Genomic DNA, 111,445 nt, shown 5'->3' with positions numbered 1-111,445 from the left:
TCGCCTCCACAGGGCCGTCTACGACTTCAGATGGGGCGGAAGTCGCAAGCGAGACACTCGTAACGAGATAGAATCGACGAATTCACGGCAAATATCGCAGAACGGGCCGATATACCGCCAATTTCGCAAATCATTAGGTGAGAGAAATCACTCGAAACGGCGACAACCGATCACAGGAATCGTCTCGGCGTGATTCGGTTCCACGAACCCCTACTCCGGAGACCACGTACAGGAATCGCCGGTCGTCAGGTCGTGTTCCGCGATATGCGCCGACAGACAGGCGTAGTTACAAAAGTAGGTCGGCGACCCACAATCGTCGGTACAGTCGCGCACACAGAGCGGGTCGTGGTCGAAAATCTGGGAGTTACAGTACGCGCACGATTCGTCCGCCGCAGGGGTGTCGATTGTCGTTGACATGTCGAGATAGACGGTCATAGTACGCGAAAGTGTTTCGCAGGAACCCACACTGAACAGTTCAGTCGTCGGCCGAGAGGCCCGCCTCGGCGTCACCGACATCGGACTGCGTCTCGACGTACTGGACGAAGTTCTCGAAGACCTGCTTTGCCTCGCATGCGGCCGCGTAGTTGTCCTCCGTGATACCGGCAAGCGCTCGCTCCATCTTCTCGTCGGGCAGGTCTTTGCCGCGTGTCACGCTCTCTGCAGTCTCCGTATCGTACTCGGGGTGGAACTGCACCGCGAAGACATCGCCCTTCTGGAAGCCGTGGATCCCGTAGTCGTTTCTCGCGATTTCGGTCGCTCCCGGCGGCAGCCGACTCACCCGATCGGAGTGGGTGGTGAAGGCAGTGAACTCCGGGTCGATGCCGTCGAACAGCGGCGACTCACCGCTGTGGGTCACCGTACGGTAGCCAATCTCGTATTCGTCCATGGCTTCGACGCCCCCGCCGAGCACGTCTGCGAGCAGTTGGTGGCCGTAACAGACGCCGAGAAATGGGAGACCGGCCTCGATAGCGTCACCGACCCAGCCTTTGAGTTCCGTGATCCACGGCTCGTCCCAGTAGACCGAGGCACGCGAGCCAGTCAGGATGACGCCGTCGAACGCGAACGTCTCGGGCAGGTCGCGCTCGGGTGCGTGATACTCCACGAGACTGGCGTCGGCCTCCCGACGGAAGTTCCGTCGAGTCTCTGCCCCCTCGTGTGCCGCGTTCAACAGGGCGATGCGCGTTCGACTCATCACCTGACATAGCCGGTCAGTACCCAAAAGGGTGTAGCTTCTGGCGAGTGCTGCCGCGCTCGCTGACGGGACAGGAGGCGGACCAAGAATCGTAAGTGTCCGACGGCCAAATCAGAGACATGGTCGAGCGGTCAGGACAGCCGGTATTCGAGTTGCTTGCAGTCTTCGTGCTGGTGTTTCTGCTCCAGTTCGTGACGGCGGTCACCGGCCTGGTCGGTGGGCTCTTTGTCCTCTCTGCCCCGCTTCTGGACCGGCCGTGGACGGTGTTCACGAGCGTGTACGCTCACGCGAACCTCAGCCATCTGGTCTCGAACGGGGTTGCACTCCTCATCTTCGGCTGGCCGATTGCTCGGTCAACCACCCGACCGCGCTTTCACGCGTTTTTCCTCCTCACAGGAGCAGCCACTGGCGTCTCACAGATCCTCCTGAGCAGCCTGCTCGCAGAGCTTCCACTTGTGGAGTTCGCGGCGACAGCGGGGGTACTCGGCGCGAGCGGTGGCGTGTTCGCGCTGCTCGGCTACCTGCTCGCGAGCAATCGTCTCTCCTCACGAGTGGGCGCGGCGCTGTCCGTCTCACGACGGGTGCAGTTCGTTGCCTTCGTCGTCATCGCTGCCCTGTTGACCGCCGCGACTGCCAGCCCCGGCGTCGCGCTTATCGCACACTTCGTCGGCCTCCTGCTGGGCTTGCTCACCGGGAAGTTCTCCATGCTCTCTGTGGACACACCAGCGACGGAGCCGGTGAAGGTTTAAGTTGGATACCGGGGCCAGAGCCCCCATGTCGTTAGGCGAACTCAGACATGACGAACGAGCCATCGAAGGGTTACCGATCAGACTCGTCATCGCACTCGTCGTCGGCGTGGCGAGTCTCGCAGTGATGATGAGCGTCATCGACGGGATGGACACGCTCGGCGTGACGGAACTCGAGACCCAGCCACAACCGGAGATAATCGAACCGGAGCCGACGAGCGTTGACGTCAACGTCGTCGACCCGGACGGGACGGCAATCGCAAACGCGACCATCGTCGCAAAGAGCGGCACGGCTCGATTGGAGTCGATAGCGACCGCCGAGACGGGCCACGACGGAGTCGCGACGCTCGAACTCGACCCGGAACTCGGGCCGAACCAGCAGGAGGGGACGGTCAAACTCGATATCAGGCCACCCGGAGGTGAATACGCCGACAAGCGCGAGAACACGGACGTGCTCGTGATCCGGGGCTGAACGACACGAGAGAAGTGGTGAGGTCGTCAGTCCCAGTCGATCCAGTCGAGTTCCCAGCCCTTGCGGCGCTGTGCGGCTCGCTCGGCGAACTCCCGGTCCTCACGGCGAGTTCGGTTTCGCTCGACGGTGTCGGCCTGCTCGCCTTCGACGAGCATCGGCGCGAAGGCACAGCCGCCGTGTTTCTCGACGGTCCCATCGGGGCTGACGGCGGCGAGTGATTGTGTCGGGCCGCCGAGGGGCATCACGAGTCGGCCATCCGGCGCGAGCTGGTCGAGGAGTCGCTGGGGTGGGCTGATGGCGGCGGCTTCGAGCAGGATGCGGTCGTAGGGTGCGTATTCGGGAAAGCCCGTGACACCGTCTCGACAGTCGACCAGGACTTCACCGTAGCCCGCTGTCGCGAGGTTGTCGCGCGCCTCGTAGACGAGTCGGCGAGTGATATCGACGGCCTGCACGTTGCGCGCGCCGACGCGCTCTGCGAGAACGGCGACGGTGTATCCGACGCCAGCACCGACCACGAGTACCTCGTCGCCGTCGCGTGCGTCGAGTGCTTCGAGGAGTCGACCGACCGTACTCGGTGCGAGGACGCGCGTCCCGAGATGCTCGAATGGGCGGTCGGCGTAGGCGGCCCGCTCGTCGTCAAGGAAGGCGTGGCGCGGGACTTCCCGCATCGCGGCCGACAGCGCCTCACTGTGGACACAGCCTTTGCTCTCGTGTTCGAGGCTGTCGACCATATCCGCTCGCAAGACCGCCGGATCCATGTTACAGAGTTGGGGTCGACGGTAATGAATGATACGTTCAGTCGCTGACTACAATCGCCACGGTGTGCTATCGTAGTGGCACGAATCTGACGCCGCCGTGTTTCTCCCGGTCGAGCGAGCCGTCGGATCGCTTTTTCCCCCGGACGAGCGTCTGTCGATGGCTTCCGATGGGCCCGAGCACGACACCGCCCGTTCGAACCTGGTCGGCGACGGCCGATGGGAACTCACTCGCCGCACAGGTGAGATACACGCGGTCGAATGGTGCGTGTTCGGGCCATCCCTCGCGACCGTCGCCAGTACGAACCGAGATTCCCCCGTACCCCATCTGTTCGAGAGTCTCGCGCGCCTGGTCTGCGAGTTCCGGTTCGTACTCCACACTGTAGACGTGCTCCGGGCCGACGATCTCGGCAGTGACAGCCGCGTGATAGCCACATCCGGTTCCAATCTCGAGGACACGCATTCCGGGCTGTAATTCGAGTAGATCCGTCATTATCGCGACCATGTGCGGCGCGCTTATCGTCTGCCCGTTGCCGATCGGGAGCGGCCTGTCCTCGTAGGCGCTGTCCTGTCGCGGTTCGTCGACGAACTCGTGGCGCGGAACCGCTCGCAACGCTGCGGCCGTCTCTGGACTCAGATTCTCCCGGGTCTGGAGTTGCGAGACTAGCGCCTCACGTTCGTCCTCGCAGTTCATGTTACCAGGCCGACCACGCCGTAGTCGACTCGTCTCGCACGTAGAGTCGCTTGATGTCCTTCGCGACGGCGGTGTCTCCGGTGTAATCGAGTTTGTCGTACTCGTAGCCCGTCGCATCGTCGCGAAGATAGATCCCCTCGACGGTGAAGTTCTCCCCACTGAGTTCGTCCTCCTCGTCGACGACGAACTCGTAATCGCCGGGAACCTGGAGCGTAAACGAGTACGTCTCGTCGTGCGCGCCGGATTTGGGATGTGCGGTGACGTTGACGCTGACGTTGCCGACTGCACGCGTCCAGATCGTCTTCACGTCGTCGGTCGGGGCCTCATCCGTCCGTCCCTCGGCCAGTTCGAGACTGGTGATCCGGACAGTCATGATCGCCTCGTCGGTTTCGACCAGAAATTCCTCGCCAACAGAGAGTTGCTCCTCGGCGGGCGCTTCGACTGACGTCGAGAACGATTCCTCACCCTGTGAGACGACGACCTTTCGCTCGACCGTACTCGGTTCCGGAAGTTCCGTCTTACGCACGTGCCCACACTCCGTACACCGTACCGTCGCCTGCCCGCCGGGGCTGAGTATCTCGTGAACCAGTTCCACGTCCGGCGAACAGGCCGGACACGGGAGTGCAATTCGCTCTGTGCGTTCGCTCATACGTCGTGTAGACGATTCGTATATAAAAGCCGTGGGTGTTGGTGGTCTGATACTGCGAAGGTTTTTGGGTCGTTCGCCACTACCAGTGTGTATGAGAGACGACGACCGCGACGACCCGTTCGACGAGTTCTTCGAGGAGATAGAGCGGATGATGAACGATATGATGGGCCACGATACGGAGTTTCACGTCGAACACAACACGAGTGAGCGACGTGGGACGGGTGGGCAGAGCGTCCACACCGACATCCACGAGACAGAGGACGAACTGCGGGTGGTCGCGGATATCCCGGGCGTCGAGAAATCGGACATCGACCTGCAGTGTGACGGCACGACACTCAGCCTGCAGGCGACAGCCGAGGATCGTGAGTATCAGGAGCGCATCACGCTACCCAGCCCAGTCGACGAGCACTCGGCGAGTGCGACCTACAACAACGGCGTTCTCGAAGTCACTTTCGACCGAACCGACGAGTCGACGAGCATCGACATCTGATCAGCGGGAACACGTTTTCGGGAACCCCTTAACACTGCGCGCGGATCAGCGCAGCCACGTCGTCCCAGAATCCGGGTTCGTACTTCGTCGCCGAGTCGATTGTCGGCCGGGCGTTGGTCTCGTTGATAACCGCCCGGTCATCAGTCACGAGCAGATCCACACCCAGCCACGGGATGTCGAGCGTCTGTGCGGCGCGCTCTGCGAGGTCACGTAACTCTTCGTTCAAATCAACGCCCTCCGCCTCGGCGCCCAAGTGGACGTTGTGTTTCCACTGTCCCGCTTCGAGCGCCTCGCCGGGAAGTCGTCGCTCGACGGCACCGACGAAGGTCCCCTCGATGAGCATCACGCGATAGTCGCGGGCGTCTGGGAGATACTCCTGAACCAGAAACGACTGGTCGCCCGTCGCGCGGTAGTCGTGAACAAGGTCGAGATAGTCACAGATTCCGAGAAACGAGTCCAGGTCGTGAGCCTTCGCGACGCCGACACCACGCGTCGTCGCGTTGGGCTTGACCACCACTGGCGGGTCGAATCGCTCGAATGCGGCCCTGAGTTCCGCGTCGTCGGCCGGGTCCGAAACGACGACCGTCTCGGGGACTGGCAACCCTGCACGCGAGAGACGAGCGAGTGTCTCGCCCTTGTGCCGGGAGCGAAGTACCGCCTCGCGGCCGTTCACCCACGGGATGTCGAGCACTCCATCCACGACGCCTCCTTCGGCAATCCGTGGCGGGAAGACAAAGCCCACGTCGAAGCGCTCACCAGCGTCGAACGCGCCCGCCCCCTCGGAGAGATCGATCGTTCGTTCGGAGGGGTCGACGTGGTCGACCGCAATCGCTCGCTCGTCGAGGGGGGCCTGCATCCGCTCGTACGTTTCGGCGTCGGTCGTGACTGCGAGACGGAGCATCTGCTGGCCAGTTAGCCTGCAGCGACAAAACGATATCGACCGTCAGGCGATAAGCTGGTCCTGTCCGCGCTCGACCTTGATGCGGCAGGGCGGCGTGATCTTGTTGTACGCGCGGCGGTAGGCCTCCTTGACGGCCTCGGCCTGGTCGACGTCACAGTAGGCGGTAAAGAGTCGCTCGCCCTCCTGAATCCGGGCCGCAGTGCCGACGATTTTGCCGAACGCCTGTCGCATTCCGTCAGAGACACGGTCTGCGCCCGCGCCGGTCGCCTGTTTGTTCTCCCGAAGCACCTGGTGGGGGAACTTCCGGAGGATCATCTTGTAGTTGTTCTCGCCGAGTTCCTTGATCAGGTGTCGGTTCGCCGAGAGCCGGGCGGCTTCGAGCGACCCGTGGCGGATCTGCAGGCTCTCCTCGACGACGAGTGAGATCTGCACTGGGTAGTCCTCGGGGTCTGCGTCCTTCGCGCCCATCTTGTGCTGTGCGATCTTCGAGCCGGGAATGCCTGTGATGTACTCCCGTCGCGTGTACGCGGGCTTGTCGATATCCCGGTACATCGAGGCTGGTTTCTCGGACATGGTGGTTCTTGCAGAAACGTTGCCGACAGCGCGAATAAACCCTTCGGACTGGAGGCGTCAGCGGGCTGATTCGAGCGGCACGCTCCACGTGACCAGCAGCGCGCGATACGACGCACAACACCCGGTTACACGCGTGTCACTGCTGTCTTTTTGAGGCTTGCACTCCTACTGGTAGCTATGAATATGCTCGTCGACGGCGAGTGGCGAACAGATGCCTTCGAGTCAACGAACGAGGAGGGCGCGTTCGAGCGCCAGGAGACGACGTTCCGAGACGAGATACGCGACGACCCCGACGCGACCTATCCGGCCGAAGCGGACCGCTATCACCTGTACGTCTCGTATGCCTGCCCGTGGGCACACCGGACGCTGCTCGTTCGCAAACTCAAAGGGCTGGAGGACGCAATCACGGTCAACTACGTCGACCCGTTCCGTGACGAGGGTGGCTGGCAGTTCACCCCCGAGAAGGACGGCTGTACGCGCGACACCGTCAACGGGAGCGACTATCTGCGTGAAGTGTACCAGACAGCCGACCCGGACGCGACCTGTCGGGTCACCGTGCCGGTTCTCTACGACAAAGAGACAGACACCATCGTCAACAACGAATCGAAGGAGATTCTCCGAATGCTCGATACGGAGATGGGCGACGTTGCAACGCGAGACGTCGACCTATATCCCGAGGGATATCAGGAGGAGGTCGACCGCATCATCGAGGAGATATACGAACCGGTCAACAACGGCGTCTACCGCGCTGGGTTCGCGAAGTCTCAGTCGGCCTACGACGAGGCCGTCACGGAGCTATTCGACGCGCTCGACCACTGGGACGAGGTCCTCGCCGACCAGCGCTATCTCGCCGGGGACCGCCTGACGGAGGCGGACATCTGCATGTTCACGACGCTGGTCCGATTCGACCAGGTGTATCACACCCACTTCATGTGCAACAAACAGCAAATTCAGCAGTACGACACACTCTGGCCGTATCTTCGCGACCTGTATCAGACTCCCGGCGTCGCGGAGACAGTGCGGATGGACCACATCAAGGAGCATTATTACACGACCCATCCCGAGGTCACCCCAACGCGCATCATCGCTGCCGGGCCGGATCTCGACTTCACCGCCGAGCACAACCGAGACGAACTGCCGGGTGGACCGCCAGCGGCACTGTCCGATGCCCCTGAACCTGCCCAGTAGTCGAGAGACGGCGCGAGTTTTTTAGGTGCGAAGTGGGAGAGTCAGGTATGAGCAGATTCGTCGGGGTCGACTGGAGTTCGGGGTCGTGGCTCGCGGTCGCGTTCGATACTGATGGGTTCGACCACGCCGCCGTCTTCGAGGAAGTCGGCGAACTATGGTATCGCTACGAGGAACTCGCAGACCGGATTCTCATCGACGTGCCGATCGGTCTCATCGAGGAGGGGTCAGGTGGACGAACGTGCGACGAACTCGCACGGGAGGTACTCGGTCCGCGGAGCGCGTCGGTGTTCACGCCGCCCGTGCGCGAGGCGACGCGCAAGCGCCGCTATCCGGCGGCAAAGCGCGTCAACGAGCGCAAAGCCGACAGGGGGATCTCGAAGCAGGCGTTTGCGATCAGCGACTCTATCGCGGCAGTCGACGACCTGCTCCGGAACGTCCCCGAGGCTCGCGAGACGTTCGTCGAGAGCCATCCGGAAGTCTGCTTTCGAGCGTTTGCGGGCGAGCCACTCCAGTACTCCAAAAAGACCGCCGCTGGCTACGCCGAGCGGATGCGGACACTCGCAGGCTACGAAGCCGACGCGCCGCCGGTGGTCCAGTCGGTTGCCGAATCGACTGGCGGCGAGGAGATTGCTGTCGACGACGTACTCGACGCTGTCGTCCTTGCCTACACCGCGCGGCCAGGCTCCGGACGGTTGCAGTCGCTTCCGCCGGAGCCGCCGCTCGATGCGAAGGGGCTCCCGATGCAGATCGTCTACCGCAGTGACGACGCGCTCGGGGCTCAGTAGCTACGAAAACGAGTCGACCTTACAGTCGGGTAACGTTCGTCGCTCGCGGGCCTTTCGGCGCGTCTTCAATTTCGAATTCGACGTCCTGACCTTCTTCCAGATCTGGGCCGCCAATGTCCTCCATGTGGAAGAACACGTCTTCGTCCGCTTCCTCTGTGTCGATGAAACCGTAACCGCCTGTGTCGTTGAAGAAATCAACCGTACCTTCTGCCATTGCCTTTGAACGCAGTAGGCGACCACTCATAACCTTTGCGAAGGCGCCCAGAGCAGAACGAACGTTCAGTATCAGGTAAACAGACACATCAGGGGACAGCGACGCTCGCTGTCGATGCACCGCCGCCGGGCGAGCAGCGTACCATCACGCTCTCGGAACACCGATATCTGTTGCTCCTCCCTGAGTCACTGATCGGCGACCTGCACGACGTTCACCCATTCGTGGCGCTTGGGGTACTCAACGGGATCATCGCAGGCATCATTCTCACACTTGCAGCGGGGCTTGGCGGACTCAACAGGCGCAGAAGAAGCTCCCGCAGACGGGCGCTGTCGCTCTGGATTCGACTCCGTCGGCTGTTTGGGTGAGACAGTCAGACGATAGCGTGTGAGAACCGAATAGGAGTTGTCAGTCCCCGGCGTTGTTCTGTACCGGTTCGTCAAGCTGTTCGAATGGTAAGCCGCCCGCCTCCAGCGCAGACCGGATATCGTCTGACTCTATCCTGATGTTCGGATTGGTTGCATCAACAGCCGAGGTGAGTTGGATAGTTACCGTCTTTCCGCTCACGCTGTGCCCAGTGTTACGGATTCTGTTTGTTCCTTTCAAATTTTTGATTGTGAATGCGCTGCGTACTTGCCCTTGCGTAATGCCGGTCAACTCCGTGTCAAAAGTGATCGTAATCACATCGTTGTCCTGTGCAGGTACTGTTGCAGACGTGAAATTAGCATACAAGTTCTCAAATCCGTCATACTGGTCGACCCCTCTCTCGTTACCCTGTATATTCACGTTCGACTTATATGTGATCTGACTGCTACTCAGGTCAGTATACAGATCCCCCTGGATAATTGTCTCTTCCAGTGTAAGTCTGTTTGTCGGCTCAGTGTTGTATATCACGATATCACCATCAAGTTTCATGTATTTTATCTGAGCGTCCAGAGTTCCGTCCCCTGGCTCCAGTACAATATCGCCCGAAATATTGTATTCTCTGCCAGTACCAGGCCCTGGCGGGTTGAGATCCAGACTGGTAGAGCCAGCCTCTGAGAAGTCAATATCTCCGTCGATACTGACATTCCCATCCTGAAGCGTCAGATCCCCCGTTGCACCCTTCGATGCGCTGACGTCGCCGTTGATTGCTGTTGTGTCGTTCAGGAATATCTGGCTCCCTGGATTACCAGGCTCGGATTCGATCCGAAGGTCGCCTTCGACACGAGACGAGCCGTTAAATTTGATGTCCGGTTCCTCGCTACTGCCGTCAGTTCCAACAACATCGGAGAGAACTGTCGCGTCTTCACCTGTGATTTCTGCGGTCGCAGTGACATCTCCGTGAACGACCGAACCCGGAGCGAGGTTGACGTACTTATTCTCGTTATCAACGCTTTTTGCATATCCAATAAGTTCCGCGTTTTTTTCGACGTCGATATATCCCTCCGTCATAATATCGCAATTGACAATTTTGCCCTGAGGAACTGTGACATTAAATGTCCACGGCATCGGGCCGGGTGACGGATGACCGTTGTCCTTAGCAAGCTGATCGCAGTCCCACATCGCTACCGACCCTCCAGGGGTGACGTTAAATGTGTGCAACACTGCGTCGACGCGATCCTCGCTCCGGTAGACGATCCGAACCTGGTCTTCGACAGGAGTAACCGTAATTGATTCTCCCGCGCTAAATTGCTTACCGTTAAGCTGGCGTGGATTCTTCACGCCCTGGATTTCCACCTTCGAGCCGTCGAGTTTCTCACCCCCGATCATCTTGAGTTCGTACTCGACGACATCCGGGTTGTTGTACAGCTGGACCATTTTCACCTGATCCATGTTCATCTGCGTGTTCGGTGCCGGTTTGTCGTCCTGACCGTCTCCCGCGTCGAAGATGAACGCCATCGACACAGCGCCGAGCGCGGCAACGACCGCGACAAACAGGACTACGCCGACGACTGGTGATATCCCCCGATTTCCCCCGTCCATACGTTTTCGTGATGTTCTACACGGATATAAAGCTGCCTGACTCTTCACCCGGGGAAAACACACAATCTGAGTTGTAGTGGGACACCACAATTCAAGCACCCACGAGCGCTCGGTTACGTATGCGCATCGCGCTCATCGCCCACGACAGCGAGAAATCGGAGATGATCGACTTCGCCTCGGAGTACGAGACGAGGCTGGCCGAACACGATCTGATCGCAACCGGAACCACCGGCGGCCTGCTGAACGAGCAGACGAACCTCGAGGCCACACCGATGGCGTCGGGACCGGAAGGCGGCGACCTGATGATCGGTGCTGAAGTCGCGACCGACGACTGCCACGCCGTCGTGTTCTTCCGTGACCCGATGACTGCACAGCCACACGAACCCGACGTGTCCGCGCTCCTGCGGATCTGTGACGTGAAAGACGTCCCGCTCGCGACCAATCGAAGCAGCGGCGAAGCGCTTTTGAACGGGCTGACAGCTGAACAAGCCTGACGACATCCAACCATTTTTGTTTCGTTCGGCCCTAGTGATGCGAATGGACGGTTCTGGAGAGATTGAGTGGTCTCAGGCGGTGCTGGAGGACGTATCCCGGACATTCGCGCTCAGCATTTCACTGTTGGACTCCCCGATGCAAGCCGAGATCCGAACCGGCTATCTGCTCTGCCGGGTCGCGGACACGATCGAGGACGCCCGACATATCCCTCCAGGAGAAAAGGTTGCCTTGCTCAACACCTACCGGGCAGTCCTCACACAGGATGACCCGACAACGCCCGCCGACTTTCGCGCGGATGTCGAGCAGTGGGTTCCCAACGAGCGGAGTGGGGAGTGGAAACTCGTCACGGAGACGCCACGGCTCATCGATCGATATCAGGCACTCCCCGACCGGACGAAGGCCCAGCTTCGCCCGCCAATACAGGCGATGCTCCACGGGATGGCAGCATTTATCGCCCGCTACGAACAGAGCGAGGGGCTTCGTATCCAGACTATCGAAGAGTTGGAAACGTACTGCTGGTACGTTGCCGGAACGGTCGGCGAACTCGTCACCGAAATCGCACTGCGGGACACGGACACAAGCGACGTGCTTGCTGAATCGGCCCCGTCGTTCGGACTCCTGTTACAGTTGGTCAACATCACCCGAGATATCGCGACAGACTATCGCGAGGAGAACAACGTGTACGTCCCCGAGCGAGTACTATCAGCACATGGACTCTCTCACACAGATATTGCTGACGACACACAGTCTGCGGCGTTCCGGCCGGTTGTCGACCGACTCGTCGAAGAAGCAGAGAGCCACATCGCGGACACGCGCCTGTGGCTCGATTCGATGCCCGAGACGCGTGGAAACACGCTGGCTGCATGGGCAGTCCCATTTTTGCTCGCTGTCGCAACGCTTCGCGAATTGCGAACCGCACCAGCGACGGTTCTCACGGCTGAGACAGTGAAAGTCGACCGCGAGGAAGTGTTTGCAATCGTCGACGCAGTCACACCGCCAGACCCCGAATCGATAGAACAATTGCAGCAGGAAATCCACGCAAAGCCCTATCACCGGTGACTCACATGAGAGGGTGCGAAATCCGAATTGTTCCCAGCAGCGCCCGAGGCGGGACTGAGCGAATCTATCGGATTCGCGAAGGTCGGAAGGCGAAACAGCGTCTTCCGGGATTTGAACCACACCGACTTCACTCGCTCCGCTCGTCGGCTAGTTCAAATCCCGCAGTAGTTACACACTGATTCCGAGTATTGTGCGGAGACATAACTCCGCGCAGTTGGAATCAGAGAAGCGCCCGAGGCGGGATTTGAACCCGCGTCACGACCGTGACAGGGTCGTATGATGGGCCACTACACCACCCGGGCACGCATCACACCGTACCCCCGTACTGGTATTAAGACTTTCCAATCGAACTGCCCACGCAAGGTATTTTATCCCACACCACGAACACCCATCCACCGACCGACTTCTCCCGCCGACGGCTGGCGGGGTCCGATAGCGTCGTCCGCCGCATTTGATAAGGATTATATGCCCGCCGCAACTATGCGTCGGTAGTATCTCGAACAGCTTCTCAGCCGGCACACACACATGGTAGATGTAAGCCAACACGAACTCGTACCCGACCACACCGTCCTCGACGATGCGGATCTCGAGGGCGTACTCGAGGAGTACAACATCAAGAAAACAGACCTGCCCAAGATCAAGCGACTCGACCCGGCACTGCCCGACGAAGCCGAGGTCGGTGACGTCGTGAAGATCGAACGGGACTCACGCACCACAGACCGCGCAGTGGTGTACCGACTGGTGGTGGAATAATGGATATCGAGGACAAACGCAACATTTCACGGGAGTACTTTTCGCGCGAACGGCTCGCAGAACACCATTTCCGCTCGTTCAACGCCTTCCTCGAACGGGGGATGCAGGAAGTCGTCGACGAGAAGGAGACCATCGACACCGACATCGGTGACAAGGAGGGCGAAGAGCCAGTCTTCGTCGAACTCGGTGACATTCGCGTCGTCACGCCCCGTGTCCGCGAGGCAGACGGCAGCGAGGAACTCCTCTACCCGCAGGAGGCGCGCCTGCGAAACATCACCTACTCCGCGCCCGTATTCATGGAGATGGCCGTCATCAAGGGCGGCGAAGAAGAGGAAGAGCGCGTCGTCGACCAGACCGAGACCAAGATCGGACGGATGCCGATCATGGTCGGCTCACAGAAGTGCAACATCGCTGAGTTCACTGACAACGAACTCATCGACATCGGCGAGGACCCCGCAGACCCAGGCGGGTACTTCATCGTCAACGGCTCCGAGCGGGTGCTGATGACCAGCGAGGACCTGGCCCCGAACAAGATTCTCGCCGAAACCGACACCGAGTACGGCGACACCATCGAGGTGGCGAAGACGTTCTCGCAGCGCCGTGGCTATCGGGCGCTTGTGCTCGTCGAGCGCGGCCGCGATGGTCTGCTCGAAGTCTCGTTCCCCTCCGTCTCGGGCAGCGTCGACTTCGTGACGCTCGTACGCGCACTTGGACTGGAATCCGACGAAGAGATCGTCCACCGCGTGAGCGACGACCCCGAGATCGTGAAGTTCATGCTCGAGAACCTGGAGACTGCGGAGGTCCAGACGACCGAGGAAGCCATCGAGGCACTCGGCAAACGGGTCGCCTCCGGCCAGGGGAAAAACTACCAGCTCAAGCGCGCAAACTACGTCATCGACCGGTATCTCCTCCCGCACCTCCACGAGGAGGGCGTCGACGAAGAGGACGTGCGGATCAACAAGGCCTACTATCTCTGCCGGATGGCCGAGGCGTGTTTCGAGCTCGCACTCGACCGCCGAGAGGCAGACGACAAGGACCACTACGCCAACAAGCGCCTGAAAGTCTCGGGCGACCTGATGCGAGACCTGTTCCGGACGGCGCTGAACAAGCTCGCACGTGACGTGAAGTATCAGCTCGAACGAGCCAACATGCGAAACCGGCAGCTGTCGGTTTCGACGGTCGTTCGCTCTGATGTGCTGACCGAACGGCTCGAACACCCGATCGCGACCGGAAACTGGGTCGGCGGACGTTCCGGCGTCTCACAGCTCGTCGACCGAACCGACTACATGGGTGTCCTGAGTCACCTGCGCCGACTCCGCTCGCCGCTGTCGCGCTCACAACCACACTTCGAGGCGCGGGATCTGCACGCGACCCAGTGGGGTCGTATCTGCCCCTCGGAGACGCCGGAAGGGCCGAACTGTGGGCTCGTGAAGAACTTCGCGCAGGCGATGGAGCTGTCACAGAACGTCGAGGACGAACAGGGACTGAAACACGAACTCGCACAGATGGGAGTAGAGGGCATCCCCGGCATCGAGAGTGTCGAACAGCCCGCAGACGACTAACATGAGTCAGGGACGCGACGCAAAAGTATACGTCAACGGCAGTCTGGTTGGGACCCATCCCAGCCCCGAACAGCTCGCAGACCAGATCCGACAGGCACGACGCCGCGGCGAGATAAGCGAGATGGTCAACGTCTCGGTCGACGAGCGTACTCGCGAAGTGATCGTCAACGCCGACGCCGGGCGCGCACGCCGCCCGCTGCTGGTCGTCGAAAACGGCGAACCGCTCATCTCCGACGAGGAAGTCGAAGCGCTGTCGGCTGGCGAACTCGGCTTTCAGGACCTGGTCGAGCGCGGCCACGTCGAGTTCATCGACGCCGAGGAGGAAGGCGACATCTACGTCGCCGTCGAGGAGGAGGAACTCACGGACGAGCACACCCATCTCGAAATCGACCCACAGCTCATCTTCGGTATCGGTGCGGGGATGATCCCATACCCAGAGCACAACGCGAGTCCCCGAATTACGATGGGGTCGGGGATGATCAAGCAGTCGCTCGGACTCCCCTCCGCGAACTACCGGATCCGGCCGGACACGCGACAGCACCTCCTGCACTACCCGCAGCTGTCGATGGTCAAGACCCAGACCACCGAACAGATCGGCTACGACGACCGACCCGCCGCGCAGAATTTCGTGGTCGCGGTCATGTCCTACGAGGGGTTCAACATCGAGGACGCACTAGTGATGAATCAGGGGTCGGTCGACCGCGCGCTCGCACGGTCGCACTTTTTCCGGACCTACGAGGGCGAGGAACGCCGCTATCCGGGCGGCCAGGAGGACCACTTCGAGATCCCCGATGAGGAAGTTCGGGGTGCCCGCGGTGAGGAGGCCTACACGCACCTCGACGAGGACGGCCTCGTCAATCCCGAAACTGATGTCGGTGAGAACGCCGTCTTGCTCGGGAAGACATCGCCGCCGCGATTCCTCGAAGAGCCGGACGACATGGGCGGGCTCTCCCCGCAGAAGCGCCGCGAGACGAGCGTGACGATGCGCTCGGGCGAATCCGGCGTCGTCGACACCGTGACGCTGATGGAAGGCGAAGACGGCTCGAAGCTCTCGAAGGTGTCCGTTCGTGACGAACGGATCCCGGAACTGGGCGACAAGTTCGCCTCCCGGCACGGACAGAAGGGGGTCGTCGGGCACATCGCCCCACAGGAAGACATGCCCTTCACCGAGGAGGGTGTCGTCCCCGACCTAATTTTGAATCCGCACGCGCTCCCCTCGCGGATGACGGTCGGTCACATTCTGGAGATGATCGGCGGCAAGGTCGGCTCACTCGAAGGTCGGCGCGTCGACGGGACCCCCTTCACCGGCGAGGACGAGGAGGAACTCCGTGGCTCGCTCGAAGGGCACGGGTTCAAATCCAGCGGCAAGGAGACGATGTACTCGGGCATCACCGGCGAGAAGATCGACGCCGAGATCTTCGTCGGCACCATCTTCTACCAGAAGCTGTACCACATGGTGTCGAACAAGATTCACGCTCGCTCGCGCGGCCCCGTGCAGGTACTGACCCGTCAGCCGACGGAGGGGCGCGCCCGCGAGGGTGGCCTCCGTATCGGCGAGATGGAGCGGGACGTGTTCATCGGGCACGGCGCGGCGATGACGCTGAAAGAGCGACTGCTCGACGAGTCTGACCGCGAGTGGATCAACGTCTGCGGGCAGTGTGGCATGTCGGCCGTCGAGAACGTCGAGCAACGCCGCGTGTACTGTCCGAACTGCGACGAGGAGACGGACGTTCACGAGGTGGAGATGTCGTACGCGTTCAAACTCCTGCTCGACGAGATGAAAGCGCTCGGAATCGCCCCCCGGATCGAACTGGAGGACGCAGTCTAATGAGCCAGCACGCACCCAAAGAGATCGGTCAACTCAGCTTCGGGCTGATGAACCCCGAGGAGTATCGCGAGATGAGCGCCACGAAGATCATCACCGCAGACACCTACGACGACGATGGCTTCCCCATCGACATGGGGCTGATGGACCCGCGACTCGGCGTCATCGACCCCGGACTCGAATGCAAGACCTGCGGGAAGCACTCGGGGTCGTGTAACGGTCACTTCGGCCACATCGAACTCGCCGCCCCCGTCATTCACGTCGGGTTCAACAAGCTCATCCGACGGCTGCTGCGCGGCACCTGTCGGGAGTGTTCGCAGCTCTGTCTGACTGAAGACGAGAAGGAGGAGTTCCGCGACCGACTCACCCGGACGCGGGACCTCGGTCGGGACCCGAACGACGTGACGAAAGCGGCCATCCGACAGGCCCGGAAGAAGGACCGCTGTCCCCACTGTGGAGAACAGCAGTACGACATCCAGCACGAGAAGCCGACGACCTACTACGAGGTCCAGCAGGTTCTCGCGGCCGAGTATCCGAGCCTCATCGCAGCGGCGATGGAGCCGGACGAGGACGCAGAGCGAGTGACGCCGACAGAACTGGCCGAGGAGACCGGTATCGACGCCGGTCGGATTCAGGAGATCCTCTCGGGCGATTTCCGCCCGCGCGAGGAGGATCGAGCGGCCATCGAGTCGGCGCTCGACGTCGACCTCACTGAGGAAGACATGAACAAGCTGATGCCCTCGGACATCCGGGACTGGTTCGAGGCCATCCCCGACGAGGACATCGAGGTGCTCGGGATCAACGCCGAGCGCTCACGGCCCGAGTGGATGATCCTGACCGTGCTTCCCGTGCCGCCGGTGACTGCGCGGCCGTCGATCACACTCGATAACGGCCAGCGCTCCGAGGACGACCTGACGCACAAGCTGGTCGACATCATCCGCATCAACCAGCGGTTCATGGAGAACCGCGAGGCGGGCGCGCCACAGCTCATCATCGAGGACCTGTGGGAACTGTTGCAGTACCACGTCACGACGTTCATGGACAACGAGATTTCGGGCACGCCGCCAGCGCGACACCGCTCCGGACGGCCGCTGAAGACGCTCTCCCAGCGCCTGAAGGGCAAGGAGGGTCGATTCCGTGGCTCGCTGTCGGGCAAGCGGGTGAACTTCTCCGCGCGGACCGTCATCTCGCCCGACCCGACGCTGTCGCTGAACGAGGTGGGTGTCCCCGAGCGAATCGCGACGGAGATGACCCAGACGATGAACGTCAACGAGCGCAACCTCTCGGAGGCCCGTCGCTACGTCAGCAACGGCCCCGAGGGCCATCCCGGCGCGAACTACGTCACGCGCGCTGACGGCCGCCGACTGAAGGTCACGGAGAAAAACTGCGAGGAACTCGCAGAGAAAGTCGAACCGGGCTGGGAAGTCTCGCGGCATCTCATCGACGGCGACATCGTCATCTTCAACCGACAGCCGTCGCTGCACCGGATGTCCATCATGGCCCACGAAGTGGTCGTGATGCCGTACAAGACGTTCCGACTCAACACCACGGTCTGTCCGCCGTACAACGCGGACTTCGACGGCGACGAGATGAACATGCACGCCCTCCAGAACGAGGAGGCACGCGCCGAGGCCCGCGTGCTGATGCGCGTGCAAGAGCAGATGCTCTCGCCGCGCTTCGGTGAGAACATCCTCGGTGCGATTCAGGACCACGTGACCGGCACCTACCTGCTGACGAATACGAACCCAACGTTCAACGAGACACAGGCACTCGACCTGCTGCGGACGACCCGGATCGACGAACTGCCGGATCCGGACGGGACCGAAGACGGCGAGGACTACTGGACTGGCCGGACGCTGTTCTCGGAACTGTTACCGGACGACCTGAATCTCGAATTTACCTCCTCTGCAGGCGACGACGTGGTCATCGAGGACGGCCAACTCCTCGAGGGAACGGTCGACGAGGACGCAGTCGGAGCCTTCGGCGGCGAAATCGTCGACGAGATTGCGAAGGAGGACTCCCGGACGCGCGGTCGGATCTTCATCAACGAGGTGTCTTCGCTCGCGATTCGGACGATGATGCACTTCGGGTTCTCGATCGGGATCGACGACGAGTCGATCCCACCCGCTGCGGCCGAACAGGTCGACGAGGCAATCGAGAACGCAAACGAGCGCGTCGAGGAACTCATCCAGACCTATGAGCGGGGCGAACTCGAATCGCTCCCCGGCCGAACGGTCGACGAGACGCTCGAGATGAAGATCATGCAGACGCTCGGGCAGGCGCGTGACTCGGCGGGTGACATCGCCGAGGACCACTTCTCGGACGACAACCCCGCGGTCATCATGGCCGAGTCCGGCGCGCGTGGGTCGATGCTCAACCTCACGCAGATGGCTGGCTGTGTCGGCCAGCAGGCGGTGCGTGGCGAGCGGATCAACCGCGGCTACGAGAACCGGACGCTGAGCCACTATCAGGAGGACGACCTCTCCTCTGACGCCCACGGCTTCGTCAAGCACTCCTACCGCGAGGGACTCGAGCCCAAGGAGTTTTTCTTCCACGCGATGGGTGGCCGCGAGGGACTCGTGGACACGGCGGTCCGAACCTCCAAGTCCGGCTATCTCCAGCGCCGACTCATCAACGCGCTCTCCGAACTCGAAACCCAGTACGACGGAACCGTCCGGGACACCTCCGACACCGTCGTCCAGTTCGAGTTCGGCGAGGACGGCACCTCGCCCGTCGAGGTTTCGAGTGGCGCAGAGGGGCCAGCCGTCGACGTCGAGGAGATCACAGAGAGCGTGCTCGACAGCGAGTTCGACGAGACAGACAAAGAGCGATTCCTGGGAGAGCGGTCCGAGCCGACCAACCTCTCGGAGCATGCAGACGAGTGGTGGCTCGCACAGAGTGGTGACTGACCATGACAGCATACGACGTATCTGACGACATCGAGGCGCTCGTCGAGGACACCGAACTCCCGCGGCGACTCAAAGACGAGGTGTACAGCACGCTCGAAGACCGCGACGTGACGGTCGAGGAGGCCGACGAGGTCATTCAGGCGATCGAAACGCGCTACGTCGAGACGCGCGTCGACCCGCTCGACCCGGTCGGAACGGTCAGCGCACAGAGCATCGGCGAACCCGGAACGCAAATGACGATGAACACGTTCCACTACGCGGGCGTCGCGGAGATCGATGTCACGCAGGGGCTACCACGGCTGATCGAACTGGTCGACGCCCGAAAGGAGCCCGACACCCCGATGATGACGGTGCATCTCGACGGGGAGCACGCGACCGACCGCGAGCGCGCCCACGAAGTCGTCTGGAAGATCGAAGCGACGAAGATCCTCCAGCTCGGTGACGTGTCGACGAACGTCGCGGACATGGTCGTCCAGATCGCACTCAACGAGGACACGCTCCAGGAGCGCTGGCCGACCGTCGATGACCCGGTCGTCGTCGCCGAGGAGATAGCAGAGACCATCGAGTCGAATCTCGGCGTCGAGACCACTCAGCGCGGACTCGCCATCGAGTTCGGCCCCGAACAGCCCTCCTACCGGCAGTTGCTCCAACTGGTCGAGGAACTCCGGGAAATCGTCTTCAAGGGGATCGAAGAGATTTCGCGTGTCGTCATCCGAAAAGAGGAGACCGACCAGGGCGAGGAGTTCGTCCTGTACACCGAGGGGTCGGCCTTCGGTGACGTGCTCGAAATCGAGGGCGTCGACGCCTCCCGGACGACCTGCAACAACATCCACGAGATCCGAAGCGAACTCGGTATCGAGGCCGCACGGGAGTCGATCATCGAGGAGACGATGAACACGCTCGAAGAGCAGGGGCTCGACGACGTGAACATCCGTCACCTGATGCTCGTCTCCGACATCATGACCAACGAAGGAACGATCGAGTCGATCGGTCGTCACGGCATCTCCGGAGCGAAAGACTCCGTCCTCGCGCGGGCGGCCTTCGAGGTGACGGTCAGTCACTTACTCGATGCGGCCGTCCACGGCGAGATAGACGAACTCGACGGCGTCACCGAGAACGTCATCGTCGGCAAGCCGATCAAACTCGGAACCGGCGACGTGAACCTCCGGATGGGCGCGAGCGACGGCGCAGACTGAGATGACCGTCACACTGTCGGACGAGGCGCGCCAGTTCGCCGGACTCTTCGAGGAGGAGACAGAGGCAACCGTCCGAGACTGTCTGGTCGACGACGAGTACGACCGTGTGATCTTTCTCATCAAGGCCGGGGAGATGGGCAAGGCGATCGGTTCGGGCGGCGAACACGTCAAACGAATCGAAGAGCAGATAAACAGGTCGATCAAACTCGTCGAGGACGCGCCGACAGCCGAACACTTCGTCGCGAACGCGCTCGAACCCGCTGCCGTCTACAACGTCACGATCAGCGAAAACGACGACCGAATGGCCTACGCCGAAGTCGCACAGGAGGACCACGGCGCGGCAATCGGGACCGAGGGGAAAAACATCGACGCGGCCCGAAAACTCGCCAAGCGCCACCACGACATCGACGATATCCAGTTGACCTGACTCGGACGCAGTTCGCTGTTTTCACTCGAACGCCGAGAGGCCCGTCAAATCTTCACCGAGAATGAGCGAGTGGATATCGTGAGTTCCCTCGTAGGTGTAGACTGTCTCCATGTTCGCCAGATGGCGCATCGGCGAGTAGGCGGTCGTGATGCCGTTGCCGCCGAGCATCTCCCGCGCGACGCGGGTCTGCTCGCGCGCCATCCGGACGTTGTTGCGCTTGCCCATCGAGACCTGCTGGGGCCGCAACTCGCCGCGCTCTTTGAGTCTGGCGAGTCGAACCGCGAGCAGTTGGCCGAGCGTTATCTGTGTCGCCATCTCCGCGAGTTTCTCCTGCTGGAGTTGAAAGCCCGCAATCGGTTTCCCGAACTGCTCGCGGTCGGTGGCGTACTCGCGGGCCACCTCGAAAGCGTCGCGTGCGGCACCGACCGCTCCCCACACGATACCAAAGCGCGCCTGCGTGAGACAGGACAGCGGCCCCTTCATCCCGGAGACTCCGGGCAGACGGTTCTCCGCTGGCACCCATGCATCGTCCAGCGCGATTGCGCCGGACGGGGAGACGCGCAGGGAGAGTTTGCCGTCGATTTCCTCGACTTCGACCCCCTCGCGGTCGGTCTCGACGAGAAAGCCCCGAACCGGGTCGTCCGGTTCCGAGCGGTCACGCGCCCAGATGAGGGCGATGTCGGCAATGGGTGAGTTGGTGACCCACCGCTTTCGGCCGTTCAGGACGTAGCCGTCGCCGTCGACTTCGGCGGTGGTCGTCATCCCGCTCGGGTTCGATCCGTGGTCGGGTTCGGTCAGCGCGAAACAGCCGACCGTCTCGCCGCTCGCCAGGTCGGACAGGAGTCGGTCTTTCTGCTCGGCCGAGCCATAGGTGTCGATGGGATAGATCACGAGCGCGCCCTGAACGCTCGCCATCGACCGGAGACCGGAGTCACACGCCTCCAGTTCCTGCATCAGCAGTCCGTAAGCCGTCTCGCTCACACCGGGGAAGCCGCGACCATCGAGATTCGGCGCGTACAAGTTCAGATCGCCCATCTCCGTGATAATCTCTGTTGGGAAAGTCCCGGCCTCGTAGTGGTCGGCGATGTTGGGTCGGACACGCTCGTCGAGAAAGTCGCGGACGGTGTCTCTGAACTGTCGTTCCTCGGCGGTGAACTCCGACTCGATGTCGAGATAGTCCAGCACGACCGATCAATACGCCGACAGTCTCTTAGCACTTTGGTCGGGTTCTCAGTAGGCGACAGCGAACGAACGGAAACCGACGGGTGAATCAGAAAAGAGGATGCTTAAGTGCCTTCATCGGGTATCGACGGGTACTATGGCAAACGGCAAGTACGCCGCGCGGAAGCTCAAGAAGGACCGCCAGAAACACCGGTGGTCTGACTCGAAGTACGCGCGGCGCGAACGCGGGCTGAAGGAGAAATCCGACCCGCTCGAAGGCGCACCGCAGGGGCGAGGGATCGTCCTCGAAAAGACCGGCATCGAAGCGAAACAGCCCAACTCGGCGATCCGGAAATGCGTCCGAGTGCAACTCATCAAGAACGGCAAGCAGGTCACCGCATTCTGTCCCGGTGACGGCGCGATTTCCTTCATCGACGAACACGACGAAGTGACAATCGCGGGCATCGGCGGCGCGAAGGGTCGTGCGATGGGCGACCTCTCCGGTGTCAACTACAAAGTCGAGAAGGTCAACGGCGTATCGATGATCGAACTCGTTCGCGGCAACGCGGAGAAACCTGTCCGATAACATGTCTGCAGACCAGCCAGACCCCGACGCACCCGGAAGCGAGGAAAACACCGCCGCCCTGCTCTTCGAGAAGTGGTCGGTCGACGATATCGAGTACCGCGACGTCTCCACCGAGCGGTACATCACCGTCACGCCCGTCGCCAACACGATGGGCCGTCACGCCGACAAGCAGTTCAAAAAGAGCCAGATCAGCATCGTCGAGCGGCTGATCAACCGCCTGATGCAGACCGAAGAGAACACCGGTAAGAAACAGCTCACCACCCGAATGGTGCGCGATGCCTTCGACATCGTCCACGACCGCACCGGTGAGAACCCCGTGCAGGTGCTCGTCCGAGCGGTCGAAAACTCCGCGCCGCGCGAGGAGACTGTCCGCCTGAAGTACGGTGGCATCTCCGTGCCGAAAGCCGTCGACGTCTCGCCACAGCGACGCGTCGACCAGGCGCTGAAGTTCATCGCCGAGGGCGTCCAGAACGCCTCCTTCAAGACCGAAACCGACGCCGCCGAGGCGCTCGCCCAGCAGCTCATGGGCGCGGCCGACGGTGACGTCGACACCTACTCGGTCAACCAGAAAGAGGAGAAAGAACGCGTCGCCGCCGCCGCACGATAACGCGAATTCTGCTGTTCTCGTCTCTTTCGTTTTCCAGCCGTGGAGCGAACACTGGCGGCAGTTTCAACCATATGAGCGTTGGTAAACCAGTACGTTAATCTCGGTTGACGAACACGGTGTCGGTATGTCCTCGGAGTACGGAGAAGAAGTCGACCTCGTGAGTGCAGAGACGGCGGCCTACGTCGCCGGTGCGGCACAACTGGCGGCGCTGACGGGTGTTCTGGCGTGGGCCTCGATAGAGATCTCTGTCGTTCCGTTTTCGTTTCAGCCCTTCGGGGTCTTCTTCGCGGGCCTGCTGCTCGGCCCGCTCTGGGGTGGGTTCGCGATGGGGACGTACTTCCTGGTCGGTCTCGCAGGCGTGCCGGTGTTTTCGAGCGGTGGCGCAGGCATCGGCTACGTGACCGGGCCGACCGGCGGGTTTCTCGTCGGGTTCGTCTTCGCGGCGGTCGTCATCGGAGCGATTTCGCATCGGTCGCTCGTCCCGAAGTCCTTCGACGACCTGTCGGTCCTGTGGAGCGGGGTCGCTCTGCTGGCCGGGCTCGCCGTCATCTATCTGGTCGGCGTCCCCTGGTACGCAGTTGTCGCAGACCTCACGCTCGTCGAGGCCGGGACGGCGATGGGGTGGTTCTTCGTCGGGGACCTGATCAAAATCGCGCTCACGCTCTCGGTGGTCGCGGGCGCAGTCACGCTTCCCACCCGACTACGATGATCACCGTTCAGGAACTCGTCACGCGTCGAGGCGGCAAGCAGGTCCTCGACGACGTGTCGATGACCGTCGTGGACGGCGAGTGGGTCGTCCTCGCTGGACGGAACGGGAGCGGCAAGACGACGCTCGTCCGGCATTTCAACGGGTTGCGTTCGCCCGACTGCGGGGAGGTACTGGTCGACGGCGAGTCACCGAGCGACAAGCCTGTGGCCGCCCGAACGCGCGTCGGAATGGTGTTTCAGAACCCCCGCGACCAGTTCGTCGCGGCAACTGTCGGCGCAGACGTGGCCTTCGGCCCGGAGAACCTCGGTCTCGACCACGACGAAATCGACCGACGGGTCAACGCGGCACTCGGCACGGTGAAGATGGCCGGACGTCGAGACGAGCGCATCGAATCCCTGTCCGGGGGCGAGCAAGCCCGAACCGCAATCGCTGGGGCGCTTGCGATGGAACCCGACCATCTCGTGCTCGACGAACCCTTTACTGGCCTGGACTGGCCGACGCGTCGCTCGCTGCTCGAACACCTCCACAGACTCCACGAGGACGGAACGAGCATCGTCTTCGTCACGCACGACCTCAGAGAGGTGTTCGCGTCTGCCGACAGCATCGTGGGACTGGACGACGGAACCGTCGCGTTCGACTGTCCGCCCGAAACCGTCGAGAACGAACAGCTATCCGCAATCGGCGTCCGGCCACCGGAGCGCCCGCGCGCAGACGACTCATGCTGAGATACACGCCGGGAAAGACGCTCGCACACCGACTCGACCCCCGGACGAAACTGGCCGTTCAGATTGGCTTTGCCGTGGCCGCCTTCGCCCAGACATCGGTCCCGTGGTTGCTCGGAACGACTGTGTGTGGACTGGCTGTCCTCGTGATTTCGGGCGTATCGCTTCGGCGGACGCTACGGGCGTACTGGTTCGTCCTCATCTTTCTCGCAGTTGGACCGCTCATCGCGGCGCTGACGCTCGGCCCGCCGTGGATCGACCCCGACCACGGAGTACGGTCGCTGCGTGCCGTCTCGCGTGTCGTTCCGGTACTCTTTGTCAGTGGAGCCTACATTCATTCGACGCCGATTCGGGAGACACGGGCGGCAGTACAGCGAACGATTCCGGGCCGCCCCGGCCAGTTGCTCGGCGTCGGGATGGCGCTGACCGTTCGTTCGTTCGCTCTCGTCAGCGACGATATCGTGCGAATCAGGGCTGCAGTTCTCGCGCGTGGCGGCTCGAGTCGAGCGTTTCACGACCGCGTTCGTCGGATCGCCACGCTGTCGGTCGCGCGTGCGTTCAATCGGAGAGAGCGGCTTGCGGTCGCGCTTCGCGCGCGCTGTTTCGCCTGGAATCCGACGCTCCCCCGACTTTCCCTCTCGCGGCTCGACTACCCAGTACTGCTCCTCGCTGTTGGACTACTAGTGACGCCACTGCTCTAGTCTGTCAGCCGAAGCATCGCAGCGGCGCGTCTAATCGGCCGCAGGCCCGCTGCCGCCAGCGTACTCGCGGGTCACGTCGACGAGCGCCTTCCGGTACTCGCTCTCGTCCGGATCACGAGCGAGCGAGCGAAAGCTATCCCTGAATCGCTCGAACGCCACCTCCGGCGCGTCCGCCGCGGCCGCGTGCGCGAGGTCGTAGATTCGATGGTCGCTCCCGACGAGGCCGTGCCGTTCGACCAGACCGAGCGCGAAGGCGGCGTTGACCGCGGTGATGTCGGGGTCGGCGGCAGGGGTGAGTCGTTCCCATGCAGGGAGGCCTCTACTTGCGGTCTCCCGCGTTCGGTCTCGCGATGTGCGACCGGACGCCAGCGGGTCGTGCGGGCGGTCTGCGACCGCGACAGCGAGGCTGGATTCGAGAAACGAGACCAGTTTGTCCGCGGGTGCGAGTGTCAGCCAGATATCGTCGGCGTAGATGTCCTTCATGTGGTTCGCGATCTGATAGCAGTGGGTGAGTTTCTGCTGTTCGACCGTCCGTCCGGCGAGCGCGAGAAAGATCGCTTCCTTCGTCGACTGGGTGTGTGAGGGGTGTTCCTGCTCGTACTGGTGCATGTGCGCGTACTCGTGCAAGGCGAGTTCGCGCGCCATCGCGCTCGTTGCGGCCTGCCGGGAAATCGTCAGCCGATGTGCGGCGTCGGTGTGTGACACTCGCGTTCGCTCGTCGGGGTCCTCGCGAATCTGGACTGTCACCGGTCGCTCGATGTCCCGTTCGGTCTCGAAGAGATCCCGTGCGCCCAGAAACGGTTCCGCCGGGCCCTGTCCGTGTACCTGTACGTCCATCTATTCTCTAGTGGGGATCGAACTGTATTACTTTTTCGCGGGTGTCTACAGTCCAGCCTCAGTCGCGTTCGATCTGTCCGCGCGCGATGGAGCCGCCACAGACCGGGTGTGAACCGGTCGCAGCCGGGACGTTCGTCTGTTTGCCACGGTGTGACCGATAGGCGATGTACGAAACCCCCTGCACCTCGCGGAGTTCGTGGCGGTAGCCGAGTTCGTCGCTGACGGACACCTCGGCGTCGAACCGCTCCTCGATACCCGACATGATCGCCGGGTTCTGGGATCCGCCGCCGAAGACGACGACGCGGTCGACGGGGCCGTCGATGAACTGCTCGCGGTTGTAGGCGAGTGCGGCCCCGGTGAGCGCGGTGAAGGTGGCCACCAGATCGTTGCCCTCGACGCCTGCGTCGGCTGCAGACTGTCGCATCGCTTCCATCCGGTACTCGCCGAAGTCGTCGCGCCCGCTGCTCTTTGGGGGTGTTCGCTTGATGAAGTCGTGATCCAGTAACTCGGCGAGTACTGACTCGTTTACCTCGCCGCGGAAGGCGCGCTCGCCGTCCTCGTCGTACTGTTTCTCGCCGTCGGTCAGGTCTCTGACGGTTGCGTCGACGAGCATGTTTCCGGGGCCGACGTCGAACGCACGAACGTCGTCCAGGTCGCCGCCAGCCGGGAGATAGGTCACGTTCGCGATACCGCCGATGTTGACGATCAGACGGTTTTCGTCGGGGTCTGCATACCGCATGTAGTCGTACATCTGGAGCATCGGCGCGCCAGCACCGCCAGCAGCAAGGTCACGGACGAAAAAGTCCGCGGCCGTGTCGACACCGGTTTTCTCGGCGACGATCTGTTCCTGAATGAGCTGGAACGTCGACGGTGGATCCCCGCGCGGGTAGTGTCGCACGGTCTGTCCGTAGGTGCCGATGATCGCCACCTCGTCGAGGTCGATTCCGGCGTCTTCGGCGAAGGCGAGTACTGCGTCACCGAACTCATCGCCGACGACCGAGTTCAGTCGCGAGACTGCTTCGAGCGAGACCTGTTCGTTCGAGGCGACTTCGAGGAGTTCCTGTCGCGTCTCCGGACGATAGGAATATTCCGCCGAGTCGACGTGGGTGATATCGTCTTTGCCATCGCCCTCCTCGACGTCGATGAGAACGGTGTCGATTGCATCCATCGCTGTCCCGCTGTGTACGCCAATCGCATACACCATATGGGCACTAGCTGAACTGGGCGTAAATAGCTGTGTACGGGAGAGTCGACCACGGGCAAACCCCACACGGACCGTGTGGTCATGTCACACGCTTTTCGGCGAAATCCGCCTGTACCGTCGATGTGAAACACTATCCTTTTGACCCTCCTGCCGGTAAGCGAATACAATAATGGGCCGACGAAAGAAAATCGTCCAGGAATGCGAGGATCTGATGGACAAGCCGGAGAACATCCGTAATATTGCGATCGCAGCACACGTCGACCACGGCAAGACGACGCTGACCGACAATCTGCTCGCGGGCGCGGGGATGATCTCTGACGATACGGCAGGGGAACAGCTCGCGATGGACACCGAAGAGGACGAACAGGAACGTGGGATCACCATCGACGCGGCAAACGTTTCGATGACCCACGAGTACGAGGACACGAACCACCTCATCAACCTGATCGACACGCCGGGCCACGTGGACTTCGGCGGCGACGTGACACGGGCGATGCGTGCCGTCGACGGTGCGCTCGTGGTCGTCGACGCCGTCGAAGGGGCGATGCCGCAGACCGAGACCGTGCTCCGACAGGCGCTCCGCGAGGGTGTCAAGCCGACGCTGTTCATCAACAAGGTCGACCGACTCATCTCGGAACTGCAGGAAGGCCCACAGGAGATGCAGGAGCGAATGACTGCGGTCATCCGCGACGTGAACGACCTCATCCGCGGGATGACCGAGGAGATGGACGACATCCCTGACGACTGGACGGTCTCGGTCGAAGACGGGACCGTTGGCTTTGGCTCTGCGCTGTACAAGTGGGGCGTCTCGATGCCGTCGATGCAGCGAACCGGGATGGACTTCGGGGACATCATCGACCTCGAACGGGCCGACAAGCGACAGGAGCTCGCCGAGCGAACGCCGCTCGCGGACGTCGTGCTCGATATGGTCTGTGAGCACTTCCCGAACCCGGTCGACGCTCAGCCCCGTCGTATTCCCCGGATCTGGCGCGGCGACCCCGACTCCGAACTCGCAGACCAGATGCGGCTGGTCAACGAGGACGGCGAAGTCGTCTTCATGGTCACGGACATCTCGATGGACCCGCACGCGGGCGAAATCGCAACCGGGCGGGTCTTCTCCGGCACACTCGAGAAGGGACAGGACCTGTACGTGTCGGGGACGGTCGGCACGAACCGCCTCCAGAGCGTCGGTATCTTCATGGGTGGAGAGCGCGAGGAGGTCGAGCGCGTCCCGGCGGGGAACGTCGCCGCGGTGACTGGACTCGCCGACGCCATCGCAGGGTCGACCGTTTCGAGCGTCGAGATGACGCCGTTCGAGTCCATCGAGCACCTCTCGGAACCGGTCATCACGAAGTCCGTCGAGGCGAAGAACATGGACGACCTGCCGAAACTCATCGAGACGCTCCAGCAGGTCGCCAAGGAGGACCCGACGATCGAAATCGAGATCAACGAGGACACTGGCGAGCACCTCATCTCGGGGCAGGGCGAACTCCACCTCGAAGTCGTCACCCAGCGCATCGAGCGCAATCAGGGCATCCCGGTGACGACCGGCGAACCGATCGTCGTCTTCCGCGAGGCGCCACAGGGGGAAAGTCGCGAAGTCGAGGGCATCTCCCCCAACCGTCACAACCGCTTCTACATGACGGTGCGGCCGCTCCAGGAGTCTGTCGTGGACGCGCTCAAGAAGGGCTCGGCGACGATGGACATGCCCGAACTCGAACGGCGTGAGGCCCTGCAGGACGCCGGATTCGACAAGGAACTCTCCCAGGACGTCGAGCATATCTTCAACACCAACATCATCATCGACGACACGAAGGGTATCCAGCACCTCAACGAGACGATGGAGTTGGTCATCGAGGGGATGGAGGAGGCGCTGGCAGATGGCCCACTCGCCGCAGAGCCAGTCCAGGGTGCGCTCGTGATGCTCCACGACGCACGCCTGCACGAGGACGCCATCCACCGCGGCCCCGCACAGGTCATCCCGGCAGTGCGTGAGTCGATGCACAACGCGCTCATCGACGGTAAGATCAAGCTGCTCGAACCCATCCAGGAGGTTCGGATCGACGTGCCCAACGAGCACATGGGCGCAGCGAGCGGCGAGATTCAGGGTCGCCGTGGCCGCGTCGACGACATGTACCAAGAGGGCGACCTGATGGTCGTCGAGGGCGTCGCGCCCGTCGAGGAGATGATCGGCTTCTCCAGCGACATCCGCTCGGCCACCGAGGGCCGCGCGAGCTGGAACACCGAGAACGCTGGCTTCCAGGTGATGGCCGACAACCTCCAGCCCGAAACCATCAAGCAGATCCGCGAGCGCAAGGGGATGAAACTCGAACTCCCCGCTGGCGTCGACTACTTCTAGACAACCACCTTTTTTTACGGGGTTCTCGCACGCCGCCGGCGTGCTCGAACCCCGCCAAAAAACGTGGGCGAAAAAAGGCCGGACGCTCGCTACGCTCGCGTCCGGGAACCCCAGAAGGGAACACTTGAGCGACCGAGGGCTCGGAAGACGCAGTGCGTCTTCCGGTGAAACTGCGCTCTCCGTTCGCGCAGTATGCTCCGTATGGACAGCTATGGTTTTACTGACCGACAGCCCCGTACCGAAACGGCTGGATTCTTATAGCCGGGTGCCTGAATCGATGACAATGAACGGAGATGCGCGTCTACAACTCACGGAGGTGAGCGACGAATGAGCGACTCGACGGAGGACGTTCGCTCCTACACCGTGCGCCTGGAACTGGTCGACCGGCCGGGCGAACTGCTCCGGGCGCTCGAACCCATCGCCGACAACGGCGGAAACCTGCTCTCTATCTTTCACGAGCGAGGGAACCTCACACCCCGGGGACACATCCCCGTCGAGGTGGACATGGAGGCCCCGCCGGACCGATTCGACGAGATCGTCGATGCGCTCCGCGAGGAGGGGATCAACGTCATGGAGGCGGGCGCAGAGCAGTACTCGGAGGAAGTAACAGTCGTGCTGGTCGGCCATCTGGTCAACACCGACCTCTCGAATACGCTCTCGCGCATTCAGGAGGCGACTGGCACGTCAGTGCGGGACCTGTCGCTGTCCGCACCGCAGGGACAGGAGGGCGAATCGAGCGCACGGCTCCGACTCGCGACGGAAACCGGACAGACGGATGCGGCGCTTTCGGCAATTCGAGATATCGCAGACGAGAAGAACTTGCGCGTCGTCGAACCGCTGACTGCGGGTGGTGAGCGATGAAACTCGCCGTGCTCGGCGCGGGCGCAGTCGGCGCGTCCGTCGCAGAACTCGCGCCGGAGTATGGACACACGGTCACCGCGCTCGCGGATTCGAGCAGCGCCGTCGTCGACCCAGACGGCGTCGACGTCGCGAACGCGCTCGACCGCAAGGAGTCCGAGGGCGTTGTCGGTGACGAGTCACCGGATGCGGCGCTCTCGGCGAACTACGAGGTGCTGGTCGAGGCGACGCCGACGACGCTCGGCGACGCAGAACCCGGTTTCGGCCACGTGAAGGCCGCGCTCGAACGTGACAGACACGTCGTCCTCGCGAACAAGGGGCCGGTCGCGGAACGCTACGGTGACGTGCGCGAACTCGAACGAGAGAGTGAGGGCACTGTCCTCTTCGAGGCGACCGTCGGCGGCGCGATGCCGGTGCTGTCGACTATCGCAGATTTCGACGCCGAACATATCACCGCCGTCCGGGGCGTGCTCAACGGGACGGCGAACTTCGTCCTCTCGCGGATGGCCGCCGAGGGGCTGGAATACGAACACGTCCTCGCGGAGGCCCAGGACCTGGGCGTCGCCGAGGCAGACCCCAGTTTCGACGTCGACGGCACTGATGCGGCGCTGAAGTGTGTGATCGTCGCGAACGTACTGGGCGACGGAGAGGTCACGCTCGAAGATGCGACCGTCGAGGGAATCAGGGATCTGCCCGTGAGCGCGCTCGAACTCGCCCGCGAGGACGGTCGCACGATCCGTCTCATCGGCGAAGTCGACGGCGACGCCGTCCGGGTCGGTCCGCGACTCGTCCCCGAAAATGCGGCGCTCGCTGTCACCGGCACGCGAAACATCGTCCAACTCGAAACGACACACGCAGGCGTACTCAACATCTCCGGGCGCGGTGCGGGCGGCCCCGAGACTGCCTCAGCCATCTTCGCAGACATCGGGCGTCTCGACGGATAACCGCTAGACTGCAGTCCGTTTGTAGCGGAGTTTCGGGATACGACAGTCCTCCATTCTGATTGTCCTTCGACCGTGAGGAGGCGGGTTTGCCACGAGCGATCCGTGACAGTACCTCACAAATCGCAAGACAGCACAGGGTTGGCTGACGAGCAGTATCGAAATGGTTTTATGAACAACCGCGCAATATTTCCGATACAGCGCCTCTGCGCGTGAGAACAAATGAGTGAGGACAAACCACACCAGAACTTGGCCATCATCGGCCACGTCGACCACGGGAAGAGTACGCTCGTCGGACGACTCCTGTACGAGACCGAGAACGTACCGGAGCACGTCATCGAGCAGCACAAGGAAGAGGCAGAAGAGAAAGGCAAGGGCGGCTTCGAGTTCGCCTACGTGATGGACAACCTCGCCGAGGAGCGAGAGCGCGGGGTCACCATCGACATCGCCCACCAAGAGTTCGACACCGACGAATACTACTTCACTATCGTCGACTGTCCGGGCCACCGGGACTTCGTCAAGAACATGATCACTGGCGCGAGCCAGGCCGACAACGCGGTGCTCGTCGTCGCAGCCGACGACGGCGTCCAGCCACAGACACAGGAGCACGTCTTCCTGGCACGGACACTCGGCATCGGCGAACTGATCATCGCGGTCAACAAGATGGATCTCGTCGACTACAAGGAGAGTCGCTACGAGGAGACGAAAGACGAGGTCAACGACCTGCTCAATCAGGTTCGCTTCGACACGGACAGTGTCAAGTACATCCCCGTCTCCGCGTTCGAGGGCGACAACATCGCCGAGCGCTCGGAGAACACGGACTGGTACGACGGCCAGATTCTGCTCGAAGCGCTGAACGACCTGCCGGAGCCGGAGCCGCCGACGGACGCGCCGCTCCGACTCCCGATTCAGGACGTCTACACCATCTCCGGCATCGGTACGGTCCCGGTCGGCCGTGTCGAGACCGGTATCCTGAACACGGGCGACAACGTCTCGTTCCAGCCATCTGACGTCGGTGGCGAGGTCAAGACCATCGAGATGCACCACGAAGAAGTGCCACAGGCCGGACCCGGCGACAACGTCGGATTCAACGTCCGTGGCATCGGCAAGGACGACATCCGCCGTGGCGACGTCTGTGGCCCGGCCGACGACCCGCCGACGGTCGCAGAGACCTTCCAGGCGCAGATCGTCGTCATGCAGCACCCCTCGGTCATCACCGCGGGATACACGCCGGTCTTCCACGCACACACGGCACAGGTCGCCTGTACCGTCGAGTCCATCGACAAGAAGATCGACCCCGCATCGGGCGAGGTCGCCGAAGAGAACCCGGACTTCATCCAGTCGGGCGACGCTGCAGTCGTGACCGTCCGACCGCAGAAGCCACTCAGCATCGAGCCGTCGAGCGAGATTCCGGAGCTTGGCTCCTTCGCGATCCGCGACATGGGTCAGACCATCGCGGCAGGCAAGGTCCTCTCGGTCAACGAGCGATAACATGCAGCAGGCACGCGTCCGTCTGGCTGGTACCAGCCCCGAGGACCTGGACAGCATCTGCGGCGAGGTCAAAGACATCGCCGACAAGACAGGCGTCAAGCTCTCGGGTCCGGTTCCGCTCCCGACGAAGACGCTGGAAGTGCCCGCGCGCAAGTCCCCTGACGGAGAGGGAACCGCGACGTGGGAACACTGGGAGATGCGCGTCCACAAGCGCCTCATCGACATCGATGCCGACGAACGGGCACTGCGCCAACTGATGCGCATTCAGGTGCCAAACGACGTCAGCATCGAAATCGTCCTCGAAGACTAGCGGCCGAGACCACCACTCGCCCCACGCGCAGGGGCTTTCGCGGGCCGGTAGATCAGTGGCAGATCGCTTCCTTCGCAAGGAAGAGGCCCGGGGTTCAAATCCCCGCCGGTCCATTCACAATTCTCCGCGAGCTACCCAGTGAGCACAGCGTAGCGTGTGCGAACCGGCGTGCGAACAGTGATGGCTGGTCAAGGCGGGATTTGAATCACGCAAACGTGAGCGAAGCGAGCGTTTGCAGTCGGGTTCAAATCCCCGCCGGTCCATTCACAATTCTCCGCGAGCTACCCAGTGAGCACAGCGTAGCGTGTGCGAACGTTCATCCCAGAGCAGAACTACTGGCCGGGATACAACAGCAGTCTACCCGCCACGAAGACGAAGTAGAGTCCAATCAAGTAAACGCCCTCCCGGCGAGTGAGTTGGCCGTCACGCCAGTAGAGCGACCAGCCCAGGAGTCCAGCGCCGACGACGAGTTTGAACGGGAGGTCCCAGCGGATGACGGCGGGCGGAATGTAGTACGTGGAGATGGCGCCGCCAAGTCCGATTCCGAGGAGTGGGTTGACGATATTACTCCCGATGAGCGTTCCGAGCGCGACGTTCGGCGCTCGTCGACGGATCGAATCCGTCACAGCAGTCAGTTCGGGAAGTGCTGACGCCACGCCGATGGTCACGACGCCGATCATCGACCCGCCGAGCGCGAGCGTGGTGACGATAGCCTCGACGACTGCGAGCACGACCGACGCAGAGACGACGACGAGAAAGAGCAAGCCAGCAGCGACGGCTGCATCCCGGCGCGGGCTTCGACTCGGGCGCTCGCGAAGTGTCGGAAGGTCCGCTCGGCGTGCAAGTCGGAGACCAGTGTACGCGAGATAGAGGACGACGAGTATCGTCCCGTCGATTCGGGTGATCGTCCCGTCCCAGGCCAGAAAGAGCGTGACTGCAAACGTACCAAGCATGGGGAGATAGCTCTCGCGGACGAAGCTTCGGCTGATCTGGACGCTCCCGTATCCGATGACGAGGATGCCGACGAGCAGGAACTGCTGGACGGTCGATGAGCCGGTGTTCCCGCCGATGACGACCGCCGATGCGATCTGGTAGTCGAGCGTCCCCGAAAGAATCCCAACCGACGCGATGAGATGCGAACTCAGTTCGGGGAGACTCGTGCCGACGGCGAGGATGGTCATTCCAACCAGCACCTCGTCGATACGGTAGTACTCGGCAAGCGCCAGCAGCCGGTCGATCGCCCGACTCGCGGCAGTTACGAGGACGTAGAGCGCGACTGCTCCGACGGCAATCTGTGTCAGCAGCTGGGCCGAAACTGGCATATTATCGTTCGGACAGCCAGGTCTCGTCCCAGGCTATTTCGCGTTCGGGCGCGAACGGCTCTGCGGTCCATACTTGACACTGCTCGCACTCCCAGATCCGACAGACGACGCCGTCTCGGGCCGTGATGCCGACCGACGCCCACACGTGAGTCTCACATCGCTCTGTTCCGGACATTCTACCCTAGAGAACAACTGTCACCGGCTAAAGTCTAGGTTTGCCCCCAGTATTGAGCGTCTCCCATCGGTAGTGGATGCATCAAAAGCCACGGTAGAGCCCATCGGGGACTGGAGCTACCGGCCGCGTCACCGCGACACGACAGGTGCCAACAAGGATTATATGTTGACACCACACTAGTGCTGTATGACGGAGACAATCAAACGATGTCGATAATCGCGGAATTCACCGTCACATCTACCGAGTTTCCCCTCGGAGTTATCTTCAAGAACAACCCCGAAGCGACGATAGAACTAGAGCGCATTATTCCGACGAAGCCGAAGTTGATACCGTATTTCTGGGTGCAGGGGCCGGGATCGGAGGAGATCCTCGCTGCGTTCAGAGACAATCCCGTGGTACGGAATATACGCGTCGTCGACGAAGTGGATGGGAAACGCCTCGTCCGGGTCGAATGGGAACACGATGCGAACGGGATTTTGCATGCTGTCCGCGAGACGGACGTGACTCTCATCTCCGCAGAGGGAACCAAAGACGGGTGGACGCTGGAAACCCGGGCCGACGATTCCGACGTCATCAGGAAATTTCAGGAGCAGTGTCGCGAATACGGGATTCCGGTCGAACTGCGGGCGCTTCATGCGTTGACGCCGTTGAGAGACGAGGCGAGATACAGGTTAACGGAAAGCCAGCGTGAGGCGCTTGTTTTGGCCTACGATCGGGGGTACTTCGACTCCCCTCGACAGACGACACTCGAGGAGTTGGGCAGCGAAGTCGGGATAACCGGACAGTCCTTTGGGTCCCGTCTTCGAGGTGGGACGAAACGTCTCATCGGCAGTACACTCACCAACGCGGAGCGACCCGAGTAGTATAGAGGATATATATCCTCTTCACCTGAAGGGAGATATTACAACCGACTGGGTTCTGTAGTGGTGAATAGAATGTGTCCTGGGGATGCAGATAACGCGACTAATACTCAAAGTAACGTGACGAACGCTCAAAGCGAGTTGAATGCGGTACCGACAATCGACAACAGCGCGACGGAAACGCATCAAATGGAGTTCAGCACAGCGGACAGAACCGTCTCCGACGCTATCCTCACGAGCGTGGGACAGGCCAGTAGAACGGACCCAGCAGAACTACCTGTCCTCTACGATGTCGTTGACCCCGACGCTTTGGACTCGATATTTTCACCCGGACGAACGGGGGATTCGGGTTCTGCGGTTCGTATCACGTTCGAGTACTCGGGGTATCGTGTGGAGGTGTGCGTGAACGGGTCGGCGATCGTCGTCTCACTGCGATAGGAGATGTGCAGACTCTGCTGGAGATGATGGCTTCCGCTTTCTCGAATGCGGCCCACACCGAACGCGGACGGGGCGCACAGGAGTTGCTCGTACCGAGAGATGGATTACCCACGCAGTAGATTCAGCACTTCGTCGACGACATCTGGTTCGACGGCGACGACGTACCGACTGCCGGGATCGAGCGTCGTGTCCGACCCGGCGATCTGGTGACCGTCAGCGTCCGAGACGACTAACGCACCAGCAGGGAAGCGAACGTCAGTGAGTTTCTTTCCGGCGGCCGGGGCGCCGTCGGCGATGCGGATGGTCATGATATCGAGCGAACTGGTCACGTCGGCCAGCGTCTGAACGCTGCTGCCGACGATTTCGTTTGCCGCCACCTGTGCGCCCGCCTGTTCCGGAAAGAGTACGGCGTCGACGAACCGCGTGTACGCAGTTCCGGCCGCGCGGTCGATGCGCGCAACCGTCCGGATTTCGGAGACCATCTCCGATGCGGCCAGACAGACCGCCAGGTTCAGCCCCGTCTCGCCGGTGAGCGCGCCGACCACGTCGGCCCGTTCGATGCCTGCCTGTTCGATTATCTCTGGGTTGGTCGCATCGCCTTCGATCACCGTGGCGGTCCATGTGTCCCCGATCTTCTCGACGGTTCGTTCGTCGCGCTCGATGATCGTGACGTCGTGACCCCGGTTGGTGAGGATCTCCGCCGTCTGAAAGCCGACACGCCCACCGCCAGCGATAATGACGTTGAGATCACTTGTCATGGTTCAATCTTCAGCCTCCGCAGTGATGTCCATGTCGGTTTCGGCGACGTCCTCGTCGGATGTCAGTTCAGACCGGTTTATGAACAAATAGACGAGACCCCCCAGAAGGATCCACCCGACACTGAGCACCAGCGCCAGCGGGTCGGTGCGGATCAGATACTCGACGAGCACACCAGTTAGGACCAGATTGAGCGCAATACCGATCAGCGGCGGCGCGGGATAGAACGGCATCTCGTAGGGACGATTCATATCCGGACGCTCGCGGCGAAGTCTGATCACGGCGACGTTGACGATGATAAACGACGTCAGGAAGAACAGACTCGACATGTTGCCAGCGCTCTGGGTCGGCAGTGCAACCGATCCGAGCATCACCACCGCACTAGCGAGGATAGCGACAAACGGCGTCCCGTAGCGGTGGTGGAGTTGTCCGAACGAGGGGAGTAACTGACCCTCCCGCCCCATGGAGAAGGCGACCCGCGAGGAGGCGATCACAACTGCGTTCAGCGCGGTGAGCGTCGAGAACACTGCGCCGAAGACGATGAGTGCACCGCCGTTCTGGATGACTGGCAGGCCAGTTGGCATGAACGAAGTGGCAGCTGTGGCGATTCCGGCTTCTCCGGCGTCTGCAAGCCCCTGTGCCCCCAGCGTTCCGACGGCGACGACCACGACCGCGAGATAGACGATCACAGTCACGATGAGGCTGATGAATATCGCTTTCGGGATGTTCTCGCGAGGGTTTTTGACCTCCTCGGTGACGGTGGTGATGAGGTCGTATCCCTCGAAGGCGATGAAGGTGAGCCCCATCGCGGGAAGGATTGCGGCCGCTCCACTACCGTCCGGAAAGAGCGGCTGAAACTCGGCACCAGAGAATATCGGGGAGGTGAGGCCAAACGCGACGAACACGACGAGAATACTCACCTTCACGAGCGTAAAAATCGTCTCGACACTCCCACTTGCGGCCGTCGAGACAGCGTTGAGAGAGACGAGTCCGAGCACCGCGACGAACGCGAGCAGGAAGGCAAGCGGCACCGAGACATCGACGACCGGCACCGCGATTGCGCCGACCTCATCGGGTGGCGGAACCACGCCGTAGACGTGAAGCAGTTCGAGAAAGTTCGGCGCAAAGCCGAGCGCGTACAGCGCCCCCGCGATCATGTACGCGAACCAGAGCATCCAGCCCATGATAAACGAGGAGAGATCGGCAAAGATTTCGCGGACGAAGGCGTAACCACCGCCGCTTTTCGGGATCGATGCGGCGAGTTCGGCGTACGAGAGACCGGTGAATGCGGTGACGACACCGTTCAGCGCGAAGACGAGAATCGCCGCCGGGCCAGCGATTTCGGCTGCCAGCCCTGTCAGGACGAATATCCCGGCACCGATCATCGCCCCCATCCCGATCATCGTCGCATCTAACAACCCGAGTTCTGCCTGTGGGGAACGGTTCTGTCCACTCATCAGTCTGTTGTCGGCAGTCCCATCATTTGTTTGTAAAGTAGTGGTCTCGTTGGCCTCTTGCGGGAGTGGTTTCGTACGTGGAATGAGCCTCGTCCGTGAAATAAGTTATCGGACCAGCGGGACGAACGGACATCGTCTCCGTGTTTCTATCAGTGCACTAGAGACACGAAACAAACAGATTACCGGCGATAAGATGAACCTTGAGAAACGAACGGGCGCAGAAACACCCAAATAACTATACGGATAGGTGATATTTTCTTCAGCATGGTGTCAGAAGACAGACAGCAGCACAAACGAAGCCGGAGAACTATTCTCAAAACGATAGGAGCAGGTGGGTTGGGTATTGCTGGATTCACCGGGGTGGTAAGTGCCAAACCCGGCAACAGGGGAAAAGGCCGCGGAAAGGGGAGAGGGCAGTGTGATGTTGTCGTCCCTGCTGACGAACCGACCATCCAGGCTGGCGTCGATACGGCAGACGCCGGTGAGACAGTCTGTGTAACGACAGCCGGAAGCCCCTATGCAGAACAGGTGGTTATCGACAAAGACCTCTCTCTGGTCGGCGTTGATTCCCCGACGATCACGCCACCGGGGTCCCCAGATGCATTCACCATTCCGGAGAGTGGTCCGACGTGGGAGCCGATTGTGTTTGCCTTCGGCGGGAGTGAATCGGGCGGCAGCGTATCTGGGTCCGATGTCGTCGACGTCGACGTGACTGGCCTGACCATCGATGGCGGCGGAACCCAGCCGGACGCGGGACGGAAACCGGGAATCCTTTTCAGAAACGCACGCGGTGAGATATCGGACAATACGGTCGAGAATCTGGGTGTCGGCGGAAAGGAAACGTTCGGCGTACTCGCATACGGAGACTCCGAGGTCGCTATCTGGAACAACACGATCAGCGAGTACGAACGTGGCGGCATCGGTTGCGTCGGAGATGGGGGTGCACACCCATCGCCGACCGCAGAGATTCGCGGGAACAACGTGACAGGATCGACCGGTATCGGGGAGGCGTGGGGGCCAAACGGAATTCAGATCGGATACGGGGCGGGCGGAACGATCATCGACAACGAGGTCACCGACAACCGATATGCGGACGAGGCGTTCACCGCCTCGGGGATCATCGTGTTCGAGAGCGACGACGTGCAGGTGCGGCGCAACACCGTCACGAACAGCGATGTCGGCATCGCCGTCGGCTCGTGGGGCTGGTTCCTCCCGACGGCAGATAACACGAAGGTCATGCAAAACGACGTCCAGGAAGCCAACGCTGGCGTCTTGCTCCGCGCAGTGTCCTATCCCAGCTTTAGCAGCAGTGATGCCTCTGTGAGCAATAGCAAGGTCATCAACAACACGATCAGCGATCCGGATCCGACTGACATCGATACCGGTGTCGCTGTTCAGTCGATCGATGCCAGCCCGAACTACGATCCGGTCGTGGCGAACAACAAAGTCGTCCGAAATTCAGTCACGGGATTCGAGACGCAGATCCTCGAGGGCGGCACTGGGACGAAAGTTCACGCCATCGAACCGTAGTCGGGTTCGGACCGATCTCTCCCGTCGTGAATCTTGCTTACGCCGGAATGCGCTACCGATCAGTTCCGTCGATGGAACTATTACGGTGGGTTCTGATACCAAAACCATGGCCTCGCGTTCGTCTGAGGACGTCTACGCGGAAACCCTGGCTGTCTTCGACAGGAGCGACCATCGACACGAACCGCTCACGACGCCGGAAGTGGCTGAGGCGCTCGGCGCGAACCGTCGCACTGTGTACAAGCGACTCCGAAAACTCGCCGAGCAGGGGAGACTCGAAACGAAGACGACGGGAGCGAACTCCCGGATATGGTGGCGGCCAATAACTGCGACGGCCGACGGTGATCACACCGCCGAGAAGCACACACCAGCGACGTCACAGTCGGGAACGAAAGCGAATCCGGGAGATCCACCTCCGTCAGCAGCCGAGGAGTCCGAACAGGCATCCCCGTCGAACGGAGCGCGCGACGATAGCGTAAGAACGCTCGACGACACCGACAGTCGAGATCAGAGGGATGACGAATCGACGTACCAGATAGAGCGGATCCTCGATACCGTCGAAGCAGCTATCTTCCTGAAAGATACGAACGGCCGGTATCTGCTCATGAACCAGAACTTCCGTGATCTGGTCGGAATCGACGACGAGACAGATGTCGTGGGAATGACCGACAGCGACCTGTTTCCCGAAGGTTTCGCGCTCGGATACACCGAGATGGATAAGTTAGCGATCGAGACAAAAGAGACCGTGAAAATTGAAGAGAAGGTGCCCGCACCGGAGGGCGTCAAAACGGTACTGACCCGGAAAACGCCGCTCTTCGATGACGACGGTGATCCATATGCGGTCTGTGGCGTCGCGACGGATATCACCGCTCGAAAGGAACGCGAGCAGGAACTCCGTAGCGCTCGTCGATTCAACGAGGAGTTGGTGGAAAATGCCCCGTTCGCGATGTTCCGTCTCGACGAACAACTTCGGATCACCTACGAAAACCCGCGCGCAGAGGAGATCATCGGCCTCCCCGACGAGAAAGACGCCTCGGCTGCGATCGGAACTGACATCCGGGACGTGCCCTCGATTGCCGAGACCGGTCAGGCGGACCTGTTCACCAACCTCAAAGACGGCGAAACCATCGAGTTCGAGTTCCCCTTCGAATCGATCTACGACAAGGAAGCGTACTTCGCCGGTCGCGGTGTGCCGCTGTACCGAGACGGCGAGTTCGACGGCGCGGTGTTGATGGCAAACGACATCTCCGAACGGCGACGTCGCGAGCGGGAACTCCGTGCGGCCCGCCAATTCAACGAGGAGTTGGTCGAAAACGCCCCGTTCGGGATGTTCCGTCTCGACGAGGAACTGCGAATTACCTACGAGAACCCCCGCGCGGAGGAGATTATCGGCCTCCCCGACGAAAAAGACACCTCGGCCGCGATCGGCACCGACATCCGGAAACTCCCGCCAATCATCGAGACCGGACAGGCGGACCTGTTCACCAACCTCAAAGACGGCGAAACCATCGAGTTCGAGTTCCCCTTCGAATCGATCTACGACACGGAAGCGTACTTCACTGGGCGGAGTGTGCCGCTGTACCGAGACGGCGAGTTCGACGGCGCGGTGTTGATGGCAAACGACATCTCCGAGCGGCGACGGCGCGAGGAAGAACTGGAACGACAGCGCGAACAGCTCGCCGCTCTCAACGAGATAAACGACGTCGTTCGCGGGATCATCGACGCAGTCATCGCCCAGTCGACCAGAGCAGAGATCGAGCAGGTGGTCTGTGACCGGCTGGCACAGACTGATTCGTATCGGTCCGCCTGTCTATTCACGATCGACTCGGATCTGCAACCCGAATCCCGTGTGGCGGCTGGAACCGGCGACATCGACGACGAGATATCGTTCGGTACAGATGCGGACGAACAGAGCGTTCGAGGGCTAGTCAAGCGTGTCGCGCACACGCAGGAGGTCGCGGTCACGCAGCAGGTGTACGACGGTCCGAACGCGACCGATCAGAGCGATGCAGCCGAGTCCGAACTCCAGTCAGCCGCTGCCATCCCGATCGTTCACCAGGGGATGCTGTACGGCGTACTCGCCGTCTGGTCGGAGCGACCAGATGCCTTCACAACCGAAGAGCGCGCAGTTGTCGGGCAACTCGGGGAAGTTGTCGGGCACGCGATCACCGCAGTCGACCGCAAACGAGCGCTGATGAGCGATGAGGTGATCGAAGTTGAGATCCGGATCCCGCAGTTGCTGGCCTCACAAGGCGTTTCTGTGAACACTGACGAAACGGTGACAGTCGAGCGATGGGTTCCACTCGGCGACGACGAGTACCTCCTGTACGGGACGACGACTGCCGAGGGGATAGAGCTGATGCGTGCGTTGGGTGAGCAACTGTCGGACTGGAACAACCTGCACATCATCGACGACAACAACGAGACGGTTCGTTTCGAACAACAGCTCTCGAATCCACCGATCACCTCGACGATTGTGGATCACGGCGGGTCACACGTGACTGGACAGATCGCAGACGGGGAGTACAGTGCACAGCTGCATTTCCCACCGGGAACAGACATCCGACAGGTCGCGGCTGATCTCGAAACGCAGCACCCGAGTGTCGAATTTGTCAGCCAGCGGCAGGTGACACGTTCGAAACCGTCATCGGCGGAGGCACAGAGCATGCTCAACGAAAATATGACTGACCGCCAGCGGGCCGCGCTCGAAGCGGGCTACTACGGAGGGTTCTTCGAGTGGCCCCGTGACCGCTCCGGTGAGGAGGTCGCACAGTCGCTCGATATCGGGGCATCGACGTTCCACCAGCACATCCGAAAAGCAGAGAAGGCACTCCTCGATTCGGTGTTCGACTGAGGAACCCCAAATTTTAGGCAGTTAGATTATCCACATCGAACCAGTTTGTTAGTATATGTCCAACCGACAACTGGCCTCGGGCGAGGGCACACCTCTCGATCAGTCGTCGGTGCTCGCCGATCCTCGCAAGCGGCAGATAATCGCTCTCTTACTCGATCTGTCACGACCGATCCCGGTTCGTGACCTCGCGGTTGAACTGGCAGGACAGGAAGCTGAACCGGAACCGTCAGACCTGAGTGACGCTGCAATTCGATCGGTTCAGATCGATCTGATGCATCGGTGCGTGCCGAAATTGGACGCGACGGGATGGGTCGGTCTGACGCCGGACGGCATCGTCGCCGCCGAACCGCCTCCGATCCGAGATGTGAAGTCGTTGCGTACCGACTTACGAAATCGGGACCAAACGTTCTGGCAGGCCATCGGCACCGTCGTGGCAGTTCCCCGTCGGTCGAAGCTGGCGGCGCTCATCGCTCGTCAGACGGCCACGAGTACAATAGACGACCTCGAAGCGAAGCTTCGATCCGACCCCGAGTTCTGGGAGCCGAGCAAATCGAGCACGTCGCTTCGTCAGACGCTTCATCACGTCGACCTCCCGCAGTTAGCTGAGGCTGGGCTGATCACGTATGATGCCGACAGACATACCGTGACCAGGCGGCGCCGTCTGTCGAGCGTCGTCGACTGGCTTGGTCTCGGCAGCGAGCGGACCAAAGGGTAGAAGGCAGTGGTATCAATTACGAGCGTTCGCTGACGCGGATGCACTCTGGCTCGACGGTCACCTCGTAGCCTGCGTACTCGAACTGAACGGTCTGCACTCGACGCGGAGGGACAAAGAGTCGATTGAGTGAGTCCACGTCGACGGATTCCTGTAACGGTGGCAGTTCGAGCGACGAGCAGTTCGCGACAGTCGTCACGGCCTCCAGAACACCCTCACTGACGGGCTCTTCCTCGCCGCGTTGCCAGACGTATTCGTCCGTCCGACCCATGCGGGATCCGCTCAACTCAGCACAATAATTCTTACTGTTCGCAGCTGTCCCGGACGAGAAGCATTCGGACAGAACGCCAACCGGACTCGTGACTACTATACTTGCTGCAGTTCGAGAGCGTGATATGACCGAAGACAACGACTACGGCGTGTTGGTCGTCGGCGGTGGCCCGGCCGGACTGTCGGCGGGGATTTTCACCGCCCGCGCCGGGCTGGAGACACTGCTCGTCAACGACGGCGACCCAATTCTCCGGCGAAATGCGCATCTGGAGAACTATCCGGGGTTCCCCGCTGGCGTCAACAGCCACCGCCTGCTCGACATGATAGAAGCACAGGCGGACCGCGCTGGCTGTGAGCGACAGGAGAACCGGGTCACCGACCTGAACGAGACCGAGACGGGGTTCGTGGCCGAAACCGAAGACGGCACGCAGATCACCGCGCAGTACGTCATCGCCGCAACGAAGAATACAGTCGAGTTTCTCACGGGTATCGACGGCGTCGAGATCATCGACCGCGGCAAGCAGTTCGTCGAGACCGACGACCGCGGCCGAACTGGTGTACCGGGGCTGTACGCCGCTGGACGGCTCGCGCTTCAACCCTATCAGGCGATCATCGTCGCCGGTCACGGCGCGACAGTCGGCGTGACGGTGGTCGAGGACTCGGACGCGGACTTCTACCACGACTGGGTTGTCCCGGAACACTACTTCACTGGCCGGGGTCGCGAGGTTCCACCGGGGTGTGAAGAGATCGATGCCAGCGAACGAGAACGGCGAGAAGCGGAGTCAATCGGAGTCATGCGCGAGTTCTTCGACGAGCCGTATCCTGGCCCGCACCAGCACCCGAGTGTAGACGAGGACTGAGCCGCAGAGCCGAGTGGTGGCTTTAACTTCATACCGTCACACCGGACAGTAGATGAGGTACGACCAGATTGCAGGCCTCGATGTTCAGATCGACGACTGCGAATTCGAACTGCGCGAGCAAGACGTCTCCAGTGGCTTTACGCGAACGACGACGGTCGTCTCGCTGTCTGGCGACGGACACACGGGACGTGGCGAGGACGTGACCTACGACAGCGAGCCACACTACTCACTCGTCGAGGACAATCCGGAACCACCGATAATCGGATCGCGCTCGTTTGCAGAGGTGTCCGAACAGCTTGCCGAGACAGACCTGTTTTTCGGGGACGAGCCCGCCCAGTCGGTGTTTCGCAACTACAGGCGGTGGGCCTTCGAGAGCGCGGCGCTTGACCTGGCGCTCAAACAGGCCGGGACGGACCTGGCGACACAACTCGACCAGTCGTACTCGCCGGTTCGATTCGTCGTGAGCACGCGCCTCGGCGATCCACCGACTGCGACGCGGGTGACAGACTGGCTCGACCACGACTCGACACTCGAGTTCAAACTCGACCCAACCTCGGACTGGACGCCGGATATCGTCGAGCGACTGGCCGAAACGGGGGCGGTTCGGATACTGGATCTCAAGGGGAAATACGAGGGAACGGACGTCGACCAGTCGGGGGATCGTGACCTGTACAAACTGATGCTGGAGCAGTTTCCCGATGCGGTGGTCGAAGATCCGGACCTGACCGACGAAACACGGCCGCTGTTCGAGGGCAGCGAGGGGAGAGTCTCGTGGGATTACCCGATTCAGGGCGTCGAGAACGTTCGGGCGTTGCCCTGGGAACCCGACTGGCTCAACATCAAGCCCTCCCGGTTTGGCTCCGTCGAGTCCCTCCTCGGAACCATCGAGTACTGCAGCGAGCGGTCGATCCAGCTGTACGGCGGCGGGCAGTTCGAACTCGACATCGGTCGTCAGCACCTGCACGCGCTCGCGTCGCTGTTCTATCCCGACGGCCCCAACGACATTGCTCCGATGGGCTACAACGATCCGGAACCGAGTGCGGGCCTGCCGGGAAGCCCTCTCTCGCCACCAGCCACTCCAGACGGGTTCGAGTGGAACTGAGCGTCAGGTCTGTCAACAGCCCAACCCGAATTAGTATTACTGTCGAGCGGCCTTGTGTGGGTAATGGCACCGTCCGGGGTGCTGTCGATGCGGTAGGTCGACAGCAGTGGGGGTGCCGGGGGAAACGATGAAACGCAGAAATCTACTCAAGTCACTGGCAGGTGCAGCAGGCATCGCAGGCGTATCGGGACTAACAAGCGCAGCGGACTGCTCCAGTACCGCAGACTGGGACGCGAGCACGACCTACACGGGTGGCGACCAGGTGGCCTACGATGGCTCACTCTGGGAGACCTCGTGGTGGACACGCGGCGACGAACCAGGCTCCAGTCAGTGGGGCCCATGGGAGGAAGTTGGCTCCTGTGACGACAGCGGTGGCGGTGATGGAGACGATGGTAATAACGACGGTGGCGACACCGGCAACTGTGCAGGCGTCTCCGACTGGGACTCCGGGACAGTCTACAGGGGCGGCGACAGGGCCGTCTACGACGGCGGACTCTACGAGGCGTCGTGGTGGACGCAGGGCGACGAACCCGGCGCGAGCCAGTGGGGACCGTGGGAGATGGTCGAGGAGTGTAGCGGCGGCGGTGACGACGGAGACGGAGACGACGGTGGCGATGGAGACGACGGCGACGGTGGAAGCGACGACCCGATGCCAGTAGCCGAGTTCACCATCGAGCCATCGCAACCGGATGTCGGCGAGACAGTCGAGATGGACATGACTGTCTCGGAGAACTGGGACTCCTACGGGTGGTCGATGAACGGTGAGACGATGGACTGGGAGGCCAAACCAACCTACACTTTCTCAGAAGCGGGTACCTACGAGGTTACCCTGACCGTCATGGACGCCGAGGGCAATCAGGATTCCAAGACGACAGAGATAACCGTCGAGGAGGCACCTGAGCCGGATCCAGAACCGGAACCGCCGAGCGACTTCGTTCAGATCCCGGACCCGGTTTTCGCACCGTACCACTACATGCCGAATCTGCCTGACAAGGGACCCGCACAGTGGGCGTCAGACGCGGGGACTGACTACTTCAGCGCCGCGTTCATCCTGAACGGGAGCAACGGCAAACCGGCCTGGGGCGGCGACGTCAACCACTACGTCGGCGAGAGCCCATACGACGAGCAGGTTCGCGAACTCCAGGAGCAAGGTGGTCAGGTCATCCTCTCCTTCGGCGGTGCAGTCGGGGACTATCTCGCCGGGAGCTACGACGACCCCAGCGCGCTCGCAGACACGTTCGAGATGATCGTCGACGAACTCAACTGCCCGTACATCGACATCGACGACGAAGCACCGTCTCCGGGAGTGGTGAACACGCGAAACGAGGCACTCTCGATTCTTCAGGAACGCAGACCCGAAGTCGAAGTGAGCTACACCGTTCGAACGACGACGCGAGGTGTCGCAGACAAGAACATCGTCAAAAACGCCATCGAAAACGGCGTCGACATCAAGCACGTCAACCTCATGACGATGAACTGGGGCTGGGTCGAAACGAGTGCGAAATACTGTAAGAAATGTGCTGAAGGCGCTCACGACCAGTTGCAGGATTGGCCGCCCGAGAAGTCGGACGACGAACTCTATCAGATGATCGGAATCACGCCGATGATCGGAACCAACAACTCCGCCAAGGGGCCGTTCGTGCCCGAAGACGCCGTCGAGGTGCTCGACTACGCACAGAACAAGGGCATCGGCCTCCTGTCGTTCTGGTCTGTCGAGCGTGATAACCCTGGTCCAAAAGGGGCCGTCAGTGGAACGCACAGCGGTATCTCGCAGGAAGAGTTCGAGTTCTCACAGATTTTCAACGACTTCAACCCGTAACTCGGCCGAGTGCTCGGCAACGACCGAACCGACCACTCTTCGAGGCGAAATCCGTCCCGCTTCCTCGGGCGCGACTGTGACGCCCATACAGATAACACAGACTACAGTAAAAATATCACAAGAAATAATTGTATATGTATCGTCGGAAACAACCCAAATTAATATTAATAATGAAAGAATAGTAGGAAGTGGCAACAACGTTCCGTCGGAGTTAGCGTTTCCGGCGGGGGGGCCAGTGTAAACATGAAACGCAGAAACGTGCTCAAATCGATGGCAGGCGTTGCGGGCATCACCGCTGTCTCGGGGCTTTCGACAGCAACTGACTGTAGTGGCGTCTCGAAGTGGGACGCAGAAACAGTCTACAGCGGCGGCGATCAGGCGGTTTACGACGGGTCGCTCTGGGAAGCCTCGTGGTACACGGAAAATGACGAGCCAGGATCCTCCGCGTGGGGGCCCTGGGAGGAGATCGACTCGTGTAACGGTGGCGGCGGTGGAACCGACGACGGTGACAGTGGCGATGGTGAAGACGACAATAGTGGAAACGATGACGGCGGTGGCGGGACCACGACAGGCTGTGGCGGCGTTCCGGCGTGGGACTCAGAGACGGTGTACAACGGCGGTGACAAGGTATCGTACGATGGCGTACTGTGGAAGGCAGAGTGGTATACACAGCGAACGAAACCAGGCTCGTCGTCGTGGGGCCCGTGGAAGAAAGTCGGCTCGTGTGACGGCAGTGGAAGCGGGAGCGATGACGGAACCGACGGAACGGACGACGGATCAACCGACGATCCAACTGGCGGCTCGCTTCCCTGGGGCAATCGGACGCTGACGCCGTTCCAGGGTACCTGGGACACTGCCGGCGACTGGGTCGGACAGACGCTCGATGCACCAGTCGACCGGGTCAACCTCGCCTTCGTCGGCGACCCGACAGACGGACAGGCATCACCTGGGTGGCTGAGCGAGTGCCAAGACGGCTGTAACTGGGAACACGTCTCCGAGAAAGCCGACCAGGTACAGACCCTCCAGAACAACGGCGTCGGCGTCGGCGTCTCTATCGCTGGCTGGGACAGTCCGACGCTCGCAGGAGCCGCGGATACCGTCTCGGAACTAAAAGCGGCCTACGAGGACCTGCTCGACTCACTGGGGATCAGTCACATCGACATCGACGACGAGAACGACTCCTACAGCCGTCCCACGAGCGTCTACGAGCGTCGTCACAAGGCGCTCGCACAACTGCAAAACGAGCGCCCCGACCTGACTGTCGGCTACACCGTCCCCGCGGGCACGGGCGGTATCGAGAATCGGAACTACTCCGCTGGCAAGGACATCGTCCGGGACGCGCTGAACAAGGGCGTCGACCTCGAATACGTCAACATCATGGCAATGCACTTCGGCAGTGATGCGAGTGCGAGTCTCGTGCAGTCGGCGGCAGAGGGGACCGTCGACTGGTTGGGTACCGTCACCTCACTCTCCGAGCAAGAACGCTACAACATGCTCGGGATCACGACTTCGATCGACGGCGACGGGTTCACGCGCGCCGATGCCTCGACACTCACCGATTGGGCAGTCGACAAGGGCGTCGGTATGCTCGGGTTCTGGGCGCTGTACTCGAACGGCGGGCAGGAGTACGCCGAAACGTTCGCACAGGGGTTGTAACTCACGGCCACGCTTCGAGACCATACTCCTGCTCCTCTCGCGAAGTGTGCGCAAGCTTCTCAGCCGCGTTTCTCTCGGTTAAAAATATGTAATATACAGTTGAGCGGTTATCGTGTTCGAGAGTCTATCAACAGATGACCGCGATAGGCATCCAGATCAACGCGCCAGCGAGACCAGAACGTATGACAGCGAGTCCGGGACCAGAATCTGGTCCGATCTCCGTCCATCTCGAAGTGAGTTCGCACGAATCACTCCAGAGAGTGTTGACGCTACTCAGCGAGAGTCCCATCACCGTTCACATCGAAGCGATCACCTCCCCCGAGTTCTCAGAAGAGACGACGGTCGAGTTCGATCTGGGATCGCTCACAGACAAACAACGGCAGACACTGCGTCTGGCTCTCCGAACCGGCTACTACGAGCGACCACGCAAGACTGACCTCACTGAACTGGCGACCGAACTCGGCATCTCGAAATCGGCCGTCTCGCAGCGTCTCCGAACTGCCGAACACAAACTCATCAAGCAAGCGCTTGGACATCTCGGTTAGGTATGAAATCCGAGAAACGGGATTGGCAGATCAGACGATGTCATCGTGCAGATAAGCCTCGACGAGTTTCGTTTCTGCGTTGTTGAGTCGCTGTGAGACGGCTGACTCTGAAATGCCGAGTTCGTCAGCGATAGCGCCGAGATCGGTAGTTCTCGGTTGCTCGTAGTACCCCATCTCGACTGCCGTCTCGATTGCTGTCTGCTGTTTGTCCGTGATCGAACTCGTGTCGATCTCGGTCGTGATGGTCGAACTATCCCCACGAACCAGCCACTCGACTGTGACCGACGCGTCGACGGCACCCAATCCCCGCATCAGTTCCCGTAGCGTCGCCCGGTCACGGACGGTGACATCGACGATGAGCTTCTGATCCCGAACTGCCGTAATGTGTGAGATGCAGTCGCATTCGGCAAACACCGGACAGATACAGTGTGTCGTGACGTCGCTCGTGAGATACGCCGCAGTCAGGTCGTCGCCCCCCTCGAGCACTACCTCAGAGTGACACTCACGACAGTCCGTCCCGGAGTCGCTGTGCTGGCCCGGCCCGAATTCAGGGTATTTGAGTTGCTGTGTGACCTCGTTGCTCGTCCCATCCGCGTCGAGAATCGCACAGTCGCTGTCCGTGTGTGGCTCGATGGCCAAGCGTGCCCGTAGCGGCTGTCCACCGACTCCCGAGCTGTCTCCCTCGGCGCTGGATTCTGACTGTGCCATTATATATAATCCTTCATATGCGACGGGTATAAATGGAGACCAGAGTTCTCACCGTGCTGGAATGCTGGACTCGTGGTCGGAATACTTACGCCCGCATAGCTCCGATCTGAGGTATGGGACTGTTCCAGTCTGACGAACTGCTCGGAATTGCCGAGGAGACCCTAGAGTTCGTCATGCGCGCCTCCGAGCAGACCCATCCGAACGAGTACATGGGCTTTCTCCGCGCTGAGGACGCCGCCACACTCGGTCTCGACCGCTCGGGGCGGGTCATCACCGACGTGCTCGTCATCCCCGGCACTGAGTCGAGTCCGAACAGCGCGAGCGTCAAGACGATTATGCAGCCAAATAGCGTCCAGACTGTCGGCTCCGTCCACTCGCATCCAAACGGCGTCCTCCACCCCAGCGACGCCGACCTGATGACCTTCGGCAAGGGCCAGGTACACATCATCGTGGGCGCACCCTACGGCCGCGACGACTGGCGAGCGTTCGACAACAACGGCGACCCCACGACGCTCGACGTCCTCGACGTCGACGTGCCCGACGAGGAGTTTTTCGACATCACGCAAGCGGAGATAGACGCCGAACTCAACGCCGAGAATGGGGAAGACGATGGCGGACTGTTCTCCTGGCTCCGGTGAAGTAGACGCTCTGCTGTCAACTCCCGGATCGAAGGGCTTAATCCCAACACCGTGTTTTCTCGATGTGCGGGACCGTGGGGTAGCGGTATCCTCGGCGCATGGGGTGCGTCGGACCTGAGTTCGAATCTCGGCGGTCCCACTCTCCGTTTTACCACATCCACACACCCGGACGCTTAGGTGTGCGAGCGAACAAATTCCTGAGAGTGTTTCTCTGGAAATAAGTCGTTCTTTAAGTAGCGAAAATCGCCCAGATGTATCACTTCGCAAACTATACCACGTTATTGAACTGTCTCGTCGAGAACGCTGGCCGTTCGGTCCTAACGAGTTCGTTCGTGCCTCCCGGCTCGTCGAGGAGGTGGGTCGGTAATGTCGACCGACGACGCGGAAGGTCACCCGCAAAAAGGAGCGAAACACGACCTCGCTCTCGTCCATCTGGAATCCAGTAACGGTGGTCACTGGTGGAACTACTTCGAGAACGCAGAACCACCGACCTACTACCACGAGTTGGACTACAATTCGCGCGACGACATCCCCGACGAACATCTCACTCACGTTCCGAACGACGTAGAGTGGTCGAAATACGTCCACTACAACTGTCGCAACCCTCGCTGTAACGACCCTTGCCTCAATCGCGCAGACGGCCCATACGCCCAGACCAAGCTGTGTCGGTCGTGCTATCCTGAAGCTGACCTCGACGATCTCCGTCCACTCTCGAAACACCTGCCTGAGTGGGCGCAAGACCTCGACCTCGACCACCGACAGACTGCCACCGAGGACGAGACGACCACCTCGGAAGGAACACCCGAGGAGGACCGACCCACCGCCACACCCACCCCTGCGTGTGAAGGGGACCCTGCATCCTCGGGAACCACCGCAAGCGAGGACCACAGGGAGCGGCCCCCTGCCATGGGGGTCCGACCGAGGACCGAAGCGCACCCCCCGAACCCGGAGGGTGAGGGGGAATCGTCAGCGGACGCTGTCCGCGGTGACGAACACCTGTCAGAGACTTCTGATTGATGAGTCTGGCCGAGCCACCGGGACACCTCGGCGGGCTCGACCTCGCGGATAGATGTAACACTCCCGTCTTAGCAGACCTGCTCGACGACCGCGACCTGCTCGGCTACGGCCCACTGCTCGATGGCTCATTAACTGAACGTGATACGGACAGATGCCGGATAGCGAAGTTCATCGCCTCGCATCCAGAGGGTACACCGCTCACACACGTCGTTTCCTATACGCTCAAAGGCGTCACCAACGAGCAAAGCGAACGCGTCGACGGCTCCGACCCGGACTATCAGTTTGCGTACCGTTTTGTGAACGATCTTGCAGACCAGGACGACCCATACGTGTGTACAAGCGAGTCGTCCGGCGTTCTGATGGTCACCCCGACCCTCCGCCTTCTTGACTTGATTACAGAAGGCATTACTCAAACAGCCCACGAGAACGATTTGACGCGCGACCGCGATTTCTTACAGAACTACCTCGCTACCGTCGATTCTGTCGACGAGATGGGTCGCGAGATGCTCGAAGACGATTTTACATCCTACCTCAACCGTATCGAGGACTACCAGCTCCTCTTTGACGTTCACTTTCTCGACCGGCGTGGTGGTCAATCCTCGAAGCGGATGACGAAAGACTACAAAACCCGCTTCAACGATGCTGGACGCATCTCGAAGCAGTTCGCGCGGTTCAACGCGGCGCTTGAATACGGCTACGAACACGCCGAGAACGCCGTACTCGTAACGCTGACGACCGACCCGAAGCGACAAGACAGCCTGCTCGACGGAATCAAGTCGATCAACCCGAACCACAACCGGCTCCTGTCTTATCTCGCCTCGGACCCGACGACGAAAGGCGACACTCGCAACGAAGGCACCGCGGCGTGGACATCCGCGCTCGACGACGATGTGACTGGACGGCCTCGCGAACGACTGGACTACATCAAGGCCTTAGAGTTCACCGAGAAAGGATACCCACACCTGCACGTCCTGTTTTTCGACGTGCCGACCCGCGACTCTGACGGCATGCCGTGGCTCTGCGACAAACCCGAACTCGCGACGAAATGGGCCGACTACGGACAGGGTGAAATCGTCGACATGTACCCGTTGACGTATCGCGACGATCTCGACGACCTCGCACCCGACTTCCAGACGGATGAGGGCTTCGTCGACTGGTATCGCTTTGGCGACCACGACCACACGGAAGACTGGATTCGGAGCCGGACACGTCAGCACGACCTGATTGAGTTCGACGACGACACGCAAGAAACCGAATCAACTGCTGGCGCGTATCTCGGGAAGTACTTGAGTGCGACGTTCGGCTCGCTGCTCGATGCGACTGACTCGTTCGAGCAGGGCGACGACGAACGAGAGACCTACGCTGACAAAGCGGCGACGTGGAAGCTGGCGCTGTACTGGGCGACCAACCGGCGCTTCTGGTCCTGCTCGAAGACGATAACTGAAGGCATCGCACCGAACGACCACCTGCAAGACCCGGACGTGCGTGAAGCCGTCCGATACTGTTCGATGGACTCGGTGAAAGCGGTGTGTGAAACGCCGATACGTGACCGGCTCGCCCGTCGACGATGGGACGACCTCGATGACCTGGACGCAGCGATAGAGCGTGCAATCGCGGAAACCGAGCATCCCGGTGTTCGGTCGACACTCCCCGATGAAACTCCGTTTCGGTGTATCGTCGACTACCGCGGTGCGTATGCCTACTGGGACTTACCCAGCGGCGCGCTCGACGACACGAACCGCGACCTCGAAACCGTCGAGGACTGTACGGAGAACGAACCCGATCTGCCAGTGATCGACCGGGAGAACGACCCGCCGATAGCCTCTGTTTGGCACTAACTGACCGTCAATAAATCTGGAGAGTCAGCTCTATTCAGCTATCAGAGATGGACAGCCGGACGGCTTAAGAACCCCTCACGCAAAGTAATAGTTATGACCGCTGGCTCCAAGGACCCAACGCCGCCGGAGGGGCTACCAGACAGCCTCATTTCGGAGTTGCGAGCGCTCACACCGGAAGAACTGCGCAAGACCGTCGTTCATGCACAGGAGTTGCTCAACGCGGCTAATGAGACCACACTCCCGATCGACCCCGGCAAGAACGAGGACATCATTAGTATCACCGAACACGACAACTATACAGAAGTTATCAAGACTGTCAACTGTGCCGATGGTTGTGAGGACTGCCCGCACGGGCCGTATCTCTATCATGTGACAGAGGAACCTGAACCCGGTGGTGGGACACACACGCACTGGACGTTTCTGGGCACGGTACAAGAAGAAGACTGAATCCGGTGCTTACGGATTCAGTCCGTACAGCAGGGCCCGAACAAAGACAAGGATGGGAATAATTTCCAAGCGGCCGACCCACATGTTGAGGATAAACATCCCTTCTGCCAGCGGAGACATAGTAGGGCCAGTGATCCCGGAAGAGAGGCCGACGTTACCCTGCGCGCTGGCGACTTCGAATAGCGCGTCCGCGTAACCGAACTCAGGACCGACGACGTTGACGAGCACGATGCTACCGGAGACAAGTACGAGCAGCCACAGGAGTGCGACGATAGCGGCCTCGCTGAACTCTCGCTCCATCGCTTCGCGGTCGAGCGTACGGTCGCCGATCCGCTCTGTAACGACGGCGTTTTTCGGCAGAAACACACGCGAGAACTGCCAGATGATCCCGCGGGCGATGGTGTACCCGCGGATGATCTTGATCCCGCCAACGGTTGATCCGGCGGCTCCACCCATCACCATTGCTCCGACAACCATCACCTTGCCACCAGCGATCCAGTTCCCGATCGGAGCCGATTGAAACCCAGTGCAGGTCAGCGCACTCACCCACTGGAAAGTTGAGTCGCGGATCGCGTCGAGTTGCGACTCGTCCACCGCAGGCACGTCGAACGGCAGAAACGACTCTGGGGCGAATGCGCCGGAGGTCGCCGATACCGACATGGCGTTCTGCGCCGAGAGGATGACCAGGCCCAACCCGAGCAGCGCAAACAGCCAGCGAGTCTGCACGTCTGAAATCAATTCCCCGAATTCCCGTTCCCGGAGCACGAGGTAGTGAACTGGGAAGGCGATTGCACCCAGAATCATGACTGGCAACAGCACTGCCTCGACGAGTGCGGAGTCGTAGGTCGCGATTGAGTTATCCGTTACAGAGAATCCGCCAGTCGTCAGGCCCGTCATTGCGTGGTTGAGCGCCTGCCAAGCCGTCTCCCACAGCGGGAGGTCGCTGCCGAAATCACTTGCACGAATCGCAACAAATAGCAGGACGAAGGCGAAAATCGTGTAGCCGACGACGAGTTTCCAGACCGTTCGCACGGTCGAGACGATGCTCGGGTGGATCTTCTTTTCGCGGGCCTCGCTCTGATAGAGCGTGTAGCTTCCGCTTCCGGGTCGGGCGAGAATCGAGACGGTCAACACAATAACGCCGACCCCGCCGACCCACTGGATGAACGAGCGCCACCATTGAATCGCCCGCGGGAGCGACGGTTCGTGGATCGCCATCGTCAGGCCGCTCCCGGTCCACCCACTCATACTCTCGAAGAAGGCATGCAGAGGATCTCGGAAGTATGCGACACTAGAAAGCGTCGTCGTGCTCCCAATTTCGATCGGCTCCCACGCACTCGTGTCCACTCCGGTAGGAACGAAGGAGTTCATAACCTCCGGCGGCATCAGCCAACCGGTCAGGAGAAAAGGGAGCGCCCCGAAAACGGCGACCAGCAGCCAGCCGCCAGCTGCGATCACCATCCCGTGTTTCATCCGCGGTGCTGGCGCGTCGGCGAACGCATAGTTCGCGAGCCAGCCGACTCCGGCGGTGATCCCACTTGCGATCGCAAACGCCAGCGCGGCGTAGAACTCGCGGAACCCGATTGCTATGACGAACGTGACGGCCATGAGGACGCCTTCCATCAAGAGCAGCGACCCGATGTCACGCGTGACGATCCGGATATCAGTCGGGACGATGCCGTCGTTCCGTTTGGGCATGTTATTCCCTCTCTGCGCGAGCGAAGATGCTGGTAACGTCTTGGGTCGCCCCTTCGGCGGAGTAGACCGTCAGCAGGTCGTCAGCTTCGATACGCGTGTTTCCGCGGGGCGTGATCGGCGTTTCTTCGCCGTCTCGCTCGACAGCGACAATCAGTGTCTTTCTCCCGATAAGCGCCTCTTCGTTGGCTTCGTGTAACGTCAGCCCAGCAATCGGAGCACCTTCGTCGACGGTGATCTCAAAGACCTCCGCATCCTCGCCGATGTGCATGAAATCGACGAGCGACGGGCGCTTGACCGACCGGTAGAGGTATTCGGCGATCAACCGCTGTGGGTTCTCCATCGTATTGACGCCGATCTGACGGTACAGGCGTTCGTGTTCTGGGTCGTGAACGACGGAGATGACGTTCGGTACTTCCAACTCCTGAGCGAGCAGACAAACCATAATGTTCGTCGCGTCTAGATCTGTCGTCGAGATGAGAGCGTCCGCGCGGTCAGCCCCGGCGTCTCGTAACGTCTCCTTCGAGGTCGCGTCGTCATGTATTACGAGACAGTCGTACCGTTCGGAAGCTGCCTCCGCGCGCTCACGTTCGCGTTCGATGACAACGACTTCGTTCCCGTCGGCCGTCGCCATTTCGATAAGCGGTCGTCCGATGTCTCCTGCACCGACAACGACGATATACATCTATGAACCGTTTCTCAATCCGGTATTGAAAACGTGTCGCTTCTTTCAGACCCCTGCTATCAGTAGTTCTCAACATCTTCTTTGACAGGGTAGTTTGGGTCGCCTCTTATCGTCTGTAACAATATAAACAAGAGCAGTGTCCACTATGTTATTGACCACGAAAATCTGTGCGAACCGAGCAATACTGGAGATGTATCTCTTGTACTGTACAGAGATATGGCCGAATGGTTATAAGAAGAGACGACAAGATATTGGTATGAGTGATGATGATACTCCCTCTCCCCGTGAACTTCTCGCTCACGTTCTCTTGCCAGTCGCACACGAGGATGACGCGCTGAAGACAGCACGCGCACTGAAGCCATATAATCCCGACCGTGTTACGGCCCTTCACGTTGTGGAAAAGGGTGGAGGAGTCCCAGATAAAACACCTGTCGAGCAATCTGAAGAGCTGGCAGAGAATTCGTATGCTGCTGTCCGCAGGGTGTTCCCCGATTCAGACGATCATACCGCCTATGCCCGAGACGTTGTTGGGGCGATTTTTGAGAGTGCCGACGAAGTTAACGCGACCGCGATCGCCTATCGATCACGAGGCGGAAATCGAATAATGCAGTTTCTGTCCGGTGATCTCTCACTCAAACTCATCACAAAGTCTGACCGTCCGGTAATTGCTCTCCCGCGTACCGACACAGAGGACTGAGTTTGACGGACTGATCTGTTGTACGTTACACTCGGTAGCACGCGATCTCGGTCGAACCACACATGGGGCAGTTCTCTGCCTCTATTGGAACAGTCGTTCCACAGTGCCGACACTCACGCACGACCTCCTCGGTTTGTCTATTTTTACGAAGCATATCGAGGAGTCCCATTTAACTGAACTACTGCTACAACAGCAATTAATGTTTCCTCGAATACCGTCCCCGATATAACTGAGAAACCCGAACAAGTTTTCGTCTATATTTGGAAAGAAATAATTCGCCTATACCGAAGGATACCATAATCATCGGACTGAGCTTATGAGCATCGTTGTCTACACTCTCCATTCAGCAACCCAGATAACCCAAGTTAGGTGGATATCTAACGCATTAGTAGGAGTAATTATTCTTCAAAAAGGGATTCCTCTTCAAGTCGCTCTTTTTCATGTTCAAAATATGAATGCTCTTCTTGAAGGCGATTGGTCACACGAGAGATCGCTTCTTCAATCGGATCATCAACATTCTCTTCAGATTTTATCTTGTTATATTCCTCTTTAATTTGACTTTTATATTCCTCTAAAGTCACCCCCAACTCCTGTTTTATTCTCCGGCGTCGTTCTATTTCGTCCCGTACTTCCCCTATTTTTTTTGCGTCGCTTTGAGATGGTACCTTCCAACCAACCAATCGCATACCATTCTTAGTAAGACGGTATTTCCCTCGGTCAACTTTATCCACAAGACCACCAGCCTGAAGAGCACTCAGCCGGCTCGACACACCTTCCCGAGACCGGCCAATATTTTCCGCGATGATTGAGGGGGAAAGAATTAGTGAAGTTCCTAAAACCTCCAGAATCTCTTCATCCATCTCAGTCAGCCAGTCTGGTTTCTCTTCATTATCCATGTACCCTGATTTCCGCCCACCTACGTAAATCCTGTTCACCCAACGTCCAATTGCTCAAGGTGGCCACTATATCGTATTTACTAATCCGTGAAAACGTTTAAGTTGATATCTATTAATATTCGACTGTAGATGGAATCATCCGCATCACAGATTCGGCCCAATCCGCAGAGTAGCCCGCACACAACTGACGGAGGAAAGCAGTTCCTCCTACGCTGTCCCGAGTGTGGCGATATGCAGGAGTCCCAGCGATGGGCATTTCTGGCCTGCAAGCAGGGCACCACACCCTGCCCGAACTGTAACCGGATGAGAGGGCTGTCCGCACGGGGTGACCGATGACCGAAAACGACGATCTCCGGTCACTCGAAGCCCGCGAAGCCCTCTCGATGTGGCTCGACCGACAACGAGCGGAGAAGTCGGAGGAAACCGTACAGTCATATTTCTACCGCGTCCGACAGTTCGTCGACTGGCTCGAAGAGGAGGGTATCACCGACCTGAATCACCTGACTGGGCGTGACGTATTCCGGTACGATTCGGCACGTCGTGCTGACGGACTGAGCAAGAGTGCGCTGAACAACCAGCTTGGAACTATCAAGCTGTTCCTCTCCTTCTGTGCTGACGTTGAAGCAGTTCCGCCAGAGCTGCCCGCGAAGGTCGACATTCCAACTCTCTCGAAGTCGGAACGGGCGAACGAAGAGAAGTTGACTGCGGAACGCGCATCGACGATTCTCGGTAAGCTCGAACAGTTCGATTACGCAAGTCGGGATCATGCACTGTTCGCGCTGGCGTGGCATACGGGAATGCGTCTCGGCGCGCTTCGATCGCTCGACCTGCGTGATTGCTACCTCGTCGAGGACGACCTCGAACGACTGCTTCATCAGGACGACCTCGACCGGGAGCAACTGCAGAAGATACAGGTTCCGTTCGTTTACCTGCACCACCGCCCGGATACAGATACCTCGCTGAAAAATGGCGTCGACGGCGTCCGCCCGGTGAGTCTGTCCGACGACCTGGGCGAACTGCTGCGCGACTACATCAGTGTGAACCGCCCGGAGGTCGAGGACGAGTACGGACGGAAACCGCTCTTTTCGAGTGAGAAGGGAACGGGTCGAATGTCGAAGGGGGCGATTCGCTCTCGGTTCAACATCGTCACCCAGCCGTGCCGGTACGGTGTCTGTCCCCACGACCGAGATACGGACACCTGCGAGGCACTGGAGCACGGGTACGAGTCCCGATGTCCATCGTCGCGGTCACCACACCGAATCCGTACGGGGTCGATAACGTATCACCGTGACCGAGGCTGGCCGCCCGAAGTGCTGGCCGAGCGCGTGAACGCCACCCCGGAGGTCATTCGCACCCACTACGATCAGCCCGATCTGCTGAAGCGGATGGAATCGCGCCGTGACTACCTCGACTGACCACAGAGCCATGAGTTACAACACCCACAACCGGCGGATGTCTGACGGCAAAGACGATTCGCGCACCTCGGCGGTCCCACTCCACCTTTTTCCCGCTCGGGTGCCGCGGGCACCCTCGCGGCAAAAACGTGGGCGAAAAAGTGCCGAGTGCTCACTCCGTTCGCACTCGGAGAAACGCCTCGCGCTGCTCGGCGGGTCGTATTTGCCCGTGTCTAAATCGGTACAGACAATCGATGTTTGGCCCGCTGGACGTAGCGTCCCTGCGATCGCCACTCGCCATCCCGCGCTAGCATATGTCACTACTATTTTATTATAGAATACAACGTTGGCGTAGTGATGAGCTCGAAAACCGCACCCGTAGAAAAGTACGATGTGAGTCTCGGAAACCTCGGTGCGCGACTCGATGTCGCACGAACGGAAAACGAGGCAAACGTAGCTATTGTCGAGCACACGCTCCCCCCACACACGCTGGCAGCACCGCTGCACCGCCACAGTCGTGAGGACGAGATTTCCTACGTTCTGGAGGGCGAGATGACAGTACTGGCAGATGAGAAACTGACGACCGTTCCGGCGGGCCAATCGGTCGTGAAAGGTCGGGATATCTGGCACACGTTCTGGAACGCGGGCGACGAACCGCTTCGATTCCTCGAAATTATCGCGCCGGGAGAGTTCTCCGAGTACTTCGAGGAAGTCGCACAACTCGGCACCCCTGACCCGATGGACGAGGAATGGGTGTCACGGTTCGTAGCGATCGGTGAGCGCTACGGCTTCGAGGCCAATCTCGAGCGTACCCCCGAACTCCTGGAAACGCACGGTCTCCAGATGTAACAGATTCGGGCGCTATCCCGAGACTCGAAGTGTCACGTACTCCAACTGATCAAGATGGACTCCGATGAAATCTCTCTAACGGCCATAAGAACAAAAGCGACTGGAACAGTCTGACTCCGCGCCAGCGCAGGCTACGGAACGCGCGTCCGAGTTTCGATCGGTCGGTCGTCTTCCGTAGCGCACGTCTCTGTTTCAGTGGTCGATTCGGGCGGTACGCGGGTTCGCGTCGCGATCGGGGCGTTGTCGGGTTCGGCTGAGTTATCTGCCATACCTATTTGTCGCTTTCTCCAGTGACTGAAAAGAGTTCTGGGGAAACACTTGGATATTCATTCAACAGTGCCATAGACTATTAGGAAATTCCATGAGAAGTTGTCGTATGTGCAATCAACAGCTCTGTGTCGACCAGAGCACCAGTTGCTTGGGAGGTTCGTGAGGGCCCCTTCAGAGCGTTTGGCCGACCGGTCCGAACACGGTACCAGCGGATTAGTCGCTGAACGCAGATGTCCGCAGCTAGTCGACGAGCGCCGCTTCGAGCAGTTCCAGCGGATGGCGGATCTCGTAGCCGGTGCCGTGTTCCATCTGCATCGCGCAGGTCGGACACTCGGTCATGCCGACGTCGCCGTCTGCGTGCTCCATGTGCTCGAACATCTCCTCACCGATTGCCATCGACTTCTCGTACTTTTCCTCTTTCCACCCGTAGGTACCGGAGATGCCGGAACAGGAGTCGCCGACGTCCTCGATACCGACGCCGTCCAGATCACGGAACAGTTCGACCGCCTGCCGGTCGAGTCCCTGATTGCGGGCGTGACAGGGGGCGTGGTAGGCGAACTCCTCGGCTAGTTCGTCGTCGATCGCCGCGTCGTCGAGTTCGCCTTGCAGATCCTCGTGAATACGGAGATACTCGACTGACTCGAAGGTGTTCGACGCGACTTCCTCGATGCCGTCGATGTCGAACAGTTCGGGGTACTCCTGCCGGAGCGCCATCGAACAGGAGGTACACGAGGCGATGGCGTGATACCCCTGGTCGACCAGGTCGGCCATCGAGGAGACGTTGACCTCGGCGTGGCGACGGGCGTCGTCGAGCATCCCGTTTGCGAACATCGGCGTCCCCGAGCACCGCTGCTCGGGGACGACCACCTCGTACCCGAAGTGCTCGAAGACGCGAACCATCGCCTTGCCGACCTCCGGCGTGTTGTAATTCGAGTAACAGCCGTGGAAGTACGCGACTTTCTTGTCGGCGTCGGCCGGTTCGCCGCGGCGCGTTCGGCTCTCCCGGGCGCGCTCTTTCGACCCGGCGGCACCGCCCTCCGCACGCCACCACTCGCGGAAGGTCTGTGTGGCGAAGGCGGGAAACTCCCGTTCGCTGGTGATCCCCATCGTCTTCTCCATGAGCCAGCGCGCTGGGCCGAAGTTCATCGCGGCGTTAGCGATGCGGGGAACCTTGCTCGCCAGCCACGCCGAGGTTCGGTAGTTGGCGAGAATCCGGTTGCGCCAGTACGTCGGCGACCACTTCGACATCTCCTCGGAGACGTACTCGCCGCGGGCGGTGTTGTGCATCTGCGAGAGGGGGACGCCAGCGGGACAGGCGTTGTCACAGCGCATGCAGTTCGAGCAGTCCATCACCGACTCGTCGATGTCGTAGCTGTCCTCGTTCTGTTTGAGCCGCCACTGTTCGGGCCCCTGAAACTTCGGGCCGGGGAAGTCGTCGTCGACTTCCGCGACAGGACAGTTCGTATCGCACGTCGAACACTTGTAACAGGAGTCCGACCCGGGCCGCAGGTCGAAGTCGATGCTGTCCGAGAAGACATCGACCGGTTCGAACTCCTCGCCGGTGTTCGGCTCGACCGGGTCGAACGCGGACGTCGCGTCCGCGCCGGTCGTGTCTGCAGGCTCTGCGTCTGTCGTGTCTGAGTGGTCTGCGTCGCTCATTGTGCCTCCTGTGCCGCACTGCGTCCGGCCGCATACCCCGTCGCTATCGAGACGCCGCTACCCGACTTCTCCGCGGCGAAGTCGTAGCCGCCAAGCACCGACCCCGCGGCGCGGAGATTCTCGAACGCAACGGCCTCGTCCGGCCCCGTCGGCCGGAGGTGTTCGTCTGTGTGCAGGCCAAACTGGGCGAACTCGTGGTCACCGAAGGCCGCACCCTCGAACCAGTCGTACCGGTCGTCGGCGTGCGGGACGTGACAACCAAAGACCGGTTCGTACACCCCCGTCCTGTCGGACTCGACGCCCTTGCCGACGAGGCCACCGGTCGCGAGAACGTACTGGTCTGCTCGGTTCGGAATCGCCGCGCCGTTTTTCTCGACGAACACGCGCTCGATTCGGTCGTCGCCGTCGTATTCGGTGACGGGGTTGCCGGTTTCGATGCTTGCGCCAGCCTCGTCGAGAGCCGCAAACAGTGCGTCTTCGAGTCGGAGTCCCGGCAACGAGGGCGGCCCCATCGGCACCTCGAAGACGTCCGCACCGAGGGCGTCTTCCAGCGCCGTCCGGACCCCAACTGCGTCGTCGTCGCCCAGAATTGCGGGAAAGCCGACCCGTGCTTCACCGTCGCGTTCGGTGTTCACCCGGGCAGCGAGCGCGTCCCGGACGGGACGGCTGCGACCTCTGACAGACACCTCACCGTTCGTATCGAGCAGTTTCGCGTAGCGAGTTACCTTCGCGTCGGCGCGCAGGTCCCCGGGAAACGGAATCGTGACGCCGCGCACGTCGAAGGGAACGCCTGCAGCGTCGAGATGGGCCGCCACGTGAGGTGCGTCGAAGTCGACCATCGACTCGAAGCCGACGAGCAGGGCGTCCCGGTTGTCGCTGGCGAGTCCAGCGCTCATCCCGGCCGGATAGCGCGCAGTGGGTTTGACCGTGCCGCCGTGTGTCGGCAGAAGCGCGTTCGTCTCGGTGTGTGCGCCGCGGTAGCCGACGGCTATCTCGTCGAACAGCGCCATGGCTTCTCGGACGGTGTCCACGCCGACGGTGCTGTAAGGATGGGTCGCTGGCAGGTCCGGAATCGCCTCGTAGGGGTCGGTCAGCGGACCGTCTCCGTCTGGGGTGTAGCCGAGAACGTCGACGAGTCCGGACGCGTTCCGGAGGGTGCTTTGCTTGTACGAGACCAGACGCACGTCCGCGCCCTCGCGTGCTGCTGCGAGCGCGCTCGTGAGTCCGGCGAGGCCGCCGCCGATGACGAGCACGTCGGACTCAATCGCCATCGGTGCCTCCGTCTGTGGCGACGCCGGTCGACCCAACTGGGGAATCGCCCGCCCGGCCGTCGTCGAACGCCGCGAAGTCGATGGGGTCACCGTCGGCGGGGTCGTTGTCGCGGTTCTGCGTCGTCGCGTGGAGCGCGTAGTTCAGCATGGCCTGTGAGAGCTGTTCACCCCACAGCGCGTGGCGCTGTCCCTTCCAGCGCTCCTGTAGGAGTTCGTCCCAGGCCTGTCTTGTCGTCGCTTCGTCGTAGCTCTCGTGGAGTTCGCCAGCCATCCGGTGACAGCAAAAGCCCCCTTGACAGTTGCCCATCGACGCGCGGGTGCGGATCCGGACGGCGTTGAGGTCAGATCCGGACTGGGAGATTGCGTCCTGAATCTCCGCGCGGGTGACTCCTTCGCAGTTGCAGACGACAGGGTTCGGGTCGTCAGTGTTCAGCACCTCGTCGGCCCGCGAACCGAGCCGTTCGACGCTCCGTCTCCCGATCGGTGACCGGAGACCGAACTCGTCCATGTAGTCACGCAGGACCGAGAAGTCCTCGCTCCCGGGAAGGGGAACGTCCGCAGTTCGGCAGTCGGCGTCGATGCCGAACTTCGCACAGACGTGGTCGCTGATCTCTTCGCCCATCATCCGGTAGGTGGTGAACTTCCCGCCGACGATGCTGGTCATCCCGCCCAGTCCGTCGCGCTGTTCGTGGTCCAGCAGGAAGTACTCACGCGTGATGTCGGTCGGGTCGTCGCTGCCGACGTCGGGCGGTTCGTACAGCGGCCGAACCCCCCAGAACGAGCGGATCGTCCGGGCGTCTTCGAGCATCGGCACCAGCTCCGAGAGCGTGTCGATCATCATGTCGACCTCCCACTGCTCTTCGGGGTAGTCCTCGGGGTCCTCGACCTCCTCGTCGGTCGTGCCGAGGATAGCCGTCGTCTCGTGAGGGACGATGATGTCGGCGTCGCCTTTCGGTCGACAGCGGTTGATGACGGTGTCGACCTGTCGGATGTTCATGATCGTCATTACGCCCTTCGAGGGGCGAACCGCGATGTCGAGGTCAGCCATGTCGCCGATCTGTCCGGCCCACGCACCCGTCGCGTTGACGACGTAGTCCGCCTCGATCTGTTCGGTCCCGCCCTCGGTTCCGTGGACGCGCGTGCCCGCGCCGGAGTCGTGTTCGACTTCGAGACCGACCACTTCCCCGTCCTCGACGAGGAGATCCGTCACCGTCGAGTGTGTCTCGATTCGCGCCCCGTGTTCCTGCGCGCTGGCGGCGTTCGCGACGACCAGACGGAACGGGTCGACAGCACCGTCGGGAACGGATATCGCCTTCTCGATGTCGGTCGCCAGGTGGGGTTCCATCGCGCGGGCTTCCTCGGCCGAGACGACTTCTGCGGGGATACCGCATTCCCGACAGCCGTCGAGTTTCTCCTGAAAGTACTCCTCGGAGTCCTCGGGGCGTTTGACGAAGAGGCCGCCGGTCATCTCGACACAGTGACTCGCGATATCCCGAAGCACGCGGTTCTCTGCGATGCACTCGGTCGCGCTCGCCTGGTCGGAGACTGCGTAGCGGCCGCCGCTGTGGAGCAACCCGTGCATGCGACCGGTCGTCCCGTGTGTGAGATTTCCCTGTTCGACGAGGGTCACGTCGAGCCCGCGCATCGCGAGGTCCCGGGCGATCCCGACCCCGGTCGAACCACCGCCGATGACAGCGACATGTGGTACCATTTGATATTCCTTTGGGTGCGTCCCACTTTACTTTATCGGCAGTATCGATACTATAGTAAATATCATCTATGTTCGATTCAGATGGCCCCATGAACTGACCTTCGGTCACAACTGGATCAACAGACCAACGGTTGAACGACGGGGTACTGGGGCGATATATGCGGAATTCGTGCGCGGATAGACAGTGCGGACCCGAGCGTTCGAAGATCTTCCCCTGTCGATAGATGATCTAGGAGTAAGTTTTATAATGATAGATTATATGTTTACTACCACGGCGGCAATATCGATAAACATGCCGTCACACGGAGCTGACAACAAATGACAGACACATACGTCGGCGCAATCGACCAGGGGACGACCGGCACCCGCTTTATGGTCTTCGACCACAGCGGGCAGGTCGTCGCCAACGCGTACGAGGAACACGAACAGATCTACCCGGAACCCGGCTGGGTCGAACACGACCCGATGGAAATCTGGGAAAACACCAAACAAGTGGTCACGGACGGCCTCGAACGAGCAGGGCTGGACGCGACACAGTTGGAAGCGTTCGGTATCACGAATCAGCGCGAGACCACCATCGTCTGGGACAAACAAACCGGCAAGCCGGTCTACAACGCTCTGGTCTGGCAGGACCGCCGCACCACCGACCGCGTCGAGGAGATCGAAGCCGAAGAGAAAGTCGAGTGGATCCGCGAGAAGACCGGTCTCGAAGCCGACGCCTACTTCTCGGCCACCAAAGTCGAGTGGCTCCTCGACAACGCAGACCCGGTCAAACTCAAACGGATCCGTCCCGAAGACGTCCGTGACCGCGCGGAAGCAGGCGAGTTGCTGATGGGAACTATCGACTCGTGGCTCACCTACAAGCTGACGGGCAACCACATCACCGACGTCACCAACGCCTCCCGGACCATGCTGTACAACATCCACGACATGGACTGGGACGACGAACTCATCGAGGAGTTCTCTGTCCCCACGTCCATGCTGCCGGAGGTACGGCCATCGTCGGACGAAAATTACTACGGCACGACGGACTCCGATGGCTTTCTGGAGGCTGAAATCCCCGTCGCTGGCGCGCTCGGTGACCAGCAGGCCGCCCTCTTCGGCCAGACCTGCTTCGACGAAGGTGACGCCAAAAACACCTACGGTACCGGCTCATTTTATCTCATGAACACCGGCGAGGACGCCGTCGAATCCGACCACGGCCTCCTCACCACCGTCGCCTTCCAGCGCTCCGGCGAACCCGTCCAGTACGCCCTCGAAGGCGCTATCTTCATCACCGGCGCTGCCATCGAATGGCTCGAAGATGTCGACCTCATCGAGGATCCGGGCGAGACGGCAACGCTTGCACGGTCCGTCGAATCGACCGATGGCGTGTATATGGTACCCGCGTTCACGGGATTGGGCGCGCCCCACTGGGACGGGCGCGCACGGGGGACGATTGTTGGCATGACCCGGGGCACACGACGGGAGCACATCGTCCGTGCCACGCTCGAATCCATCGCCTACCAGACCCGCGACGTCGCAGAAGCGATGGAAGCAGACTCGGGAATCGACACCACGTCACTCCGCGTCGACGGCGGCGCGGTCAAAAACAACTTCCTCTGTCAACTCCAGGCCGACATCCTCCAGACAGAGATTGTCCGTCCGCAGGTAGACGAAACGACTGCGCTTGGCTCTGCGTACGCCGCTGGTCTCGCCGTCGGCTACTGGGACACGCTCGATGAACTCCGCTCGAACTGGCAGGTCGACCGCGAGTTCGACTCCAAGATGGGACCGACTGAGGCAGACCGCATGTACAGTCGCTGGGACGACGCAGTCGACCGGTCGCTCGACTGGGCAACGGAGGAGTAATCATGTCGGATATACTGCTTCAGGTTCCGATCCTCGATATGCCGTGGGAAGACTTCGCGCTCCTCTTCATCACTGCCCTCGCAGGCGGGGCGTTCGGCGCGGCGCTTGGCGCACTCCCCGCGTTCATCTTCACCGGGTTTGTCGTCTTCCTCGGTGAGGGTATCAACATCCTCCAGACCGAAATCGAGGGCGTCGCACCGGGCATCGGCGCGAACGAGTTGGGCGCTGGCATCACCGGCGTCATCGGGTTCGGTGCTATTACCGGCCCACATATCGCCTTCGCGGGCGGCGTCGCCGCGAGCGCGTACGCCGGGAAGAAATATCCCGAGATGGAACCCGACGGCTGGGACTACCACTTCGGGAAGAACATCCTGTACGCGTTCGGGACGAAGCCCGACATCCTCGCTGTCGGTGCCATCTTCGGCGCGCTCGGAATGCTCATCACGCGGTTTGCGAACGAACTGATCGTCATCGACGGGACGGCCGCGACCGACTTCGTCGCGGTGTCGGTCTTCGCGACCGCCTTTATTGCGCGACCCGTCTTCGGCTATCCGATCGTCGGGAAACCGTCAGGGTCCGGCTATCTGGATATGTCACCGTTCGAGCGCGAGGAACCGCGCGCGGCCGCAGACGGCGGCGAAGTCCCACTGGAACACCAGGGTCGGCTGGCGACCGAACCGTGGCTCCCCCACCAGTACAGGTGGTCGGGCGTCACGGCGATCGGTCTCATCGGCGGCATTCTCGGCGGCTACATCTACATCCAGACCGGCAGCATCTTCATGGGGTATGCCATCTCCGCGATGAGCCTGCTGTTCCTGAACCTCGGCGTCGAGAAGATCCCGGTGACACACCACATCACCCTTATCGGGGCTGTCGGTGCGGTGGTCTTCCTGCCCGAGTACAGTCCGGTCATCGCCTTGCTCGCGGCTGGCGTGTTCGGTGCGTTCAGCGGCCTCCTGGGTGAGTTGACCCAGCGGCTGTTTTACTCACACTCTGGCACACACGTCGACCCGCCAGCGATGGCAATCGCGATTGCCATGCTCTTCGTGGCACTCCTCTCGGTCGCTGGCATCCTGCCGAACGCTGGCTATCTCTGAGGGGTCTGCATCTCAATTCCACCACCAGACAGCAACGGAGCGCCCGACCACAAGTGACAGTATCTGCCGGGTAACCACGACCCTTTTTATTATGTGGCCGGAACCACGGATAACGAACACCCAGATTCGATATGGACATCGATGCGAGAATAAAACGAAGACAGCACCGGGACGAGGATCCACAACTCGTTCGTGACTACGAGGCGCTCTCTCCGGTCGCACACATCGACGAGCCCTCGGATCGTGGGCCAGTCTTCGAGCGACTGCTCGACCACCTCGATACGGTGTTCGATGGGCGATTACCACCGAACGCGTACGTCTACGGGCCCTTTGGGTCCGGGAAGTCGGCCATCGTGACGGCGCTTTTCAGCCATCTCGAACGGTTCTCCACGGAAACGCGCTCTGTCATCTACACGAGCACACGAGCTGGGTCACAGACCTCGCCGGGATTCATCTACGTGGACATCCGCGAGACGACCAGCGAGTTTGCCTTCTATCATCGCGTGCTGGACGCACTCGTCGAAGACCCGGTTCCCGAACACGGGATCAGTACCGGCGAACTCCGGACTCGGCTCCACGACATCCTCCGGGCGTCGCGAACCGGAGTCGTCATCGGCGTCGACCACGTCGGCGAGCCAAACAGCACGGAGACGAGCGACCTCATCGACCTATTTGCGGGCCTGCCGAGCAACGTGAGTTGGCTCGCGATTGGGCGAAACGAACCCGACGAAATCGCGCTGACGGAGTACACCGCGACGTCGATCCGTATCGAGCGCTACCGGAAGCAGATGCTCGTCGACGTGTTGATGAGTCGGGCCTCGAAGGGGCTGGCCCAGCAGGCGCTCGACCACGACCTCGCTCGGCAGATCGCTGAGTGGGCCGACGGGAACGCACACGACGCGCTGGCGGCACTGTTTATTGCCGCCGACCGAGCGAACCGGGCCGAACAGAGCCGGCTTCGCGAGGAAGACATCACCGCAGCGTTCGAGGAGATCCCACGGCCATCCGTCTCTCTTGGCCGGGTGCTGGTCCTTCCCGCAAACAGACAGCTAGTTCTTCGGGAACTCGTCGACCTGGACCCCGAGGACAGAGCGTCAGTCACGAAGACCACGGAGGCGATCAGTGCGAAGCCATCGGTCGACCTCTCGCCGGGAACAGTCAAGCGGTTTCTCTACGAGATGGCGGAGATCGGTATCGTCGAGCGGGTCCAGTCTGACACGGCGACCGGCAAAGGCCGTCCGCCGAGCAGAGTCGAGTTGCGCTTTCCACCGACCGTGTTTCGACGACTGTACGATCTGCAGTCGTCATAGGGGGCAGAGATGCGTACAGCAGGAGTAGTATTTTACCGATTGCGTCAGTAGTTGCATCAGGAATGCGGTCGAACGAGTGGGCCAAACAGTCTGGGTGTGAATGATGGAAGAGACATACGTCGGGACGATCGATCAGGGGACGACCGGCACCCGCTTTATGGTCTTCGACCACAGCGGGCAGGTCGTCGGGAGTGCCTACGAACGACACGAGCAGTTCTATCCAGAACCTGGCTGGGTGGAACACGACCCGATAGAAATCTGGGAAAACACCAAAGACGTCGTCACCCGCGCACTCGCTCACTCGACGCTCGACCCGAGCCACATCGAGGCACTGGGGATTGCCAATCAGCGCGAGACCACCATCGTCTGGGACAAACAAACCGGCAAGCCAGTTCATAACGCTCTGGTCTGGCAGGACCGCCGCACCACCGACCGCGTCGAGGAACTCGAAGCCGAAGAGAAAGTCGAGTGGATCCGCGAGAAAACCGGACTCGAAGCCGACGCCTACTTCTCGGCCACCAAAGTCGAGTGGCTCCTCGACAACGCAGACAGGATCGAGTCGGGCCGGTCAGAGAGTGCTGGGCTTCGTGACCGTGCGGAGGCGGGCGAACTCCTGATGGGAACTATCGACTCGTGGCTCACCTACAAGCTGACTGGCAATCACATCACCGACGTCACCAACGCCTCCCGGACCATGCTGTACAACATCCACGACATGGACTGGGACGACGAACTCCTCGAGGAGTTTTCGGTGCCCCGGTCGATGCTTCCCGAGGTGCGTCCCTCCTCTGACGAAAAGTACTACGGCACCACCCACGCTGACGGCTTTCTGGAGGCGGAGATCCCTGTCGCTGGCGCGCTCGGTGACCAGCAGGCCGCCCTCTTCGGCCAGACCTGCTTCGACGAAGGTGACGCCAAAAACACCTACGGTACCGGCTCATTTTATCTCATGAACACCGGCGAGGATGCCGTCGAATCCGACCACGGCCTCCTCACCACCGTCGCCTTCCAGCGCTCCGGCGAACCCGTCCAGTACGCCCTCGAAGGTGCTATCTTCATCACCGGCGCTGCCATCGAATGGCTCGAAGATGTCGACCTCATCGAGGAACCGATGCAGGCGGCGGATCTCGCCAGATCAGTCGATTCGACTGGCGGCGTGTACATCGTGCCTGCATTCACGGGACTGGGCGCACCCCACTGGGACGGGCGTGCCCGAGGAACGATCCTCGGGATAACCCGTGGCACACGACGGGAACACATCGTCCGTGCCACGCTCGAATCCATCGCCTACCAGACCCGCGATGTCGCAGAAGCCATGGAAGCTGATTCAGGTGTGGAAACTACCTCGCTTCGCGTCGACGGCGGCGCGGTCAAAAACAATTTCCTCTGTCAACTCCAGGCCGACATTCTCCAGACAGAGATTGTCCGTCCGCAGGTGGACGAAACGACTGCGCTTGGCGCAGCCTACGCCGCGGGACTCGCCGTCGGCTACTGGGACACACTCGATGAACTCCGCTCGAACTGGCAGGTCGACCGCGAGTTCACCCCCGAGATGGATCCCGAACAAGCCGACAGCAAGTACAGTCGCTGGGACGACGCGGTCGACCGGTCGCTCGACTGGGCAACCGAAGCGAGCGAATCCGAGTGACAGATCGCTACGGTCGACTGGACGTGGAGAGCGACTTCCAGCGAAGTATCTCGTCGTCGGGGTCGAGAACAGGAGAAACAGATCGCTCGGAGCGAGTTTACCCCTGCTTTGCCGGTCTGTGTCTGTCTTGCTTAATGAGTCATCTGTAGATCCGTATCGGCCTGTGCCCGCCAGAGGGCAGCATACTCGCCATCGCGGTCGAGTAACTGGTCGTGCGTACCCGATTCGACGATTTTGCCGTCGTCCATAATCACGATGCGGTCAGCGTCCTGAATTGTCGACAGCCGATGGGCGATGACGAAGGCTGTGCGATTCTCGATGAGGCGGTCGAGACTTTCCTGAATGAGTTCCTCAGTCTCGGTGTCCACGTCAGAGGTGGCCTCGTCGAAGACGATGATAGATGGGTCGTTGAGGAGTGCGCGGGCGATCGCGAGTCGCTGGCGCTGGCCGCCAGAGAGTTTGACACCGCGCTCGCCCACGAACGTTTCGTACCCCTCCGGCAGGTCGGTGATGAACTCGTGGGCCTCTGCCGCCTTCGCCGCTTCGATAATCCGTTCACGGGGTGCCGTCGCGGCGTCGGCGTCGCCCTTCCACTCGGCTTCGAGGACGTTGTGGTCGCCGTAGGCGATGTTCTCCGCGACCGTCCCCGAAAACAGGTAGGGGTTCTGTTCGACGATCGCAATCGAGTCTCGCAGCGCTCGCAGACTGTACTCGCGAACGTCGACGCCGTCGACGCGAACCTCACCCTCGTCCACGTCGTGAAATCGCGGGAGCAGCTTCAGCAGTGTCGATTTACCCGCGCCGGTCGGGCCCGCGAGTCCGACGGTCGTACCCGCTGACACGTCGAGCGAGATGTCCCGGAGTACCGGCTCGCGGTCGTCGTAGCTGAAGGTGACGTTCTCGAACGCGACGTCGCCAGAGATCGAATCGGCGTCGTACGGATCTTCGGGTTCGGTGACTGTCGGCTCCTTGCCGAGTACACCGAAGACACGTTCGGCGCTGGATTTGGCGAGTTGATACTTGTTGGCTGATTTCCCGACGCGACGCATCGGGGAGTACAGCCGCCGGAGATAGAGGAAAAAGAGTGCGAACGCACCAGCGGAGAGTGCACCGGGCCGGCCGAGGATGATGTCGGTGCCGCCGATGTACAGGACGAGCACGAAGACGACGCCGGTCGTCAGGCGGAGCGAGGCGAAAAACGCCCGTCGGATGCGCAACGCGGCCACCTTCTCGTCGTGGTACGTCTGACTCTGTTCGGCCACTCGGTCGCGCTCGAAGGCGTGTCGGTTGAACGTCTTGATCACCGCAGTTCCCCCGAGATTGTTTTCGAGTCGTGTGTTCAATCGAGCGACGGTCTCCCGGATCGATTTATATCGCGGTTCGATCCACATGAGAAAGAGTCCGCTCGCGAGTCCGATGACCGGAACTGGTGCCAGCGCGATGAGTGCGAGTTTTGGGGAGTACGTCCAGAGGACAATCGAGATACCGCCGACTGTCGCGACGACCCGGATCAGTTGTCGGAACTCGGTGTTGAGAAACTGCTCCAGACGGTTAATGTCACTGTTGAGGATAGACATCATCCCACCGGTCTGATGCGAGACGAAAAAGTCCATGGAGAGGTGTTGAATGTGGTCGTAGGTGTCGTTGCGAAGGTCACGTTGCACCTTCTGTGCAGCCGATTGCAGGAGGTATCGAGAGGCAAACCGGGTGATAGAACGAATAATATACGCGAGGATTGCGATCACGACAAGCCGCTCTAGAAGCGCGATCCGGGCTGCTTCCCGGGTAATTTCACCCCCCGGGATGAGTCCCACGTCCGATAAGAGCCCGGGATCACCGGACTGCAGAATTATCCGATCAATTGCGGTTGCGACAATAATCGGGGGGATCAGTCGTGCAAGGCGGGTACAGATGGAGGTGATGACACCAGCAGTCAACCGTATCCAGTAGGGGCGGGCGTACGCGAGTAAACTCCAGATCGGATGCCCGTCGAGGTGTTCCCGAATATCCTCGAAACCGCCGTGATCCTCTGACATAGGCACAGTTGTAGATACACCCTCAAATGCTGCGCGTTTGCGGATGCACCGTCCAGAAATAATACTGTCGGCTGTAACATCTCGAAGAATAATTCGCCACCCGGGGGTAGCGAATATTTTACGCACCCACAGATGGCAGTATAACGATATTTGCAAGCGGTTAGATACACTCCAGCCACTCCCCACCGTTCTATCCCTTGTACCGAGTGAGAGTTGTGGTATTAGACATATCTAAATATATAATTAGAGTAGAAACAGTATTATGTGATCCCCATCAAATAGAGGTATGAAACGAACACCCACGAGTGCAGGAGGTTTGTAATGTCACGCGTAACCTACGACAGGGCGAAGTCGGTGACAGAGAGCTTAGAGAGTCGGCTCACGGAACGCATCGACGTGGACGCCCCGGTGAGCAGACGTGCGATGTTGGGCGCGCTTGGCGTCGCAGGGAGTGCTGCGGTCGGACTCAGCAGCGGGGTGACTGCACAGCAAGGACACGGAGATGATGACGAGAACGATGCTCATGGGAACTTCGGCACGACAGGTGAGTACGAAGATGGCTTCGACCCACACGAGTTCCTCAGGACGTTCAACACTGGCGAGAGCGGACAGGACGACCTCGAACAGGAGATATACGAGGAAAACGGGGAGACTGTTCGACACTTCCAGTTCACGGTTGTCGACACGACAGTAGAGATTGCGCCGGGCGTGGAGTTTCCGGTCTGGGCCTTCGAGAGCCAGGTACCGGGGCCGACTATTCGAGCAGTCGAGGGCGACATCATCCGCATCACACTCATCAACGGGAGCAGGCACGGGCACACGATCCATCCACACTTCAAGAACATCGTCCCCGAAATGGACGGTATCCCACAGAACGGCCCCGGCGTCATCGAGTCCGGTGGGGAGTTCACCTACGAGTGGCGCGCACAACCCGCAGGCGTCCACTTCTATCACTGCCACGCACTTCCACTGAAAGAACACATCCATCGCGGGATGTACGGGATGTTCGTCGTCGACCCAGACCCGGAACGCGTTCGTGAGAATCCCCGGGAGTACATCAACTATCAGGGGCCAATTCCAGACGAGTATCGAGACGAACTCGTCGCGGAAGCCAGCCAACGCAATCACACGACTGCCGAAAACGACGAAGTCGACGAACTGGTGATGGTGATGAACTCCTTCGACACGAACTTCGACGGAGAGAACGAGGTGTACGCGGCGAACACGCGGGCCTTTGCCTACGGAGCGGGCGAAACCGACGAAAATGGGAATCTCAGTGGAACGAAGCGACCGATTCAGATCGACAAGAATCAACGTCAGCTCGTCTACCTACTCAACGTCACCGAGTTCGACCCCATCAACTCGTTTCACACCCACTCGCAGTTCTTCGATTACTACGATCATGGCACGACGCTCCAGCCGACACACAAGACCATCGATACGGTCATGCAGTGTCAGGCCCAGCGTGGGATCATCGACCTCGATTACTCCGACCACGAACCGGGGCTGTACATGTTCCACGCCCACCAATCGGAGTTCGCCGAACTGGGCTGGATGAGTTTCTTCGAGGTGGTGTGAGATGGCAGAGGAGACACCCAAAGACGAGAACAAGACACCGAACGGTGGTGTCAACTCACAACGCAAGGGTTTGGGGCGTGACATCCCACGATGGGTCACTGCACTGCTTCCGCTCGTGTTGTTCGTCGTCGTGCTCGGAGTATTTATGCTGACTTCACCGCTAGCTGGTATCGATGGTGGTGAGCCACTCCCCGACGTGACTGCGACGCATCACACACTGCCCGACGACGAAACCGTCGTCGTACACATCACCAACAACGGCCCGGAGCAGGTGACGATATCGCAGGTACTCGTCGACGACGCCTACTGGGAATTCGAGATCAGGGGCGCAGGCGGTGACCAGACACTCGCGCCGCGGGAGAGCGCACGCGTCGTCCTCCCTTATCACTGGAATCCGGGCTGGGATCTGGACGTGGCGTTGTTGCTTTCGGACGGTGCAAAAGTCGAACACGTCATCGAAGCGCCACAGGAATCTCCCGGATTCGGAACGGATGTCATCCTGACGTTCGCGCTTATCGGTCTGTTCGTCGGGGTCATCCCCGTCGTGATTGGGATGTTCTGGTTCCCGTTCATTCGGGGGATGAGCAACAGGGCACTCCACGGCGTGTTGCTGTTTGCAGCCGGTGTGCTTGGATTTCTCGCCTTCGATGCCGGGTTCGAGTCGCTCGAACTCGCAGAGCGTGTGCCCGGTGCGTACGAGGGGAAGTTGCTCGTCGTCGTCGGTGCAGTCGGCGCGCTCTTACTCGTCCAGGCAATCAGCGCCTGGCGTGACGGACGCGCCAGAGACGGTGACACGCGGGCAAGCAGTGGCCTCTGGATCGCCTATCTGGTCGCTCTGAGCATCGGCCTGCACAACTTCGCGGAAGGGCTGGCGATTGGGAGTTCGTTCGCACTCGGTCGCGTCTCTCTCGGTGCCTTCCTCGTCATCGGATTCATGCTCCACAACGTGACCGAAGGGCCAGCAGTCGTCGCACCGATGGCAAACGAAGCGCGTCCAAAACTGCGCCATTTCGGTGCGCTCGGCGTGATCGCTGGCGCTCCGGTCATCCTCGGTGGCTGGGTCGGCGGACTCGCGTACTCACCGACTGTCGGCGCGTTCTTCCTCGCACTCGGGGTCGGCGCAATCGTCCAGGTCAACTGGGAGATATTCGGGATGGTTCGCAGCCAAAGTGGACGTGTCACAAGCGCCACGAACCTGCTCGCGTTCCTCGCTGGCTTTGCCATCATGTACGTGACCGACATCTTCATTGTCCTGTGAGTGGACAGTACTATCGACCAACTTCGCTGTATTGCTCCGTAAAGCTGTGAGGAGGACGGTTGTATCGACCGGGAGTGAATGTCAGAGACTGCGAAGCGTGAAGATGAGACCGAACAGAATGAAGGCGATGCCGAAGTAGGCTTCGCTCATCTCGATTTCGTCCGGGCGCCGCGTCGTTTCAGCAGCGTTCTGTCGACGATCGATTACAGCGATCCACGCCGGTCGGAACATGGCAATAAGACCGAACACCAGCAACCCTACCGGAACCACGTCGACCATATCAGAAAATCCCAAATAGATAATGATAAAGCCACGGGTGAACCTCTCGGACACAGACAAGGCTGACGGCGTGGGGATATGTACAGTTTTAGCAACAGCAGAGCAGGACTCGCCACAGCCCGGGTCGACAGCGTGGGCAGATCTGGCACAGGATATCGCCATCGAAAGCACTTTAGGCAACGCTGGACCAGTTTAGGCTACACCCTGTGTGGGGTTGATGACGCTCCCAGCCCAAGTAGGAATCCTCCACCGTCGCGGTGGACGCGGACGCTGTCCGCGAGGGCGGGGGAGTGCGAGCCCGCACACAGGAGGTGACCACATCCATGCCAGTATACGTTAACTTCGACGTACCCGCAGATCTGCAGGACGACGCCCTCGAGGCACTGGAGATCGCACGGGACACAGGAACAGTCAAGAAAGGAACCAACGAGACGACCAAAGCGGTCGAGCGCGGCAACGCCGAGCTCGTCTTCGTCGCCGAGGACGTCCAGCCCGAGGAGGTCGTGATGCACCTGCCGGAGATCGCAGACGAGAAGTCGATCCCCGTCGTCTTCGTGGAGACACAGGACGACCTCGGCCACGCGGCCGGGCTGGAAGTCGGCAGCGCCGCCGCGGCGGTCGTCGACGCAGGCGATGCCGTCGATGATATCGAGGACATCGCCGAGAAGGTCGAGGAACTTCGGTGAGCATCAATGAGCGCAGAGGAATCTGAAGACGACGGCTCCACGCCAGCGGAGGTCATCGAGGTCGTGGGCCGAACCGGGATGCACGGCGAGGCCATGCAGGTCAAGTGCCGCACCCAGGACAACGGGCGCATCATCACCCGGAACGTCCTCGGACCGGTTCGGGTCGGTGACGTCCTCCAGTTGCGTGAAACCGCACGCGAGGCCGACACCATCGGAGGACAATAATGGTCGACAAGCGCACCTGTGACTACACAGGCGAGGAAATCGAGCCGGGAACCGGGAAGATGTTCGTCAAAAACGACGGCACAATCCTCTGGTTCGTCGACTCGAAAGCCGAGAAAAACTACTTCATGGGCCGCGAATCCCGCGACCTGGAGTGGATCGGCTACGAGGAAGAGGAAACCGACGCTGAAGCCGCGGACGCGACGGAGGAGGCCGAATCCGACGAAGAAGACGAAGCCGACGAAGACGCTGCGGCAGAAACCGACGAATCGGACACAGACGCTGAAGCCGACGAAGCGGAGGAGTCTGAGGACGCCGAGGCTGACGACGCGGAGGAACCTGATGCCGAGGCAGAAGATGACGAAGCGGACACGGCAGACGCCGAGGACGACGCGGAGGTCGACGACGAGGAGACCGAGGCAGAAGCATGAGCGAGGAGCGTACGTTCGTGATGGTCAAGCCCGACGGCGTCCAGCGCGGCCTGATCGGGGAGATCATCTCCCGGTTCGAGGAGCGCGGGCTGAAACTCGTTGGCGCGAAGTTCATGCAGATCGACCAGGACCTCGCAGAAGAGCACTACGGCGAACACGAAGACAAGCCATTCTTCGACGACCTCGTCGGATTCATCACGTCCGGCCCGGTGATGGCGATGGTCTGGGAAGGACAGGACGCGACCCGGCAGGTCCGGAAGATGATGGGCGAGACCGACCCCGCCGAATCCGAACCCGGAACGATCCGCGGTGACTTCGGACTCGACCTCGGTCGGAACGTCATCCACGGCTCCGACAACGAGGACCCCGGCGCGAACGAGCGAGAGATCGACCTCTTCTTCGACGACGAGGAACTGATCGACTGGGAACAGATCGACGAGACCTGGCTGTACGAATAACTCGTCGGTCCCCCAGCATCGAACGCGTGAGCCCCCAGTCGTATCCGTTGATCGTCACATACGATATCCGAAATAATAGCAAACGGGTGACTCACGATATCCACACAATATCGCGGATACGACGCGCATCACGGGCAAAGTAACCACACCTGATTTCACGTATCAATATTGATAGTACCTCTCAAACAGGTAAGGTTTTTTCTGTGTTGTCGATAATGTCTGTCTGTGTCGACTCCAGAGCGAGACATCGAGGTGGTGCTCGAAGACTCCGGGCCGGATTTCGAGACGTTCAGTTTCGAGCGGCCGACGGCGGGACATCAAGGGGAGGTGTTTCTCGTCACGCTCGAGTACGCCGGGGAGACCTACGAAGTGGTGGTAAAGTTCGACAACGGGGAGGGGCAGTTCGCGGTGGAACCGTTTCTGCACGACTACGTGGCCGACCGAACCGACCTGCCGGTGCCGCGCATCCTCGTCTTCGAGAAACGGCCGGACCTGGACGTGCAGCCGTATTTCGTGACTGAGCGCATTCAGGGGGAGAATCTCGCGCAGGCGCTCGGACAACTCGATAGCGAGACACGGGGACGCGTCCTCGAACACGTCGGGGCAATTCTCGGCGATATGCACTCGGAAATCGGATTCGAGGGGTTCGGGCATCTCGGTCTCGACGACGGCCGTCTGGTCGTCAACGAGTGTTGCTGGGACTGGCAGGGGTTCTTTCAGAAGCTAGTCGAACACTACATCGACAGACTCGCAGACACGCCCTTTGCCGACCTGCAGCGACCGGCCACGCAGTATCTCGATGACAACGTCGGAGTCATCGAATCGAAGGGCGTGCCACGGCTGGTCCACGACGATTTCCGGCCAGCGAACATGCTCTTTGACCCGACGTCCTCGGAACCAGTCACGACCGTGCTCGACTGGCAGTTCGTCCTCGCGGGCGACCCGGAGTACCACCTCGCACGGACGGACTTTCTGTTCATCGACCCGGCATTTCGGGACGGGCCGACCCGGAAGCGCCTTCGAAAGCGGCTGTACGAGGGGTATCGAGCGCACATGGAGTTCGAGCCAACCCCGGGCTACGAACAGCGCCGGGCGGTGTATCACTTCGCGACGCTCGTCTGGCGAATGGCGAGTTTCGACGTTGCCTTCGCCGACTTTTCCGACCTCGCCCAGGCACGCGCTGAGGCGCGCTTTCGCAAGCAGTTCGACCAACTCGTGTCGATCCAGCCCGAAGCCTGACCGGTCGTTCCGGTTCGGAACGTGGTCTCTCAGACAGTGATCCGAGACTGTGGCAAAACGGTGTGGAACCGCGCATCTTTTACTCTCTAGCCGTCGAGTGCTAGGAAATGGCAGGAGCTTCGGAGGGCTGGACGAACATCCCCCGGGACCAGTTTGACTTCGAGATGCGCCCGGAGACCGACCAGTCGTTCGAGAACGCACTCGAAACGGCGCGGTCCGGGCAGCGTCTCACCGTCGATGACGGCATCGAACTGTTGACAACCGGGACCGACCATCCCGGCATCGACCGCGAGCGGAAGGAAGCGGTGCTCGAAGCCGCAGACCGGCGACGTGCCGAGGTGGTCGGGGAGGAAGTCACGTTCGTCGCCAACCTCAACAACAACGTGACCACGGCCTGCAACACGGGCTGTCTGTTCTGCAACTTCAAGGACCGGTCCGAGCAGTTCCTCACTGAGAACGGCGACCACCCGGGCTTTACGAAGACGCCAGAGGAGTCCCGAGAAATTGTCGAGGCAGCGCTCGACACCGGTATCTACGAGGTAACGTCTGTGAGTGGTCTCCATCCGGCGTTCGTGCTCGACGAACAGCACCGCGAACTGCTCGAATCGAGCGACCGCGGTGACCTGAACTACCGACCGCCGGAGCGGTACGATGTCAACCCCGGGACCTACTGCGAACAGATCGAGGCGATGAGTGTCGACGACGTGCACGTTCACTCGATCACCCCAGAGGAAGCATACCACGCACGGCGCGGAACCGACTGGAGTTACGAGGAAGTCTACGAGCGACTCGTGTCGGCGGGTCTCGATTCGGTCCCCGGAACGGCGGCCGAAATCCTCGTTGACGAGGTGCGAGACGTGATCTGTCCGGGCAAGATCCGAACCGACGAGTGGGTCGAGGCGATGGAAGCCGCCACGGCGGTCGGTCTGCCGGTCACCGCGACGATCATGTACGGCCACGTCGAAAACGAGGCTCACCGGGTGAAACATCTCGAAGTCATCCGTGACCTGCAGGACCGAACTGGAGCGATCACCGAGTTCGTCCCCCTCTCGTTCATCCACGCGAACACGCCGCTGTTCGAGCGAGACATGATAGATGGCGGCGCGACAACCGACGAAGACGAACTGATGATCGCCGTCTCGCGGCTCTTTCTCGACAACATCGACCACATTCAGTCCTCCTGGGTCAAGTACGGCGACGAACAGGGGCTCAAGATGCTCTCCTGTGGTGCGGACGACTTCATGGGGACGATTCTCTCCGAAGAGATTACAAAGCGCGCTGGCGGTGATTTCGGCCAGCAGCGCTCCTTCGAAGAGTACGTCGAGATGATAACTGCAATCGGTCGGATCCCCGTCGAGCGCTCGACTGACTACGAGAAGCGGCGTCGGATCGACCCCGACGACCCGCCCTTCGGACCCGAACTCGGGCCGCGAGCGGATGGCTCGCCACTCGTCGAGTAGGTTCGGCCCGGCACGACCTGCTCGGACAGTTGGGCATTATCTCTCGATGAAATCATCCCGATTATTTAAGAGAACTCCGCCCCGATCGAAGACCGAGAAATGGCACAGTCGACGGTCGCTGACTTCGTAGCGACAATTACCGACGAGACCGCTGAGTGGGATCAGCCCACGCAGGGCCGTGTTCTGCTTGGCTCCGGGCAGCTCGTTCTTGCATCGAGCGAAAGCGACCGTGTGACGATACCACTGTCGTCGGTTCTCGACATCAACTTCGGGTTCGTTCCCCAGCTATTCGATGCCGTCCCTGGAACGCCGGTGACGGTCGCGTACGAACGGGACGGCAGTCGCTCCGTCGCTGTCGTCAGCGGCGACGAGACGACCATAGAGAAGTTCCACACCGTCCTGTTCAAAGTTATTCTGAACGAGACGGGTGCCGTCTTCAAACACCCGGCGCGCCGCGGTGGTCGCGTCACCGACAGCCAGTTCGTACCCTGCTCCGTGTCGCTGTCGTCGGGACAGGTCGTGTTCAAGACAGAGAGGGAGGGGGTCTCCGTCTCCCCCTCGTCGGTGACCAGTTTCGACCGCGAGTCACGGAAGATCAACGGCGAAACCCGGCCAGCGTTCGTGCTTAGGCACATGCAGGACGGGACGGCGCTGACGACCGTCACTGCGATGGGGTCGAGCCGAACTCTCTCGCTGCTCGGGCGGTATCTCCGGCGGGAGTACGACCAGCTGATGGCGTCACTGCAGGACATCTCCCTGACAGAATCGGAAGTGGAGACGCTCGTCACGCTGTACTCGACGCGCGGGACGAACGTCGCAGTCGGAAACGTCGTGGACGTGCAGGGCTCTGTCAAGGCGCTGCTCCGGTCGCTTCACGAGGATGGTCTGCTCCGGCCGACATCCGACGGCGTCGAACTGACGACACGAGGACAGGTCGTCGTCAACCAGTATCTGGAGCGTGTCAACGCCTGACGGGTGAGCCAACCCAGTGCGTGCCCTGACCAACCTGTAATTTATTTTTGTGCCGCCCCTGATCGGGGTATGAACGATTCGCGGATCTCACGGCGGCGGTTGCTCGCCGCCGCTGGCGGACTCCTCTCTGCCTCAGTCGCTGGCTGTCTCGATTCTGCGCCGACGATCGAAACCACGCCAGCCACGAGCGACCGACAAACCCAAGACGCCGGGTCCGGCGGATCCTTTCCCGAGACGTTCGACCGGCCCGAACAGGCAGGTGAACCGCTCCCAACAGATTCCGAGTTCACGAAAGTGTACCGGGAGGCGGTCGACTCTGTCGGGGCCGTTCGCGTCGAGCAGTACGGCGGCACTTCGGGGGGCACTGCGTGGGTGTACGACGACGACTACATGGTGACAAACGACCACGTCGTCAGGGATGCAACCGCAGTCTACGTCTGGTTCACCAACGTTGGCTGGCGGGAGGCGAGTATTGTCGGCCGAGATGTTCACAGCGATCTGGCCGTCATCTCCGTCACCAAACCCCCAGCAGAGGCGACACCACTCCCGATGGTCGACCAACCCCAACCCGTCGGAACCGAAGTGGCCGCAATCGGCAACCCCTTCGGGCTGACTGGATCGTTCACCACGGGCGTCATCAGCGGGCGCAATCGGACAATATCGATCCCCGGACGGTCGTTTTCCATCGCTGACGGCGTCCAGACGGACGCGGCGCTGAATCCCGGTAACAGCGGCGGTCCGCTCGTGACACTCGAGGGGAATGTGGTTGGCGTGATAAGCGCCGGACAGGGCGACAACGTCGGCTTTGCAATCTCTGCGGCGATGGTGAAAAACGTCGTCCCTGAACTGATCGAAACCGGCAGTTACGAACACTCCTACATCGGTGTGGACTTGCGAAACGTGACCCCCGAGATCATCAAGGCCAACGACCTGCCTGTCTCCTGGGGCGTGTACATCAACGAGGCGCTGAACGGGACACCAGCCGACGGCGTCCTGCGTGGCTCGAACGACCCACAGGGTGTCAGAGCGGGCACTGCTCAGCCGATCGGCGGTGACGTCATCGTCAGGATGGACGACTGGTCGATCCCGAACCGCGAACGGCTCTCTGCTTTTCTCGCGCTCGAAACCGAACCCGGCGATACGATCGAAATCGAGGTAGTCAGAGACGGGACGCGACAGACGTTCCAACTCACGCTGGGCAGTCGGCCGACCAGCACGAACCCCTGACGACTCCAGCCCGCTCGATCAGTCTATCTCCTTTGCGACACCGCGTTCGAGCAGCGGCGGAACGTTCGTCGAAGGAAGAGTTACAACGTCGTTTTCGGCCAGGTCGTACTCCCGGTCGTCGAAGCCGACGAAGGTATCGATGTCCTTGGTGATCCGAACCGTCTCGCGGCGCAGGTCCGCCGTAGTCGCCTGTCCGCCGTCCTTTCTGATCGGTGGGTCCGCCTCGGGAGTCGCTGTCGACTCGTCGCTCTGGTCGCCCATCAGATCGGCCGCGGAGACGCCGGTGTCGGCCGGTTGGTCCGGCGGAACGGGGGTCTCGTCAGATGCTGACTGCTCAGTATCCGGAGGTTGCTCGTCGGTCGGTTCGGGCGGAACCGCTCGGGATGTGCTGTCCGTCGCGGTATCGCGTTCCGGATCGACGCCAGATTGCGTCTCCGTCTCGACCGGGGATGAGTCACTCGATCCGACTCCGGAGCCGTCCACCGGGGCGGACGACTCGCCCGCGAGCACGTCGAGCACGTGCTCGCGGTTGTCCTTGATGTCGGTGACGAGCGTCTCGAACAGCGCCTGTTCCTCGTCGGTCATGCCCTCGGACTCGGAGGGAAGATCGGCGGCGGCAAACGAGGCGGCCTTGACGATTTTGCCGACGCGCTTCTCGTAGATGGCCTCGACAGTCTGTTCGGCGGTCTTGATCTCGTCGGTCAACTGGTTCACTTCGGGAGCGTCGAAGGGGTCGTCCGCGCGCTCGGCGGCGCGCTCGCGCTCCTCGCGCAGTTGCTGAATGAACTCGCCAGCGTCGGCGTAAAACGACGCGCGCAACTGCTGGAGCTTGTCGGTCTGGCGCTCGCGGTCGCGCACGGACTGCAGTTCGTCGAGATTCATTCTTTGGCCTTTTCGGCACGTCCCCGACTCATCAGGAACACGCCGAGGTACTCTGGAACGGTAGCAACACGCTCCTCCAGTGTAAAACTATCGCCATCGAGTTCGACCACCCCGCCGTCTGTCACTTCGATCGTGATGTCGTGGCCGCGGAACGTCTCCGGGATGGCGTCGACGAGCGGATCGAACTCGTCCAGTTTCGACCGCTCGACCGGGCGCACGGCCAGTCCGCTCCCGCCGTGGAGGCTTCCCGGCAGGCGAATTAACCGATTGGTGTCCGTCGAGACGGGTTCGTCGATGGGGGCCTGCTGTGCCTCGATGACGTCGCGCGCGACCTGCTGTGCGAGCGTGTCGAAGACGTTGTGCGCGGAGAGGTTGCCACGCTCGATCTCGACGAATCGGTCCTGTGTCAGGTTGTAGGCGGCCTCGGCACGCCCCTCGCCGATACCCTCGTAGGTCTGGAGGCGTTCGAGCGCCTCCGATTTCGGGCTGTCGCGGACCGCTGCGAGAAGGTCGAGCAGTTCCTCGTGGACCCGTGCGCCCCAGCCACCGTCTGTCGGTAGGTAGCGGTTGCTGGCCGGGCTCTCGCGACCCACCGATCCGGCGACAGTCTCCTCCTCCACGAGTCTGTCGAACTCCAGACCGATCCCGCGGACGTAGTCGACGATTTCGCGGCGCGCGTCGCTGTCGAGACGCGCGACGCTGTCGTCGCGAACGTGGACGTGATAGCCCCGACTCCCGGAGAAGACCACGTCAAGTTCCGCGAAGGCGAAGTCGTCTTCGAGAAAGGAGAGCAGACGGAAGAGTGCGTCCTTGCAGGTGTCGAGCATCTCGGCGTAACTATCCGACGGGTCGGTCCCCGGAAGGTGGTCGGCGTCCAGATCGAAAATGAGATCTGAGGATCGCCAGCCCTTCTGGTCCATCGTGGCCGCGCCGGGGTCGTCGTAGCGACCGGCCGAGAAGTAGACGTGGCGGGGACGCTCGCGGGCGAGAAACTGCGACAAATCGCCCATATCGAGCATCGCGTTGTGGCGGACGTAGGTCTCGCCGGGGCCCTCGGTCCAGGGAACGTAGCCCCACTCGCGTTCGTGTGCCTCCGGCGGCGGATCCACACCTGCCCGGCGGTAGTAGTCGCCAAAGCGGCCGCGCAGATACGCCCGTGTCCGCTCGTTCACGCTCGGTCATTCTCCGACCGGCACAATATGACTTGCGCTCGTGGCGGTTGGATATCGCTATCGACCGAGCAGATTCGCCAACCGGTCGCGGATCCCCTCGTGTTCGCCGAGTTGGAGATAGTAGGCGTCGCCGCCGTCCTCGTAGTAGTTGTCGATACGGCGCTGTACCTCGAATCCCAGCGCCTGATAGAACTCGAGTGCCTCCCGGTTCGTGGTTCGGGCGTGGCAGGTGACAGTCGTGTGTTCCTCGGCAACGTTCGCGATCAGTCGCTTGCCAAAACCCTGGCCGCGATAGTCGTCTGCAACAGCGAGAAAGAGAATGTACCCGTCGCGGCGGACGGCCGCGAAGCCGATCAGTTCGTCAGTGTCGGTTTCGACGTAGAGATACACCGTCGAGCGCTTGTAGGCGCTCGCGAAGAAACTGCGGCGCTGTCGGAGCACACCCCGGGCGTGTCTGATCTTCTCTTTGAGTCGCCAGGCCTGGTCGAGATAGTCGTCCTCGCCCGGCTGTACCACCCGTCGCTGGATGTTGACACTCACTACCTGAGGATATACGTAGCGAGCATATTAATTCCTCCGTCCACGCCGCCGACGGGTTATCGGGGTGAGAGCGACGCTATCCGGAGAACTCGTCCCAGGAGACGCTACCCTGGTCGACGATGGTCTGGCTGTCTGGTACGTCGCCGTCTGGTGGCATGCTGCCTTCGGCAGGGCCACCGGGTTCGCCGACGACGATGCGGCCGACCATTCCGAGCGTCTTGTGCGGGATACAGAAGTAATCGTAGGTGCCAGTCGTCTCGAAGGTGACTTCGTGGGTCGCGCCCTCTCCGGACAACGTGCCGCTGTTGAATACAGTTCCACCCTCCGGGATCCGGGTCGTCGTGGCCGGACCGTTCCCCTCGCTGTAGGCCGTCGCCGAGTGTGCCCCACTCACGTTCTCGAACGTAACCGTGGTGCCTGCTTCCACGTACAGGCCAATCGGGTCGAAGAGGTAGTCGCTACCCTCGGTTCGCATCTCGACCGTCGCAGTCCCTCCGCTGCCGTTTCCGTCCGCTGGCGTTTCGGTCGGTGTCGCACCGTCGTCTCCGTTCCCGTCGCCGTCGTCACCGTCTCCACCGTCGTCCCCGTCACCGCTACAGCCAGCGAGGCCGACGACACTTCCTGTTGCAACGATTCCAGCCGTCTTGAGCAGTTGCCTGCGCTCCATGCCAAAGGATTAGCCTTGGAGAATAAAGAGTGCCGGGGGATTCCCAACATCTGAAAAACCCCCGTTATTTGACGTGCGTCTATACGGGTTCTCGACGAGAGTCACACAGACCGGAGCGAGCGTGTGGCGTTTGCCGCGAGCAGGCTACCAGTCACGACGACTGCCGCCATCGCACAGAGGGGATTGAAGAGTCCGAGAAGCGCAAGCGGAACGGCAATCCCGTTGTACGACAGCGCGAGAGCGGTGTTCTGTCTCACGCGACGTCTGGCCGCCCGCGCGAGACGGAACGTCGTGTCGACAGCGTCGAGATCATCGTGTTCGATCGCGATATCGGCCGCATCGGAGGCGATTGCCGTCCCGCTTCCGAGGGCGATACCGAGGTCGGCCTGCGCGATCGCCGGTGCGTCGTTGGTTCCGTCACCGACCATCGCAACTGACCCCTCCGTCTGCAGTCGACGGACAGTCTCCGTCTTTCCGGAGGCGGGAACGTCTGCGAAGACGTGGTCGACATCCTGATGTTGACCGAAGAACTCGGCGGCGCGCTCGTCGTCACCGGTCAGAACGACGATATCCCGCTCTTGCTCACCCAGTCTGGAGATAGCCTCGTCCCAGCGCGCTCGGGGCCTGTCACCCACAACGACGAGCGCCTCTGCCCGGCCATCGCGCCCGACGAGCACCGGAATGCGACCGACGCTGCGCGCCGCTGAAACCTGTGCCAGTAAATCGTCGCCCACGGTCCAGCCCTGTCGCTCGAACAGGTCGGGATGGCCGACGAGCACGGTCGTACCATCGACGGTCCCGCGAACACCTCTCGGATGAGTCTCGAAGTCCCGGACGCGCTCGTCCCCGTCCGGTTCGTCGACAGCGGCCTCGGGTGAAAACTCGGTCGCGATGGCATCCGCGGCGGGATGAGACGCTCGCTGTTCGAGGAGTGCTGCCGCAGTCAGGAGTTCATCCGGTCCGCTCGACTCGACGACGGTCATCTCGCCAGTGGTCAACGTTCCGGTCTTGTCGAAGACGACGGTGTCGACCGCCCGCAATCGCTCGAAGATGGTCTCGTCGAAGACGATGATCCCCCGACGAAGCGCCGCCTCGATCGTCGTAGCGACCGAAAGCGGCGTCGCGAGACCGAGCGCCCACGGGGTCGCCACGAGCAGGACCGTCAACGCGCCGAGCAGCGCACCGGTCGGGTCCCCGTCGACCAGTTCGACTGCTCCGACGAGAACAGCCCCGGCAACGAGCACCGGAATGACGTAGCCAGCGATCCGGTTTGCCCGTCGCTGAATTCCGTGGTCGGCGCTCTGGAGTCCCCAGACGGACGTGAGCAGTCGGTCTACCCCGCTCGCAGCGCCGTCAGCAACCCTGACGGCGGCCCCGTCCCCGGTGACGACCGACCCGCCGACAACCTCGTCGCCGTGGGATTTCACGATCGGGAGCGACTCGCCCGTGACGACGGCCTCGTTGACCGTACACTCGGGGCTTACGAGTGTCCCGTCTACAGGGATCCGCTCGCCTTCGGAAACGAGTATTCGGTCGCCAGCCGTCAACTCTTCGACGGGAACGGTCGTCGTCGTGCCGTCTGGATGGGAGCGCTGTGCGTTTTCGACCTGCGAAATCGTCAGGTCGGTCAACCGCGCCATCGCGCGCCGTTTGACCAGCGATTCGTAGAAGATTGCTGCAACGACGACAGACGCGATCACGACAGTCAGGTCGAAGTACACGTCGGTGCGACCCAGAACCATCGCAATCGGACTGTACAGAAATGCGCTGCCGATCGTGATCACGGTGAGCAGTTCGGTCGTCGGCTGGCGAGTTCGGATGCTGACGTACGCATCACGGAGCAAGGGGAGTCCAGTGAAAAAGAGGACGACACCGGTCAGCCCCAGAAAGAGCGGGACGACGAGGACAGCACCGCCCTCGTCGAAGCGAAAGGCATCCTCGAACATCGTGAGCGACCCTTCGCCGAGTAGTTCGGACAGGTGCGCGGGGTACGCGAGAACGACGTACGTGAGCAGCAGAAAGGAGCCAAAGAGCACGCCTGCGGCGTACCGATAGCCCAACAGGTCGTCCAGTTGCCGGTCACCGCGTGCGGCGGCGGCGTTCGAATCGATGGGGGCATCACTTCGTGGGACTGCCGTGTAGCCAATCGTGCTGAGTCGCTCACAGAGCGACGCCTGTGAAATCTGGTCGGGGTCGTGGTCGACCCGAACTGTTTCGGTAACGTAGCTCGCTTCGGCATCGATGACCCCTTCGCACTCTGTCGCACGCCCTTCCAGAAACGACTCACAGGTGGTGGTGTGCATCCCATCGACACGAAGGAACGACTGTGTCCGGTGTTCCTGGGTGCTATCGGTCGCGTTTGCCGCTTCAGTCGTGTCTGGCGACTCCGCCGTCTGCCGCGTCCCATCGACTGCTGTCGTGTCAGCGACACCCAACGTCTGATGAACAGTTCGACAGCCTGTCGAACAGAACGACTCGTCGGCCGCGCGAGTGCCCGATTCGTCCGGTATCGTCCGCCCACAGAGGGCACACGTCTCTGGGTCGTCAGAGTCACTGTCCACGGGTTATCCCCGATAGACGCTCCGGCGGCATTAAGTCCAGCGACCATCGAAGAGACCGAAGTATTCATCGGTACTGGAGCCGATATCTCCTGTCGAGACCAGATGAGCCACGTTTCCACGACCGAGTTAGTCGAACAACTCGACCAGACAGACCAGAACTATCTGGAGGTGCTGAGCGAGGAGTCGATGAGCGTCGAACTCGGTCGGTATCCGAATCCGGAGCCAAAGACACCGCACAAGTCGGACGAACTGTACGTCATCATCTCCGGGTCCGGGAAGGTTCGCGTCGGAAGCGACCGGTATCCAGTCGAGGAGGGCGACGTGGTCTACGTCGAGCAGGGCGTCGAGCACGACTTCTTCGACATCGACGACGAAATCACTGCCCTGATCGTGTTCGCGGGGTCTGAGGACTCCGTGCTCGGCCGCGGCCCCTGACTCAGGGCCGACGATTTTCCAGTATCGTGTGAATCAGCGAACGCAACGCTTTCACGCCCGTCACCCGTGGTGGGAGGCGATGAGCTTCGAGTTGCGTGACCACACCGCCGACGTGGCAGTCGAGGCGACGGGTGCGACGCTTGGAGAGACGTTCGGGGCCGTCGCAGACGGGATGGCGGCGGCGATGTGTGACTCGATTCCGGCAGGCGGCAGTCACCACGAGGTGACCGTCACCGCCGAGAGCCTCGACGCCTTGCTCTTTGACTACCTCGACGAACTCATCTACGAGCGCGACATCCGCTCTGTGCTGCCGGTCGACAACACCGGAACAGTGTCCGAAGCCGAGGAATGGACGTTCGAGGGGAGCTATCGCGGGGTAGACCTGCGTGACGTTACCGCCAGAGACCTCAAGGCGGTCACCTACTCCGAGATGGACATCTCCGAGACGGCGGACGGGTGGCGCGCGTACGTCGTCTTCGACGTGTAGTCGCTCCCAAGACAACACCGCGACACCAGACCTCACAGCGTGACGGCACGCCAGACGACAGAGCGAAGTAGCAAGCGCGGCTACCAGTGGTATGGAGGAGTTCGAGCGAAAGCGTCTGCTCGAACGGATCGAACGCGAGGGCGCGACCATCGGGGCGGAGATCCCCGACGCCATCCAGATCCAGGGCGAGGAGATCAATCTACAGGAGTTCGTCTTCGAGATTCGACGGCGCGACACGATTCCCGCTGGCGAACGCGACCGCGTCGAGCGAGCGAAGAAGAACCTCAGGCGCGAGCGTCTCCAGCGCAAACAGCGGATCGAAGACGAACAGATGACCGTCGAGGAGGGCAAGCGCCTCGCTCGGTCGATAATCGGCATCGACCGGGCGCTGAACGAACTCCAAACGCTGGACCCGCCGGACATCGAGCAGGAGGCCCAGCTAGAGGAGACGAAGGACCGAAAGCGGTGGATGCAGTTTCTCCGGAAGGCGCTCGGACACGCCGACGACTCCTCGGGGCACGGTGTCACCGGCCGGAAAAAGTAGGGGAGTGTGTCGAAAAACCAGTCATTATGGGCGTCCCGGCCCAGTCTAACCTATGAGCCGCAACGACGAGGTGGCGACCCACTTAGAGGAGTTTGCGGACCTGCTCGAAGCCGACGGCGTCGAGTACAAGCCCCGGGCCTACCGGCGCGCAGCCGAGAACATCCGCGACCACCCCGAACCGATCGAAGAACTCGCGACAGAGGGGGCCGACGCCGTCGCAGAGATCGACCAGGTTGGCGACGCCATCTCCTCGAAGGTCGTCGAGTACATCGAGACCGGCGAGATAGCTGAACTCGAGGAACTACGGGACCAGCTCCCGGTCGAGATGGACGCGCTGACTCGCGTCGAGGGCGTCGGCCCGAAGACGGTTCGAAAACTGTACGATGCACTCGAGATTACGGACCTTGACGACCTCGAATCGGCGGCACACGCCGGGAAGATACAGTCTATCTCTGGATTCGGGGCAAAGACCGAGCAGAACATTCTCTCGGGAATCGACTTCGCCCGGACCGCCCATCAACGACAGTTGCTCGGCGACGCGTTGCCGCTCGGCGAGGCCGTTCGCGCGTATCTGTCAGAGTGTGACGCCGTCAGCCAGTGTGACCTCGCCGGGTCGCTCCGGCGGTACAGACCGACCATCGGCGACGTCGACGTGCTGACTGCAAGCGAGGACGGCGCGGCAGTCATCGAGGCCTTCACCGAGTGGGAGCGAGCAGACAAAGTCATCGAGGCGGGTTCGAACAAGGCGAGCGTCCGTGCCGAGGACGTCAGAGTCGACCTGCGCGTCGTCGATCCCTCGGAGTTCGGCGCGGCGCTCCAGTATTTCACCGGGAGTAAAGACCACAACGTCGCAGTCCGAAATCGCGCGCTCGACCACGAGTACAAGGTCAACGAGTACGGCGTCTTCGACGTGAGCGACGTCGATCCGGAGGCCGGACAGCGGGTTGGAGAACGGATCGCGGGCGAGACCGAACGCGGCGTCTACGAATGTCTGGGGATGGCGTGGGTACCGCCGGAACTCCGCGAGAACCGCGGCGAGGTCGAGGCCGCGGCAGCGGATTCCCTCCCCGACCTCCTCCAATCGGATGACGTTCGCGGCGACCTGCACGTCCACACCGACTGGTCGGACGGGCGAGAATCAATCGAGGAGATGGTGCAGGGCGCCGAGTCGTTCGGCCACGACTACGTCTGTGTCACCGACCACGCGACGGGACCGGGCACAGTCGGTGGGGTTGGTCTCGACGACGAGCGACTGCGTGACCAGCAGGAAGCCATCAGAGCCGCCGCCGAGACGGTCGACATCGACGTGTTCGCGGGCGTCGAGGCGAACATCGGGACGGACGGGTCGGTGTCGGTCGGGGACGACCTGCTCGCGGATCTCGATATCGTCGTCGCCTCGCCACACGCCGGTCTGGACGGTGACGGAACCGACCGGCTGGTCGCGGCGGCAGAACACCCCGACGTGGATATCATCGGGCACCCGACCGGTCGACGGCTGAACGAACGCCCCGGGATGGACGTCGACATCGAGCGACTGGCAACCGCGGCGGCCGGGGCCAGAACCGCGCTCGAAATCAACGCGGACCCACATCGACTCGACCTGGCGGGACGGGCCGTACAGACCGCCATCGATGCGGGGGCCACCATCATCATCAACACCGACGCACACCGGACGAGCAGTTACGAGTTCATACGATACGGCGTCCACACCGCGCGCCGTGGCTGGGCCGAACGGGGCGACGTGCTCAACGCCCGCGACGCCGACGGCATCCGCGAGTTCGTCGAGTGAACGCCGTCAGAGGCAAGCGCGATAGTCCGCTCAGAAGCCACCGAACTTGTCCCGCCGAAAGAGGTCGAGTTCCGTCACGGCGTCGGGCGGGTCCTGACGCGCTGCGAATGCAATCGCCTCGGCGACAGTCTCTGGTTCGGTCACCTCGTCGGGGTCGAACTGCTCCGTGAATAGCTCCTCGTTCGGCGTGAACTCCTTGCCGAACTTCGTGCGCACCTCCGTGGGGTTGATGACCGAGACGCCGACGTCGTCGTCACCGACCTGTCCGGCGAGACTCAGTGCGAACCCGCGCGTCCACCACTTGGTCGCCGCGTACACCGGGTTTCCCGGTCGGGGATACTGCCCGGCGAAGCTTCCGACGAAGATGAGCGTCCCCTGCGACTCGCGGAGATGCGGGAGCGCCGCCCGCGCCGTGAAGAACATCCCGTCGGTGTTGACGTCCATCACCGTCCGGTACTGCTCGGTGTCGAGGTCCTCGACGGCGACGCCGGGTTCGGTGCCGGTTCCGGCGTTGTTCACGACGACATCGAGCGCGCCGAAGGCATCGACTGTCGTCTCAGCCAGCGCCTCGACGGCAGATTCGTCGGTCACGTCGGTCGGAACCGGGAGGGTATCGACGCCGTATTCGGCTTCGATATCGTCGGCAATCTCGTGCAGTCGCTCGGGTCGGCGCGCTGCGAGAGCGACGTTCGCGCCGTCGCGTGCGAGCACACGAGCGGTTGCACGGCCGATACCAGCGCTCGCGCCGGTCACGAGCGCCGCGGTTTCCGAGAGGGGCGTCTCACTGGTCACGGCAGACAGTTTTTCCCGGTGGACATAAAACTAGAAGCATGGAACCGCTCCTCGCCCCACGGGCCGAATCGACCGTCTCCGCTGTGTCTCGATGAGTCGTCTCCTCGTGGATACGATGCTCGGGAGACTGGTCGCGTATCTGCGGATGTGTGGCCACGACACCGTCTACGCGCTCGACGAGGGAATCGAAGCCGACGGCGAAGTGCTCGAATACGCCCACGAGACCGGTCGGACGGTGATAACTCGCGACGAGGCACTCGCCGCGAGATCCGAGTCGTCGCTGTTGATCGAGTCACGCGACATCTTCGATCAGTTACGCGAACTCGAAGCGGCGGGCATCCAACTCGAACTCCCGGCAGAACCGACGTACTGTGGGGCCTGTAACGGTTCGCTCACCGCCGTCGCACCCGACGACCGCACGCCCGAGTACGCCCCCGATCCGGTCGCCGAGGATGTCTGGCGCTGTCCCGACTGCGGCCAGCACTTCTGGAAAGGGAGCCACTGGGAGGACGTCGCCGAGACGCTCGACGATCTGTGATGGGGTCGAGGGTCAGCGAGTGAGAGAGCGTGACACCCCAGAGTCGGATCCGCAACGCGGATTACGCCCCTGTGAGTAGTCGGGCATCATGACACTTTCGGAGGAGGAACGAGAGAGACTCTCCGACATCGTCGAACTCCAGCCGACGAAAAACAGCGAACTGCAGGAGCGGTGGGGGATCGAAAGCGGAAGCGACCTGCACCGGTATCTCGAAGACCACCTCTCGGAGTACTACTACCGCAACGAGAACAGCCTCATCTGTGCGACACCCGCAGGCGAAGCGCTCGTCAACGGGGAGGCCGTGACAGAACAGGTCGTCAGCGGGTCACCGCTCCACGAGCGCGTGCTAGCGGCGCTGCCCGGCCCTGACGAGACGCCACAGAGCGTGGTCGCGACGCTACAGGGGGTACGCGACCAGCGCGAAGACGACGAGGATCCGGACGTCGACGAGGTTCGGTCGGCGCTGCACGACCTGGTGGACAGAGGGGTCGTCGAACGCGTTCGGAAGACGGTTCCGACCTTTCGTCTCGCCGTCGAGCGGGAGACGATCACCGTCGAAACCGACGAGTAAATTCAGGCGACTGGCGCGGCAGATCACTGGGGCGGTTCGGGCCGATGCCGGTCGCGCTGTCTGTCGAGCAAACGAGCGATTGCTGCGCCCGGTCCGCCCGAGATGGGCCACCCGTCCTGTCGCCAGACTGGTGGCTCTGGCTCGAACTCCGGGCAGGACCCGGCACACTCGGCCGAAGTCTGGTGTTTCTCTTTTGCCCCACAGGACGGGCGCGCCACGGCCTCGCAGGGGCGCAACTCGAAGTGCCGACAGTCCGAACGCATCGTCTCCAGATAGGCGCGCCAGCCTCGTTCGTACGCTCGCTCGGCAATTTCGAGGCGCTTTCTCGCCTTCCACTCCGGGTCGGCGTACTCGAATCGGCAGGCAGAGGCGTCGTAATCCCCACCCGTGGGTCGGTCGAGCACTCTCGTTCCGGGTTCCTCGACTGCGAGCGCGCGGGGTTGCCACGCCACGTCGACGCTCTCGGCCCCGCGCTGTCCCGGGGTGACGGTGAGAATCCCCGCCTCGACCGGACGGTCTTCGAGCAGGATTGGCTCGACGCTGCCGGTCGTCGCGGCGGTTGCGACCCACACCTCGTCTGCGAGTGCGAGTGCAATATCACGATAGAGTTGGTCTGTCAGCGCCCGTGCGGCGCTGGCGTTCAGGTCAGGCTTGTTCTCGATAGCCACGATCCGTTCGACCCAGTCGGGGTAGGGCCACCGTCTGCGGAGTTCGACGCGGCCGTTCGCGCCGCTTCGCGTCTCGATCAGGTCCCGGTCTGCGGCGCGATGGACCGCCTCGCGAACGTATCGCCACGGATACCCCGGGTCGGGCAGACAGTCCCGATACCACGCGAACTCGGCGGGCGCGTTTTCGACGACGTGGAGCAGGTCCGAATCCAGCCGTGTCTCCCCGAACCGAGCGCGTTCGGCGAGTCCGCTGGGGTCGCACTCAATAACGACGGTGTCCCAGCGGCGGCGGCTGGTGCCGAGCTGGCGCGCGACGATGATCGGAGCAGCACGGCGTCCCTCCGGCGGCCAGTGGTGTTCGGCCCACTGGCAGACCTGCAACTCGAACCCGAACTCGGATTGCACACTCGAAACAGAAGGTACGCGGTGTTGAAGGTTGTGCCGTCGGCGAGATTATCGGTCGTCCTCGACTTCGGAACAGTACGCGAGGTGTCGCGGGAGCGTCGTTATCGACTCCCCGCAGTACGGGCATCGATCGGGCGTCATGGATTTGCCACCTGACAGCTATCTGTCTCTTCGGATTCCCGCGTCGCGCGTTGCTCGTCGGAACGCGACAGTTCGTCCTGCCACGCGCGGTCGATCGCCTCCTTCCAGGAGGTTGCAGCGTCGCTCGTTGGTCTGAGCGAATACTCTGCAGATCTATGGCCCATACGTTTTCGTTGGGGGCTATGCACTAAACCCGAGCCGAAATTCCCACGCTGCGAAAATTACCGTTTCTCGGTTCTGACGGCAGCTATCACGACGGATACCGCCGATGACTGGGCCGAATTTGTGAGGGTCACTCGCCCTCGCGGAACGTCCGCTCCGCCCGGTCGCGCACCGCGCGGGTCGGCTGACCGGTCTGTGCCGCAACCGCCCGGCAGTCGTCGTACTCCGCGCTCACGTCGTAGACTGTCTCGCCCATCTGTGCGACCTTCACGTCGACATCGTAGGTGTCGCCGTCGATGTCGACAGCGACCGTCTCGGTGTGTCGACCCGCGACAAATCGGTGACCGTTGCCGTGTTCTCTGACGCCCAGCGTTCCGGTTTCGAGGGCGAGTTCCCGCGCGACCTGTCGACTGTCTTCGGGAGCGACGACGACCTTTATCAGGTGGCCGGGCCGGGACTTTTTCATCGTCAGCGGCACAATTGAAACGTCGAGTGCGCCAGCCGCCTGCAGCGTCTCCTGCAACCCGCCGAGCACTTCCGGTGTGGCGTCGTCGAGGTGCGTTTCGAGGACAGTGATCGACTCCGCTCTGAGTCCGTCCGTCGCCGTGCCCGAGAGTACGCGAAGGACGTTCGGGTGACGGTCGAACAAGGCAGTTCCGGCCCCGTAGCCGACGGAATCGACATCGAGCGATGGGAGTTCCGCCACGCCTTCGGCAATCTCTGCAAGGATCGCCGCGCCGGTCGGCGTGAGCAGTTCGGCCTCGACGGGGCCGCCCCGTAGCGACCAGTCAGCGCGCTCTGCGAGTTCGACCACGGCGGGGGCTGGAATCGGATAGACGCCGTGGCTCATCTCGACAGTGCCGTCGCCAGCGGCAAGCGGCGTCGTCACCACGCGGTCGGGGTCGAGATCCGAGAGCAACAGACAGACCCCGACGATGTCCGCGATGGCATCGTCCGCGCCAACCTCGTGGAAGTGGGTGTCTTCGATGTCGGTGCCGTGTACGCTCGCTTCGGCCTCCGCGAGCAACCGAAAGATGGCCGTCGCCTGCCGTTCGATCGGCCCCGGAAGTTGCATCGACTCGACTATCTCGATGACCTCGGGAAGACTCCGCGTCGGGCCGGTCCCTTCTGCATGTGTGTGGTCGTGAGAGTGACCGCCCTCGTGCGAGTGGTCGTCGTGGCCATGTGAGTGGTCACCGTGTGCGTAGGAATGGTCGCTGTGGTCGTGTGAGGGTTCCCCGCCAGTATGGTCGTGCGAGTGGTCACCATGGCTGTGGTCGTGCGAGTGCTCATCGGGGTCATCATGACTGTGGTCGTCTGACCCCTCGCCCTCACGCTCGTCAGTTCGAACCACCTCGACGCGCGTGGCGTCGATACCGGCGCGCATCTCCTGCGTCGTCACGTACTGGAGCGAAAGTGCATCCTCGACGGGCGAGAGAACGTTCGGGTCGGCACCGGCCGCAAGAAGCGCGGAAAGCAGCATGTCGCCGCTTGCGCCCATCCGGCCGTCGAATGCAAGCGTTCGCATGCGTGGTAGCAGACGCTGGCGAGTGAATACCCTGTCGACTGTGAGCGCAGTGGCGGAACACACGCTGAGGCAGCAATTGACCACCTCACTCCGTAAGGTATAGACCCAGTGGTTGCGAACGAGAGCCATATGACCGAGCGGAACATCCACGTCCAGCCCGCGTCCGGCCGGGCTGTCGAGGACGAACACGTCGAGATAGTGGAGCGAAAGGGGATCGGCCATCCCGATTCGATCTGTGACGGCGTCGCGGAGGCAGTCTCGCGGGCACTCGCCCAGACTTACCTCGAGCGGTTCGACACTGTCTTGCACTTCAACACCGACGAAACGCAACTCGTCGCTGGCAATGCGGCCCCGGCGTTCGGCGGCGGCGAAGTGCTCGAGCCCATCTACCTGCTCATCGTCGGCCGCGCGACCAAAACCTACGATGGCAAGCGGATCCCGGCCGAGACTGTCGCGCTCGAAACCGCCCGCGAGTACCTCGACGAGACGTTCCCCCACCTCGACATCGGGACCGACGTCATCGTGGATGTTAGCCTCGGGGAGGGGAGCGGCGACCTGCAGACCGTCTTCGGTGAGGAGGGGTCGGTGCCGATGGCAAACGACACCAGCTACGGGGTCGGCCACGCGCCCCACACCGAGACCGAACAGATCGTCTACAACACCGAACGACGGCTCAACGAGGAGTACGCGGTCGACAACCCCGAAGTCGGTCAGGACATCAAAGTGATGGGCAAACGCGAGAACGACCACATCGACGTGACCGTCGCCGTCGCGATGGTCGACAACTACATCGCGGATCTCGACGCCTACAAGGATGCTGTCGAAGGCGTTCGCTCGTACGTGAGCGACCTCGCGAGCGAGTACACGGACAGGGAGGTCACTGTCCACGTCAACACCGCCGACGACTACGACGAGGGGTCGATCTATCTGACGACGACGGGAACGAGCGCCGAGCAGGGCGACGACGGCTCCGTCGGCCGCGGAAATCGAGCGAACGGCCTCATCACGCCCAATCGACCGATGAGCATGGAAGCGACGTCCGGGAAGAATCCGGTCAACCACATCGGCAAGATATACAACCTGCTGAGTACGGAAATCGCCCGCTCGGTCGCCGAGGACGTGGACGGGATCCGCCAGCTACAGGTGCGACTTCTGAGTCAGATCGGGCAACCGATCGACCATCCCCACATCGCCGACGCGAACGTCGTCACCGAATCCGGTGTCGACGTCGAAGACATCCGTGGCGATGTCGAGGCAGCAATCGACGACGAACTCGCAGGCGTGACCGACGTGACGAAACGCGTCATCGACGGCGAGTTGAGCACGTTCTGAAACAAGCGGAGCGTTCTGGTCTCACAGCGAAGACGATAAAGCCCTGACAGCCGTGTCTACGGGTATGCAAGCGCTGCTCGTCGTCGCACACGGCTCACACCTCAACGCCAGTTCGAGCACGCCCACCTACGACCACGCGGACCGGATCCGGGAGCTGGGCATCTTCGACGAGGTGCGTGAGGCGTTCTGGAAGGAGGAGCCGAGTTTCCGCGAGGCGCTGCGGACGCTCGAAGCCGACGAGGTGTACGTCGTGCCGCTGTTCATCAGTGAGGGCTACTTCACCGAACAGGTGATCCCCCGCGAGTTGCGACTCGACGGCTGGGACGTGTCCGACTGGGGGTCGCCGGACGGGACGAGCGCGAGTTACGCCACCTACGAGGCGACGGACGTCGAGAAGACGGTGACCTACTGCGGCCCGGTCGGAACGCACGACTCGATGGCCGAGGTCATCGTCGAGCGCGGCCGGTCGGTCACGGAGGGAGTCGACCTCTCCGAGAGCGGTCTCGCAGTGGTCGGACACGGGACGGAGCGAAACGAAAACTCCGCGAAGGCAATCTACAAGCAGGTCGAGCGGATCCGGAAGCGATCGGTGTTCAGCGAAGTCGAGGCGGTCTTCATGGACGAACCGCCGGAAGTCGACGACGTGACCGACCTGTTCGAGTCGCGGGACATCGTCGTCGTGCCGCTGTTTATTGCCGACGGCTATCACACACAGGAGGACATCCCCGAGGACATGGGACTGACGGCGGACTATCGCGAGGGATATCCCGTCCCCGGCGAGGTCGAAGGTCATCGGATCTGGTACTCCGGCGCGGTTGGAACGGAACCGCGACTGGCAGACGTAATCGTCGAGCGCGCGACTGACGCGGGCGCAGAGAAGTCCCCGAAGGCGCCAATCAACACGAGTGCAGATGACTGATCTGAAGCTATCTGATGCCGTCGTCCAGGACCTGCTCGCGGGGGCCGATGACGGGATCAGCTACGACGGACTCCACGTGCGCCGCGACGAGTCGGGCTACGACCTCGAAACGCCGAGCGTGAATCAGTCTGGGCTCTCGACCGAAGCACTCCGGGAGGTAATCGCGGACGCCCTCCCGTGGGTTCTGAACTGGCATTTCTACACGTACGGGGCCGACACGAGCGACGACGCTCGCCTCGCCTTTCTCCACTGGGTCGAACGGGCGTCAGCGTACGACGTCCGAGAGCGCATGGAACGCCTCAGGGAGAGCACAGAACAGAACGAGCGCGAGTGGGGTGAAGTGTTGATCCGCGCTCGGGCCGACGAGTTCGGACAGCGGCGATACGAACTCAGAAACGCGGCGGACGCCGATGCAGACACCGAGACGCTCGAGCGCTACGACGACCCGCTTCGGGCCAGACAGCTCGTCAAACACGACGACGATGGTCGATATCGACCGCTCAAGACGGCCCCGACGCTCCCGACTGGCTGGGTCTATCCGGACATGACGGCCGAGGAACTCATCGAGGTGGTCGGGTTCGTCTATCCCGCGACGATCGAAAACTGGCATCGCGAACAGACGGGGAAACTGGACGTGACACACTGGCGGGAAGCAGCAGCACGACAGACGGGCATCTACGACCTCGTCGAAGAACTCCCGCGGGAGGCCCTCGACTGGGTGACGGAGGCGTGCTGTGTGGACAGCCAGTGTCTCAAGCGCCGTCGGTGGGAGTACGACGAGGACGAGGCGATAGCAACCGACCCGGGCGAGGGGGAGTTTCCCTGCCGGGAGCCGTGTTCGCTGGTGAACGCGGCGGCGCGAAAGTGGACCGTGCTGGAATCCGAATCGACACGCGAGTTCACCTTCGAGCTCACGCTCTCGGAGAAAAACCAGATCGAAGCGATCATCGACGCCGTGGCCGAGGGGCGGGTAGATGAGATACGCGAGGCTGACCTCGACGACGGCGCGAACCGCTATCGTGCGCGGTATCTGCGAGCGAAGCTATTCGAGGACGGGTCGCTTCCGTCCGAGGATGGGTCGCCAGACGAGACGTAACACCACAATCAGCTATCGCCGCCCTCGACACCCCCTTCGATTACGTCCTCGTCGCGGTCGAAACCCCTGACGAGTCCGAGCGAAACCGCGACAGTCCGCAGTTCAGGGGAAGGTAAATCGCTAAATGTCGCGATGTCCTCGTTCGCTCGCTGGCGAAGTGTGTCCGCCCGTGCTGGGTCGTCCTCGATGACCGCGGTGCTCGCATCGACCATGTGTGTGGCAAACGACACGGCCGTCTCCATGCGCGACCGGAGATGGCCGAGCGTTTCTCTGAGACGGGGCAAGTCGACGGTTTCGAGGCTGGAATTGTTCTCGAATTCCGCGGTCTGTTCGGTGCTCGTCGCGAACTGCCTATTGGCCTGTCGAAAGTCCGCACGCGCCGCCTCGAAGCGAGTTCGGGCACGCTCGTACTCGCGCTCGTTCCAGCTATCGACTCCCGCTCGAAAGGCATCGAGGCCGGAACTGGCCAGTTCGCTCGCGTCGAGAACGCGCTCCCAGATAGCGATCCGAACCTCGTACAGCGGGATGCGGTCTTCGGGGCGGTTGGACATGATCTCGCGGGGTTCGTCGTCGTGACTGAGACCGAGAACGTGCCCAATTTCGTGTTTTGTCGTGGTACGAATCTGACCAAAGGGGCGGTCGGCGGCGACGACGTAGGCGACGACCGGATCCGGCGCGACATCGCCGGGTTCGATCAGCGGCGCACAGCCGAGTACCTCCGCACTGTACCCCTCGACCGACTCACAACCGGAAGGGTTGTCACGATACGTGATCACGAACGGGGCGTCCTCGGCGTCGGTGAGATCGAACGCGACCGTGAATCCAGCGTATCGCTGGCTCTCCGTCTCCCAAAATTGGAGCGCTTCACGGGCGTTCTGTGCAACGTCGTGGTCGGTCGTGCTCTCGTCGTCGACGCGAACGGGAACGGTCTCGCCCGCGAACGGATGGCCGTCGTCCGTCGAGTCGAACAGTGAGTCACTGGCCAGACAGCCAGCCGTGGCTGCCAGCGTACACGACCCGCCGAGTGCCAGAAACGCCCGCCGTCGCATAGACAGATCCAGCGGCTAGTCCGGTATATGTCTGCTGTCTCTCTCAGAAGTAGTCGGCTCTGAACGCAACGCTGTCGCTATCGAATGAGCAGCGCCAAAAACGGTGGGGGAAAGTAGATTGGGGGTGGGGGTTGAGGGTGGGGGGGTACCGGCACCAAACTGGTGCCGTAGTGTGTTGTACTTTTGCCCGTAGTATATACCTTTTGGTATCAGAATTAATTTTGAGACTAGCAGAAATGCTAGCACGGGGCATATATCAGGACAATAGGCGTCCACCGGAGAGTCGTCGCCGCCGAGTTCGGGGTACAGTCGAACAGTCCTGGGATCAGATATCGTCGGACAGCGTACGCCGACAGGTCAGATAAGGAGTTGAATGTCCGCCTCGGCCAGGTCCTGAATCGCCGTCGCTGCGCCGACACCGGTCGTGACGCCGTCGTAGAAGTCCGCTTCGTCGTACCCCATCAACTCGATTGTCATCTGGCAGGCCTGAAACTCCACGCCCATGTCGAGGCTGGTCTCGATGAGTTCCTCGATGGTCGCCGTGTCGTTGTCGTCGATTTTCCGCTCCATCAGCTTCGTCGTCATCCGGTCCATGCCGGGGAGCGCGCCGACGACGTTCGGAACGGGCATATTGGGGTTGCCGACGGAGCTAAGCTTGAGATTCGTCGAGCGCTCTTCGTGGAGGATATCAAGCCCCCAGAACGTGTGAAAGACGGTAACCTCGTAGCCGAATGCGGCCGCCGTGCTCGCGAGAATCAGCGGCGGGTACGCCATGTCGAGTGTCCCTTTCGTCGCGATGATGCTCATCTTCTTCGTGTCGTCCTCGGACGTAGCGTCGGCGAGCGCGGTTTCGAGTTCCTCGACGCGTGCCGCGAGTTCCGCACGCGAGGGCGCGTCATCTGTCGACGCGCCTGGTGTGTCCGTGCTCATTATCACTCCGTCTTCCGCACGTAGTGTCTGTACACGTCACTCTCTTCCGTCTGGTCGACGAGTTCGACGCCATCCGTGCCTGCCGCCCAGCCATCGATGTCACTCATACTCCCTGGGTCGGTCGCGAGCACCTCGAGCACCTCACCAGCGTCGAGGTCGTCGATGGTGGTTTTCGTCTTCACGACCGGCATCGGACACGATGCACCCTTCACGTCGAGCGTTTCTGCAATATCGAAGTCTGCACTCATGGATTATCTGCTCCGTTGTCTTGTATTGGAGCTATCACACAATACCGCATAGGCCGTTAAAAGATTGTTGATTCTTGTGCCGCCTACAAACGACTGGAGCGCACACAGTACCCGAGAAGTGTATTTCCTACCGGTAACACACGCGATTAGCTCTCGAAGCGGATATTTTGGAGTTGCTGTATTGTGTTATTAGTACACTACTATGCAAACGCTTTAGTACATCCGTCCGGTAGACTGGAGTGTATCATATGAACGCAGAGGACTTTCCGACGCCGGATGTTGCAGTTGCGACAATCGAACCGGAGACACTGAAAGAGCGCATCGACGCCGGAGAAGCGGTCACCCTGCTCGACGCGCGGATGGAGTCAGACTACGAGGAGTGGCGAATCGACGGCGAGAACGTCACGTCGATCAACGTCCCGTACTTCGAGTTTCTCGAAGACGACATCGACCAGGACGTGTTCGAGCGCATCCCAGAGAACCGCGACGTGACGGTGCTCTGTGCCAAAGGCGGCGCAAGCGAGTACGTCGCGGGACGGCTCGTCGAGCACGGCTACGACGTCAATCACCTCGAAGACGGCATGAACGGCTGGGCGAGCATCTACGAGGCCGTCGAAGTGACGGGGTACGACGGCCCCGGTACGCTCCTCCAGTATCAACGCCCCTCCTCTGGCTGTCTCGGCTATCTCGTCTACGACGACGACGAAGCCGCCGTGATCGACCCACTACGCGCGTTCACCGACCGGTACCTCGACGACGCCGACGAACTCGGGGTCGACCTGACATACGCCATCGACACGCACATTCACGCAGACCACATCTCGGGCGTGCGCGCACTCGACGAGCGCGGCGTCGAGGGAGTCATCCCCGAGCGCGCAGTCGACCGCGGTGTCACGTACGCCGACGAGTTGACGACGGCGTCAGACGGCGACACCTTCGCGGTCGGCGACACAACGGTCGAGACAGTCGCGACGCCCGGTCATACGACTGGAATGACCTCGTATCTCGTCGGTGAAAGTCTCCTTGCGACCGGTGACGGGCTGTTCGTCGAGAGCGTCGCGCGACCCGACCTGGAGGAAGGCGACGAGGGTGCACCCGACGCGGCCCGCATGCTCTACGAGTCTCTGCAAGAGCGCGTATTGGGTCTTCCCGACGACACGCTCATCGGCGGCGCACACTTCAGTGACGCGGCCGTGCCCGCCGAGGACGGCACCTACACTGCTTCGCTCGGGAGGCTCGTCGACGAGATGGACGCGCTCACGATGGACGAGGACGCGTTCGTCGACCTGATCCTCTCGGATATGCCGCCCCGTCCTGCCAACTACGAGGCGATCATCGCGACGAATCTCGGGCAGAACGCCGTCGACGACGAGGAGGCGTTCACGCTCGAACTCGGGCCGAACAACTGCGCGGCGAGTCAGCAGTCGCTCGCGGGTGACTGAGACACCATGGTTGAACACGTCCCACTGCTGGCCGCCGACCTGTTTCCAAACGGGATCAGCAGATACGCGGTCGGCGGCCTGCTCGTGGGTCTCGGCGTCCTCGTCATCTACGCCGGAACGGGAATCGCGGCCGGTGCGAGCACGTTCCTCGAATCGACGCTGTCGTACGCCTCGGACCAGTCGCGATTTCAGCGCTACGTCGCGTCCCGTGACTGGCGGGTCGTGTTTACGCTCGGCATCGTCCTCGGCGCGACGGTGTTCGCAGCGACGGTGCAGTCCGGGCTGATCACGACTACACTCTACGAACCTGGCGCGACCGGGAGTCTGTACGATGTCGGCGGCGTGACGCTGTGGTCGACGGACGTCCAGCCCTGGCGGCTGTTTCTGGGCGGGATTCTCGTCGGGATCGGTACCCGGATCGGCAAGGGCTGTACGTCCGGTCACGGGGTCTGTGGCGTCGGGTCGGCGTCACGAACGTCGCTGGTCGGAGTCGTGACCTTCCTGCTCGTCGCAATCGCGACCGCACAGATCGTCGCCGGACTGGGGGTAAGCCCATGACGGAGCAGCGCCATCCCCTGTTCAAGCCGCTGATATTCGTCGGCGGCCTGATCTTCGGCTTCGGTCTCGCCTTCAGCCACATGGCGCGTCCGGAGGTCGTACTGGATTTCCTCCAGTTCGAGGATCTGGGACTTCCCTTCGTCATGTTCGGCGCGGCAATCGTCTCCGGGATCGGCTTCGCCCTGATACCCAGACTCCGCGGTACGGCACCGCTGACCGGCAACCGCTACGAGCGTCGCCTGAAATCCTTCGACCGAAACGTCCTCATCGGCGGCAGCATCTTCGGCGTCGGCTGGGGGCTCTCGGGCATCTGTCCCGGTGCCGCCTACGCGAGTCTCGGCGTCGGGAACGTCACCATCCTCTGGGCGCTGGCCGGGATGTTCCTCGGCGCGTACGCACAGGGGTACTGGCGGAGTCACCAAACTGAGACGTCCTCGAACCCGACCACCGCAGACTGACTGAGCAGTACACTACTTGTTCATGAGTCTCTCAACACTGGGATTGTTCGTAGTCGCCGGACTCGCGAGTCTGTTCATGGCGTGGGTCATCGGAGCGGGGTCGAGCGGTGCGACGCCCTTCGCTCCGGCAGTTGGAGCAAACGCGATTTCGACGCTCCGGGCGGCGCTCGTCGTCGGGCTGTTGGGATTTGCCGGTGCCGTCGTCCAGGGAGCGAACGTCTCTGAGGCGGTCGGCCGTGGCCTCGTCGGTGGTGTCAGCCTCCCGGCGACAGGTGTCATTCTCGTTTTGCTGATCGGCGCGTCGCTGATGGCAATCGGAATCAAGACAGGGTATCCGATCGCGACGGCGTTCACCGTGACTGGATCCGTCGTCGGTGTTGGTCTCGCACTCGGCGGAGATCCGGTCTGGCCGAAGTATCTGCAGATCGGTTTCGTCTGGGTGTTGACGCCCATCGTCGGCGGCGGCCTCGGGTACGGCATCGCGCGCGTGCTCCCGCGGGCCGACGTGCCCGAACGATACAGCGTGCCCGCCCTCGCTGCGCTAGTCGGCATCGTCCTCGCGAACGTCGACTTCGCGTATCTCGGCCCAGGCAGGACGGCCGGGTCGCTTGTCGATCTGAGCCAGCAGGCACTTCCCATCGGAGCGGTTGCCGCGGCCGTCGCAATCTCGCTGTCTGTCGCGCTATCGGTCGCGGCTCTCGTCTCGTGGGACATCCGTCGTGATCTGTCCGGCGGCCTTCGGCGATTTCTGCTCGCCATGGGTTCGCTGGTCGCCTTTTCCGCGGGTGGAAGCCAGGTCGGCCTCGCCGTCGGACCGTTGCTCCCGCTCTTTGCCGAGGAGGGGATCGTTCCAGTCAGCGCCATCCTCGTCGGCGGCGGGTTCGGTATCCTCGTCGGGTCCTGGACCGGCGCACCCCGAATGATCAAGTCACTGGCGCAGGACTACTCCTCGCTCGGCCCGCGGCGGTCGATTGCCGCGCTCGTGCCGTCCTTTCTCATCGCCCAATTTGCCGTATTGCTCGGCGTCCCAGTTTCGTTCAACGAAATCGTCGTCAGCGGGATCATCGGAAGCGGCGTCGCTGTTGGCGGACGGGGCGCAATCGATGCGGAGAAGATCATCCGAACAGTCGGTGCCTGGGCCGGGTCGCTGCTGCTCGCGCTCGCGCTCGGATACGGTATTGTCGTCGCGCTGGGCGCGTAGTACCTGGCCGGGCGTCGTCGGACCTTGACCACTGGGACAGTACAACAGCTCTGAACGGGACCGGTTTCTCGCCCGATAAGTTATCTGTTGCATACGTGACGCCACCTCGTCGTTATGCGAATATAGTATTGTGCGATTAGTTCAAAACTGTTTTTACCCCCTAACGGCTAGAGTGAACTGCGAGAGAATTGCACAATATAGTATGATGCGCACAATCAAAATCAGCGGAGAACAGGTGACACACGATGTTCGGACTTGAGACGCTTGACGGATGGGCACAGGCAGCAGCAGTCATGGGTATCGTACTGGTCGAGGCCATCGCTCTGTACGTCGGATATGGAGCGCTCGAACGCCTGCTCGGGCCGACGATCACAAACGCGATCCGGGGGGACTAACGATGGAGGTGTTTGGAGCGGCTCTGACCCTGCTCGTGATGTTCGCCGGGTTCGGCCTCCTGATCGGACTCCTGTTTGGCTTTTTCGGCATGGGCGGGTCCTTCCTCGTCACGCCAGCACTGATGGTGATGGGCTATCGGACCGACGTCGCCGTCGCCTCCGGACTCGCCTTCGTCTTCGGGACGTCCGTGATTGCGACGCTCAAGCACCGGGATCTGGGACAGGTCGATTACAAACTCGGGGTGTTGATGATCGCCGGAACGACGGCGGGCATCGAAGTCGGCAAACAGGGACTCCACTTCCTGCAGAACCTTGGCGTCGCCGATACGGTCGTGAGTGTCGCGTACGTCGCCCTGCTTGGCGGTATCGGGGTGTTCATCACCCGAACGGCACTCAAAGGGGACGGCGACAGCGGCATCGACCACGACGTCGACGGCGATGCAGAGCTAGACGACGAAGATATCCCCGAGATAGCCAAGACGATTCAGTCCTACGACGTTCCACCGATGATGACACTGCGGGGCGGCGTGCAAGTCTCGCTGTGGATGATCCTCGTCGTCGCGTTCACTACAGGACTACTGTCTGGCTTCCTCGGCGTCGGCGGCGGCTTCATTCGGATGCCCGCGCTGTTCTATCTCATCGGCGTCCCCGTTCCGGTCGCCGTCGGCACCGATCTGTTCGAGATTGTCTTCTCCGGCGGGATCGGCAGTTTCCTCTACGCACTCGACGGTGCAGTCGACCTGGTCATCGTCGTCCCACTCCTGACCGGGAGCGCGCTCGGCGCAAGAGTCGGCGCTGCAGCGACGGGCATCGTCGACGAGGAGGATATCAAGGTGTACTTCGGAGTGATGCTCCTGCTCGGAGCGGTCGCTGTCGCCGTGCGCAAAGTCGGCGGCGTGGTCGAGATGCCGGTCCTCGATGTCGTGGCGCTCGTCATCATTCTGGGCGCGGCGCTGCTCGTCAGCGGCGCCGTCGTCTACAGTTCTGTCCGGGAACTGCGAATGACGTCCACAGAGAGCGAACCAGTCACCGCAGATTGACGGTCGAGCGAGATTTTGGCTACCGCTCTCCACACAGCGACGTTTTGCGCACCGCTCTCCGGACGGGATTGTACGATCCATACACAAATCTTTTGGCAGCAGAGCACGTAGTTCGGGCTGAAACAGATGCCCGATTCGATGTCAGAACAGCTCCAGCGGGATATGGTCTGTGAAGGCCTTCTGGAATGCTTTCACGGCCTCAAAAAGCTGGACAGGGAGATTTTCGAAACGCTGGTGAACGCCGACGAACCGCTCACCGTCGACGAGATAGCGGAGGCCGTCGACCGTGAACGGTCGACCGCATATCGTGCCGTCCAGCGCCTTCTCAAATCCGGATTCATCCAGAAAGAGCAGGTCAACTACGACCAGGGTGGGTACTACCACGTTTATCGCCCCACAGATCCCTCGAAGATTGCAGACGACATGCAGCGACTCCTCAACGACTGGTACGCCAAGATGGGGCAGCTCATCCAGGAGTTCGAGACGAAATACGACGAACAGAACGCGACGGCACAGTCGGTCGAAAGCTAACGCCAGCCTGTGTTTCCGCGCAATCGTGAGCGACTATCTCGTCTGAGAACTAATATTGTGTAGAAAACACAAAACTCTTAACTACTATCGGGCCGTACGAAGTAGTGATGACAGTTGAAACAGCAACAGACGAGGGGACAGAGACGCCAAGTGAGCCGGTAGCCGTGGAGGGATCGGAGCAACTCGACGACGCCGTCGCCGAGTACGACGTGGTTCTCGCCGACTTCTACGCCGACTGGTGTGGTCCCTGCAAGATGATCGAGCCAGTCGTCGAATCTATCGCGGCCGAGACTGATGCCGTGGTCGCGAAAGTCGACGTCGACGTGAATCAGCAACTCGCGGCCGGATACGGCGTTCGTGGCGTCCCGACGCTCGTACTGTTTGCGGGCGGCGAGCAGGTCGAGAAAGTCGTCGGGGTGCAGGGCGAAGACCAGCTTCGAGCGCTCGTGGAGCGCTACACCGAATAGATGCAGGATCGGAATCTCGTTATCGCTGGCTCCGGTGTCGCCGGACTGTCGGCTGCCGTATACGCGGCCCGCGCTGACCTCGACCCGCTCGTTCTGGAAGGTGACGAACCCGGCGGCCAACTGACGCTCACGACCGACGTGGAGAACTATCTCGGCTTTCCCGAGGGGGTCGGCGGCACGGAACTGGTCCAGCGCGGCAAAGCGCAGGCCCGACAGTTCGGTGCGACGTTCCAGCGCGGCAGTATCGAGTCGGTGGAGCTGGGACAGACACACAAGACGCTCTCACTCTCGACGGGTGAGCAGATCCGCACCGCTGCACTGATCGTCGCGACTGGGGCCAGCGCCCGATGGGTCGGTGCCGAGAACGAAGCCGAGTTGATGGGCTACGGCGTCTCGACGTGTGCGACCTGTGACGGGGCGTTCCACCGCGGCGACGACGTACTCGTCGTCGGGGGCGGTGACAGCGCCATGGAGGAGGCGCTCTTTCTCGCGAAGTTCGCCGACAGCGTAACTGTCGTCCACCGTCGAGAGGAACTTCGTGCGTCTGAGATCATGGCTGCTCGCGTTCGCGACCTCGAGGACATCTCCATTCGCTGGAACACGGAACTGCAGACGATCCACGGGTCACAAGACGAGGGCGTGACCGGTGCGACACTCGTCTCCCACCCGGACGGCCATCCAACCGAAAAGGCGGCCGAGTCCGTCGCGAGCGAGCGTGTCGACGTCGGCGGCGTCTTCTACGGCATCGGACACACGCCCAACACCGGCTTTCTCGACGGGACTGCCGTTGCCCGCGACGAGGACGGATACGTCCGAACAGAGACCGACGAGACGGGCCGAGTGACGACCGAAACGACGGTCGAGGGCGTCTTCGCCGCTGGCGACGTCGCCGACCCCACCTATCGACAGGCGATCACCGCCGCAGGAACTGGAAGCATGGCTGCGCTGGATGCCGAAGCGTATCTCGACACGCTGGACCAGACAGAGCGACTGGCCGAGGACGCCCCAGCCTGAGCAGGTTCGAGTATCCGACTCTATCGGCAGGCCTACGGTCGCAGGGTCCGAAGCCCCGATAGATGACCGCCGAGCGACTGCATGGTCTGCTCGAAGCAGGACACAGCGAGGGGTTGTATCCGGGTGCAATCGCCCGCATCGGTGGCCCGTCAATCGAGACTGTCAGCGCAACTGTCGGGACACACGAACCCGACGGCGAGCGCCCGATCACTCCCGAGACGCGCTTCGATCTCGCCTCTCTGACCAAGCCGGTAGTCACGACCACGCTCGTCTTTCGACTGCTCGAATCCGAACGACTCAGCCTCGACGAGACTCTCGGCACCTATCTTCCAGACCTCGACGGCACTTCACGCGGTGCAATCCCGATCCATACGCTGTTGACACACACCTCGGGACTGCGCGCGTACGCCTACGATCCTGATTGGGAATGTCGAGACGATGTACTTGCGGGCCTGAGCGAGCGCGAGTTGTGTGTTCGAGAACCGGGCGAGACGTTCGAGTATAGCTGTCTCAACTTCCTGCATCTCCGCGAACTGGTCGCCCGAATCGTCGACGAGTCAATCGAGACAGCCGTACAAGAGCAGTTGTTCGATCCCGTCGGAATGTCCGATGCAGCGGTCGGGGACGTCGATCCCGAGTCTGTACCAGTGGCGACCACTTACGAACACGAGCACGCCGACCGGCAACTTCGCGGGACGACACACGACCCCCTCGCGCGAGCGATGGGCGGGTTCGGCGGCAACGCCGGGCTCTTCGGAACGGTCGAGGACGTCGCCCGCTTTGCGGAGATGATCCTCGCGGACGGGCGCGCTCCCGAGAGCGACGCGTGGGTCCTCTCTCCGGCGTCGGTTCGCTCGTTTCCCGTCGAGCGCGAACGAGGCGAGGACGTCTCGCAGGGCTACGGCTGGCGACTCCGGGTCGACCGGACGCCGTCGCCGCTCTGGTCAGCAGAGACGATCGGTCACACCGGATTCACGGGCACGTCGCTGTGGGTCGATCTGGACGCCGAGTGCTACGCACTCTTGCTGACCAACGCCGTCCACAGTCCGGATAGCGACCTCGATGCGTTCCGACAGCGGTTTCACTCGCTGAGTGCCGCGCTCGCGACCACGGGCTGAGCGGGGCGGATGGACCAGCGGGCGACTCGGGCGACACGATTATTACCGGCCCGACGCCATCCCGACGTAATGCCCGTACAGACTGTCGAGGCTATCCCCGTCGAGGTTCCCGTCGCACCGCTGGAAGAAGGAGGACTCGCACCCTACAGCAGCAACCACGACAACGTCGAAACGGTCGACCGAACGCTCGTCCGGATCGAAACCGACGACGGCACCACAGGCTGGGGGGAGATGCTCACTGCGATGCAGTCGCCGAGTGTCACCGCGGCGGTCATCGAGGACGTGATCGCACCGGAACTGGTCGGGATGGGACTCGACGAACTCCGGGAGTTTACCGACTCGTTTTACTATCCATACGTGAAGACCCGCCCGTTTCTGGGTGCCGTCGAGACGGCGCTGTGGGACGCACTCGGGAAGCGCCGGAACGCATCAGTCTCGGAGCTACTCGGCGGCGGCGTCTGCGACAGCGTCGAGGTGGCCTACTGTCTCGGGATGCTCTCGCTCGAAGAGTCACGAACCTACGCCAGGCGCGCGGTCGAAAACGGGTTCAGC

The 111,445-nt window shown here is 61.5% G+C and carries 114 protein-coding genes and 3 tRNA genes (1 of these 117 only partly in view); 77 read left to right on the top strand and 40 right to left on the bottom strand.

Annotated elements, in window-relative coordinates:
- Positions 1-210 precede the first annotated feature (210 nt).
- Both ACMGFL_RS05675 and ACMGFL_RS05670 read right to left on the bottom strand, forming a co-directional pair.
- Entirely contained in the window at positions 211-417 is a 207-nt protein-coding gene (locus ACMGFL_RS05675; protein ID WP_436934566.1) for a hypothetical protein, read from the bottom strand.
- Positions 418-475: 58 nt separating this feature from the next.
- The gene (locus ACMGFL_RS05670; protein WP_436934565.1) at positions 476-1,192 is read right to left on the bottom strand and encodes a type 1 glutamine amidotransferase; all 717 of its coding nucleotides are present in this window, start codon (positions 1,190-1,192) and stop codon (positions 476-478) included.
- A 119-nt stretch (positions 1,193-1,311) separates the two neighbouring features.
- Here ACMGFL_RS05670 and ACMGFL_RS05665 point away from each other — a divergent pair, with 119 nt between their 5' ends.
- Positions 1,312-1,941 carry a rhomboid family intramembrane serine protease gene (locus tag ACMGFL_RS05665; RefSeq protein WP_436934564.1) on the top strand — a complete coding sequence of 210 codons (630 nt, stop codon included), beginning with the start codon at positions 1,312-1,314 and terminating at the stop codon, positions 1,939-1,941.
- Positions 1,942-1,966: 25 nt separating this feature from the next.
- The gene (locus tag ACMGFL_RS05660; protein ID WP_436934563.1) at positions 1,967-2,410 is read left to right on the top strand and encodes a DUF7382 domain-containing protein; all 444 of its coding nucleotides are present in this window, start codon (positions 1,967-1,969) and stop codon (positions 2,408-2,410) included.
- A 26-nt stretch (positions 2,411-2,436) separates the two neighbouring features.
- Here the strand turns inward: ACMGFL_RS05660 and ACMGFL_RS05655 are convergent, their stop codons facing one another.
- From ACMGFL_RS05655 to ACMGFL_RS05645, 3 genes are all read right to left on the bottom strand, one after another.
- Positions 2,437-3,168: a protein-L-isoaspartate O-methyltransferase family protein gene (locus ACMGFL_RS05655; RefSeq protein WP_436934562.1), complete on the bottom strand. Its 732-nt coding sequence runs from the start codon at positions 3,166-3,168 to the stop codon at positions 2,437-2,439.
- Positions 3,169-3,235: 67 nt separating this feature from the next.
- The gene (locus ACMGFL_RS05650) at positions 3,236-3,859 is read right to left on the bottom strand and encodes a protein-L-isoaspartate(D-aspartate) O-methyltransferase (RefSeq protein WP_436934561.1); all 624 of its coding nucleotides are present in this window, start codon (positions 3,857-3,859) and stop codon (positions 3,236-3,238) included.
- A 1-nt stretch (position 3,860) separates the two neighbouring features.
- Positions 3,861-4,508 (bottom strand): HVO_0476 family zinc finger protein, encoded by a 648-nt coding sequence (locus ACMGFL_RS05645; RefSeq protein WP_436934560.1) that lies wholly within the window; start codon positions 4,506-4,508, stop codon positions 3,861-3,863.
- Positions 4,509-4,599: 91 nt separating this feature from the next.
- On the opposite strand from ACMGFL_RS05645, the gene ACMGFL_RS05640 reads away from it, so the two are divergent.
- The gene (locus ACMGFL_RS05640; protein ID WP_436934559.1) at positions 4,600-4,998 is read left to right on the top strand and encodes an Hsp20/alpha crystallin family protein; all 399 of its coding nucleotides are present in this window, start codon (positions 4,600-4,602) and stop codon (positions 4,996-4,998) included.
- A 28-nt stretch (positions 4,999-5,026) separates the two neighbouring features.
- Here ACMGFL_RS05640 and ACMGFL_RS05635 read toward each other — a convergent pair whose 3' ends face one another.
- Together ACMGFL_RS05635 and ACMGFL_RS05630 are read right to left on the bottom strand one after the other, a co-directional pair.
- Positions 5,027-5,899, bottom strand: coding sequence for an ATP-grasp domain-containing protein (locus ACMGFL_RS05635; RefSeq protein WP_436934558.1), 873 nt, complete (start codon positions 5,897-5,899; stop codon positions 5,027-5,029).
- 42 nt (positions 5,900-5,941) lie between these two features.
- Entirely contained in the window at positions 5,942-6,472 is a 531-nt protein-coding gene (locus ACMGFL_RS05630; protein WP_436934557.1) for a 50S ribosomal protein L16, read from the bottom strand.
- A gap of 177 nt (positions 6,473-6,649) precedes the next feature.
- On the opposite strand from ACMGFL_RS05630, the gene ACMGFL_RS05625 reads away from it, so the two are divergent.
- Both ACMGFL_RS05625 and ACMGFL_RS05620 read left to right on the top strand, forming a co-directional pair.
- On the top strand, positions 6,650-7,660 hold the full coding sequence (locus tag ACMGFL_RS05625) for a glutathione S-transferase family protein (RefSeq protein ID WP_436934556.1): 1,011 nt from the start codon (positions 6,650-6,652) through the stop codon (positions 7,658-7,660).
- A gap of 47 nt (positions 7,661-7,707) precedes the next feature.
- Positions 7,708-8,445, top strand: a complete 738-nt coding sequence (locus ACMGFL_RS05620; protein ID WP_436934555.1) for a DUF429 domain-containing protein — start codon at positions 7,708-7,710, stop codon at positions 8,443-8,445.
- A 19-nt stretch (positions 8,446-8,464) separates the two neighbouring features.
- Here ACMGFL_RS05620 and ACMGFL_RS05615 read toward each other — a convergent pair whose 3' ends face one another.
- Positions 8,465-8,659: a cold-shock protein gene (locus tag ACMGFL_RS05615; RefSeq protein WP_436934554.1), complete on the bottom strand. Its 195-nt coding sequence runs from the start codon at positions 8,657-8,659 to the stop codon at positions 8,465-8,467.
- 35 nt (positions 8,660-8,694) lie between these two features.
- Here ACMGFL_RS05615 and ACMGFL_RS05610 point away from each other — a divergent pair, with 35 nt between their 5' ends.
- The gene (locus ACMGFL_RS05610) at positions 8,695-9,024 is read left to right on the top strand and encodes a hypothetical protein (RefSeq protein WP_436934553.1); all 330 of its coding nucleotides are present in this window, start codon (positions 8,695-8,697) and stop codon (positions 9,022-9,024) included.
- Between the two features lie 40 nt (positions 9,025-9,064).
- Here ACMGFL_RS05610 and ACMGFL_RS05605 read toward each other — a convergent pair whose 3' ends face one another.
- Complete coding sequence (locus tag ACMGFL_RS05605; protein WP_436934552.1) at positions 9,065-10,621, bottom strand: archaellin/type IV pilin N-terminal domain-containing protein; 1,557 nt, start codon at positions 10,619-10,621, stop codon at positions 9,065-9,067.
- Positions 10,622-10,740: 119 nt separating this feature from the next.
- Between ACMGFL_RS05605 and ACMGFL_RS05600 the strand changes: the two genes are divergently transcribed.
- Positions 10,741-11,115 (top strand): methylglyoxal synthase, encoded by a 375-nt coding sequence (locus ACMGFL_RS05600; RefSeq protein WP_436934551.1) that lies wholly within the window; start codon positions 10,741-10,743, stop codon positions 11,113-11,115.
- 43 nt (positions 11,116-11,158) lie between these two features.
- Positions 11,159-12,175, top strand: a complete 1,017-nt coding sequence (locus ACMGFL_RS05595; RefSeq protein WP_436934550.1) for a phytoene/squalene synthase family protein — start codon at positions 11,159-11,161, stop codon at positions 12,173-12,175.
- A gap of 229 nt (positions 12,176-12,404) precedes the next feature.
- Here ACMGFL_RS05595 and ACMGFL_RS05590 read toward each other — a convergent pair.
- Positions 12,405-12,477 (bottom strand) — tRNA-Asp (locus ACMGFL_RS05590).
- Between the two features lie 223 nt (positions 12,478-12,700).
- Here ACMGFL_RS05590 and ACMGFL_RS05585 point away from each other — a divergent pair.
- Genes ACMGFL_RS05585 through ACMGFL_RS05560 form a run of 6 tightly spaced genes read left to right on the top strand, consistent with a single transcriptional unit; the run spans position 12,701 to position 20,847 of the window.
- Positions 12,701-12,928, top strand: a complete 228-nt coding sequence (locus ACMGFL_RS05585) for a DNA-directed RNA polymerase subunit H (protein WP_436934549.1) — start codon at positions 12,701-12,703, stop codon at positions 12,926-12,928.
- On the top strand, positions 12,928-14,490 hold the full coding sequence (locus ACMGFL_RS05580) for a DNA-directed RNA polymerase subunit B'' (RefSeq protein WP_436934548.1): 1,563 nt from the start codon (positions 12,928-12,930) through the stop codon (positions 14,488-14,490). Before ACMGFL_RS05585 ends, ACMGFL_RS05580 begins: the two co-directional genes overlap by 1 nt.
- A 1-nt stretch (position 14,491) precedes the next feature.
- On the top strand, positions 14,492-16,318 hold the full coding sequence (gene rpoB, locus ACMGFL_RS05575) for a DNA-directed RNA polymerase subunit B (protein ID WP_436934547.1): 1,827 nt from the start codon (positions 14,492-14,494) through the stop codon (positions 16,316-16,318).
- Positions 16,318-19,224 (top strand): DNA-directed RNA polymerase subunit A', encoded by a 2,907-nt coding sequence (locus ACMGFL_RS05570; protein WP_436934546.1) that lies wholly within the window; start codon positions 16,318-16,320, stop codon positions 19,222-19,224. Before rpoB ends, ACMGFL_RS05570 begins: the two co-directional genes overlap by 1 nt.
- A 2-nt stretch (positions 19,225-19,226) precedes the next feature.
- Complete coding sequence (gene rpoA2 / locus ACMGFL_RS05565) at positions 19,227-20,420, top strand: DNA-directed RNA polymerase subunit A'' (protein WP_436934545.1); 1,194 nt, start codon at positions 19,227-19,229, stop codon at positions 20,418-20,420.
- A gap of 1 nt (position 20,421) precedes the next feature.
- Entirely contained in the window at positions 20,422-20,847 is a 426-nt protein-coding gene (locus ACMGFL_RS05560) for a NusA-like transcription termination signal-binding factor (protein ID WP_436934544.1), read from the top strand.
- A gap of 21 nt (positions 20,848-20,868) precedes the next feature.
- Here ACMGFL_RS05560 and ACMGFL_RS05555 read toward each other — a convergent pair whose 3' ends face one another.
- Positions 20,869-22,032, bottom strand: coding sequence for an acyl-CoA dehydrogenase family protein (locus ACMGFL_RS05555; protein WP_436934543.1), 1,164 nt, complete (start codon positions 22,030-22,032; stop codon positions 20,869-20,871).
- 133 nt (positions 22,033-22,165) lie between these two features.
- Between ACMGFL_RS05555 and ACMGFL_RS05550 the strand changes: the two genes are divergently transcribed.
- The 5 genes from ACMGFL_RS05550 (at position 22,166) to ACMGFL_RS05530 (ending at position 25,333) form a co-directional block, all read left to right on the top strand.
- Positions 22,166-22,594: a 30S ribosomal protein S12 gene (locus ACMGFL_RS05550; protein WP_436934542.1), complete on the top strand. Its 429-nt coding sequence runs from the start codon at positions 22,166-22,168 to the stop codon at positions 22,592-22,594.
- 1 nt (position 22,595) lies between these two features.
- Entirely contained in the window at positions 22,596-23,201 is a 606-nt protein-coding gene (locus ACMGFL_RS05545) for a 30S ribosomal protein S7 (protein WP_436934541.1), read from the top strand.
- A gap of 124 nt (positions 23,202-23,325) precedes the next feature.
- Positions 23,326-23,910 carry a biotin transporter BioY gene (locus tag ACMGFL_RS05540; protein WP_436934540.1) on the top strand — a complete coding sequence of 195 codons (585 nt, stop codon included), beginning with the start codon at positions 23,326-23,328 and terminating at the stop codon, positions 23,908-23,910.
- The gene (locus tag ACMGFL_RS05535) at positions 23,907-24,635 is read left to right on the top strand and encodes an energy-coupling factor ABC transporter ATP-binding protein (RefSeq protein ID WP_436934539.1); all 729 of its coding nucleotides are present in this window, start codon (positions 23,907-23,909) and stop codon (positions 24,633-24,635) included. The genes ACMGFL_RS05540 and ACMGFL_RS05535 overlap by 4 nt, the downstream gene beginning before the upstream one ends.
- On the top strand, positions 24,629-25,333 hold the full coding sequence (locus ACMGFL_RS05530; RefSeq protein ID WP_436934538.1) for an energy-coupling factor transporter transmembrane component T family protein: 705 nt from the start codon (positions 24,629-24,631) through the stop codon (positions 25,331-25,333). The genes ACMGFL_RS05535 and ACMGFL_RS05530 overlap by 7 nt, the downstream gene beginning before the upstream one ends.
- 30 nt (positions 25,334-25,363) lie before the next feature.
- On the opposite strand, the gene ACMGFL_RS05525 is transcribed toward ACMGFL_RS05530, so the two are convergent.
- Positions 25,364-26,170, bottom strand: a complete 807-nt coding sequence (locus ACMGFL_RS05525; RefSeq protein WP_436934537.1) for a DUF5781 family protein — start codon at positions 26,168-26,170, stop codon at positions 25,364-25,366.
- A gap of 58 nt (positions 26,171-26,228) precedes the next feature.
- A complete protein-coding gene (locus tag ACMGFL_RS05520) occupies positions 26,229-27,374 on the bottom strand; it encodes an anhydro-N-acetylmuramic acid kinase (RefSeq protein WP_436934536.1) in 1,146 nt (381 codons plus the stop codon).
- Between the two features lie 169 nt (positions 27,375-27,543).
- Between ACMGFL_RS05520 and ACMGFL_RS05515 the strand changes: the two genes are divergently transcribed.
- From ACMGFL_RS05515 to ACMGFL_RS05490, 6 genes are all read left to right on the top strand, one after another.
- Complete coding sequence (locus ACMGFL_RS05515) at positions 27,544-29,733, top strand: elongation factor EF-2 (protein WP_436934535.1); 2,190 nt, start codon at positions 27,544-27,546, stop codon at positions 29,731-29,733.
- Positions 29,734-30,060: 327 nt separating this feature from the next.
- The gene (locus ACMGFL_RS05510) at positions 30,061-30,594 is read left to right on the top strand and encodes an amino acid-binding protein (protein WP_436934534.1); all 534 of its coding nucleotides are present in this window, start codon (positions 30,061-30,063) and stop codon (positions 30,592-30,594) included.
- A complete protein-coding gene (locus tag ACMGFL_RS05505) occupies positions 30,591-31,535 on the top strand; it encodes a homoserine dehydrogenase (protein WP_436934533.1) in 945 nt (314 codons plus the stop codon). The genes ACMGFL_RS05510 and ACMGFL_RS05505 overlap by 4 nt, the downstream gene beginning before the upstream one ends.
- Positions 31,536-31,754: 219 nt before the next feature.
- The gene (gene tuf / locus ACMGFL_RS05500; protein WP_436934532.1) at positions 31,755-33,023 is read left to right on the top strand and encodes a translation elongation factor EF-1 subunit alpha; all 1,269 of its coding nucleotides are present in this window, start codon (positions 31,755-31,757) and stop codon (positions 33,021-33,023) included.
- 1 nt (position 33,024) lies between these two features.
- Positions 33,025-33,333, top strand: coding sequence for a 30S ribosomal protein S10 (rpsJ, locus tag ACMGFL_RS05495; RefSeq protein ID WP_436934531.1), 309 nt, complete (start codon positions 33,025-33,027; stop codon positions 33,331-33,333).
- 41 nt (positions 33,334-33,374) lie between these two features.
- Positions 33,375-33,446: transfer RNA gene (locus ACMGFL_RS05490), tRNA-Ala, on the top strand.
- 219 nt (positions 33,447-33,665) lie between these two features.
- Here the strand turns inward: ACMGFL_RS05490 and ACMGFL_RS05485 are convergent.
- Together ACMGFL_RS05485 and ACMGFL_RS05480 are read right to left on the bottom strand one after the other, a co-directional pair.
- Positions 33,666-34,655: a sodium:calcium antiporter gene (locus ACMGFL_RS05485; protein WP_436934530.1), complete on the bottom strand. Its 990-nt coding sequence runs from the start codon at positions 34,653-34,655 to the stop codon at positions 33,666-33,668.
- A 1-nt stretch (position 34,656) separates the two neighbouring features.
- Positions 34,657-34,830 (bottom strand): hypothetical protein, encoded by a 174-nt coding sequence (locus ACMGFL_RS05480; protein WP_436934529.1) that lies wholly within the window; start codon positions 34,828-34,830, stop codon positions 34,657-34,659.
- Between the two features lie 206 nt (positions 34,831-35,036).
- On the opposite strand from ACMGFL_RS05480, the gene ACMGFL_RS05475 reads away from it, so the two are divergent.
- The gene (locus tag ACMGFL_RS05475) at positions 35,037-35,693 is read left to right on the top strand and encodes a helix-turn-helix domain-containing protein (RefSeq protein ID WP_436934528.1); all 657 of its coding nucleotides are present in this window, start codon (positions 35,037-35,039) and stop codon (positions 35,691-35,693) included.
- A gap of 186 nt (positions 35,694-35,879) precedes the next feature.
- Positions 35,880-36,128: a DdfA family disk-determining factor gene (gene ddfA / locus ACMGFL_RS05470; RefSeq protein WP_436934527.1), complete on the top strand. Its 249-nt coding sequence runs from the start codon at positions 35,880-35,882 to the stop codon at positions 36,126-36,128.
- Between the two features lie 104 nt (positions 36,129-36,232).
- On the opposite strand, the gene ACMGFL_RS05465 is transcribed toward ddfA, so the two are convergent.
- Both ACMGFL_RS05465 and ACMGFL_RS05460 read right to left on the bottom strand, forming a co-directional pair.
- Positions 36,233-36,886, bottom strand: a complete 654-nt coding sequence (locus tag ACMGFL_RS05465) for a potassium channel family protein (protein ID WP_436934526.1) — start codon at positions 36,884-36,886, stop codon at positions 36,233-36,235.
- 3 nt (positions 36,887-36,889) lie between these two features.
- Entirely contained in the window at positions 36,890-38,341 is a 1,452-nt protein-coding gene (locus tag ACMGFL_RS05460; RefSeq protein WP_436934525.1) for an APC family permease, read from the bottom strand.
- A gap of 360 nt (positions 38,342-38,701) precedes the next feature.
- On the opposite strand from ACMGFL_RS05460, the gene ACMGFL_RS05455 reads away from it, so the two are divergent.
- From ACMGFL_RS05455 to ACMGFL_RS05445, 3 genes are all read left to right on the top strand, one after another.
- Positions 38,702-39,871, top strand: coding sequence for a right-handed parallel beta-helix repeat-containing protein (locus tag ACMGFL_RS05455; protein WP_436934524.1), 1,170 nt, complete (start codon positions 38,702-38,704; stop codon positions 39,869-39,871).
- A 106-nt stretch (positions 39,872-39,977) separates the two neighbouring features.
- On the top strand, positions 39,978-42,722 hold the full coding sequence (locus tag ACMGFL_RS05450) for a PAS domain-containing protein (RefSeq protein ID WP_436934523.1): 2,745 nt from the start codon (positions 39,978-39,980) through the stop codon (positions 42,720-42,722).
- 55 nt (positions 42,723-42,777) lie between these two features.
- Positions 42,778-43,437: a DUF7344 domain-containing protein gene (locus ACMGFL_RS05445; RefSeq protein WP_436934522.1), complete on the top strand. Its 660-nt coding sequence runs from the start codon at positions 42,778-42,780 to the stop codon at positions 43,435-43,437.
- A gap of 16 nt (positions 43,438-43,453) precedes the next feature.
- Here ACMGFL_RS05445 and ACMGFL_RS05440 read toward each other — a convergent pair whose 3' ends face one another.
- Complete coding sequence (locus tag ACMGFL_RS05440; protein WP_436934521.1) at positions 43,454-43,705, bottom strand: HalOD1 output domain-containing protein; 252 nt, start codon at positions 43,703-43,705, stop codon at positions 43,454-43,456.
- Between the two features lie 124 nt (positions 43,706-43,829).
- Here ACMGFL_RS05440 and ACMGFL_RS05435 point away from each other — a divergent pair, with 124 nt between their 5' ends.
- The 5 genes from ACMGFL_RS05435 to ACMGFL_RS05415 all read left to right on the top strand — a co-directional run bounded on the left by ACMGFL_RS05435 (position 43,830) and on the right by ACMGFL_RS05415 (position 49,686).
- Positions 43,830-44,564, top strand: coding sequence for an NAD(P)/FAD-dependent oxidoreductase (locus ACMGFL_RS05435; protein WP_436934520.1), 735 nt, complete (start codon positions 43,830-43,832; stop codon positions 44,562-44,564).
- A 52-nt stretch (positions 44,565-44,616) separates the two neighbouring features.
- Positions 44,617-45,666, top strand: coding sequence for an enolase-like domain-containing protein (locus tag ACMGFL_RS05430; RefSeq protein ID WP_436934519.1), 1,050 nt, complete (start codon positions 44,617-44,619; stop codon positions 45,664-45,666).
- 127 nt (positions 45,667-45,793) lie between these two features.
- Positions 45,794-47,485, top strand: a complete 1,692-nt coding sequence (locus ACMGFL_RS05425; protein ID WP_436934518.1) for a carbohydrate-binding protein — start codon at positions 45,794-45,796, stop codon at positions 47,483-47,485.
- A 243-nt stretch (positions 47,486-47,728) separates the two neighbouring features.
- Positions 47,729-49,141 carry a carbohydrate-binding protein gene (locus ACMGFL_RS05420; RefSeq protein ID WP_436934517.1) on the top strand — a complete coding sequence of 471 codons (1,413 nt, stop codon included), beginning with the start codon at positions 47,729-47,731 and terminating at the stop codon, positions 49,139-49,141.
- A 182-nt stretch (positions 49,142-49,323) separates the two neighbouring features.
- Positions 49,324-49,686: a helix-turn-helix domain-containing protein gene (locus tag ACMGFL_RS05415; protein WP_436934516.1), complete on the top strand. Its 363-nt coding sequence runs from the start codon at positions 49,324-49,326 to the stop codon at positions 49,684-49,686.
- 30 nt (positions 49,687-49,716) lie between these two features.
- Here the strand turns inward: ACMGFL_RS05415 and ACMGFL_RS05410 are convergent, their stop codons facing one another.
- Positions 49,717-50,394, bottom strand: coding sequence for a helix-turn-helix domain-containing protein (locus ACMGFL_RS05410; RefSeq protein WP_436934515.1), 678 nt, complete (start codon positions 50,392-50,394; stop codon positions 49,717-49,719).
- Between the two features lie 113 nt (positions 50,395-50,507).
- On the opposite strand from ACMGFL_RS05410, the gene ACMGFL_RS05405 reads away from it, so the two are divergent.
- From ACMGFL_RS05405 to ACMGFL_RS05385, 5 genes are all read left to right on the top strand, one after another.
- Positions 50,508-51,032, top strand: a complete 525-nt coding sequence (locus tag ACMGFL_RS05405; RefSeq protein ID WP_436934514.1) for a Mov34/MPN/PAD-1 family protein — start codon at positions 50,508-50,510, stop codon at positions 51,030-51,032.
- Between the two features lie 68 nt (positions 51,033-51,100).
- Positions 51,101-51,171 (top strand) — tRNA-Pro (locus ACMGFL_RS05400).
- Between the two features lie 227 nt (positions 51,172-51,398).
- Complete coding sequence (locus ACMGFL_RS05395) at positions 51,399-52,049, top strand: hypothetical protein (protein WP_436934513.1); 651 nt, start codon at positions 51,399-51,401, stop codon at positions 52,047-52,049.
- Entirely contained in the window at positions 52,049-53,887 is a 1,839-nt protein-coding gene (locus tag ACMGFL_RS05390) for a DUF8148 domain-containing protein (protein WP_436934512.1), read from the top strand. Before ACMGFL_RS05395 ends, ACMGFL_RS05390 begins: the two co-directional genes overlap by 1 nt.
- A gap of 93 nt (positions 53,888-53,980) precedes the next feature.
- The gene (locus ACMGFL_RS05385) at positions 53,981-54,334 is read left to right on the top strand and encodes a hypothetical protein (protein ID WP_436934511.1); all 354 of its coding nucleotides are present in this window, start codon (positions 53,981-53,983) and stop codon (positions 54,332-54,334) included.
- 9 nt (positions 54,335-54,343) lie between these two features.
- Here the strand turns inward: ACMGFL_RS05385 and ACMGFL_RS05380 are convergent, their stop codons facing one another.
- Together ACMGFL_RS05380 and ACMGFL_RS05375 are read right to left on the bottom strand one after the other, a co-directional pair.
- Positions 54,344-56,032, bottom strand: a complete 1,689-nt coding sequence (locus tag ACMGFL_RS05380) for a potassium transporter TrkG (RefSeq protein ID WP_436934510.1) — start codon at positions 56,030-56,032, stop codon at positions 54,344-54,346.
- 1 nt (position 56,033) lies between these two features.
- Positions 56,034-56,714, bottom strand: coding sequence for a potassium channel family protein (locus ACMGFL_RS05375; protein WP_436934509.1), 681 nt, complete (start codon positions 56,712-56,714; stop codon positions 56,034-56,036).
- Positions 56,715-56,970: 256 nt separating this feature from the next.
- Between ACMGFL_RS05375 and ACMGFL_RS05370 the strand changes: the two genes are divergently transcribed.
- A complete protein-coding gene (locus tag ACMGFL_RS05370; protein WP_436934508.1) occupies positions 56,971-57,411 on the top strand; it encodes a universal stress protein in 441 nt (146 codons plus the stop codon).
- 398 nt (positions 57,412-57,809) lie between these two features.
- Here ACMGFL_RS05370 and ACMGFL_RS05365 read toward each other — a convergent pair whose 3' ends face one another.
- On the bottom strand, positions 57,810-58,307 hold the full coding sequence (locus ACMGFL_RS05365; RefSeq protein ID WP_436934507.1) for a winged helix-turn-helix domain-containing protein: 498 nt from the start codon (positions 58,305-58,307) through the stop codon (positions 57,810-57,812).
- Positions 58,308-58,639: 332 nt separating this feature from the next.
- Here ACMGFL_RS05365 and ACMGFL_RS05360 point away from each other — a divergent pair, with 332 nt between their 5' ends.
- Both ACMGFL_RS05360 and ACMGFL_RS05355 read left to right on the top strand, forming a co-directional pair.
- Complete coding sequence (locus ACMGFL_RS05360) at positions 58,640-59,722, top strand: tyrosine-type recombinase/integrase (RefSeq protein ID WP_436934506.1); 1,083 nt, start codon at positions 58,640-58,642, stop codon at positions 59,720-59,722.
- A 336-nt stretch (positions 59,723-60,058) separates the two neighbouring features.
- The gene (locus ACMGFL_RS05355; protein WP_436934505.1) at positions 60,059-60,550 is read left to right on the top strand and encodes a cupin domain-containing protein; all 492 of its coding nucleotides are present in this window, start codon (positions 60,059-60,061) and stop codon (positions 60,548-60,550) included.
- Between the two features lie 131 nt (positions 60,551-60,681).
- Here the strand turns inward: ACMGFL_RS05355 and ACMGFL_RS05350 are convergent, their stop codons facing one another.
- From ACMGFL_RS05350 to glpA, 4 genes are all read right to left on the bottom strand, one after another.
- A complete protein-coding gene (locus ACMGFL_RS05350) occupies positions 60,682-60,819 on the bottom strand; it encodes a hypothetical protein (protein ID WP_436934504.1) in 138 nt (45 codons plus the stop codon).
- 241 nt (positions 60,820-61,060) lie between these two features.
- Entirely contained in the window at positions 61,061-62,479 is a 1,419-nt protein-coding gene (locus ACMGFL_RS05345; RefSeq protein WP_436934503.1) for an anaerobic glycerol-3-phosphate dehydrogenase subunit C, read from the bottom strand.
- Positions 62,476-63,750: a glycerol-3-phosphate dehydrogenase subunit GlpB gene (glpB, locus tag ACMGFL_RS05340; RefSeq protein ID WP_436934502.1), complete on the bottom strand. Its 1,275-nt coding sequence runs from the start codon at positions 63,748-63,750 to the stop codon at positions 62,476-62,478. Before glpB ends, ACMGFL_RS05345 begins: the two co-directional genes overlap by 4 nt.
- Entirely contained in the window at positions 63,740-65,461 is a 1,722-nt protein-coding gene (glpA, locus tag ACMGFL_RS05335; RefSeq protein ID WP_436934501.1) for an anaerobic glycerol-3-phosphate dehydrogenase subunit GlpA, read from the bottom strand. Before glpA ends, glpB begins: the two co-directional genes overlap by 11 nt.
- Before the next feature lie 318 nt (positions 65,462-65,779).
- On the opposite strand from glpA, the gene glpK (ACMGFL_RS05330) reads away from it, so the two are divergent.
- From glpK (ACMGFL_RS05330) to glpK (ACMGFL_RS05315), 4 genes are all read left to right on the top strand, one after another.
- Positions 65,780-67,312, top strand: a complete 1,533-nt coding sequence (gene glpK, locus ACMGFL_RS05330; protein WP_436934500.1) for a glycerol kinase GlpK — start codon at positions 65,780-65,782, stop codon at positions 67,310-67,312.
- Positions 67,313-67,314: 2 nt separating this feature from the next.
- Positions 67,315-68,409, top strand: coding sequence for a DUF7973 family transport facilitator (locus ACMGFL_RS05325; protein ID WP_436934499.1), 1,095 nt, complete (start codon positions 67,315-67,317; stop codon positions 68,407-68,409).
- Between the two features lie 131 nt (positions 68,410-68,540).
- Complete coding sequence (locus tag ACMGFL_RS05320) at positions 68,541-69,719, top strand: Cdc6/Cdc18 family protein (protein ID WP_436934498.1); 1,179 nt, start codon at positions 68,541-68,543, stop codon at positions 69,717-69,719.
- 103 nt (positions 69,720-69,822) lie between these two features.
- Positions 69,823-71,367 (top strand): glycerol kinase GlpK, encoded by a 1,545-nt coding sequence (gene glpK, locus ACMGFL_RS05315; RefSeq protein WP_436934497.1) that lies wholly within the window; start codon positions 69,823-69,825, stop codon positions 71,365-71,367.
- A gap of 131 nt (positions 71,368-71,498) precedes the next feature.
- On the opposite strand, the gene ACMGFL_RS05310 is transcribed toward glpK (ACMGFL_RS05315), so the two are convergent.
- A complete protein-coding gene (locus ACMGFL_RS05310; RefSeq protein WP_436934496.1) occupies positions 71,499-73,403 on the bottom strand; it encodes an ABC transporter ATP-binding protein in 1,905 nt (634 codons plus the stop codon).
- Between the two features lie 321 nt (positions 73,404-73,724).
- Here ACMGFL_RS05310 and ACMGFL_RS05305 point away from each other — a divergent pair, with 321 nt between their 5' ends.
- Together ACMGFL_RS05305 and ACMGFL_RS05300 are read left to right on the top strand one after the other, a co-directional pair.
- Complete coding sequence (locus tag ACMGFL_RS05305) at positions 73,725-74,981, top strand: multicopper oxidase domain-containing protein (RefSeq protein WP_436934495.1); 1,257 nt, start codon at positions 73,725-73,727, stop codon at positions 74,979-74,981.
- 1 nt (position 74,982) lies between these two features.
- Positions 74,983-76,239, top strand: coding sequence for a ZIP family metal transporter (locus ACMGFL_RS05300; RefSeq protein WP_436934494.1), 1,257 nt, complete (start codon positions 74,983-74,985; stop codon positions 76,237-76,239).
- An 81-nt stretch (positions 76,240-76,320) separates the two neighbouring features.
- Here ACMGFL_RS05300 and ACMGFL_RS05295 read toward each other — a convergent pair whose 3' ends face one another.
- On the bottom strand, positions 76,321-76,518 hold the full coding sequence (locus ACMGFL_RS05295) for a hypothetical protein (RefSeq protein WP_436934493.1): 198 nt from the start codon (positions 76,516-76,518) through the stop codon (positions 76,321-76,323).
- A gap of 323 nt (positions 76,519-76,841) precedes the next feature.
- On the opposite strand from ACMGFL_RS05295, the gene rpl7ae reads away from it, so the two are divergent.
- The 8 genes from rpl7ae to ACMGFL_RS05255 all read left to right on the top strand — a co-directional run bounded on the left by rpl7ae (position 76,842) and on the right by ACMGFL_RS05255 (position 83,213).
- Positions 76,842-77,204, top strand: coding sequence for a 50S ribosomal protein L7Ae (gene rpl7ae / locus ACMGFL_RS05290; RefSeq protein WP_436934492.1), 363 nt, complete (start codon positions 76,842-76,844; stop codon positions 77,202-77,204).
- Between the two features lie 6 nt (positions 77,205-77,210).
- Positions 77,211-77,429 carry a 30S ribosomal protein S28e gene (locus ACMGFL_RS05285; RefSeq protein WP_436934491.1) on the top strand — a complete coding sequence of 73 codons (219 nt, stop codon included), beginning with the start codon at positions 77,211-77,213 and terminating at the stop codon, positions 77,427-77,429.
- Positions 77,429-77,857 (top strand): 50S ribosomal protein L24e, encoded by a 429-nt coding sequence (locus ACMGFL_RS05280; RefSeq protein ID WP_436934490.1) that lies wholly within the window; start codon positions 77,429-77,431, stop codon positions 77,855-77,857. Before ACMGFL_RS05285 ends, ACMGFL_RS05280 begins: the two co-directional genes overlap by 1 nt.
- The gene (gene ndk / locus ACMGFL_RS05275) at positions 77,854-78,315 is read left to right on the top strand and encodes a nucleoside-diphosphate kinase (protein ID WP_436934489.1); all 462 of its coding nucleotides are present in this window, start codon (positions 77,854-77,856) and stop codon (positions 78,313-78,315) included. Before ACMGFL_RS05280 ends, ndk begins: the two co-directional genes overlap by 4 nt.
- 225 nt (positions 78,316-78,540) lie before the next feature.
- Positions 78,541-79,554 carry a phosphotransferase family protein gene (locus ACMGFL_RS05270; RefSeq protein WP_436934488.1) on the top strand — a complete coding sequence of 338 codons (1,014 nt, stop codon included), beginning with the start codon at positions 78,541-78,543 and terminating at the stop codon, positions 79,552-79,554.
- 107 nt (positions 79,555-79,661) lie between these two features.
- Positions 79,662-81,014, top strand: coding sequence for a 7,8-didemethyl-8-hydroxy-5-deazariboflavin synthase subunit CofH (gene cofH, locus ACMGFL_RS05265; protein ID WP_436934487.1), 1,353 nt, complete (start codon positions 79,662-79,664; stop codon positions 81,012-81,014).
- Positions 81,015-81,113: 99 nt separating this feature from the next.
- The gene (locus ACMGFL_RS05260) at positions 81,114-81,986 is read left to right on the top strand and encodes a CheF family chemotaxis protein (RefSeq protein WP_436934486.1); all 873 of its coding nucleotides are present in this window, start codon (positions 81,114-81,116) and stop codon (positions 81,984-81,986) included.
- A 69-nt stretch (positions 81,987-82,055) separates the two neighbouring features.
- Positions 82,056-83,213: a S1C family serine protease gene (locus ACMGFL_RS05255; RefSeq protein WP_436934485.1), complete on the top strand. Its 1,158-nt coding sequence runs from the start codon at positions 82,056-82,058 to the stop codon at positions 83,211-83,213.
- Positions 83,214-83,231: 18 nt separating this feature from the next.
- Here ACMGFL_RS05255 and ACMGFL_RS05250 read toward each other — a convergent pair whose 3' ends face one another.
- The 5 genes from ACMGFL_RS05250 to ACMGFL_RS05230 form a co-directional block, all read right to left on the bottom strand.
- The gene (locus tag ACMGFL_RS05250; protein WP_436934484.1) at positions 83,232-84,095 is read right to left on the bottom strand and encodes a hypothetical protein; all 864 of its coding nucleotides are present in this window, start codon (positions 84,093-84,095) and stop codon (positions 83,232-83,234) included.
- Positions 84,092-85,267: a DNA primase small subunit PriS gene (priS, locus tag ACMGFL_RS05245; RefSeq protein WP_436934483.1), complete on the bottom strand. Its 1,176-nt coding sequence runs from the start codon at positions 85,265-85,267 to the stop codon at positions 84,092-84,094. Before priS ends, ACMGFL_RS05250 begins: the two co-directional genes overlap by 4 nt.
- Positions 85,268-85,324: 57 nt before the next feature.
- Positions 85,325-85,807, bottom strand: a complete 483-nt coding sequence (locus ACMGFL_RS05240; RefSeq protein WP_436934482.1) for a GNAT family N-acetyltransferase — start codon at positions 85,805-85,807, stop codon at positions 85,325-85,327.
- A gap of 76 nt (positions 85,808-85,883) precedes the next feature.
- The gene (locus tag ACMGFL_RS05235) at positions 85,884-86,474 is read right to left on the bottom strand and encodes a plastocyanin/azurin family copper-binding protein (RefSeq protein ID WP_436934481.1); all 591 of its coding nucleotides are present in this window, start codon (positions 86,472-86,474) and stop codon (positions 85,884-85,886) included.
- 101 nt (positions 86,475-86,575) lie between these two features.
- The gene (locus ACMGFL_RS05230; RefSeq protein ID WP_436934480.1) at positions 86,576-89,035 is read right to left on the bottom strand and encodes a heavy metal translocating P-type ATPase; all 2,460 of its coding nucleotides are present in this window, start codon (positions 89,033-89,035) and stop codon (positions 86,576-86,578) included.
- A gap of 102 nt (positions 89,036-89,137) precedes the next feature.
- Between ACMGFL_RS05230 and ACMGFL_RS05225 the strand changes: the two genes are divergently transcribed.
- The 4 genes from ACMGFL_RS05225 (at position 89,138) to polX (ending at position 92,290) form a co-directional block, all read left to right on the top strand.
- Positions 89,138-89,470: a cupin domain-containing protein gene (locus ACMGFL_RS05225; protein WP_436934479.1), complete on the top strand. Its 333-nt coding sequence runs from the start codon at positions 89,138-89,140 to the stop codon at positions 89,468-89,470.
- 79 nt (positions 89,471-89,549) lie between these two features.
- The gene (locus ACMGFL_RS05220; RefSeq protein WP_436934478.1) at positions 89,550-89,957 is read left to right on the top strand and encodes an archease; all 408 of its coding nucleotides are present in this window, start codon (positions 89,550-89,552) and stop codon (positions 89,955-89,957) included.
- Positions 89,958-90,048: 91 nt separating this feature from the next.
- Positions 90,049-90,501, top strand: coding sequence for a DUF5788 family protein (locus tag ACMGFL_RS05215; RefSeq protein ID WP_436934477.1), 453 nt, complete (start codon positions 90,049-90,051; stop codon positions 90,499-90,501).
- A gap of 52 nt (positions 90,502-90,553) precedes the next feature.
- Positions 90,554-92,290, top strand: coding sequence for a DNA polymerase/3'-5' exonuclease PolX (gene polX / locus ACMGFL_RS05210; protein ID WP_436934476.1), 1,737 nt, complete (start codon positions 90,554-90,556; stop codon positions 92,288-92,290).
- A 30-nt stretch (positions 92,291-92,320) separates the two neighbouring features.
- On the opposite strand, the gene ACMGFL_RS05205 is transcribed toward polX, so the two are convergent.
- Positions 92,321-93,082, bottom strand: coding sequence for an SDR family oxidoreductase (locus tag ACMGFL_RS05205; RefSeq protein ID WP_436934475.1), 762 nt, complete (start codon positions 93,080-93,082; stop codon positions 92,321-92,323).
- 91 nt (positions 93,083-93,173) lie between these two features.
- Between ACMGFL_RS05205 and ACMGFL_RS05200 the strand changes: the two genes are divergently transcribed.
- Both ACMGFL_RS05200 and ACMGFL_RS05195 read left to right on the top strand, forming a co-directional pair.
- Positions 93,174-93,620 (top strand): DUF5615 family PIN-like protein, encoded by a 447-nt coding sequence (locus ACMGFL_RS05200; RefSeq protein WP_436934474.1) that lies wholly within the window; start codon positions 93,174-93,176, stop codon positions 93,618-93,620.
- A gap of 88 nt (positions 93,621-93,708) precedes the next feature.
- Positions 93,709-94,191, top strand: coding sequence for a DUF5797 family protein (locus ACMGFL_RS05195; RefSeq protein WP_436934473.1), 483 nt, complete (start codon positions 93,709-93,711; stop codon positions 94,189-94,191).
- Between the two features lie 23 nt (positions 94,192-94,214).
- Here the strand turns inward: ACMGFL_RS05195 and ACMGFL_RS05190 are convergent, their stop codons facing one another.
- The 3 genes from ACMGFL_RS05190 to larC all read right to left on the bottom strand — a co-directional run bounded on the left by ACMGFL_RS05190 (position 94,215) and on the right by larC (position 97,095).
- Positions 94,215-95,264, bottom strand: a complete 1,050-nt coding sequence (locus ACMGFL_RS05190; protein ID WP_436934472.1) for a DUF5787 family protein — start codon at positions 95,262-95,264, stop codon at positions 94,215-94,217.
- A gap of 137 nt (positions 95,265-95,401) precedes the next feature.
- Complete coding sequence (locus ACMGFL_RS05185) at positions 95,402-95,569, bottom strand: hypothetical protein (protein ID WP_436934471.1); 168 nt, start codon at positions 95,567-95,569, stop codon at positions 95,402-95,404.
- A 128-nt stretch (positions 95,570-95,697) separates the two neighbouring features.
- On the bottom strand, positions 95,698-97,095 hold the full coding sequence (larC, locus tag ACMGFL_RS05180) for a nickel pincer cofactor biosynthesis protein LarC (RefSeq protein WP_436934470.1): 1,398 nt from the start codon (positions 97,093-97,095) through the stop codon (positions 95,698-95,700).
- A 129-nt stretch (positions 97,096-97,224) separates the two neighbouring features.
- Here larC and ACMGFL_RS05175 point away from each other — a divergent pair, with 129 nt between their 5' ends.
- The 3 genes from ACMGFL_RS05175 to ACMGFL_RS05165 all read left to right on the top strand — a co-directional run bounded on the left by ACMGFL_RS05175 (position 97,225) and on the right by ACMGFL_RS05165 (position 100,442).
- On the top strand, positions 97,225-98,427 hold the full coding sequence (locus tag ACMGFL_RS05175; RefSeq protein WP_436934469.1) for a methionine adenosyltransferase: 1,203 nt from the start codon (positions 97,225-97,227) through the stop codon (positions 98,425-98,427).
- A gap of 64 nt (positions 98,428-98,491) precedes the next feature.
- The gene (locus tag ACMGFL_RS05170) at positions 98,492-99,346 is read left to right on the top strand and encodes a CbiX/SirB N-terminal domain-containing protein (protein ID WP_436934468.1); all 855 of its coding nucleotides are present in this window, start codon (positions 98,492-98,494) and stop codon (positions 99,344-99,346) included.
- A complete protein-coding gene (locus ACMGFL_RS05165; RefSeq protein WP_436934467.1) occupies positions 99,339-100,442 on the top strand; it encodes a DR2241 family protein in 1,104 nt (367 codons plus the stop codon). The genes ACMGFL_RS05170 and ACMGFL_RS05165 overlap by 8 nt, the downstream gene beginning before the upstream one ends.
- Before the next feature lie 8 nt (positions 100,443-100,450).
- Here ACMGFL_RS05165 and ACMGFL_RS05160 read toward each other — a convergent pair whose 3' ends face one another.
- The 3 genes from ACMGFL_RS05160 to ACMGFL_RS05150 form a co-directional block, all read right to left on the bottom strand.
- Positions 100,451-101,491 (bottom strand): matrixin family metalloprotease, encoded by a 1,041-nt coding sequence (locus tag ACMGFL_RS05160; protein ID WP_436934466.1) that lies wholly within the window; start codon positions 101,489-101,491, stop codon positions 100,451-100,453.
- 357 nt (positions 101,492-101,848) lie between these two features.
- Positions 101,849-102,421: a DsrE/DsrF/DrsH-like family protein gene (locus ACMGFL_RS05155; RefSeq protein WP_436934465.1), complete on the bottom strand. Its 573-nt coding sequence runs from the start codon at positions 102,419-102,421 to the stop codon at positions 101,849-101,851.
- Positions 102,422-102,423: 2 nt separating this feature from the next.
- Positions 102,424-102,669, bottom strand: a complete 246-nt coding sequence (locus ACMGFL_RS05150) for a sulfurtransferase TusA family protein (RefSeq protein WP_436934464.1) — start codon at positions 102,667-102,669, stop codon at positions 102,424-102,426.
- A 248-nt stretch (positions 102,670-102,917) separates the two neighbouring features.
- Here ACMGFL_RS05150 and ACMGFL_RS05145 point away from each other — a divergent pair, with 248 nt between their 5' ends.
- From ACMGFL_RS05145 to ACMGFL_RS05095, 11 genes are all read left to right on the top strand, one after another.
- Positions 102,918-104,111, top strand: coding sequence for an MBL fold metallo-hydrolase (locus ACMGFL_RS05145; RefSeq protein ID WP_436934463.1), 1,194 nt, complete (start codon positions 102,918-102,920; stop codon positions 104,109-104,111).
- Between the two features lie 6 nt (positions 104,112-104,117).
- On the top strand, positions 104,118-104,669 hold the full coding sequence (locus tag ACMGFL_RS05140; protein WP_436934462.1) for a YeeE/YedE family protein: 552 nt from the start codon (positions 104,118-104,120) through the stop codon (positions 104,667-104,669).
- Positions 104,666-105,127: a YeeE/YedE family protein gene (locus ACMGFL_RS05135; RefSeq protein ID WP_436934461.1), complete on the top strand. Its 462-nt coding sequence runs from the start codon at positions 104,666-104,668 to the stop codon at positions 105,125-105,127. Before ACMGFL_RS05140 ends, ACMGFL_RS05135 begins: the two co-directional genes overlap by 4 nt.
- A 22-nt stretch (positions 105,128-105,149) precedes the next feature.
- The gene (locus ACMGFL_RS05130; protein ID WP_436934460.1) at positions 105,150-106,328 is read left to right on the top strand and encodes an inorganic phosphate transporter; all 1,179 of its coding nucleotides are present in this window, start codon (positions 105,150-105,152) and stop codon (positions 106,326-106,328) included.
- 245 nt (positions 106,329-106,573) lie between these two features.
- Positions 106,574-106,723, top strand: coding sequence for a DUF7512 family protein (locus ACMGFL_RS05125; RefSeq protein ID WP_436934459.1), 150 nt, complete (start codon positions 106,574-106,576; stop codon positions 106,721-106,723).
- 2 nt (positions 106,724-106,725) lie between these two features.
- The gene (locus tag ACMGFL_RS05120) at positions 106,726-107,763 is read left to right on the top strand and encodes a sulfite exporter TauE/SafE family protein (RefSeq protein ID WP_436934458.1); all 1,038 of its coding nucleotides are present in this window, start codon (positions 106,726-106,728) and stop codon (positions 107,761-107,763) included.
- Between the two features lie 126 nt (positions 107,764-107,889).
- A complete protein-coding gene (locus ACMGFL_RS05115) occupies positions 107,890-108,294 on the top strand; it encodes a helix-turn-helix domain-containing protein (RefSeq protein ID WP_436934457.1) in 405 nt (134 codons plus the stop codon).
- 107 nt (positions 108,295-108,401) lie between these two features.
- Positions 108,402-108,761 (top strand): thioredoxin, encoded by a 360-nt coding sequence (trxA, locus tag ACMGFL_RS05110; RefSeq protein WP_436934456.1) that lies wholly within the window; start codon positions 108,402-108,404, stop codon positions 108,759-108,761.
- A complete protein-coding gene (locus tag ACMGFL_RS05105) occupies positions 108,762-109,775 on the top strand; it encodes an NAD(P)/FAD-dependent oxidoreductase (RefSeq protein ID WP_436934455.1) in 1,014 nt (337 codons plus the stop codon). It abuts the gene before it with no gap.
- Between the two features lie 62 nt (positions 109,776-109,837).
- On the top strand, positions 109,838-110,893 hold the full coding sequence (locus ACMGFL_RS05100) for a serine hydrolase domain-containing protein (RefSeq protein WP_436934454.1): 1,056 nt from the start codon (positions 109,838-109,840) through the stop codon (positions 110,891-110,893).
- 69 nt (positions 110,894-110,962) lie between these two features.
- On the top strand, positions 110,963-111,445 hold the beginning of the coding sequence (locus tag ACMGFL_RS05095; protein WP_436934453.1) for a mandelate racemase/muconate lactonizing enzyme family protein. The gene runs 630 nt beyond the window's last position; only the first 483 of its 1,113 coding nucleotides appear in the window; it begins with the start codon at positions 110,963-110,965; its stop codon lies off the right edge, out of view.

It is taken from the genome of Halovenus marina (assembly GCF_051414115.1).
In the GTDB taxonomy this organism is placed as follows: Archaea; Halobacteriota; Halobacteria; order Halobacteriales; family Haloarculaceae; genus Halovenus; species Halovenus marina.
The sequence above is the reverse complement of the archived record's forward strand: the minus strand, read 5'-3'. Positions and strand labels throughout refer to the sequence as shown.

Excerpts from the sequence above, each read along its gene's own strand:
- ACMGFL_RS05675 (WP_436934566.1), bottom strand. The coding sequence starts at position 417 with ATGTCAACGACAATCGACACCCCTGCGGCGGACGAATCGTGCGCGTAC.
- ACMGFL_RS05670 (WP_436934565.1), bottom strand. The coding sequence starts at position 1,192 with ATGAGTCGAACGCGCATCGCCCTGTTGAACGCGGCACACGAGGGGGCA.
- ACMGFL_RS05665 (WP_436934564.1), top strand. The coding sequence starts at position 1,312 with ATGGTCGAGCGGTCAGGACAGCCGGTATTCGAGTTGCTTGCAGTCTTC.
- ACMGFL_RS05660 (WP_436934563.1), top strand. The coding sequence starts at position 1,967 with ATGTCGTTAGGCGAACTCAGACATGACGAACGAGCCATCGAAGGGTTA.
- ACMGFL_RS05655 (WP_436934562.1), bottom strand. The coding sequence starts at position 3,168 with ATGGATCCGGCGGTCTTGCGAGCGGATATGGTCGACAGCCTCGAACAC.
- ACMGFL_RS05650 (WP_436934561.1), bottom strand. The coding sequence starts at position 3,859 with ATGAACTGCGAGGACGAACGTGAGGCGCTAGTCTCGCAACTCCAGACC.
- ACMGFL_RS05645 (WP_436934560.1), bottom strand. The coding sequence starts at position 4,508 with ATGAGCGAACGCACAGAGCGAATTGCACTCCCGTGTCCGGCCTGTTCG.
- ACMGFL_RS05640 (WP_436934559.1), top strand. The coding sequence starts at position 4,600 with ATGAGAGACGACGACCGCGACGACCCGTTCGACGAGTTCTTCGAGGAG.
- ACMGFL_RS05635 (WP_436934558.1), bottom strand. The coding sequence starts at position 5,899 with ATGCTCCGTCTCGCAGTCACGACCGACGCCGAAACGTACGAGCGGATG.
- ACMGFL_RS05630 (WP_436934557.1), bottom strand. The coding sequence starts at position 6,472 with ATGTCCGAGAAACCAGCCTCGATGTACCGGGATATCGACAAGCCCGCG.
- ACMGFL_RS05625 (WP_436934556.1), top strand. The coding sequence starts at position 6,650 with ATGAATATGCTCGTCGACGGCGAGTGGCGAACAGATGCCTTCGAGTCA.
- ACMGFL_RS05620 (WP_436934555.1), top strand. The coding sequence starts at position 7,708 with ATGAGCAGATTCGTCGGGGTCGACTGGAGTTCGGGGTCGTGGCTCGCG.
- ACMGFL_RS05615 (WP_436934554.1), bottom strand. The coding sequence starts at position 8,659 with ATGGCAGAAGGTACGGTTGATTTCTTCAACGACACAGGCGGTTACGGT.
- ACMGFL_RS05605 (WP_436934552.1), bottom strand. The coding sequence starts at position 10,621 with ATGGACGGGGGAAATCGGGGGATATCACCAGTCGTCGGCGTAGTCCTG.
- ACMGFL_RS05600 (WP_436934551.1), top strand. The coding sequence starts at position 10,741 with ATGCGCATCGCGCTCATCGCCCACGACAGCGAGAAATCGGAGATGATC.
- ACMGFL_RS05595 (WP_436934550.1), top strand. The coding sequence starts at position 11,159 with ATGGACGGTTCTGGAGAGATTGAGTGGTCTCAGGCGGTGCTGGAGGAC.
- ACMGFL_RS05585 (WP_436934549.1), top strand. The coding sequence starts at position 12,701 with ATGGTAGATGTAAGCCAACACGAACTCGTACCCGACCACACCGTCCTC.
- ACMGFL_RS05580 (WP_436934548.1), top strand. The coding sequence starts at position 12,928 with ATGGATATCGAGGACAAACGCAACATTTCACGGGAGTACTTTTCGCGC.
- rpoB (WP_436934547.1), top strand. The coding sequence starts at position 14,492 with ATGAGTCAGGGACGCGACGCAAAAGTATACGTCAACGGCAGTCTGGTT.
- ACMGFL_RS05570 (WP_436934546.1), top strand. The coding sequence starts at position 16,318 with ATGAGCCAGCACGCACCCAAAGAGATCGGTCAACTCAGCTTCGGGCTG.
- rpoA2 (WP_436934545.1), top strand. The coding sequence starts at position 19,227 with ATGACAGCATACGACGTATCTGACGACATCGAGGCGCTCGTCGAGGAC.
- ACMGFL_RS05560 (WP_436934544.1), top strand. The coding sequence starts at position 20,422 with ATGACCGTCACACTGTCGGACGAGGCGCGCCAGTTCGCCGGACTCTTC.
- ACMGFL_RS05550 (WP_436934542.1), top strand. The coding sequence starts at position 22,166 with ATGGCAAACGGCAAGTACGCCGCGCGGAAGCTCAAGAAGGACCGCCAG.
- ACMGFL_RS05545 (WP_436934541.1), top strand. The coding sequence starts at position 22,596 with ATGTCTGCAGACCAGCCAGACCCCGACGCACCCGGAAGCGAGGAAAAC.
- ACMGFL_RS05540 (WP_436934540.1), top strand. The coding sequence starts at position 23,326 with ATGTCCTCGGAGTACGGAGAAGAAGTCGACCTCGTGAGTGCAGAGACG.
- ACMGFL_RS05535 (WP_436934539.1), top strand. The coding sequence starts at position 23,907 with ATGATCACCGTTCAGGAACTCGTCACGCGTCGAGGCGGCAAGCAGGTC.
- ACMGFL_RS05530 (WP_436934538.1), top strand. The coding sequence starts at position 24,629 with ATGCTGAGATACACGCCGGGAAAGACGCTCGCACACCGACTCGACCCC.
- ACMGFL_RS05525 (WP_436934537.1), bottom strand. The coding sequence starts at position 26,170 with ATGGACGTACAGGTACACGGACAGGGCCCGGCGGAACCGTTTCTGGGC.
- ACMGFL_RS05520 (WP_436934536.1), bottom strand. The coding sequence starts at position 27,374 with ATGGTGTATGCGATTGGCGTACACAGCGGGACAGCGATGGATGCAATC.
- ACMGFL_RS05515 (WP_436934535.1), top strand. The coding sequence starts at position 27,544 with ATGGGCCGACGAAAGAAAATCGTCCAGGAATGCGAGGATCTGATGGAC.
- ACMGFL_RS05510 (WP_436934534.1), top strand. The coding sequence starts at position 30,061 with ATGAGCGACTCGACGGAGGACGTTCGCTCCTACACCGTGCGCCTGGAA.
- ACMGFL_RS05505 (WP_436934533.1), top strand. The coding sequence starts at position 30,591 with ATGAAACTCGCCGTGCTCGGCGCGGGCGCAGTCGGCGCGTCCGTCGCA.
- tuf (WP_436934532.1), top strand. The coding sequence starts at position 31,755 with ATGAGTGAGGACAAACCACACCAGAACTTGGCCATCATCGGCCACGTC.
- rpsJ (WP_436934531.1), top strand. The coding sequence starts at position 33,025 with ATGCAGCAGGCACGCGTCCGTCTGGCTGGTACCAGCCCCGAGGACCTG.
- ACMGFL_RS05485 (WP_436934530.1), bottom strand. The coding sequence starts at position 34,655 with ATGCCAGTTTCGGCCCAGCTGCTGACACAGATTGCCGTCGGAGCAGTC.
- ACMGFL_RS05480 (WP_436934529.1), bottom strand. The coding sequence starts at position 34,830 with ATGTCCGGAACAGAGCGATGTGAGACTCACGTGTGGGCGTCGGTCGGC.
- ACMGFL_RS05475 (WP_436934528.1), top strand. The coding sequence starts at position 35,037 with ATGTCGATAATCGCGGAATTCACCGTCACATCTACCGAGTTTCCCCTC.
- ddfA (WP_436934527.1), top strand. The coding sequence starts at position 35,880 with ATGGAGTTCAGCACAGCGGACAGAACCGTCTCCGACGCTATCCTCACG.
- ACMGFL_RS05465 (WP_436934526.1), bottom strand. The coding sequence starts at position 36,886 with ATGACAAGTGATCTCAACGTCATTATCGCTGGCGGTGGGCGTGTCGGC.
- ACMGFL_RS05460 (WP_436934525.1), bottom strand. The coding sequence starts at position 38,341 with ATGAGTGGACAGAACCGTTCCCCACAGGCAGAACTCGGGTTGTTAGAT.
- ACMGFL_RS05450 (WP_436934523.1), top strand. The coding sequence starts at position 39,978 with ATGGCCTCGCGTTCGTCTGAGGACGTCTACGCGGAAACCCTGGCTGTC.
- ACMGFL_RS05445 (WP_436934522.1), top strand. The coding sequence starts at position 42,778 with ATGTCCAACCGACAACTGGCCTCGGGCGAGGGCACACCTCTCGATCAG.
- ACMGFL_RS05440 (WP_436934521.1), bottom strand. The coding sequence starts at position 43,705 with ATGGGTCGGACGGACGAATACGTCTGGCAACGCGGCGAGGAAGAGCCC.
- ACMGFL_RS05435 (WP_436934520.1), top strand. The coding sequence starts at position 43,830 with ATGACCGAAGACAACGACTACGGCGTGTTGGTCGTCGGCGGTGGCCCG.
- ACMGFL_RS05430 (WP_436934519.1), top strand. The coding sequence starts at position 44,617 with ATGAGGTACGACCAGATTGCAGGCCTCGATGTTCAGATCGACGACTGC.
- ACMGFL_RS05425 (WP_436934518.1), top strand. The coding sequence starts at position 45,794 with ATGAAACGCAGAAATCTACTCAAGTCACTGGCAGGTGCAGCAGGCATC.
- ACMGFL_RS05420 (WP_436934517.1), top strand. The coding sequence starts at position 47,729 with ATGAAACGCAGAAACGTGCTCAAATCGATGGCAGGCGTTGCGGGCATC.
- ACMGFL_RS05415 (WP_436934516.1), top strand. The coding sequence starts at position 49,324 with ATGACAGCGAGTCCGGGACCAGAATCTGGTCCGATCTCCGTCCATCTC.
- ACMGFL_RS05410 (WP_436934515.1), bottom strand. The coding sequence starts at position 50,394 with ATGGCACAGTCAGAATCCAGCGCCGAGGGAGACAGCTCGGGAGTCGGT.
- ACMGFL_RS05405 (WP_436934514.1), top strand. The coding sequence starts at position 50,508 with ATGGGACTGTTCCAGTCTGACGAACTGCTCGGAATTGCCGAGGAGACC.
- ACMGFL_RS05395 (WP_436934513.1), top strand. The coding sequence starts at position 51,399 with ATGTCGACCGACGACGCGGAAGGTCACCCGCAAAAAGGAGCGAAACAC.
- ACMGFL_RS05390 (WP_436934512.1), top strand. The coding sequence starts at position 52,049 with ATGAGTCTGGCCGAGCCACCGGGACACCTCGGCGGGCTCGACCTCGCG.
- ACMGFL_RS05385 (WP_436934511.1), top strand. The coding sequence starts at position 53,981 with ATGACCGCTGGCTCCAAGGACCCAACGCCGCCGGAGGGGCTACCAGAC.
- ACMGFL_RS05380 (WP_436934510.1), bottom strand. The coding sequence starts at position 56,032 with ATGCCCAAACGGAACGACGGCATCGTCCCGACTGATATCCGGATCGTC.
- ACMGFL_RS05375 (WP_436934509.1), bottom strand. The coding sequence starts at position 56,714 with ATGTATATCGTCGTTGTCGGTGCAGGAGACATCGGACGACCGCTTATC.
- ACMGFL_RS05370 (WP_436934508.1), top strand. The coding sequence starts at position 56,971 with ATGAGTGATGATGATACTCCCTCTCCCCGTGAACTTCTCGCTCACGTT.
- ACMGFL_RS05365 (WP_436934507.1), bottom strand. The coding sequence starts at position 58,307 with ATGGATAATGAAGAGAAACCAGACTGGCTGACTGAGATGGATGAAGAG.
- ACMGFL_RS05360 (WP_436934506.1), top strand. The coding sequence starts at position 58,640 with ATGACCGAAAACGACGATCTCCGGTCACTCGAAGCCCGCGAAGCCCTC.
- ACMGFL_RS05355 (WP_436934505.1), top strand. The coding sequence starts at position 60,059 with ATGAGCTCGAAAACCGCACCCGTAGAAAAGTACGATGTGAGTCTCGGA.
- ACMGFL_RS05350 (WP_436934504.1), bottom strand. The coding sequence starts at position 60,819 with ATGGCAGATAACTCAGCCGAACCCGACAACGCCCCGATCGCGACGCGA.
- ACMGFL_RS05345 (WP_436934503.1), bottom strand. The coding sequence starts at position 62,479 with ATGAGCGACGCAGACCACTCAGACACGACAGACGCAGAGCCTGCAGAC.
- glpB (WP_436934502.1), bottom strand. The coding sequence starts at position 63,750 with ATGGCGATTGAGTCCGACGTGCTCGTCATCGGCGGCGGCCTCGCCGGA.
- glpA (WP_436934501.1), bottom strand. The coding sequence starts at position 65,461 with ATGGTACCACATGTCGCTGTCATCGGCGGTGGTTCGACCGGGGTCGGG.
- glpK (WP_436934500.1), top strand. The coding sequence starts at position 65,780 with ATGACAGACACATACGTCGGCGCAATCGACCAGGGGACGACCGGCACC.
- ACMGFL_RS05325 (WP_436934499.1), top strand. The coding sequence starts at position 67,315 with ATGTCGGATATACTGCTTCAGGTTCCGATCCTCGATATGCCGTGGGAA.
- ACMGFL_RS05320 (WP_436934498.1), top strand. The coding sequence starts at position 68,541 with ATGGACATCGATGCGAGAATAAAACGAAGACAGCACCGGGACGAGGAT.
- glpK (WP_436934497.1), top strand. The coding sequence starts at position 69,823 with ATGGAAGAGACATACGTCGGGACGATCGATCAGGGGACGACCGGCACC.
- ACMGFL_RS05310 (WP_436934496.1), bottom strand. The coding sequence starts at position 73,403 with ATGTCAGAGGATCACGGCGGTTTCGAGGATATTCGGGAACACCTCGAC.
- ACMGFL_RS05305 (WP_436934495.1), top strand. The coding sequence starts at position 73,725 with ATGTCACGCGTAACCTACGACAGGGCGAAGTCGGTGACAGAGAGCTTA.
- ACMGFL_RS05300 (WP_436934494.1), top strand. The coding sequence starts at position 74,983 with ATGGCAGAGGAGACACCCAAAGACGAGAACAAGACACCGAACGGTGGT.
- ACMGFL_RS05295 (WP_436934493.1), bottom strand. The coding sequence starts at position 76,518 with ATGGTCGACGTGGTTCCGGTAGGGTTGCTGGTGTTCGGTCTTATTGCC.
- rpl7ae (WP_436934492.1), top strand. The coding sequence starts at position 76,842 with ATGCCAGTATACGTTAACTTCGACGTACCCGCAGATCTGCAGGACGAC.
- ACMGFL_RS05285 (WP_436934491.1), top strand. The coding sequence starts at position 77,211 with ATGAGCGCAGAGGAATCTGAAGACGACGGCTCCACGCCAGCGGAGGTC.
- ACMGFL_RS05280 (WP_436934490.1), top strand. The coding sequence starts at position 77,429 with ATGGTCGACAAGCGCACCTGTGACTACACAGGCGAGGAAATCGAGCCG.
- ndk (WP_436934489.1), top strand. The coding sequence starts at position 77,854 with ATGAGCGAGGAGCGTACGTTCGTGATGGTCAAGCCCGACGGCGTCCAG.
- cofH (WP_436934487.1), top strand. The coding sequence starts at position 79,662 with ATGGCAGGAGCTTCGGAGGGCTGGACGAACATCCCCCGGGACCAGTTT.
- ACMGFL_RS05260 (WP_436934486.1), top strand. The coding sequence starts at position 81,114 with ATGGCACAGTCGACGGTCGCTGACTTCGTAGCGACAATTACCGACGAG.
- ACMGFL_RS05255 (WP_436934485.1), top strand. The coding sequence starts at position 82,056 with ATGAACGATTCGCGGATCTCACGGCGGCGGTTGCTCGCCGCCGCTGGC.
- ACMGFL_RS05250 (WP_436934484.1), bottom strand. The coding sequence starts at position 84,095 with ATGAATCTCGACGAACTGCAGTCCGTGCGCGACCGCGAGCGCCAGACC.
- ACMGFL_RS05235 (WP_436934481.1), bottom strand. The coding sequence starts at position 86,474 with ATGGAGCGCAGGCAACTGCTCAAGACGGCTGGAATCGTTGCAACAGGA.
- ACMGFL_RS05225 (WP_436934479.1), top strand. The coding sequence starts at position 89,138 with ATGAGCCACGTTTCCACGACCGAGTTAGTCGAACAACTCGACCAGACA.
- ACMGFL_RS05220 (WP_436934478.1), top strand. The coding sequence starts at position 89,550 with ATGAGCTTCGAGTTGCGTGACCACACCGCCGACGTGGCAGTCGAGGCG.
- ACMGFL_RS05215 (WP_436934477.1), top strand. The coding sequence starts at position 90,049 with ATGGAGGAGTTCGAGCGAAAGCGTCTGCTCGAACGGATCGAACGCGAG.
- polX (WP_436934476.1), top strand. The coding sequence starts at position 90,554 with ATGAGCCGCAACGACGAGGTGGCGACCCACTTAGAGGAGTTTGCGGAC.
- ACMGFL_RS05200 (WP_436934474.1), top strand. The coding sequence starts at position 93,174 with ATGAGTCGTCTCCTCGTGGATACGATGCTCGGGAGACTGGTCGCGTAT.
- ACMGFL_RS05195 (WP_436934473.1), top strand. The coding sequence starts at position 93,709 with ATGACACTTTCGGAGGAGGAACGAGAGAGACTCTCCGACATCGTCGAA.
- ACMGFL_RS05185 (WP_436934471.1), bottom strand. The coding sequence starts at position 95,569 with ATGGGCCATAGATCTGCAGAGTATTCGCTCAGACCAACGAGCGACGCT.
- larC (WP_436934470.1), bottom strand. The coding sequence starts at position 97,095 with ATGCGAACGCTTGCATTCGACGGCCGGATGGGCGCAAGCGGCGACATG.
- ACMGFL_RS05175 (WP_436934469.1), top strand. The coding sequence starts at position 97,225 with ATGACCGAGCGGAACATCCACGTCCAGCCCGCGTCCGGCCGGGCTGTC.
- ACMGFL_RS05170 (WP_436934468.1), top strand. The coding sequence starts at position 98,492 with ATGCAAGCGCTGCTCGTCGTCGCACACGGCTCACACCTCAACGCCAGT.
- ACMGFL_RS05165 (WP_436934467.1), top strand. The coding sequence starts at position 99,339 with ATGACTGATCTGAAGCTATCTGATGCCGTCGTCCAGGACCTGCTCGCG.
- ACMGFL_RS05160 (WP_436934466.1), bottom strand. The coding sequence starts at position 101,491 with ATGCGACGGCGGGCGTTTCTGGCACTCGGCGGGTCGTGTACGCTGGCA.
- ACMGFL_RS05155 (WP_436934465.1), bottom strand. The coding sequence starts at position 102,421 with ATGAGCACGGACACACCAGGCGCGTCGACAGATGACGCGCCCTCGCGT.
- ACMGFL_RS05150 (WP_436934464.1), bottom strand. The coding sequence starts at position 102,669 with ATGAGTGCAGACTTCGATATTGCAGAAACGCTCGACGTGAAGGGTGCA.
- ACMGFL_RS05145 (WP_436934463.1), top strand. The coding sequence starts at position 102,918 with ATGAACGCAGAGGACTTTCCGACGCCGGATGTTGCAGTTGCGACAATC.
- ACMGFL_RS05140 (WP_436934462.1), top strand. The coding sequence starts at position 104,118 with ATGGTTGAACACGTCCCACTGCTGGCCGCCGACCTGTTTCCAAACGGG.
- ACMGFL_RS05135 (WP_436934461.1), top strand. The coding sequence starts at position 104,666 with ATGACGGAGCAGCGCCATCCCCTGTTCAAGCCGCTGATATTCGTCGGC.
- ACMGFL_RS05130 (WP_436934460.1), top strand. The coding sequence starts at position 105,150 with ATGAGTCTCTCAACACTGGGATTGTTCGTAGTCGCCGGACTCGCGAGT.
- ACMGFL_RS05125 (WP_436934459.1), top strand. The coding sequence starts at position 106,574 with ATGTTCGGACTTGAGACGCTTGACGGATGGGCACAGGCAGCAGCAGTC.
- ACMGFL_RS05120 (WP_436934458.1), top strand. The coding sequence starts at position 106,726 with ATGGAGGTGTTTGGAGCGGCTCTGACCCTGCTCGTGATGTTCGCCGGG.
- ACMGFL_RS05115 (WP_436934457.1), top strand. The coding sequence starts at position 107,890 with ATGCCCGATTCGATGTCAGAACAGCTCCAGCGGGATATGGTCTGTGAA.
- trxA (WP_436934456.1), top strand. The coding sequence starts at position 108,402 with ATGACAGTTGAAACAGCAACAGACGAGGGGACAGAGACGCCAAGTGAG.
- ACMGFL_RS05105 (WP_436934455.1), top strand. The coding sequence starts at position 108,762 with ATGCAGGATCGGAATCTCGTTATCGCTGGCTCCGGTGTCGCCGGACTG.
- ACMGFL_RS05100 (WP_436934454.1), top strand. The coding sequence starts at position 109,838 with ATGACCGCCGAGCGACTGCATGGTCTGCTCGAAGCAGGACACAGCGAG.